This window comes from Bacillus sp. EU63 (assembly GCF_038592915.1).
Classification (GTDB): domain Bacteria; phylum Bacillota; class Bacilli; order Bacillales; family Bacillaceae; genus Bacillus; species Bacillus velezensis.
The window spans coordinates 230172-345514 of record NZ_CP151944.1; the positions used below are offsets into that span (position 1 = coordinate 230172).

At 48.0% G+C, this 115343-nt stretch carries 96 protein-coding genes, 2 pseudogenes and 1 other annotated feature (2 of these 99 cut by a window edge); of the genes and pseudogenes, 67 read left to right on the forward strand and 31 right to left on the reverse strand.

Features of this window, described 5'->3' with window-relative positions; genetic code table 11:
* From hpaB to NYE38_RS01300, 3 genes are all read right to left on the reverse strand, one after another.
* A protein-coding gene (hpaB, locus tag NYE38_RS01290; protein WP_025650168.1) for a 4-hydroxyphenylacetate 3-monooxygenase, oxygenase component crosses the window boundary here: on the reverse strand, positions 1 to 647 show its start. 799 nt of this gene lie to the left of the window's left edge; only the first 647 of its 1446 coding nucleotides appear in the window; its start codon is at positions 645 to 647; the stop codon falls past the left edge of the window.
* Between the two features lie 149 nt (positions 648 to 796).
* A complete protein-coding gene (locus NYE38_RS01295) occupies positions 797 to 1684 on the reverse strand; it encodes a hypothetical protein (protein ID WP_063636925.1) in 888 nt (295 codons plus the stop codon).
* 71 nt (positions 1685 to 1755) lie between these two features.
* Positions 1756 to 3963 (reverse strand): glycoside hydrolase domain-containing protein, encoded by a 2208-nt coding sequence (locus tag NYE38_RS01300; RefSeq protein WP_065180911.1) that lies wholly within the window; start codon positions 3961 to 3963, stop codon positions 1756 to 1758.
* A gap of 364 nt (positions 3964 to 4327) precedes the next feature.
* On the opposite strand from NYE38_RS01300, the gene NYE38_RS01305 reads away from it, so the two are divergent.
* The 9 genes from NYE38_RS01305 (at position 4328) to NYE38_RS01345 (ending at position 11574) form a co-directional block, all read left to right on the forward strand.
* Complete coding sequence (locus NYE38_RS01305) at positions 4328 to 4771, forward strand: hypothetical protein (RefSeq protein ID WP_014304257.1); 444 nt, start codon at positions 4328 to 4330, stop codon at positions 4769 to 4771.
* A gap of 262 nt (positions 4772 to 5033) precedes the next feature.
* Positions 5034 to 5504: a helix-turn-helix domain-containing protein gene (locus NYE38_RS01310; RefSeq protein ID WP_003156718.1), complete on the forward strand. Its 471-nt coding sequence runs from the start codon at positions 5034 to 5036 to the stop codon at positions 5502 to 5504.
* 72 nt (positions 5505 to 5576) lie between these two features.
* Positions 5577 to 6647, forward strand: a complete 1071-nt coding sequence (locus NYE38_RS01315) for an iron-containing alcohol dehydrogenase family protein (RefSeq protein WP_065180912.1) — start codon at positions 5577 to 5579, stop codon at positions 6645 to 6647.
* An 81-nt stretch (positions 6648 to 6728) separates the two neighbouring features.
* Positions 6729 to 7883 (forward strand): phosphoribosylglycinamide formyltransferase 2, encoded by a 1155-nt coding sequence (gene purT / locus NYE38_RS01320; protein ID WP_017419324.1) that lies wholly within the window; start codon positions 6729 to 6731, stop codon positions 7881 to 7883.
* Positions 7884 to 8360: 477 nt separating this feature from the next.
* Positions 8361 to 8894 (forward strand): CDP-diacylglycerol--serine O-phosphatidyltransferase, encoded by a 534-nt coding sequence (pssA, locus tag NYE38_RS01325; protein WP_003156712.1) that lies wholly within the window; start codon positions 8361 to 8363, stop codon positions 8892 to 8894.
* Positions 8885 to 9373: a DedA family protein gene (locus NYE38_RS01330; protein ID WP_025650172.1), complete on the forward strand. Its 489-nt coding sequence runs from the start codon at positions 8885 to 8887 to the stop codon at positions 9371 to 9373. Before pssA ends, NYE38_RS01330 begins: the two co-directional genes overlap by 10 nt.
* Positions 9366 to 10181 (forward strand): phosphatidylserine decarboxylase, encoded by an 816-nt coding sequence (locus tag NYE38_RS01335; protein WP_015239079.1) that lies wholly within the window; start codon positions 9366 to 9368, stop codon positions 10179 to 10181. Before NYE38_RS01330 ends, NYE38_RS01335 begins: the two co-directional genes overlap by 8 nt.
* Positions 10182 to 10223: 42 nt before the next feature.
* Positions 10224 to 10499 (forward strand): hypothetical protein, encoded by a 276-nt coding sequence (locus NYE38_RS01340; RefSeq protein ID WP_025650173.1) that lies wholly within the window; start codon positions 10224 to 10226, stop codon positions 10497 to 10499.
* 106 nt (positions 10500 to 10605) lie between these two features.
* Complete coding sequence (locus NYE38_RS01345; protein ID WP_003156708.1) at positions 10606 to 11574, forward strand: rhodanese-related sulfurtransferase; 969 nt, start codon at positions 10606 to 10608, stop codon at positions 11572 to 11574.
* Between the two features lie 36 nt (positions 11575 to 11610).
* Here the strand turns inward: NYE38_RS01345 and gltP are convergent, their stop codons facing one another.
* Positions 11611 to 12861 (reverse strand): glutamate-aspartate/proton symporter GltP, encoded by a 1251-nt coding sequence (gene gltP / locus NYE38_RS01350; protein WP_007409006.1) that lies wholly within the window; start codon positions 12859 to 12861, stop codon positions 11611 to 11613.
* Positions 12862 to 13231: 370 nt separating this feature from the next.
* On the opposite strand from gltP, the gene NYE38_RS01355 reads away from it, so the two are divergent.
* A complete protein-coding gene (locus tag NYE38_RS01355) occupies positions 13232 to 14299 on the forward strand; it encodes a branched-chain amino acid aminotransferase (protein WP_340801444.1) in 1068 nt (355 codons plus the stop codon).
* Positions 14300 to 14339: 40 nt separating this feature from the next.
* Here NYE38_RS01355 and NYE38_RS01360 read toward each other — a convergent pair whose 3' ends face one another.
* From NYE38_RS01360 to NYE38_RS01375, 4 genes are all read right to left on the reverse strand, one after another.
* On the reverse strand, positions 14340 to 15743 hold the full coding sequence (locus NYE38_RS01360) for an amino acid permease (protein WP_162886252.1): 1404 nt from the start codon (positions 15741 to 15743) through the stop codon (positions 14340 to 14342).
* A gap of 113 nt (positions 15744 to 15856) precedes the next feature.
* Positions 15857 to 16804 (reverse strand): homocysteine S-methyltransferase, encoded by a 948-nt coding sequence (mmuM, locus tag NYE38_RS01365; RefSeq protein ID WP_017419331.1) that lies wholly within the window; start codon positions 16802 to 16804, stop codon positions 15857 to 15859.
* Positions 16805 to 16919: 115 nt separating this feature from the next.
* Positions 16920 to 18356, reverse strand: a complete 1437-nt coding sequence (locus NYE38_RS01370; protein ID WP_017419332.1) for an alanine/glycine:cation symporter family protein — start codon at positions 18354 to 18356, stop codon at positions 16920 to 16922.
* Positions 18357 to 18380: 24 nt separating this feature from the next.
* Entirely contained in the window at positions 18381 to 19364 is a 984-nt protein-coding gene (locus tag NYE38_RS01375; protein ID WP_017419333.1) for a glutaminase, read from the reverse strand.
* A 243-nt stretch (positions 19365 to 19607) separates the two neighbouring features.
* Between NYE38_RS01375 and NYE38_RS01380 the strand changes: the two genes are divergently transcribed.
* The 4 genes from NYE38_RS01380 (at position 19608) to NYE38_RS01395 (ending at position 23613) form a co-directional block, all read left to right on the forward strand.
* Positions 19608 to 20900: a sensor histidine kinase gene (locus NYE38_RS01380; protein ID WP_340801439.1), complete on the forward strand. Its 1293-nt coding sequence runs from the start codon at positions 19608 to 19610 to the stop codon at positions 20898 to 20900.
* Position 20901: 1 nt separating this feature from the next.
* Positions 20902 to 21849: a DNA-binding domain-containing protein gene (locus tag NYE38_RS01385; RefSeq protein WP_017419335.1), complete on the forward strand. Its 948-nt coding sequence runs from the start codon at positions 20902 to 20904 to the stop codon at positions 21847 to 21849.
* 295 nt (positions 21850 to 22144) lie between these two features.
* A complete protein-coding gene (locus NYE38_RS01390) occupies positions 22145 to 23065 on the forward strand; it encodes a macrolide 2'-phosphotransferase (protein ID WP_025650175.1) in 921 nt (306 codons plus the stop codon).
* A 48-nt stretch (positions 23066 to 23113) separates the two neighbouring features.
* Positions 23114 to 23364 (forward strand) — a binding site (T-box leader).
* 87 nt (positions 23365 to 23451) lie between these two features.
* Positions 23452 to 23613: a tryptophan RNA-binding attenuator protein inhibitory protein gene (locus NYE38_RS01395; protein WP_014416821.1), complete on the forward strand. Its 162-nt coding sequence runs from the start codon at positions 23452 to 23454 to the stop codon at positions 23611 to 23613.
* A gap of 41 nt (positions 23614 to 23654) precedes the next feature.
* Here NYE38_RS01395 and NYE38_RS01400 read toward each other — a convergent pair whose 3' ends face one another.
* Positions 23655 to 24038 (reverse strand): DUF2512 family protein, encoded by a 384-nt coding sequence (locus NYE38_RS01400; protein WP_003156684.1) that lies wholly within the window; start codon positions 24036 to 24038, stop codon positions 23655 to 23657.
* 153 nt (positions 24039 to 24191) lie between these two features.
* Here NYE38_RS01400 and NYE38_RS01405 point away from each other — a divergent pair, with 153 nt between their 5' ends.
* The 4 genes from NYE38_RS01405 to tatC all read left to right on the forward strand — a co-directional run bounded on the left by NYE38_RS01405 (position 24192) and on the right by tatC (position 27632).
* Positions 24192 to 24620 carry a cell wall hydrolase gene (locus NYE38_RS01405; protein WP_003156683.1) on the forward strand — a complete coding sequence of 143 codons (429 nt, stop codon included), beginning with the start codon at positions 24192 to 24194 and terminating at the stop codon, positions 24618 to 24620.
* Positions 24621 to 24883: 263 nt separating this feature from the next.
* On the forward strand, positions 24884 to 26635 hold the full coding sequence (locus tag NYE38_RS01410; RefSeq protein ID WP_017419337.1) for an alkaline phosphatase: 1752 nt from the start codon (positions 24884 to 24886) through the stop codon (positions 26633 to 26635).
* 12 nt (positions 26636 to 26647) lie between these two features.
* Complete coding sequence (locus tag NYE38_RS01415; protein WP_003156681.1) at positions 26648 to 26845, forward strand: twin-arginine translocase TatA/TatE family subunit; 198 nt, start codon at positions 26648 to 26650, stop codon at positions 26843 to 26845.
* A 61-nt stretch (positions 26846 to 26906) separates the two neighbouring features.
* Positions 26907 to 27632, forward strand: a complete 726-nt coding sequence (tatC, locus tag NYE38_RS01420; protein WP_252052921.1) for a twin-arginine translocase subunit TatC — start codon at positions 26907 to 26909, stop codon at positions 27630 to 27632.
* Here the strand turns inward: tatC and pcp are convergent.
* Positions 27629 to 28276, reverse strand: coding sequence for a pyroglutamyl-peptidase I (gene pcp / locus NYE38_RS01425; protein ID WP_017419339.1), 648 nt, complete (start codon positions 28274 to 28276; stop codon positions 27629 to 27631). The genes tatC and pcp overlap by 4 nt on opposite strands.
* Before the next feature lie 71 nt (positions 28277 to 28347).
* On the opposite strand from pcp, the gene NYE38_RS01430 reads away from it, so the two are divergent.
* A complete protein-coding gene (locus NYE38_RS01430; RefSeq protein WP_025650178.1) occupies positions 28348 to 29475 on the forward strand; it encodes an aminotransferase class V-fold PLP-dependent enzyme in 1128 nt (375 codons plus the stop codon).
* Positions 29476 to 29511: 36 nt separating this feature from the next.
* Here NYE38_RS01430 and lmr(B) read toward each other — a convergent pair whose 3' ends face one another.
* The gene (lmr(B), locus tag NYE38_RS01435; protein ID WP_007609218.1) at positions 29512 to 30951 is read right to left on the reverse strand and encodes a lincomycin efflux MFS transporter Lmr(B); all 1440 of its coding nucleotides are present in this window, start codon (positions 30949 to 30951) and stop codon (positions 29512 to 29514) included.
* 36 nt (positions 30952 to 30987) lie between these two features.
* Positions 30988 to 31554 carry a TetR/AcrR family transcriptional regulator gene (locus tag NYE38_RS01440; RefSeq protein ID WP_017419341.1) on the reverse strand — a complete coding sequence of 189 codons (567 nt, stop codon included), beginning with the start codon at positions 31552 to 31554 and terminating at the stop codon, positions 30988 to 30990.
* Between the two features lie 177 nt (positions 31555 to 31731).
* On the opposite strand from NYE38_RS01440, the gene NYE38_RS01445 reads away from it, so the two are divergent.
* The 4 genes from NYE38_RS01445 to NYE38_RS01460 all read left to right on the forward strand — a co-directional run bounded on the left by NYE38_RS01445 (position 31732) and on the right by NYE38_RS01460 (position 35958).
* Positions 31732 to 32847 carry a type II asparaginase gene (locus NYE38_RS01445; protein WP_017419342.1) on the forward strand — a complete coding sequence of 372 codons (1116 nt, stop codon included), beginning with the start codon at positions 31732 to 31734 and terminating at the stop codon, positions 32845 to 32847.
* Positions 32848 to 33043: 196 nt separating this feature from the next.
* Entirely contained in the window at positions 33044 to 33688 is a 645-nt protein-coding gene (locus NYE38_RS01450; protein ID WP_017419343.1) for a triacylglycerol lipase, read from the forward strand.
* Positions 33689 to 33825: 137 nt separating this feature from the next.
* Positions 33826 to 34896 carry a helix-turn-helix domain-containing protein gene (locus NYE38_RS01455; protein WP_017419344.1) on the forward strand — a complete coding sequence of 357 codons (1071 nt, stop codon included), beginning with the start codon at positions 33826 to 33828 and terminating at the stop codon, positions 34894 to 34896.
* A gap of 129 nt (positions 34897 to 35025) precedes the next feature.
* Positions 35026 to 35958: an aldo/keto reductase gene (locus tag NYE38_RS01460; protein ID WP_014416832.1), complete on the forward strand. Its 933-nt coding sequence runs from the start codon at positions 35026 to 35028 to the stop codon at positions 35956 to 35958.
* A 43-nt stretch (positions 35959 to 36001) separates the two neighbouring features.
* On the opposite strand, the gene NYE38_RS01465 is transcribed toward NYE38_RS01460, so the two are convergent.
* Positions 36002 to 36997 (reverse strand): DUF5105 domain-containing protein, encoded by a 996-nt coding sequence (locus NYE38_RS01465; RefSeq protein ID WP_017419346.1) that lies wholly within the window; start codon positions 36995 to 36997, stop codon positions 36002 to 36004.
* A gap of 122 nt (positions 36998 to 37119) precedes the next feature.
* Between NYE38_RS01465 and NYE38_RS01470 the strand changes: the two genes are divergently transcribed.
* Complete coding sequence (locus NYE38_RS01470) at positions 37120 to 38526, forward strand: YcdB/YcdC domain-containing protein (protein WP_110085287.1); 1407 nt, start codon at positions 37120 to 37122, stop codon at positions 38524 to 38526.
* A gap of 200 nt (positions 38527 to 38726) precedes the next feature.
* Positions 38727 to 40085: a YcdB/YcdC domain-containing protein gene (locus tag NYE38_RS01475; RefSeq protein WP_063636917.1), complete on the forward strand. Its 1359-nt coding sequence runs from the start codon at positions 38727 to 38729 to the stop codon at positions 40083 to 40085.
* Here the strand turns inward: NYE38_RS01475 and NYE38_RS01480 are convergent.
* Entirely contained in the window at positions 40082 to 40585 is a 504-nt protein-coding gene (locus NYE38_RS01480) for a M15 family metallopeptidase (RefSeq protein WP_017419349.1), read from the reverse strand. The genes NYE38_RS01475 and NYE38_RS01480 overlap by 4 nt on opposite strands.
* Positions 40586 to 40694: 109 nt before the next feature.
* On the opposite strand from NYE38_RS01480, the gene NYE38_RS01485 reads away from it, so the two are divergent.
* The gene (locus NYE38_RS01485; RefSeq protein ID WP_014416837.1) at positions 40695 to 41816 is read left to right on the forward strand and encodes a tetratricopeptide repeat protein; all 1122 of its coding nucleotides are present in this window, start codon (positions 40695 to 40697) and stop codon (positions 41814 to 41816) included.
* A gap of 116 nt (positions 41817 to 41932) precedes the next feature.
* On the forward strand, positions 41933 to 42709 hold the full coding sequence (locus NYE38_RS01490; RefSeq protein WP_017419351.1) for a glucose 1-dehydrogenase: 777 nt from the start codon (positions 41933 to 41935) through the stop codon (positions 42707 to 42709).
* A gap of 3 nt (positions 42710 to 42712) precedes the next feature.
* Here NYE38_RS01490 and NYE38_RS01495 read toward each other — a convergent pair whose 3' ends face one another.
* Positions 42713 to 43951 carry an MFS transporter gene (locus NYE38_RS01495; RefSeq protein ID WP_017419352.1) on the reverse strand — a complete coding sequence of 413 codons (1239 nt, stop codon included), beginning with the start codon at positions 43949 to 43951 and terminating at the stop codon, positions 42713 to 42715.
* Positions 43952 to 44301: 350 nt separating this feature from the next.
* Here NYE38_RS01495 and NYE38_RS01500 point away from each other — a divergent pair, with 350 nt between their 5' ends.
* The 4 genes from NYE38_RS01500 (at position 44302) to NYE38_RS01515 (ending at position 48679) form a co-directional block, all read left to right on the forward strand.
* Positions 44302 to 45981 (forward strand): alpha-glucosidase, encoded by a 1680-nt coding sequence (locus NYE38_RS01500; RefSeq protein ID WP_128974173.1) that lies wholly within the window; start codon positions 44302 to 44304, stop codon positions 45979 to 45981.
* A gap of 185 nt (positions 45982 to 46166) precedes the next feature.
* The gene (locus NYE38_RS01505) at positions 46167 to 47132 is read left to right on the forward strand and encodes a metal ABC transporter substrate-binding protein (protein ID WP_025650183.1); all 966 of its coding nucleotides are present in this window, start codon (positions 46167 to 46169) and stop codon (positions 47130 to 47132) included.
* A gap of 54 nt (positions 47133 to 47186) precedes the next feature.
* A complete protein-coding gene (locus NYE38_RS01510) occupies positions 47187 to 47882 on the forward strand; it encodes a metal ABC transporter ATP-binding protein (RefSeq protein WP_063636915.1) in 696 nt (231 codons plus the stop codon).
* Positions 47840 to 48679 carry a metal ABC transporter permease gene (locus NYE38_RS01515; RefSeq protein WP_007409044.1) on the forward strand — a complete coding sequence of 280 codons (840 nt, stop codon included), beginning with the start codon at positions 47840 to 47842 and terminating at the stop codon, positions 48677 to 48679. The genes NYE38_RS01510 and NYE38_RS01515 overlap by 43 nt, the downstream gene beginning before the upstream one ends.
* Positions 48680 to 48723: 44 nt before the next feature.
* Here the strand turns inward: NYE38_RS01515 and NYE38_RS01520 are convergent, their stop codons facing one another.
* A complete protein-coding gene (locus tag NYE38_RS01520; protein WP_017419355.1) occupies positions 48724 to 49719 on the reverse strand; it encodes an LLM class flavin-dependent oxidoreductase in 996 nt (331 codons plus the stop codon).
* Positions 49720 to 49994: 275 nt separating this feature from the next.
* On the opposite strand from NYE38_RS01520, the gene NYE38_RS01525 reads away from it, so the two are divergent.
* From NYE38_RS01525 to NYE38_RS01570, 10 genes are all read left to right on the forward strand, one after another.
* Entirely contained in the window at positions 49995 to 50591 is a 597-nt protein-coding gene (locus NYE38_RS01525; protein WP_015239102.1) for a TerD family protein, read from the forward strand.
* A 23-nt stretch (positions 50592 to 50614) separates the two neighbouring features.
* Complete coding sequence (locus NYE38_RS01530) at positions 50615 to 51196, forward strand: TerD family protein (protein WP_003156648.1); 582 nt, start codon at positions 50615 to 50617, stop codon at positions 51194 to 51196.
* Between the two features lie 32 nt (positions 51197 to 51228).
* Positions 51229 to 51807, forward strand: a complete 579-nt coding sequence (locus NYE38_RS01535; RefSeq protein ID WP_003156645.1) for a TerD family protein — start codon at positions 51229 to 51231, stop codon at positions 51805 to 51807.
* Positions 51808 to 51845: 38 nt separating this feature from the next.
* The gene (locus tag NYE38_RS01540; RefSeq protein WP_003156644.1) at positions 51846 to 52619 is read left to right on the forward strand and encodes a TerC family protein; all 774 of its coding nucleotides are present in this window, start codon (positions 51846 to 51848) and stop codon (positions 52617 to 52619) included.
* 73 nt (positions 52620 to 52692) lie between these two features.
* Positions 52693 to 54315 (forward strand): YceG family protein, encoded by a 1623-nt coding sequence (locus NYE38_RS01545; RefSeq protein WP_063636914.1) that lies wholly within the window; start codon positions 52693 to 52695, stop codon positions 54313 to 54315.
* A 6-nt stretch (positions 54316 to 54321) separates the two neighbouring features.
* Positions 54322 to 55410 (forward strand): toxic anion resistance protein, encoded by a 1089-nt coding sequence (locus NYE38_RS01550; RefSeq protein ID WP_007609246.1) that lies wholly within the window; start codon positions 54322 to 54324, stop codon positions 55408 to 55410.
* Positions 55411 to 55525: 115 nt separating this feature from the next.
* A complete protein-coding gene (locus tag NYE38_RS01555; RefSeq protein WP_340801419.1) occupies positions 55526 to 56728 on the forward strand; it encodes an MFS transporter in 1203 nt (400 codons plus the stop codon).
* Positions 56729 to 57110: 382 nt separating this feature from the next.
* The gene (opuAA, locus tag NYE38_RS01560) at positions 57111 to 58367 is read left to right on the forward strand and encodes a glycine/proline betaine ABC transporter ATP-binding protein OpuAA (protein WP_003156640.1); all 1257 of its coding nucleotides are present in this window, start codon (positions 57111 to 57113) and stop codon (positions 58365 to 58367) included.
* The gene (gene opuAB / locus NYE38_RS01565; RefSeq protein WP_003156639.1) at positions 58368 to 59216 is read left to right on the forward strand and encodes a glycine/proline betaine ABC transporter permease subunit OpuAB; all 849 of its coding nucleotides are present in this window, start codon (positions 58368 to 58370) and stop codon (positions 59214 to 59216) included.
* Positions 59216 to 60097 carry a glycine betaine ABC transporter substrate-binding protein gene (locus NYE38_RS01570; protein WP_007409051.1) on the forward strand — a complete coding sequence of 294 codons (882 nt, stop codon included), beginning with the start codon at positions 59216 to 59218 and terminating at the stop codon, positions 60095 to 60097. Before opuAB ends, NYE38_RS01570 begins: the two co-directional genes overlap by 1 nt.
* 34 nt (positions 60098 to 60131) lie before the next feature.
* Here NYE38_RS01570 and NYE38_RS01575 read toward each other — a convergent pair whose 3' ends face one another.
* Positions 60132 to 61253 (reverse strand): M20 peptidase aminoacylase family protein, encoded by a 1122-nt coding sequence (locus NYE38_RS01575; protein WP_129093585.1) that lies wholly within the window; start codon positions 61251 to 61253, stop codon positions 60132 to 60134.
* A 134-nt stretch (positions 61254 to 61387) separates the two neighbouring features.
* On the opposite strand from NYE38_RS01575, the gene NYE38_RS01580 reads away from it, so the two are divergent.
* From NYE38_RS01580 to NYE38_RS01595, 4 genes and pseudogenes are all read left to right on the forward strand, one after another.
* On the forward strand, positions 61388 to 62821 hold the full coding sequence (locus NYE38_RS01580; protein ID WP_017419359.1) for a YfcC family protein: 1434 nt from the start codon (positions 61388 to 61390) through the stop codon (positions 62819 to 62821).
* Between the two features lie 91 nt (positions 62822 to 62912).
* A pseudogene (locus tag NYE38_RS01585) lies at positions 62913 to 63402 on the forward strand (DUF6773 family protein).
* Between the two features lie 232 nt (positions 63403 to 63634).
* Positions 63635 to 65614: pseudogene (locus NYE38_RS01590) on the forward strand (starch-binding protein).
* 270 nt (positions 65615 to 65884) lie between these two features.
* On the forward strand, positions 65885 to 66838 hold the full coding sequence (locus NYE38_RS01595) for an L-lactate dehydrogenase (RefSeq protein WP_017419362.1): 954 nt from the start codon (positions 65885 to 65887) through the stop codon (positions 66836 to 66838).
* 41 nt (positions 66839 to 66879) lie between these two features.
* Here NYE38_RS01595 and NYE38_RS01600 read toward each other — a convergent pair whose 3' ends face one another.
* Positions 66880 to 68412 carry an MDR family MFS transporter gene (locus NYE38_RS01600; protein ID WP_071181514.1) on the reverse strand — a complete coding sequence of 511 codons (1533 nt, stop codon included), beginning with the start codon at positions 68410 to 68412 and terminating at the stop codon, positions 66880 to 66882.
* 114 nt (positions 68413 to 68526) lie between these two features.
* Between NYE38_RS01600 and NYE38_RS01605 the strand changes: the two genes are divergently transcribed.
* The 3 genes from NYE38_RS01605 to NYE38_RS01615 all read left to right on the forward strand — a co-directional run bounded on the left by NYE38_RS01605 (position 68527) and on the right by NYE38_RS01615 (position 70507).
* Positions 68527 to 68988 (forward strand): MarR family transcriptional regulator, encoded by a 462-nt coding sequence (locus tag NYE38_RS01605; protein WP_017419364.1) that lies wholly within the window; start codon positions 68527 to 68529, stop codon positions 68986 to 68988.
* Positions 68989 to 69051: 63 nt separating this feature from the next.
* The gene (locus tag NYE38_RS01610; protein WP_007409057.1) at positions 69052 to 69681 is read left to right on the forward strand and encodes a LysE family translocator; all 630 of its coding nucleotides are present in this window, start codon (positions 69052 to 69054) and stop codon (positions 69679 to 69681) included.
* Positions 69682 to 69745: 64 nt separating this feature from the next.
* Entirely contained in the window at positions 69746 to 70507 is a 762-nt protein-coding gene (locus NYE38_RS01615; protein ID WP_017419365.1) for a YqcI/YcgG family protein, read from the forward strand.
* 1 nt (position 70508) lies between these two features.
* Here NYE38_RS01615 and NYE38_RS01620 read toward each other — a convergent pair whose 3' ends face one another.
* A complete protein-coding gene (locus NYE38_RS01620) occupies positions 70509 to 71837 on the reverse strand; it encodes an amino acid permease (RefSeq protein WP_025650190.1) in 1329 nt (442 codons plus the stop codon).
* Positions 71838 to 71961: 124 nt separating this feature from the next.
* On the opposite strand from NYE38_RS01620, the gene NYE38_RS01625 reads away from it, so the two are divergent.
* Together NYE38_RS01625 and nadE are read left to right on the forward strand one after the other, a co-directional pair.
* Positions 71962 to 72558 carry a DUF1989 domain-containing protein gene (locus NYE38_RS01625; protein ID WP_011996295.1) on the forward strand — a complete coding sequence of 199 codons (597 nt, stop codon included), beginning with the start codon at positions 71962 to 71964 and terminating at the stop codon, positions 72556 to 72558.
* A 134-nt stretch (positions 72559 to 72692) separates the two neighbouring features.
* Positions 72693 to 73511 carry an ammonia-dependent NAD(+) synthetase gene (nadE, locus tag NYE38_RS01630; protein WP_007409061.1) on the forward strand — a complete coding sequence of 273 codons (819 nt, stop codon included), beginning with the start codon at positions 72693 to 72695 and terminating at the stop codon, positions 73509 to 73511.
* Positions 73512 to 73556: 45 nt separating this feature from the next.
* On the opposite strand, the gene NYE38_RS01635 is transcribed toward nadE, so the two are convergent.
* From NYE38_RS01635 to NYE38_RS01645, 3 genes are all read right to left on the reverse strand, one after another.
* Positions 73557 to 73841, reverse strand: a complete 285-nt coding sequence (locus tag NYE38_RS01635) for an antimicrobial peptide LCI (protein WP_017419366.1) — start codon at positions 73839 to 73841, stop codon at positions 73557 to 73559.
* A gap of 180 nt (positions 73842 to 74021) precedes the next feature.
* On the reverse strand, positions 74022 to 74615 hold the full coding sequence (gene tmrB, locus NYE38_RS01640; protein WP_340803131.1) for a tunicamycin resistance ATP-binding TmrB: 594 nt from the start codon (positions 74613 to 74615) through the stop codon (positions 74022 to 74024).
* A 53-nt stretch (positions 74616 to 74668) separates the two neighbouring features.
* Entirely contained in the window at positions 74669 to 75457 is a 789-nt protein-coding gene (locus NYE38_RS01645; RefSeq protein ID WP_340801403.1) for a sugar phosphate isomerase/epimerase family protein, read from the reverse strand.
* A 217-nt stretch (positions 75458 to 75674) separates the two neighbouring features.
* Here NYE38_RS01645 and NYE38_RS01650 point away from each other — a divergent pair, with 217 nt between their 5' ends.
* From NYE38_RS01650 to NYE38_RS01690, 9 genes are all read left to right on the forward strand, one after another.
* On the forward strand, positions 75675 to 76985 hold the full coding sequence (locus tag NYE38_RS01650) for an MFS transporter (protein ID WP_017419369.1): 1311 nt from the start codon (positions 75675 to 75677) through the stop codon (positions 76983 to 76985).
* A 125-nt stretch (positions 76986 to 77110) separates the two neighbouring features.
* Positions 77111 to 77671 (forward strand): shikimate kinase, encoded by a 561-nt coding sequence (locus NYE38_RS01655; RefSeq protein ID WP_340801398.1) that lies wholly within the window; start codon positions 77111 to 77113, stop codon positions 77669 to 77671.
* Positions 77672 to 77811: 140 nt separating this feature from the next.
* Entirely contained in the window at positions 77812 to 78768 is a 957-nt protein-coding gene (gene cah, locus NYE38_RS01660; RefSeq protein WP_017419370.1) for a cephalosporin C deacetylase, read from the forward strand.
* A gap of 65 nt (positions 78769 to 78833) precedes the next feature.
* Positions 78834 to 79619, forward strand: coding sequence for a nucleotidyltransferase domain-containing protein (locus NYE38_RS01665; protein WP_017419371.1), 786 nt, complete (start codon positions 78834 to 78836; stop codon positions 79617 to 79619).
* Between the two features lie 187 nt (positions 79620 to 79806).
* Entirely contained in the window at positions 79807 to 80718 is a 912-nt protein-coding gene (locus tag NYE38_RS01670) for a proline dehydrogenase (RefSeq protein WP_087920787.1), read from the forward strand.
* A gap of 17 nt (positions 80719 to 80735) precedes the next feature.
* Positions 80736 to 82283: an L-glutamate gamma-semialdehyde dehydrogenase gene (gene pruA, locus NYE38_RS01675; protein WP_003156602.1), complete on the forward strand. Its 1548-nt coding sequence runs from the start codon at positions 80736 to 80738 to the stop codon at positions 82281 to 82283.
* A gap of 91 nt (positions 82284 to 82374) precedes the next feature.
* Complete coding sequence (gene putP, locus NYE38_RS01680) at positions 82375 to 83829, forward strand: sodium/proline symporter PutP (protein WP_017419372.1); 1455 nt, start codon at positions 82375 to 82377, stop codon at positions 83827 to 83829.
* Between the two features lie 156 nt (positions 83830 to 83985).
* Positions 83986 to 85221, forward strand: coding sequence for a PucR family transcriptional regulator (locus NYE38_RS01685; protein WP_003156600.1), 1236 nt, complete (start codon positions 83986 to 83988; stop codon positions 85219 to 85221).
* Between the two features lie 198 nt (positions 85222 to 85419).
* The gene (locus NYE38_RS01690) at positions 85420 to 86430 is read left to right on the forward strand and encodes an NAD(P)/FAD-dependent oxidoreductase (protein WP_017419373.1); all 1011 of its coding nucleotides are present in this window, start codon (positions 85420 to 85422) and stop codon (positions 86428 to 86430) included.
* Between the two features lie 53 nt (positions 86431 to 86483).
* Here the strand turns inward: NYE38_RS01690 and cobA are convergent, their stop codons facing one another.
* The 5 genes from cobA to nirB all read right to left on the reverse strand — a co-directional run bounded on the left by cobA (position 86484) and on the right by nirB (position 95321).
* The gene (cobA, locus tag NYE38_RS01695) at positions 86484 to 87923 is read right to left on the reverse strand and encodes a uroporphyrinogen-III C-methyltransferase (protein ID WP_017419374.1); all 1440 of its coding nucleotides are present in this window, start codon (positions 87921 to 87923) and stop codon (positions 86484 to 86486) included.
* Between the two features lie 66 nt (positions 87924 to 87989).
* On the reverse strand, positions 87990 to 88310 hold the full coding sequence (gene nirD, locus NYE38_RS01700; RefSeq protein ID WP_017419375.1) for a nitrite reductase small subunit NirD: 321 nt from the start codon (positions 88308 to 88310) through the stop codon (positions 87990 to 87992).
* Between the two features lie 20 nt (positions 88311 to 88330).
* Positions 88331 to 90748 (reverse strand): NADPH-nitrite reductase, encoded by a 2418-nt coding sequence (gene nasD, locus NYE38_RS01705; RefSeq protein WP_340801391.1) that lies wholly within the window; start codon positions 90746 to 90748, stop codon positions 88331 to 88333.
* 120 nt (positions 90749 to 90868) lie between these two features.
* Entirely contained in the window at positions 90869 to 93001 is a 2133-nt protein-coding gene (locus tag NYE38_RS01710; RefSeq protein WP_071181521.1) for a nitrate reductase, read from the reverse strand.
* Positions 92994 to 95321: a nitrite reductase large subunit NirB gene (gene nirB, locus NYE38_RS01715; RefSeq protein ID WP_017419378.1), complete on the reverse strand. Its 2328-nt coding sequence runs from the start codon at positions 95319 to 95321 to the stop codon at positions 92994 to 92996. The genes NYE38_RS01710 and nirB overlap by 8 nt, the downstream gene beginning before the upstream one ends.
* Positions 95322 to 95502: 181 nt before the next feature.
* On the opposite strand from nirB, the gene NYE38_RS01720 reads away from it, so the two are divergent.
* The 6 genes from NYE38_RS01720 to NYE38_RS01745 all read left to right on the forward strand — a co-directional run bounded on the left by NYE38_RS01720 (position 95503) and on the right by NYE38_RS01745 (position 101685).
* Entirely contained in the window at positions 95503 to 96708 is a 1206-nt protein-coding gene (locus NYE38_RS01720; RefSeq protein WP_025650328.1) for a nitrate/nitrite transporter, read from the forward strand.
* A gap of 189 nt (positions 96709 to 96897) precedes the next feature.
* A complete protein-coding gene (locus tag NYE38_RS01725; protein ID WP_285001986.1) occupies positions 96898 to 98100 on the forward strand; it encodes a GTP-binding protein in 1203 nt (400 codons plus the stop codon).
* A gap of 64 nt (positions 98101 to 98164) precedes the next feature.
* Positions 98165 to 99301: a zinc-dependent alcohol dehydrogenase gene (locus NYE38_RS01730; protein WP_094296367.1), complete on the forward strand. Its 1137-nt coding sequence runs from the start codon at positions 98165 to 98167 to the stop codon at positions 99299 to 99301.
* Positions 99302 to 99315: 14 nt separating this feature from the next.
* Positions 99316 to 99750: an RDD family protein gene (locus NYE38_RS01735; RefSeq protein ID WP_285001985.1), complete on the forward strand. Its 435-nt coding sequence runs from the start codon at positions 99316 to 99318 to the stop codon at positions 99748 to 99750.
* A gap of 71 nt (positions 99751 to 99821) precedes the next feature.
* The gene (locus tag NYE38_RS01740) at positions 99822 to 100145 is read left to right on the forward strand and encodes a YckD family protein (protein ID WP_007409357.1); all 324 of its coding nucleotides are present in this window, start codon (positions 99822 to 99824) and stop codon (positions 100143 to 100145) included.
* A gap of 103 nt (positions 100146 to 100248) precedes the next feature.
* Positions 100249 to 101685 carry a family 1 glycosylhydrolase gene (locus tag NYE38_RS01745; protein ID WP_061861835.1) on the forward strand — a complete coding sequence of 479 codons (1437 nt, stop codon included), beginning with the start codon at positions 100249 to 100251 and terminating at the stop codon, positions 101683 to 101685.
* A gap of 40 nt (positions 101686 to 101725) precedes the next feature.
* On the opposite strand, the gene NYE38_RS01750 is transcribed toward NYE38_RS01745, so the two are convergent.
* The 4 genes from NYE38_RS01750 to hxlA all read right to left on the reverse strand — a co-directional run bounded on the left by NYE38_RS01750 (position 101726) and on the right by hxlA (position 104102).
* Entirely contained in the window at positions 101726 to 102124 is a 399-nt protein-coding gene (locus NYE38_RS01750) for a competence protein ComJ (protein WP_017419379.1), read from the reverse strand.
* Between the two features lie 20 nt (positions 102125 to 102144).
* The gene (locus NYE38_RS01755; protein ID WP_003156588.1) at positions 102145 to 102582 is read right to left on the reverse strand and encodes a NucA/NucB deoxyribonuclease domain-containing protein; all 438 of its coding nucleotides are present in this window, start codon (positions 102580 to 102582) and stop codon (positions 102145 to 102147) included.
* 330 nt (positions 102583 to 102912) lie between these two features.
* Complete coding sequence (hxlB, locus tag NYE38_RS01760) at positions 102913 to 103470, reverse strand: 6-phospho-3-hexuloisomerase (protein WP_014416874.1); 558 nt, start codon at positions 103468 to 103470, stop codon at positions 102913 to 102915.
* The gene (gene hxlA / locus NYE38_RS01765; RefSeq protein WP_123117601.1) at positions 103467 to 104102 is read right to left on the reverse strand and encodes a 3-hexulose-6-phosphate synthase; all 636 of its coding nucleotides are present in this window, start codon (positions 104100 to 104102) and stop codon (positions 103467 to 103469) included. Before hxlA ends, hxlB begins: the two co-directional genes overlap by 4 nt.
* 231 nt (positions 104103 to 104333) lie before the next feature.
* On the opposite strand from hxlA, the gene NYE38_RS01770 reads away from it, so the two are divergent.
* Together NYE38_RS01770 and srfAA are read left to right on the forward strand one after the other, a co-directional pair.
* Positions 104334 to 104696, forward strand: a complete 363-nt coding sequence (locus tag NYE38_RS01770) for a helix-turn-helix domain-containing protein (protein ID WP_007409352.1) — start codon at positions 104334 to 104336, stop codon at positions 104694 to 104696.
* 590 nt (positions 104697 to 105286) lie between these two features.
* On the forward strand, positions 105287 to 115343 hold the 5' portion of the coding sequence (gene srfAA / locus NYE38_RS01775) for a surfactin non-ribosomal peptide synthetase SrfAA (RefSeq protein WP_340801379.1). 698 nt of this gene lie beyond the right edge of the window; only the first 10057 of its 10755 coding nucleotides appear in the window; its start codon is at positions 105287 to 105289; its stop codon lies beyond the right edge, outside the window.

Consider the following 115343-nt stretch of genomic DNA (forward strand, 5'->3'; position numbering starts at 1 on the left):
GCTTCATCCGATTCAAAATACATTTTAGGCAGAGAAACCACGAGCACTTCATCCGTCAGGCCGCCTTGTGTGGCTAAAATCCGGGCGCCGTGTATGATGAGGCCTTTTTCATTTTTATCGACGACTTTTGCCGAGATAGGTGTCGGCGATACGTTTACACCCATTTGTGAACGATTCACCTGAGGGGTGATAAACGTGTGCGTAAAAGAAAGATCCTGAGCAGCAGCGCGTTCGTACAGCGCTTGAACATGTTCCGGAAAACAATGCTCGCGGTCTTTCAAAAGCGCGGCGGAGGAGGCGAAGCTCATCAGCACGGTATTCATATAATCCGGGCTTCGTCCCATCATTCCGTGCGTGTGTCTGGCCCAATGTTCGAACATGTTTCTTCTTCTTTTTACGTCTTCTTTCGTTTTCGGCTGCAGGTATGAAAGCCCGGCCCGTTCTTTTTTACCGGGAAGACTGTAAGTCATTTGATCTTTCATGTCCGGTTTCGTTTGCAAATCATAAAGAGAGCGCTTCGTTTCCAGAAGGCCCTTAAATGCGGGATGTTCAGAAATCTGTCCCTCGATCTTTTCACCATCGAGCCAAATCTCATTTCCAAGCTGATTTAATCGGTCAATGAACATTTTGCCATTAATGATACCCATCATGTCGCCCTTCTTTCTTTGCAGATCCACTACCTCATTATATTGAAAACGAAATTGGGTGTTCCGGTTATTTCCAAAGAGGAAGAGCCTTTTTTGATAAGGGGGGTGAAAGGATTGCATAATAAAAAACCCCTTAAGCAGAGGGGTTTTTAACTGATCATGTCTTTGTATCGTTGTTCGAGGACAAAGTCTATCATTCCGGTGATACGGGTGTTTTCAGCGTTCTTTGTAAAGTGAGGAATGGAGTGCAAAGGCCCTTTTTGGTACAGTTTCAGCAGTTTTATTAGATATATTAAGCCCCTGGCGAATAAAAAAAGCAGGAGATACGGAAGTAGGCGGGGAACATGAACATAGCTGACTTGACCTGAGAAAAGTGCAGTCAGAAACATAGCAATAACGCTTCCGATAAAAATCCATTTCATAAAATCAAATAATGAGGAGTCAGGTTTGGAAAACTGATTTTTCAGCTTGAATAACTTCTCAGTATCTTGTTCTTCAAGACATTTCATCAGTTCTTCATCATTTTTACAAGAGCTAATCTGCTTCATGCTTTCGTCGAGTGTATCATCACTTTGTTTACCGCCCGCTAAAGAAGCCAGTGTACGATATTTCTTTTCCAGATTTGTATTTATCATATTTATAACCCGGAAGGAGTAAGTGTTTCTTCTTAAGCGGCTGTCAGGTAACCGGTCTTTCTTTTCGCGCGAAAAAAACATATAAAACGCGACAATACATCCGATTGTAAACAGTGAAAACACTGCCGGCAACAGATCAGATAAAATGGGAACAGGTATGAGTGTTTTGACTTGAATAAACAAGAATGAAGTGAAGATCAACGCTATCACTATACAGCAAAAAGCAATCTTCATGAGCATTTGAAAAGGAAGAGCCGGAGCAGAGTAATAGTACTTTAAAAGACTGAGCGTATGTACATCCTGTTCAGCTAAAAAGTCCATCATTTCTTGTTCATTCTTACATTTTAACAATCTTTGTGCGGTTTGCTTTGCTGTGTTAAATGCGGATTGATTTTCATTCAATGAGTGAAACCTCCAAAAAAATAATAGGAATAAAACTGCATGAATAAGATATTCATGCAGTTTTTCTTTGATTAGTAGAGATCAGTCATATAAGCGTAAAGGGCTAGTAAAACTGCGGCGAATTCAGTTACCGCTTCTACTGTTTTATTCTCGGTCGGTTTTTCAACAGTAAGGATCTTAGAGGAGAAATAGAAAGCAGACACCCCTGCAACAATAACGAGGCCTGAAGGGAGAAGATCCCAGTCCTTCGCTAATTCACTTTCTGCAGCTGAAACCGGTACACCTTTATACGTTTTAATTCTAAACGTAAACATGGTCGTAAGTCCAGTTGTGGACCCATCGGCAACTGGAATGTCAGGTGTATAGATTTTAATTGAAACATCTAATGATTGAGCAGATGGGGTCACTGCCATTTCCAGATAACCGTTTCTTACAGATAGGCTCAGATTGTCTAATAAATTTTGATAAGAACGGATGTCTGAAGCCGTAAGTATTGTTTGTGTATCTCCCAGTAAACCAGTAACATAAGCCCCGGGCTTTCCATTCGTTATTGTCATTGTATTAGCAGACCCCTCACTTGGGATCGTATACAGAATTGAAGTAGACAATAAGATATCTAAAGTTGGAGAGGCTAAAATGGTTTCGGTTGTACCGAATTCGAACATCATATTGGCCAGACCAGATGAATTTTCCAATGCTGGAATTGTTGACAGAATATTGGTTAATGTGTTTAGTCTTGCATCATACACAGGATCAGAAGGCGGATGGACGCTGCTTGCACCCGAGTCTTTTCCGGAGTATCCGTCTTTGTCAATGGCGACTTTTCCCGCTCCGCTTCCGATCGTTCCTTCATAAAATTGATCAAAAGCCCAGTTTTTCGGCATCGGGTATCCGAGGTTGCCGCTGAATCCGGTCGACATGTTAGCCGTAAAGCTATATTTGGTCAGACCTGCTTCTGACGTCCGGATACAAATGTTTCTCGGTCCGTATACCCCGATTTCATATTTCGGCGCAGTTGAGAACGCCTGCATTTTCATAAAGGCTGACTTGATTTCTTGAAAGTAAGGGATGATTTTATCCGTGACTTCATAATCATACGCATCAAAATCGACGGCAAAGTAAATGGTCGTTCCTGACGGAAAACCTAATCTTCGGGCGGCTGATGCAGCGCTGTACGCATCTCTCGTTCCTTGGTCTTTTACAAAATAAGAAGATTCATAGCCGCCGTCCTGATAAATCGGAAACACGCTTAAGCCGGCATTGAAAATCGCGGAAAGTTCTTTTGACGTTAACGCTTTCGATGTCAGTCCGCTGCTAGTCCGCACATTCCCGGTCAGATATCTTCCCACGATCTTATAGCCATTCTCACGCAAAGTTTTAGCCGTATCTGCCGTCAAAATGGCAGCGGTGTCACAAGCTGAAGCAGCCCGCGTTGTGTCGCCTGAGCTTGATAATAAAGCTTTAATCGTCGGCATGTCCGCATAACCTGTCTGCGGCAGGCACATAAATTCTTGGAAAGCTTTCACTGCCGATACAACTCCGACGCCGTATTTTCCGTCGAATTCACCGGGGTCAAATGATTTCCCATTACAGTAAAGCGCGTATTGAACAATCAAAACAAAGCCTGTCCGTGAATCGCCGGGAGTCAAGGTAGGACATAAGCTGGTCGTTCCGTTCCCGAAAAATCCATTGGCGACGCTTGTGCTCATGCCTTCTTCTTTTTGCAGAGCATAGATGAGAGCCTTGTTTGTATCGCGAGCATATAAGCCGTCACAAGGCATCAAGCCGATGTAGTCATTGTAATCCCGGTTCAGGTTCTGCTGGATTTGGCGGATTCTTTTGTCGCCTCCCGCTACTAACCGAAAAGCGCTCATATCCAGCAAAGCCTTCATAATGAGTGCCGTGACGATGCCGTCTTGCTTAGTAAGTCCGGCCGCTTTTTGAAACTCTTTTACAGCGCTTTCGGTATTTTCATAGAAAACGCCAGAAAATCCGCCCGGGTTAAATCCTTTACACCACAGCGCCCCCTGCAGAATGTAATTCATGTTTGTCGGCTTAGAATCGGGAGCCTGCTTTTTCAGCGGTTTAAACAATCTTTGTGTCGTCGGTCCGAAGTTATCGGCGGGTTCTGAAATACCGAGCTCAATTTGAAGCGCCCGTGTCAGACCGTAAATGGTATCCCAGCCTGTTTTTCCGTTTTCCGGCACCTTGTTGTACCCGTGTCTGCCTTTGTACGTCTCATTCAGCCATTGTTGTGTTTCCAGGACCATTTCGTCCATTGCAATCCCTCCATTACGTGTAGTGTGCGTTCATTCATAGGTGGCAAACGTATGACAGTTTGTCATGGGCGCAGGAGTTTGTCCGAGGACAGCCCCATCATACAAACGCCGATAGAGAGGCATTGATAGGTAAAGATCTCTCTATGACAATTGATACAAAAACAGCAAAATGGATAGCGCTTTAAAGTAACTTTATCACTTAATCAAAAATAACAAGAATCATAAGTAGTAGTCATATAGTCATTTTCAGGGCTGTTTTCATCTCTTCCTGCAGTCAAAATGGTTAGTTGGACGGATTTATGATTAGCTATATTGTCATTAACATAAATAGGGTAAATAGTTACAGGAAGGAAGGGTTTTCTCGATGAAAAGCAAAAAGATTTTTAAGTCGCTCATCATTATTTTTACTCTTTTAATCAGCGGAATTGGTTTTATGGGTTTTTCTTCTCCGCAAAAAGCAGAGGCTAAAGATTGGCTTCATACTTATAAAAGCGGGTATTTCACTAACTATGTGATCAATACCTATCACCCTAAATTCACTAAGACGACAAAAAAGTACAGCTTGAGAGCCGTGACTTTTAAATCCAACAGTAAAGGGAAGGGCACGTATAAAATATACGTCCAAAAGCAAGTCAACGGCAAAGGTGCCTGGAAAACAATCAAAACCGCCAATGCAAAGAAAAATGGAACGACTTATTTTGAAACACCTTTGTTAAAAAAAGGAGATTCATACAGATTTAAAATGGTCAATCAAGGTTCGAAAAAACGTGTCAATTATAGTGCGAGTTGGATTGTATTCGCTTCATAATTTTGATTTTCAGCTTATAATGTTTTAGCTGCCGCAGCTGCGGCAGCTTTTTATTTTTTCCGGAGCTCAACCGCCAGGGAGCCCGCACCTGTCTCTTCGGGCGTACGTTTGTATTCACCGCATCATTCTGGATTATGCGGAAAGGTACATCGCTTCAATGATAAGCCAATCCCGGGTCCTTTTGATTTGTTTGAAAATGTTCTGATATAAAAAAGGCGTGCCGCGGTGTAAAATGGCTATATTGATAAATATGGAGGTTGAGATGGATCAAGATTATATGACTGAGCTTGTCTCAGTCCAGCTGAAGAAAATCCGGTCGGAGAGAGGCTACACACAGGAGAAAATGGCGGATGTGATCGGCCTTTCTAAAAAGTCGCTGGTGCAGATTGAGAAAGGGCGGGCGCTTGCGGAATGGCCGCACGTTGTGGCGGTTTGCGCGCTTTTCAGATCAAGTGAAACACTGCAATCCGTATTAGGAGATGATCCGCTGGAGGTCATTGAAACGGTTGCTCACCGCACAATTGACAGGCCGAAGGGGAAGACGATGGGCGGCAAGGTGTGGTGGAAAGCCATCGAGAAAAAAGGCGAGTTCCGCTTGCAGCAGCATTTGATTTCCCACCATTACCGCATCCTTGATTCCTATGATGATCTGTGGTTCAGCAGTTTTGAAAAGGCAGAGGCTTTGGAGCGGCTTGATGAGCTGTTCTTGGAGGCGGAAGAAGCGAAGCGCTGACGCACCTCCGGTTGATGTATTTTCTGACAAGTGGGAAAATATATATAAATTCCAGCCAAAGGAGAGATTCGAATGAAGCCTGAAGATATCGTCCGAAGCGGCCCGAATCAGTACATATGCAAGGAAGGAATCGCAAAAGAGCTTCCGGGGCTGCTGGAGACATTCAGAAAACCCGTTATTGTGACCGGAATCAAATCCTATCAGGCGTTCTCCGATTACGGCGGCGGTTCTTCCTGGGATGTGATTCAGCATAAAGGATACTGTTCACCTGAGGCGGTGCGTAAGGTCTGTGAGCAGGCGGAAGATGCGGATGTGATCATCGGTATCGGAGGCGGCACGATTTTGGATTTGGCAAAAGCGGCGGCAGACCGGCTTGATATAGAGGCTGTGATGGTTCCTTCCATTGCGGGGACGTGTGCGGCAAGTACGCCGTTAAGTGTCATGTATGATGAGAGCGGCAATTTTATCAGAGTGGATTATCATAAGCGTTCAAGCTATTTGACGCTTGTTGATCCGCTGTTTTTGCTTTCCTCTCCCATTGAATATATGAAAAGCGGGATCGGTGATACGCTGGCGAAATGGTATGAGGCCGAGGCGGTCATCAGAAATACGGAGGAGGCGCCGCCGCTGATGGCGCAGGCGGGGCTGAGACAGGCGGAATATATCCGTCATCTGTTATTGCGTTACAGTGAAGCCGCCGTCGTAAGCATGGAGAAAGGCGAGCTGTCCGTGCCGTTCATCCATACGGCGGAAACGATCATTATGCTTGCGGGAACGGTCGGCGGGTATGGCGGCCGTTTGTGCAGGATGGCAGGGGCGCATGCGGTCCACAACGGCCTCAGTTTTCTTCAGGAGACACATCAGGTGCTGCACGGCCAGAAGGTTGCTTACGGCATATTGGTGCAGCTCGCGCTTGAGAATCGGAGACATGAGATTGAAGAGCTGCTTCCGTTTTACCGCCGGCTCGGTTTCCCCGTCAGCCTCTGTGATCTCGGCATTCTTGACAACCATGAGGAAGCAAAGCGCCGCATCGCTTCTCACGCCTGCCGGGCGGAAGAATCGCTATGCTTAATGGGGCAATATTGCGAGAAGGACGTGTCAGCGGCGATTGAATCGCTCGAATCAGCACAAAAGACAGGATAGAGCTTGTAATCTGTCTTGTCTTTATTTTTTGAATATTTCCGTTATAATGAGTGGGGTATAGAAAGGGAGGGGCCAAAGGACATGTATCAGGCGAAGAAGATGTTGTTATTAGGATCAGGCGAGCTGGGGAAAGAAGTCGTCATTGAAGCGCAGCGGCTCGGGGTTGTCACTATAGCCGTTGACAGCTATGAGCATGCTCCCGCCATGCAGGCCGCGCACAAAAGCTATGTGATTGATATGCTTGATAAAGCGCAGGTCAGAGAAGTCATTGAGAAAGAAAAACCGGACTTGATCGTGCCGGAAGTGGAAGCCATTGCGACGGATGAGCTGCTGAAGCTTGAGGAAGAAGGGTTTCACGTCATTCCGAATGCGCGTGCGGCAAAGCTGACGATGGACCGTGAAGGCATCAGACGGCTTGCGGCAGAGACGCTTCATCTTCCGACTGCCGGCTATGAATTCGCGAATACATATGAAGAATTTAAAGAAGCGGCAGAAACAATCGGCTTTCCGTGCGTGGTAAAGCCGCTGATGAGCTCTTCCGGAAAAGGGCAAAGCGTGTGCCGCTCGGCTTCCGGGCTGAAAAGCTGCTGGGACATGGCAATGGAAGGCGGCCGGGTGAAAAACGGCCGGGTCATCGTTGAGGAATTCATTCCATTTGAGTCAGAAATCACTCTTCTGACAGTGCGCGCGGCGAACGGTACGTCCTTTTGCGCGCCGATCGGACATGAACAAAAAGACGGTGACTATATTGAATCATGGCAGCCTCATCATATGACGGAACAGCAGATTGAAGAGGCGAAACACATTGCGAAAAGCATAACGGATGAGCTCGGCGGATACGGTTTGTTCGGGGTGGAGCTTTTCCTTACTGAAGATAAAGTATATTTCAGCGAGGTGTCTCCCCGTCCGCATGATACGGGGCTCGTTACGCTTGTGACGCAAAATTTGTCAGAGTTTGCGCTGCATGTCCGCGCGATATTGGGATTCCCGATTCCGGAAATCACTCAGCTGTCGCCGGGGGCAAGCCGTCCGCTGAAGGCGCCAAAAGAGCTTGCTGATTATGCGGTTGAAGGTTTGGAGAAAGCTTTGGCGGTAAAAAGCACTCAGGTCCGCGTATTCGGTAAACCCGTCACGAAAGTCGGACGCCGTATGGCGGTTGCGCTTTCTGCAGCCGAGACCGTTGAAGAGGCCAGAGAAAGAGCGGCCGAAGCACTCAGTCATTTATCAATTACATAAAATGATCTTAAAAGGCGTTTTTACCGTAATGGTAAGGCGCCTTTTTTGTTTGGACAGACTATATACTGGAAAACGGGGTTGTGAGATAATGTATGAGGCCGTTTTGTGCCGGTTTTTTAATTCTTGAAACTTTTTATGTCCGCAATCGTTATATGTAATGTTCTCATTTAACAGATAAGAAAATAACAATACATCATACGGCTTTTCATTCATCATAAACGGACAATCCGGATCGCGGCATGGAATATTTAAGCAGGGTAATCCGGAATAGAGGAAACCATGATTGCTTACCTTAATATGAACGGCGAAAAAACAAAAATCACCAGATTAGATTGTTCAAATAACACCAAATGCTGTATAATAAAAGAATTTGAATGATAGCATTGAAAGAATTTCATTTTATGTTTCCTTAAAATGTATTCTTTATGCATACGCAGTCCGATTTGATATGGTTTTAATTGGAGGTTTGTGTAAACTGTGAATTATATACCTAGTATGATTACAATTGGAAATTTCATTTGCGGGCTCTTATCGATTCATTCCCTTTTGTATCATAATATACACTCTGCGGTGATCTTTATTTTCACCGGGATGTTCCTTGATTTTTTTGACGGTTTGGCCGCCCGTAAGCTGAACGCGGTATCGGAGATGGGAAGAGAGCTTGACTCTTTTGCTGATCTCGTGACGTTCGGCGTAGCGCCGTCCATGCTCGCTTACAGTGTTTCATTATATACGCTTCCGTTCATCGGAATTTTAATCGCGCTTTCCTACAGCATCTGCGGGATGATCCGTCTTTCCAGATTTAATATTGAACAAAGCAAGCTGCCGACGTTTATCGGGATGCCGATTCCGTTTGCGGGTATGTGTCTTGTCATTTTGAGCTTTATCAATAACGCTTTTCTTCTGGGGGCGGGAACGATCGCGCTCGGTTATTTAATGGTCAGCAACATTAAATTTCCGCACTTTAAAAAACAGGCGCCTGAAAACCTGGAGAGCAGAAGATGGAATTAGTTCAGCAATTAATATCCGATTACGGATATATCGCGATTTTTCTCATGCTGACACTCGGTATTATCGGATTGCCTATTCCGGATGAAGTCATGATGACGCTTGTGGGCTACTTCGCTCATATAAACGTGCTGAATTACGGGCTCTCCATTCTGATCAGCTTTATCGGAGCGCTCCTTGGGATGATTATCAGCTACTTCATCGGCAGAAAAGCCGGCCGCCCGTTTATTAATAAGTTCGGGAAATGGGTCGGCCTGAAGGAAAAGAGGATGGCGAAAGTAGACAGGTGGATGAAGAAGTACGGGCCGTACACCATTATTTTAGGTTATTTTATCCCCGGCATCAGACACGTGACCTGCTACTTTTCCGGAATCGGCAGAATGGAATTCAAAACCTACTTATGCTTCGCCGCTATCGGAGCGTTTTTATGGTGTTTTATTTTTATTACTATAGGAAAATTCATAGGAGTAATCAATGTTTAATACTGCCGCTAAAGTTCTTTACCGTTCATTGATTGAACTGACTAATAATCGATTGACGTCTTATCTCATTAAAAACTTCTGTGAATCGAAACTGAGCAAGCCGATGATTCCGCTGTTTTCCAAACACTATCGCATTAACTGGAATGAAACGGAACGCACGGCTTCTGACTTTGATTCACTGGCGTCATTTTTCATTCGTGATATTAATTTGAATCTCCGCCCCGTGGCAAAAGAGAAGAACGCCATCGTCAGCCCGGTGGACGGCGTCGTTCAGACGGTGGGCATGATTAATCCTAATCAAACTTTCATGGTAAAAGGGAAGGATTATTCGTTCGCCGAACTGACGGGGTTTAAAAGCGCCGATCACAAGTATAACGGCGGGTGTTTTGCCGTGCTTTACCTGAGCCCGAGACATTACCACCGCTTCCATTCTCCCGTCAGCTGCACGTATCAGAAGCTGGCCGAGCTGGGGAAACGCTCCTATCCCGTTAATACGATGGGGTTAAAGTACGGGAAAGACGTGCTCTCAAAAAATTACCGTTATGTGTACGAGCTGACCCGTGCTGACCAGCAGATGCTCATGATTCCGGTAGGTGCGATGAATATTAACTCGATCGTTCAGACAAACACCGGAAACAGGCTTGAGACGGGGGAAGAGCTGGGCTATTTTTCATTTGGATCGACCGTTATTTTAGTATTCGAGAAAGATATGTTTACCCCTTCGGATAACCTGACTGAAGGCCGTGAATTACAGGTCGGTCAGATCATCGGTTATGCGGAGTCACAGGAGGAGGCGTCCGCTTTATAAAAGCTGCTCCTCTTTTTTATATGGTGTAAGGAAGTGAACATTATGGAAGAAAAGGATTTGGCAAAGCTGATAGAACAGTACCAGCATACAGGGGATCAGCAAATTCTTGAAGCCGTGCGGGACGCATGCCAGCCTGTCATTGAGGCGCTCATCTCAGAACTGGCTGAAGACAGCGCGGATCTTCTGCGGACAAAAGGCCGTGACCGTTTTCCGTTTATTATCGTCAAGTATCAGACCGCGGCCGGCCTTTCGCTTGAGACCTTTTTGCGCAATACGTATCGGTTTTATTTTCAGCAGGTTTTAAAAGGCGAAGCGTGACTGGAAGAAAGAGTACGGACGGAAATGTTCATCTTTCGCCCGTTTTCCTGTATGATATAGTATAGTGTGCGTGATCATTAATATAATTGAACAGGGTGTATAAATCATGGAAAAACAATATAGAGTTTTACTTTATTATAAATATGTAAAGATTGATGAGCCTGAAGAGTTCACGGCTCAGCATTTGAAGTTTTGTAAGGAGCTCGGTCTGTTAGGCCGTATTTTGATTTCTGAGGAAGGCATTAACGGCACGGTGTCCGGAACGGTTGAACAGACGGAACAATACATGAATGCGCTGAAAGCTGATCCGCGTTTTGCCGACATGCCGATCAAAATTGACGAGGCTGACGGCCATGCATTCCGCAAAATGTTTGTGCGCCATAAAAAAGAGCTGGTGACGCTTCGTCTCGAAGATGATGTTGATCCGAATGTCACGACGGGCAAGCATTTGAAACCGAAAGACTTTTATGAGCAAATGCAGGATCCTGACACGATCGTGATCGACGCCAGAAACGACTATGAGTATGACCTCGGTCATTTCCGCGGAGCGGTCAGACCTGATATTGAGGCGTTCCGTGAGCTGCCGGACTGGATTGAAGAGCACAAAGACATGCTTGAAGGCAAAAAAATCCTCACGTACTGCACAGGCGGCGTACGCTGTGAGAAATTTTCCGGCTGGCTGCTGAAGCAGGGCTTTGAAGACGTGTCCCAGCTTGACGGCGGTATCGTCACTTACGGTAAAGATCCTGAAGTGCAAGGGCAGCTGTGGGACGGACAGTGCTACGTGTTTGACGAAAGAATCAGCGTACCGGTCAACCGCGTAGAGCACGTCATCATCGGAAAAGATTATTTCACGGGCGAGCCGTGCGAGCGTTATGTGAACTGCGCAAATCCGGCATGTAATAAAAAAATGATCTGCACACCTGAGAATGAATACAAATACATGCGCAGCTGCAGTCACGAATGCCGTACGAACGAACGCAACATGTATGTGAAAGAGCACGAAATGACTCAGGAAGAAATCAATGAACGCCTTGCTTTGATTGAAAAAGAGGATCATGCGGCGATTGATTAATAGAAAAGACCACCAATGAGGTGGTCTTTTTTGTGTTTACATACTTTCTGTCCGTGCGGTCTGGTCTGCCGTGACGGGTCCTTTATATTTGAATGCTTTTTCCCACTTAGACACGACGATGCAGGCGACCGCATGGCCGGGCACGTTGACGCCGGTCCGCGCCATGTCCATGACGCGGTCGACACCGGCAATGATGGCGACGCCTTCCGCGGGGAGACCGACCGCATTCGCTGTCGCCAGAAGCACGACGAGTGAGCCTGACGGGACGGCGGCAATGCCTTTGCTTGTCATGACGAGCACAAGCATCATCAGAAGCTGCTGAGAAAGCGGCATCTCCACATGAAACGCCTGCGCCAGGAAAATACAGGACACCGATAAATAGAGGCTGGAGCCGTCACAGTTCAGCGATAAACCTGACGGAACCACAAAGGAGACGACCCGCTTCGGACAGCCATATTTCTCCATCCGATCCATCAGCTGAGGCAGAATGGTTTCTGTGCTTGTCGTGGAGAAAGCGATCAAAAACAGATCCCAAATCATTTTCAGCACTTCAAAGTACTTGATTTTAAAGATAAGCCCCACGATCGGAAACAGAACGAAGAGTATCAGGAACAGCCCGAGAAACACAGTGCCGATCAGCTTCAGCATCGGGAGCAAAAGCGCGATTCCGAATTGTCCGACTGAGGCGGCCATCAGGGCGAGAACGCCGATCGGAGCGGTGACCATCACCATCTGCGTCAGTTTGAACATAATATTTGCCGTGGATTCGAAGAAACTCATGACAGGTGCGGAGGCTTTGCCGATGCCGGCTGCGGCAACACCGAATAGGATCGCGAAAAAAATGACGGCGAGAAGATCATTTTTCGCCATAACGTCAATGATGTTAACGGGGATAATATCAAGAAGCATTTGTTTCAGGTCGACTACTTTTTCCGTATAGCCGGAAAGCTCGTGAATATCTTTTTTAGCAAGATGAGAGAGGTTAAGTCCGACTCCCGGCTTCAGTACGTTCGCCAATAACAGACCGAGCGCCAGAACAAGCGTCGTAATCACTTCGAACCAAATAATCGTTTTGATGCCGAGACTGCCCATTTTTTTCATACTGCCGCTGCCGGCGGCTCCGATGACAATGGTTGAAAACACGATCGGCACGACAATCATTTTAATCAGGCGGATAAATCCGTCTCCGACGGGCCGCAGCGCCATCCCGAAATCCGGGAAGAAATGGCCGATCAATGCTCCGATGGCTAAAGCGATCAAAATCTGGAATGCGATAAATTTTTTCAAGCGAATCCCCCTTTTACTTGCGCATTTCATACGTAATTCGTGAAGCAGGCGGCAACCACCTTCCTCTCCGCCATAAATTTGTCACATGATTGACTGTGCGAAAGGAAGGATTGCTTTACATTATGTAAGCGCAATCATTGAATATGACAGAAAGTCCTCATTGAAAAAAATGAAGGAGCATAAGAATAAAGAAAGATTTCTGCTGAAAATATTAAAAATTTTGATAATTATCCTCTTATAAGTGGTATATTTGATATGATATGGTCAACTGCATTCTCATATATCTGTGCATACAAGATTCGGGACAGAGAAAACAGGCAGCTTATAAAAGACTGAAAATTTAAACAATTACAAGAAAGGTGTGCTTTTGTTGAATCAACTGATTGAAAGACGTAAGGTCACAGCAAGAAAAGAAAAACCGGATTCCGCTTCATTGGGATTTGGCAAGTACTTCACAGATTACATGTTTGTCATGGATTACGAAGAGGAGAGAGGGTGGCATGATCCGAGAATCACACCTTATGAACCGGTCCGCCTTGACCCTTCCGCATCGGTTTTCCATTACGGGCAGGCCGTATTTGAAGGGCTGAAGGCTTACAGGTCAGAAGACGGCCGGGTGTTGATGTTCCGTCCTGACCAAAATATAAAACGGCTGAATAAATCGTTACGGCGGATGAGCATGCCGCCTCTTAACGAGAAGCTGGCGCTGGAAGCATTGATACAATTGGTGGAGCTGGAGCAGGAATGGATACCGATAGAAAAAGGAACCTCTTTATATATCCGTCCGTTTGTGATTGCGACTGAGCCTTCTTTAGGCGTCCGGCCTTCAAAGCGTTACAAGTTCATGGTTGTTCTGACGCCTGTCGGTTCGTACTACGGCGATCAGCTGAAACCGATCCGTATTTATGTGGAGGATGAGTATGTGCGTGCCGTCACCGGCGGAGTGGGCGACGTCAAAACGTCCGGAAATTATGCGGCCAGCTTACAGGCTCAGCGGAAAGCCGAAGAACTGGGGTATGATCAGGTGCTTTGGCTCGACGGGGTGGAAAAGAAATATGCCGAAGAGGTAGGAAGTATGAATATCTTTTTCATCATAAACGGAGAGGCCGTAACGCCGTCATTAAACGGAAGCATTCTCGGGGGCATCACACGCGCATCTGTGATAGAGCTGTTAAAAAGCTGGGGCATCCGTGTCAGGGAAGAACAGGTCGCCATTGATGACATCTATGAGGCTGCGATGAGAGGCGAGGTGTCAGAGGTATTCGGTACGGGAACCGCGGCCGTCATCTCGCCGGTCGGCGCGCTGCACATTCACGGAGAAACGATTGAGCTGAATAACGGTTTGATCGGTGAAGTGTCAGAAAGGCTCTATGAAACGATTGCCGGCATCCAAGTCGGGAAGGTGCGGGATTCGTTCAGATGGGTGGTTGAAGTATAAATGAAAAAAGAACCCTTGCGCCGCAGGGTTCTTTTTTCGGTTATTGGGATTTTACGGCTTGCACGCGGGCTCTGCTTTTCCGGTTTTTCAAGTAATAAGCGGTGTAGCAAACGGCCATAAATGCAATTCCGCAATAAAGGGCGATGGCCTGGTTCGGATCAAAAGCGATGCCGATACAGGAGGCGAGGCACAGGAGAAAGGCCGCTATCGGTACGGCCGGATATCCCGGCGTCCTGTATTTCAAGTCTGAAAGCTGGTGCCCTTCTGTAAGAAACCGTCTTCTGAACAAAAATTGCGATGCGGCGATGCTCATCCACACAGCCACTACCGCAAATCCTGAGACGGAGACGAGAACAAGATAGACTGTATCCGCTGCAAATACGCTTGACAACAACGACAGAATGCCGCCGATCATACTGAAGATCAGAGCGTTAAAAGGAATGCCTTTAGAGGTCAGCCTGGCAAAGGCGGGATGAAGCTCCCCTTCTTTAGACAGGGACCACAGCATACGTGATGACGCGTACAGCCCTGAATTGGCCGCGGACAGAAGCGCCGTTAAAATGACGAAATTCATCAGATCGGCCGCATAAGGCACGCCGACTCTGTCAAATACCGTGACAAACGGGCTTTCAATCACACCGGCTTCCTTGATGGAGATCATCCCTGACAGCACAAAAATCGTTCCGATAAAGAAAAGCGCCAGCCGCCAGACTGTGGTCTTAATGGCGCGCGGAACGGTTTTTTCCGGATCGGCGCTTTCCCCGGCGGCGATTCCGATCAATTCCGTCCCTGAAAAGGCGAAATTTACTGAAAGCATCGTCATCAGTATCGGGAAAAAGCCATTTGGAAAAAGGCTGCCGCCATCCGTAAAGTTCGACAGCATAGGTGCGGCCTCACCGCTTTTCATCGGGACGAGGCCGAACATCGCCGCTCCGCCCAATAAAATAAACAGTAAGATGGCTAAGACTTTAATGCTTGAGAACCAAAACTCCGATTCAGCAAAAAATTTCACGGAGAAGGCGTTTAATAAAAAGATGAAAAGAGCGAATACCGCACTCCACATCCAAACTGAAGTATGCGGGAACCAGCGCTGCATGAAGAGCCCGGCCGCCGTGAATTCAGAGCCCAGCGCCACCGCCCACGTCAGCCAGTACAGCCATGCGACCGTAAAGCCCGTCGCGGGCCCGATATAGGTCTTCGCATAGGTGTGGAATGCGCCCGTCACCGGCATGGCCACTGACAGTTCACCGAGGCAAAGCATGACAAGATAGACGATGCCCGCGCCCAAAAGGTAAGCGAAAATGGTGCCCGCCGGACCCGCCTGATGAATGGTATACCCAGAGCTTAAAAACAGCCCCGTTCCGATCACACCTCCGAGTGATAGCATAAAGAGGTGTCTGCTTTTCATACTTCTCTGAAAATTCGTCTCGTTCTTGTTGTTCATTTTTTTCCAACTTTCTGCGAGGGCCGTTCTAATAAAAAATCTCATGCCGGCGAACGGCACGAGATTCCGGCGAACCGGCTTTTTGAATAGAATATACAAACTATTCCGATTAGTCAAGTTGTTTTTAAGGTTTTGGCCCAATCGGCAATGGCTTGGATGTCCGCGGGTTTCGTCCGGCAGCAGCCTCCGATCAGGCTCACGCCGTTTTCGTACCAGCTTTGCGCGCTTTTTCCGAAATGGTTTTCGCACGCTGCGCCTTTCCAGGTTTTTGTCACCGGGTCATATTGTTCACCGGAGTTCGGATAGGCGATAATCGGTTTGGATGCTGCCCGTTTGATTTCTTCTATCAGCGGCGGAATATGTTCGATCGGTGTGCAGTTGATGCCGATCGCTGCGATTTGGCTGCAGGAGTCAAGCAGGGACGCGCATTCGGAAATAGGCGTGCCTTCGCTGATATGCCGTCCGTCTTTAGCGCTGAAGCTGATCCATGCATAAGTGCCGGGGAATTCCTCCAGCAGCCTTGTGATCGCTTTTGCTTCTGACAGGCACGGAATGGTCTCACAGGCCAAAAGATCGGCACCGGATTCTATGAGGGCTTTCATCCGGGGGCGGTGAAAGCTGATCAGCTCATCTTCCGTCAGTCCGTAATGCCCGCGATATTCAGAGCCGTCAGCGAGGCTCGCGCCGTAAGGTCCGATAGAAGCGGCGACCAAAGGTTTGGGCCGGTGTAAACGGTTTTCTTCATGCGCCCAAAATTCATCGCGTGCTTGTGCGGCAAGTTCAACAGATGTCTGAATGAGACGTATCGCATCGGTTTCCGGGATGCCGCGCGCTGCAAATCCTTCAATTGTCGATTGATAACTGGCGGTGATCGCGCAATCAGCGCCGGCGGCAAAATATTCTGCATGCACCTGTTTGATCAGTTCGGGTCTCTCCAAAAGAATTTTGGCCGACCACAGATCGTCATGTAAATCACAGCCCATCCGCTCAAGCTCGGTTGCCATCGCGCCGTCTATGATCATAACCGGGTATTCATTTAATATTTGTGTAATGGGATTCATAGGCCTTCCTTTCTGACTTTACTGAAAATATATAAAAAGGGTAATGGACGCTATTCTCTTTGTCAATGAACCGGCGGAAAAAAGGTGTTCAGGACGCTGCCCGAACACCTTTTGTTTAGGAAATGTTTTTGCCTTTCGCGCTTTTCGCGATATCTGAATACTCCCAGCATTCGATCCCGTCATCATCAGGGAGCACATCTCTGTAAAAGACGGGGTCCTTTCCGGCTTTCTTTTGCCGGGCATAATCGCTCAAAGCGGCAAACGCTTTTTTCGACAGAAGGAAAATCGCGATTAAGTTCACGACCACCATTAAACCCATGAACAAGTCAGCCATATCCCACACAAGCTGGACTTTGGAAATACAGCCGAACAGTACCATTCCGAGCACGCAGATGCGGTAAATGAACAGCCATTTTTTATTCTGGCTTAAAAATCCGATATTGGTTTCTCCGTAATAATAGTTGCCCATCAGAGCGCTGAAGCCGAACAAAAGCATTAAGACGGCAAGGAAACCTGACGCCCACGCGCCGATATGGTCGCTCAAGGCGGCCTGAGAAAGCGCGATGCCGCTCAGTCCCGGCTGGTGATAAGCGTCTGAAAATAAAATGATAAGCGCCGTGCTTGTACAAATGACGAGCGTATCCGTCAGGACGCCGAATGCCTGAATGAGCCCCTGTTTCACCGGGTGGCTCGTCGTAGCTGTCGCCGCCGCGTTCGGAGCGCTTCCCATACCCGCTTCATTTGAGAAAATCCCGCGTCTTACACCTTGCATCAAGGCCGCACCTAAAGCGCCGCCCGCTGCCTGATCAATGCCGAACGCATTTTTTATGATTAGCGACAGAACGCCGGGCAATTGGGTGATGTTCGTCAGAATGACAAAGAAAGCGACACCGATATATAAAACGGCCAAGACGACTACGATGTATTCCGCCATTTTCGCAATTCGTTTGACGCCGCCGAAGATTACGCCGCCGAAAACCAAGATTAAAATAATGCCCAATGTAAGCCGGCTGGTGCCGAATGCGTTTTGAAAGGCGACGCTGATCGTATTGGATTGAACGGAATTAAAAACAACCCCGAATGACAGTGTGATTAATACGGCGAACAGCGCGCCCATCCAGCGTTTCTTCAGGCCTTTTTCCATGTAATAGGCAGGTCCGCCGCGGAATCCGTTTTGATCTTTTACTTTATAAATTTGGGCCAGCGTGCTTTCAACAAAGCTTGAAGCCGAACCGATGACTGCGATAATCCACATCCAGAAAATAGCGCCCGGACCGCCGAGTGCGATCGCAATGGCGATTCCGGTAATATTCCCGGTTCCGACACGCGCCGCCATACTGATGCAAAATGCCTGAAACGGGGAAATGCTGTTTTTTGTCCGGGCGGCCGCGCCTTCCTTCAAAACCCGGATCATTTCCTTCAGCATGCGGACTTGCAGACCCTTTGATCTGAACGTAAAAAACAGTCCCAGAGAAAGAAGCAGTACGATTAACAGTTTTGACCATAAAAAATCATTTGCCGAGCCGATTACATTTTCAAGGAATTCCTGCATCCAATCACCTCTTGGTTCATTTGATTAAAAAATACTGAGCTCCCACTCCTGTGCAATATGTTTCAGCAGCATGCCGCCGGTCAGGCTGTTGCCATATTCATCAATGGCCGGACCGTAAATGCCGATGCCGCAGCCGTTATGAAAAGGCTGCTCTCTTCTGGCGCTTGGGGGAACCAATGCCATGATGCCGCCGGATACCCCGCTTTTGGCCGGGACGCCGACGAAAGCCGCATATTTGCCTGACGCATTGTACATCCCGCACGTCAGCATCAGGGCTTTGGCGAGTTTCGCGACATCTTTCGGAATGACCTGTTCCCGTCGGATCGGATGGTAGCCGTCATGGGCAAGTATCAATCCGATTAAAGCGATGTCCTCGGTTGTACTCTCCATGGCGCACTGCTTTAAATACACTTCAAGCGTTTCTTCCACATCCGCCTCGAGAAAGTTCGTTTCTTTTAAATAGTAGGCGAGCGCTCTGTTCCGATGTGCGGTCTGCCATTCAGAACGGAAGACCTCCTCGTGAATGTGAGGCCGTTTTCCTATTAATTTTTCAAAAACGGAAAAGAGATATTCTAATTTATTATGCGCCGTTTCACCCGGAAGCAGCGAGGCGACGGTAATGGCGCCGGCATTGATCATCGGATTGAAGGGCTTCCCGGGTTTATGGATTTCAAGCCGGATGATAGAATTAAACGCATCACCCGTCGGTTCCACGTCCACACGATCCAGCACATAAGGAATGCCTCTGGACATGCAGGCGGCAATAAAGCTGATGACTTTTGAGATGCTCTGCAATGTGAACGGCACATTCCATTCACCGGCATGAATCATTGAGCCATCCGGCTCTAATATACAAATGCCCAGCTGAGAGTCGTTGATTTCTCCGAGGGCGGGTATATAATTTGCGCTTTTTCCATTGACGGAAAACGGTCGGTAATGCTCGACCCAATCTTGTAAAAGTGAAGCCAGTTCCTCTTTTTCAAGGCGCTCTCTGACCATATCTTTCATAACATTCCTCCTCTATTGCAAGCCTGTCCGAAGCGGAAACCGGTCTTGGAAAACGTTTTCAAAAATAGCGTGTTCCATGTTAATGTATAATGACATCTACAGAATCATACAAAATACGACAAAATCATTCTTAAAATAAGCCGATAGATTTATAAATCAGCCGGAGCGTCCCGCCATTCGGGTCTAAAGAAATTTGCGGACTGTATCGGTCTTGTTCAAAATAGACAGAAGAAGGAAGTGATTGTGATCAGGCTCGACTATTTACTGAAAAAAGACGGCTATCTTTTCGCCCTTATGCTGATCACCGTGCCGCTGGCGGGGGAACTGAAATTTTACCCCCTGAATGAGGTATATCGGATCAGCTTCGGCGCCCCGGCTTTTTTCTTTTTTCTTCTGCTGCTTCGGCATGTGCCGGCGGTATTGTCAGGGCTGTTGACAGGTGCAGCCGTTGTGGCATTCCGGATCGGCCTGGCGTGCTGGGGGGGAGAGCATGCCGGATTTACGGCGGCTTTTTTCAGCCAATATCCCAGTTTCTTTTTTTACTTTACATATGCCTGTTTGTTTTATGTGCTGAAGGTCAGGCTTTTTTGGGATCGGCCGCTCATGATCGGGTTTCTCAGTTTTCTCATTGAAATGGCGTCCGATGCCGTTGAAATGACGGTTCAGTTTTCCGGCGGCAAGCAGATTATGATGCCGGACAAGCTGGCGGATATTGCGGTTATCGCTGTTTCTCACACATTTATTGTGCTGAGTTTTTTCAACGTGATGAAGCTGCACGAATCTCAGGTCAGGGAAAAACAAACGAGAAAGCAGCATGAGCACATGCTGATGATTGTGTCTAACTTATATGAAGAAACGATTCATCTGAAAAAAACGTTAAAAACGACGGAGCATGTGACGAAAGAATCCTATCAGCTGTATCGGGAAATGAGCGGGAACGACCGGGAGCTCGGGAGCCGAATGCTGCGCCTTGCGGGAGAAATTCATGAAGTGAAAAAAGACAATCAGCGAATATTCGCCGGTCTGTCGAAGCTGATTTCAAATGAGAGATTCCGGGATTACATGAATGCCGCCGATCTGGTCGGCCTCGTTATCCGCATCAATGAAAAATACGCCGAATCTTTAGGCAAAGACATTCAATTCAAAAGCGTGATTGAAGGAGAACACCCCGATTATCACGTCTTTACCGTCCTGTCGATCTTAAATAACCTGACCGCCAATGCCGTCGAAGCCATGGGTGACAGGGGTGAGATCCGCCTCGCGCTGCGCAGGGCTGAGGGGGAGATGGCCGAATTTGAGGCGGAAGATGACGGTCCCGGCATCCCGGAAAAAATCGGAGAGGTAATCTATGATCCCGGATTTACGTCCAAATACGATGAATTCGGCACACCTTCAACGGGCATTGGGCTTTCATACGTGAAGGAAATCGTAACCGAACTTGACGGAGACATTTCCTTTCATAACAAGCCAAAAGGCGTCATATTTACGATTAAACTGCCGGTGAAGCATTTGATTGCAGAAAGGATGAACTCATAATATGCGTTTTTTTATAGCTGATGATGACCGGGCGATCCGTTCCATTTTAAAACAGATGATTGAGGACGAGGACTTAGGCGAAGTCGTCGGTGAGGCAGAGGACGGAAGCCAGATTGAAGGGCATTATCTCCATTTCAAACAAGTCGATATTTTATTAATTGATCTGCTGATGCCGGGTCGGGACGGGATTGAGACGATCCGGCATCTTCAGGGGTCGTACAACGGAAAAGCAGTGATGATATCGCAGGTGGAGGCAAAGGAAATGGTGGGAGAAGCTTATTCTCTCGGCATCGAATACTTTATCCATAAACCGATCAACAAAATCGAGATCGTCACCGTTTTGCGAAAAGTAAAAGAGCGGATTGAACTGGAAACGTCGATCGGCGACATCCAACACTCGTTAAGCCGTCTTATTCAGCGGAATGAGCCGAAAAAAAGCGGGCCAGGGAGTGTGCGCGAGAAATCAATCAAAGAAACAGGAAAATTTCTTTTATCGGAATTAGGCATCGTGGGAGAAAGCGGGGCGCATGACCTCATGGCCGTCCTTCACTATTTATTTGAGGATGAACAGGCGGAAAGAAACATCCCGTCTTTAAAGCAGATGTTTACAAACGCCGCCATCCGGAAGCTGGGGCCTGCGGCGGCACAAGCTGAGGTTAACAGAGAAATCAAAGCCTCGGAACAGCGGATCAGAAGGGCCGTCATTCATTCGTTAAACCATTTCGCCTCATTGGGCACAACTGATTTTTCAAACCCCAAATTTGAATATTACGCCTCGAAATTCTTTGATTTCCCCGCTGTCAGCAAGAGAATGAAAGAAATGCAGGCTAAGGAAACCGTGCCGCTTTCTCCGGTTAAAGTGAATATGAAAAAATTCATTCACGTCTTTTTTTTGGAGGCGAAAGATTTACGTGAAGGATCAAAATTTGTCAGCGGAGGCAGCCGGTAAGCTGATAAATAAGGTTTACATATATAAGGTTTTTGTGTAAAATAATGTTAACTAAGAAAGAACGGAGGGGTCCTGATGGCAAGTCAAAATCCGGTTTTCGCACTAATAAAATAGTGTCAATGTCTCTGCCTTGAGCGCGGAGGAAACCGGGATTGTCTGCCTGAATAAAGGAACCTGAAGTAATAGTGAGGGGGCGGCGATTATGCCGCCCTCTTTTTGGCGTCTTCACATATCTCTTTCTCCTCCGCCTCAGGCGAAGCTCTGTGTCAGTCAATAAGGGAAATGGGGAAACGAAATGACAAAACAAAGGGAAATAGAAACCGTTCTGAACATCGCAAAGGAAAATGGCTTACGGTTAAAGTATGAAGGGGCGGACATAAATGAAACGGGTATGGACTTCCAAGTCGTATTTGCTGAAGATGACAGCGGCATGACATGGGTGCTCCGAAAGCCGCGCCGTCCCGATGTTATCGATAGAGCGGCTGCAGAAAGCGGCGTTCTCGCGTTTCTCCGCAGCCATGCCGCGGTAGCAGTGCCCGATTGGCGGATTCATACACCGGAACTGATCGCTTATCCGAAACTGGACGGAATACCCGCTGCCGCAATTGATCTGGATAAGAAACAGTATGTCTGGAATATGGAACACGAGCCGCCTTCAGACGGTTTTGTCGGCTCGCTTGCCGCGTCATTAGCTGAGCTGCACGGGGCAGACCCGGATGCGGCCTCCAGATCCGGAATTGAAATCATAAAACCGGATGACGTCAGGCAAAGGGCGGCGGAATCAATGGATCACATAAAAAAAGAAATCGGGGTCTCAGAGCCGCTTTGGAAAAGATGGCAAACGTGGATAAATGACAGTTCGTACTGGCCTGATTTTTCCGCGCTGATCCATGGCGACTTGCATCCTCCGCATATTTTGATCGGCGAAAATCAGCGTGTGACGGGTCTCCTCGATTGGACGGAGGCAAAGGTTGCCGATCCGGCCAAGGATTTTGTCCTTTATCAAGTGATATTAGGAGAAAAAGAAACAAAACGGCTGATGAAGAGCTACGAAGCTGAAGGCGGGCGCGTCTGGCCGAAAATGCAGGAGCATGTGACAGAATGGCAGGCCGCTTATCCCGTGGAAACGGCGAAATTCGCGCTTCAGACGGGGCAAGAGGAGCATATGCAAATGGCGCGGGACATGCTCGGCCTGTCCAATCCGAAAGGTTATTGACTTCCGCCGGATGACAGCGTATGATACATTTTAAAATAAAAGAACGGATGAACAATGCTGAGGAAGAGTAAGTACGCATCAGCGCGCGGGGTTCAGAGAGTCGGTGGCCGCTGTGAACCGATCCCCGTCCGGTGCCAAATGGGCTTCTGAATTGCTGCGCTGAAATGACAGTAGGCGGTGCCGGGATTCTTTCCCCGTTATCAAGAAAGGAGTATTGAAACCGTGTGTTTCTGTACTTTTTGAGAGAATGGCTCTTCAGCCGTTAATAAAGGTGGCACCGCGAAAACCTCGTCCTTTGATGGACGGGGTTTTTTGTGTTGTTAAGGAGGTGATGGCCATGGAAAGTGAATGGAGACGGACAGACAATCAAAAAAGGAGGGATATTCATGGTGATCGCAACCGACGATCTTGAGCTCACGTGTCCGCATTGTGAAGGAACCGGCCAGGAGAAGGAAGGGACGCCCTGTCCGAAGTGCGGCGCGAAGGGCGTCATATTGACGGCTCAAGGAAACACGCTGCTGCATTTTATCAGAAAGCATATTGATTAGTGAAATCAAACGAAAAAGGCCGTTATCCGGCCTTTTTTACGTTATTCGGACCGGGGTTCTAAAAAACGGGACCCGCCCAAGTCTTTTCTCATCAGATAGATATGGAAAAAATATTCTCCGACGGCGATGATGACGGCGGAAATAAGGGCGGCAAACGCCAGTCTTCCCCCGGAAATGCCCATGGACAGCGGCATTCCCATCAGCCAGACAACAAGAAACGCGATTCCGAAATCAGCGGACGCCGCCGTGATATTATTCCATCTCGGAAGCACGTACAAGTCGCCCGTAAAGTAGGAAACGGCTCCCAGCACAATGGTCATCAGCAGCACGTCGCCGAATGTAAAGCGAAAACCTAAGCCGAGTATCAGATACAGAATAATGATGGTCATAATGCCTTTAATGGCAAGCGCTTTAATGTGTTCCATGCGAATTCCTCCTTATGGAAATCATGTTAGTATGTTTCCTCATAACGTGAAATATAAACCCTTTTTTCGTGAACATTTGTTTTCTGGCTTTTGGCTGTCATCACTGGGCCGCTGCTGAATATGATGAAAGGAGAAAATACGGGAGGTGTCATGATGGCAGTCGTAAAAGCGTCGAGCGCCGATGTCGATCTAATGGCAAGGCTGCTCAGGGCGGAAGCGGAAGGCGAAGGGAAGCAGGGAATGCTTTTGGTCGGCAATGTGGGAATCAATAGGGTGCGGGCGAATTGTTCTGATTTTAAAGGCCTGCGCACCATCAGGCAGATGGTGTTTCAGCCGCACGCGTTTGAAGCGGTGACTCACGGATACTTTTACCAGAGACCGCGTGAATCCGAGCGGAGGCTTGCCCGCAGGAACATTAACGGAGAACGGTTTTGGCCGGCTAAATTCAGCCTGTGGTATTTTAAGCCGCCGGGCAACTGCCCGCAGACTTGGTATGGCCAGCCGTTTGTCGCCAGATTCAGATCCCACTGCTTCTATCAGCCGACAGGTGAGACGTGCGAAAACGTGTACAATACATTTTAATCCCGGGCGCACCGTTCTTAGAATGAACGGTGTTTTTTTAATGTTTTGTGAAGAAAAATAGGAAAAAAGTGCGCTTGACGGATGACAAGCCAAAAAGAAACAGAGGGGGTTTTCTCCCGGCGGGGCAAGGTTTGTCGAAACAATGTGAAAAATGTCTCCCGCCGTCCATTTTTCAGCCTTACAAACCCTTCACACTTCTTCATAGCGGTTTAACATTTCTTTTTTATAATAAGGGCGATCAATGAGACGAAAGGGGAACTGACATGACACATGACGGCCGTTTAGATGAATGGATCAAGGAATTGGAGAACAAAAGCTTTCAGAACAATACGTTTGACCGCCGCGCATTTATACAGGGCGCCGGGAAAATCGCCGGTCTTTCCCTCGGGTTAGCGATCGCGCAATCCATCGGCGCGTTTGAAGTGAATGCCGCTCCGAAATTTTCAAACTATCCGTTCACCCTCGGCGTAGCCTCCGGCGACCCGCTGTCTGACAGCGTCATTCTCTGGACGCGTCTTGCCCCGGACCCGCTGAATGGGGGCGGCATGCCGAAGCAGGCCGTGCCGGTAAAATGGGAAATCGCTACTGATGAACATTTCCGTCACATCGTCAAACGCGGAACGGAAATGGCCAAGCCGAATCTCGGACACTCCGTCCATGTCGAGGCGGACGGGCTCAAGCCCAATAAAGTGTACTATTACCGGTTTAAAAGCGGGCATGAGCTCAGTCCCGTCGGCCGGACGAAAACGCTGCCCGCTCCCGGCGCTGACGTATCCGCCATGACGTTTGCATTTGCCTCATGCCAGCAGTATGAACACGGCTATTATACGGCGTATAAACATATGGCGAAGGAAAAGCTTGATCTCGTGTTCCATCTCGGAGATTACATTTATGAATACGGACCGAACGAATATGTGTCAAAAACAGGAAATGTCAGGACGCACAGCAGCGCTGAAGTGTATACACTGTCAGATTACCGCAACCGTCATGCCCAATACCGCTCTGATGCCAATCTGAAAGCCGCCCACGCCGCATTTCCGTGGGTCGTGACGTGGGACGATCATGAGGTGGAAAACAATTATGCCAATATTATCCCTGAAAAAGGCCAATCCGTGGAAGCGTTTGTGCTCAGGAGGGCCGCCGCTTATCAGGCTTATTATGAACACATGCCGCTCAGGCGCATGTCATTGCCGAACGGTCCTGATATGCGGCTGTACAGGCAATTTTCTTATGGCAATTTGGCATTGTTCAATGTGCTTGATACAAGACAGTACAGAGATGATCAGGCCAACGGCGACGGGAATAAGCCGCCTTCTGATGAGTGGAGAGACCCGAAGCGTACATTGATGGGGACAGAACAGGAGCAATGGCTCTTCGGCAATTTAGCCGCCTCAAAAGCGAAGTGGAATGTGCTGGCGCAGCAAATCTTTTTCGCGCAATGGAATTTCGGAACAACCGCCAATCCGATATACAGCATGGATTCATGGGACGGCTACCCGGCGCAGCGGGAGCGGGTCATCAATTTTATAAAAAGCAAAAACCTGAACAATGTCATCGTGCTGACGGGTGATGTTCACGCAAGCTGGGCGTCAAACCTGCATACCGATTTTAACCAAACGAATTCAAAGATTTTCGGAGCCGAATTCGTCGGGACTTCCATTACATCTGGAGGAAACGGGGCGGATAAACGGGCCGATACGGATCAGATCTTAAAACAAAACCCGCATATTAAGTTTTTCAACGATTACCGCGGCTATGTCCGCTGTACGGTGACCCCTGCCCAATGGAGAGCGGATTACAGAGTGGTGCCGTACGTGACGGAGCCGGGGGCTGAGGTATCCACGCGGGCTTCATTCATTTATCAGAAAGACCAGACGGGGATTCGGAAGGTCTCTCAAGCGGCGGTTGCAGGCGGTTTAAAGCAGTCAAACGAGGTGGAAGAGGATCGTTTCTTCGCCCATAACAATGCGCATGAAAAGCAAATGAGAAAGAAACGGGCCAAAATCTCACAATAAGGAGGCACACTCATGTTTTCAAATATCGGCATTCCCGGGTTGATCCTGATCTTCGTCATCGCTCTCATCATTTTCGGACCTTCAAAGCTTCCGGAAATCGGCCGTGCCGCCGGCCGCACGCTGCTTGAATTTAAAAGCGCCGCAAAAACACTGGTCTCAAATGAAGAGCCGGACAAGCAGACGGCTGAGAAAGACAAAACGGCAGGCTGAATCCTGACATGGGGGCAGACGAATCCGCTTCTGCCTCTTTCTCTATAAGGAGGATGTACGATTGGATAAAAAAGAAACCCACTTGGTCGGGCATATAGAGGAAGTCCGGCAGCGTCTCATTAAAACCGTTATCGCCTTTCTCGTGTGTTTTATCGGCGCCTGCTGGTTTGTGCAGGATATTTATGACTGGCTGATCAAGGATTTGGATGGCAGGCTGGCCGTTTTAGGGCCGAGCGAGATTTTATGGGTGTATATGATGATTGCGGGAATATGCGCCCTTACGGCAACGATTCCGGTTGCGGCCTTTCAGCTCTGGCGTTTTACGGCGCCGGCTTTGACCCCGTTTGAACGCCGCGCCGCTTTGCTTTACATTCCGGGGCTTTCGGTTTTGTTTATCATCGGAATTTCCTTCGGGTATTTTGTGCTGTTTCCGATTGTGCTCGGATTTTTAACACAATTATCCGCCGGCCATTTTGACATGGTATTTACGGCGGACAAGTATTTTACCTTTATGCTGAATCTTACATTGCCGTTCGGATTTTTGTTTGAAATGCCTCTGGCCGTCATGTTTCTGACACGGCTCGGAATCGTGAATCCAACCCGGCTGGCAAAGGCGCGGAAGCTTTCGTATTTTGTGCTGATCGTCGTCTCTGTGCTGATTACGCCTCCGGATTTTATGTCTGACTTTCTCGTCATGATTCCGCTGCTCGTCCTCTATGAAATCAGTGTGACGCTGTCCCGCATCGTTTACCGGAAGAAATGGGCCGAGGCGCTGTCTGCAGCTTAGTGAAGTTCGCCTCCGCCGGTCTCAATATCGTCCTCATGCGCCGCGGCGGTCACCGCGGCGATTTTGAGCGCTTTTGTCACGAGATCCAGGCTGAGGCTCGGCGCAGACTTCTGCAAAGTTTGCTCCGGAATGTACGGGATGTGTATAAACCCGCCGCGGATGTGGGGATGATGGCAGGCGATTTCATCCATCAGGCCGTAAAAGAGGTGATTGCATACAAACGTCCCCGCCGTGTAGGATACAGCCGCGGGAATGCCTTCCTTTTTGATTTCCTCAACGATCCGTTTGATCGGAAGGCCGGTCCAATAGGCCGCGGGACCGTCTTGAGAAATGTTTTCCCCGACAGGCTGGTTTCCTTCGTTATCCGGTATGCGCGCCTCATTGAGATTGATCGCGACCCGTTCCGGCGTGATCTGCATTCTGCCGCCTGCCTGTCCGACACAGATGATAATGTCAGGCTGATGCTTTTTGATCGCCTCGCGCAGCACGGCAAGGGACTTATAAAAAACGGTCGGCACTTGTTCAGATACGATAGAGGCGGGGCCCTCAGCGGCACCGTCCAGCCGTTTGACCGCTTCCCATGAAGGATTGACCGTTTCCCCGCCGAAGGGGTCAAAGCCTGTCAGCAATACTTTTTTCTCCATATAAAACCCTCCTTTTCTTTTTACCATACTCTATAATGGACATATATTCCTGCCGAAGGGGGAAACATGTCTTGAATTCGCCTCTGATGCAATACCGATCTTTATTTCCGGCGCTCCGCACACATACGATGCTCGCCAGCTGCTCTCAAAGCGCTCTTGCCCTGCCGGTTTCAAAAGCGATCAATGACTACCAGGAAAGCCTGCTTCAGCATGGCGGAAACTGGGAAGAAGCCATTGGACGTACGGAGCAGGCAAGGTGTGAATTTGCGAAATTGATCGGCGCCCATCCTGAAGAAATCGCCGTTTTACCTTCAGTAACGGCTGCTGTCTCTGCCGTCGTTTCCGCTTTACCGGATTGCCGAAAGAAACAGGCGGTGTATACGGAATTGGATTTTCCGGCGATCGCCCACATTTTGAAGGCACAGACTGAGATGGAGCTTTCAGTCGTGCCGTCTGAAGATGGAATGATCCCGCTAGAGCGGTATGAGACGTACATATCGGAACAGACGCTTTTCACCTGTGTGCCCCATGTGTCATATACGTCGGGGTTTGTCCAGGATATGAAGCGCATTGCCGAGATATCCGCAAAGAAGGGATCGCTTCTTTTTGTCGATGCTTATCAATCGGCGGGGCACATCCCGATTGATGTAAAAGAATGGGGAGTTGATATGCTGGCCGCGGGTGCGAGAAAGTATATGCTCGGCATACCGGGAACGGCGTTTCTTTATGTCAGAAAGGAACTTGCCGAACGGCTGAAGCCGAAAGTCACCGGGTGGTTCGGGCAGCAGCGGGCGTCGATGCTGGATTTAACCCGTTTTTCTTATGCGGACGGAGCCAAACGCTTTGAGACCGGGACCCCGGCATTTATCAGCATATATGCGGCACAGGCGGCTTTATCTCTATTAAACGATGCCGGCACAGACCGCATTCACCGGGAAGTAAAAAAACTCAGCGCATTTGCGTATGAATACGCTTCTGAAAAAGGACTGAATCTCACAGGGCCGCCGTCTGCCGATGACAGACCCGGCATGATTTCCATACGGGATGAAAAAGCGGCGGAAACGGCTGCGCTGTTGAGGCGGAAAAACATCGTATGCGCACCCAGCGGACAAATCATCCGGCTGGCGCCTCATTTCTATAACACGGCTGACGATCTGATCTATGCGATTGATGAACTGGCTGAAGCGCGCGGTATATAAAAAAAACAGCAGACTCACGGGGAGCCTGCTGTTTTCTTATGAATGATTCACTTTGACCCGTTTCATAAAGAAAGCGCTGATCAAGCCGATAACGGCGACAATCATCGCGAAGATAAAGGCGTGCTGGACGCCCGCAATCAGCGCGTGAGAGTATGCGGAAGGATCATTCGGGTTTTTCGCGGTGCTCATATAATTTTTCTGGCCGGCCGCCATGATGCTGACCGCCACCGCAGTGCCGATTGCGCCGGCCATCTGCTGGAGCGTATTCATAATGGCTGTTCCGTCCGGATAAAATTCCGGCGGCAGCTGATTTAAGCCGTTCGTTTGCGCCGGCATCATGATCATGGAAATGCCGATCATCAGGCATGTATGAAGCGCGACAATCAGAAGCGCCGTAGAAGCGCCGTTAATGTTTGAGAAAAACGAAAGCACAGTTGCCGTGATGACAAATCCGGGAATGACAAGCCACTTCGGCCCGTATTTATCAAACAGACGTCCCGTCACCGGAGACATAAAGCCGTTTAAAATACCGCCCGGCAGCAGGATGAGCCCGGACGTAAACGCCGTCAGCATCAGTCCGCTTTGTAAATACATAGGCAATAGGAGCATTGTCGATAAGATAACCATCATACAGATAAACACAATCACGACACCGAGAACAAACATCGGATAGCGGAAAGCGCGCAGATTCATCATCGGCTGCTTCATTGTCAGCTGCCTGATGGAAAATAAGATGAGCGCGATCGCACCGACAGTGAGTGAACCGATAACCGTCGGGCTTGACCAGCCGTCTGATCCTTCGCCCGCATTGCTGAATCCGAATACGATGCCGCCAAACCCGATCGTAGACAGAATAATGGAAAGCACGTCAATTTTCGGTTTTGTAATGTCAGACACGTTCTGCATGTAGGCGATGCCGAATAAAAGAGCCAACACAAGAAACGGCAGGGAAATCCAGAAAATCCAATGCCAGTTCAAATGCTCTAACACAAGCCCTGAAAACGTCGGACCGATCGCAGGAGCGAACATGATGACAAGCCCGATCGTCCCCATCGCCGCTCCGCGCTTATGCGGCGGGAAGATGACGAGGATTGTATTAAACATCAGCGGCAGCAGCAGCCCGGTTCCTAAAGCCTGCACGATTCTTGCCGCCAAAAGAAACGGAAAGCTCGGCGCAAGCGCTGCAATCAGCGTGCCGATAATGGAAAAAGCGAGTGAAACGATAAACAGCTGTCTCGTCGTAAACCATTGCAAAAGCAGACCTGATACCGGCACAAGAATACCGAGAACGAGCAGATAGCCCGTCGTCAGCCACTGGACGGTCGCAGGAGTGATATGTAGCTCCTTCATCAGATCAGTCAGGGCGATATTCAGCGCCGTTTCACTGAACATGCCGATAAACCCTGCCGTCAGCAAAGAAATCATGATCGGCATGACTTTATATTGTTTGGAAGGCTGAGCGTTTTCCAAAATCATTCTCCTCTCTTTCTATACGTACATGTCTCTCGTATTTTATGTCTTCAGCAGGTTGGGGATTTGTTTAGAAATATGGAGGATCGGCATTTTGTCTTTTTTGGCTAAGGACACAATGATGCCGCCTTCTATCATGGCATTTAAAACAGTGCTGATTTCCGCCGCTTTCTCATCAGAAAAACCGGCTGATCTTAATTTGCCCGCGAACAGATTCTCCCATTCCTGATAAGCGCTTTGACAGGCCTGCCGGAGCTTTTCGCTCTTTAAAGCAGTCTCGGCAGCCAGTAAACCGACAGGAAACCCTTCAAAATTCTCCGGACATGTGAATTGCCGTGATAAGTCCTGTAAAAACGCTTGAATGCTTTCCGCAGGATCAGGATAGGCATCAAGGCTTTCTTTTATTTTCATACGGATATAATGGCTCATTTCATTGACAGCCTCAATGGCGAGCTGCTCTTTGCCGTCCGGAAAATGATAGTAAAGAGAACCTTTCGGCGCACCGCTTTCTTTAATAATCTGATTCAGTCCCGTGCCGTAATACCCCTGAAGCTGAAACAGCCTGGTTGCCGCGGCGAGGATTTTTTCACGAGAATCTCCATAGCTCATAATGTTCCCACCTTACTGATTTGTGACAAATTTAAAATATAGTGACTGGTCTATTATCTGGATTTCGCATGACGGTGTCAAGAATTTTTAACGGTTATTTTCTTCGGAAGGTTGCCTGACAAGCGCGTTGACCGGTGAGAGGAAAATCTTCATAAATAAAGAAAAGGAGAGAAAAGAATGAAAAAACAATTCATGCCCTTCATTACATTTATCACGGCTCTGCTCTTCATCGCGGCCGGCTGCTCCCAATCTCCTCAAACGAAAGAAACACCGCCCCAGATGGCAGCCGCAGCCTCTGCGAAAAAAGACGGACTTCCGAATATTAAAATTCTTGCCACCGGCGGCACAATTGCAGGCGCTGCTCCTTCGAAGACGTCCGCTACGGAGTACAGGGCGGGGGCAATCGGAGTTGATGCCCTGATTCAGGCCGTTCCGGAGATAAAAGAGGTCGCGCATGTGAGCGGAGAACAGGTTGTGAATATCGGCAGCCAGAATATGAATAACGAGACACTGCTGAAACTTGCAAAACGGGTAAACAAGCTGCTCAAGTCTGATGATACAGACGGCATTGTCATTACACATGGAACAGACACACTTGAGGAAACCGCCTACTTTCTCAATCTGACGGTCAAAAGTGACAAGCCCGTTGTTGTCGCCGGGTCAATGCGGCCGTCCACGGCGATCGGAGCGGACGGGCCGTCCAACTTATATAACGCTGTAAAAACAGCGGCTGCGCCTGATGCGAAAGGCAAGGGGACGCTTGTCGTATTAAATGACAGAATCGCTTCGGCGCGCTATGTGACAAAAACCAATACAACCGCGGCCGACACATTCAAATCGGAAGAAATGGGTTATATCGGAACAATTGCTGATGACGTCTATTTTAATAACATCATGACCCGAAAGCATACGAAGGATACAGATTTCAAGATAGATAAACTTGATAAACTGCCGCAGGTCGATATTATATACGGCTATCAAAATGACGGAAGCTATCTCTTTGAAGCCGCCGTAAAATCAGGAGCGCAAGGCATTATTTTTGCAGGCCCGGGAAACGGCTCAATGTCTGATGAGGCCCAAAAAGGCGCCGTAAAGTCGGTCAAAAGCGGGCTGGCGGTCGTCCGCTCCACAAGGACGGGAAACGGAACGGTAACACCTAATCGAGAGTATGAAAAAGACCATTTGACAGCTTCAAACTCTCTCAACCCTCAAAAAGCGCGGATTCTTCTGATGCTTGCGCTGACAAAAACGCATGATCCTAAGCGGATTCAAACCTATTTCAATGAGTACTAGGAGTAGAGAACCGGGTGTTCTCTCCTTTGTTGGTATGCCGTATTAAAGCATAAGCGTGCTTTCGGGAAAGGGGCGTCTTTCTCATTTTTCCGCTCTTTTTTTAATTGTTGAAAACAGTAAAAAATAAACTATTTTTTCCTTTTCTCCTCTAATAGAATGAAAACTGCAAAAATATTACATAGCAGGAGGAAAGTTCATGAAACATATAAAAAGCAAAATCCTAGTCATCCTTACAGTTTGTATGCTGTCCGTCATTTCCGTATTTGCCTTCCAGCCGACCGTATCGAAAGCCTCCTCAGGGCATAACCCTGTTGTCATGGTCCACGGAATCGGCGGGGCGTCCTTTAACTTCGCGGGAATCAAAACATACTTGGCATCCCAAGGCTGGTCAAGAAAAGAGATGTACGCCATTGATTTCTTAGACAAAACCGGAAACAACAGACACAATGCGCCGAGACTGTCCAATTACGTGAAAAAAGTGCTCAGCGAAACAGGTGCGAGTAAAGTCGATATCGTCGCGCACAGCATGGGCGGAGCCAACACACTCTATTACATTAAAAATCTTGACGGCGGAGACAAAATCGCAAACGTCGTAACACTGGGCGGAGCGAACGGCCTTGTGACCAACCGGGCGCTTCCGGGGACTGATCCGAACCAAAAGATTTTATATACATCGATTTACAGCTCAGCGGACTTAATCGTCATGAACCCGCTGTCACGGCTGATCGGCGGGAAAAACGTGCAGATTCACGGTGTCGGACACATCGGACTTTTGATGAACAGCCAAGTAAACGGGCTGATTAAAGAAGGTCTGAACGGCGGCGGACAAAATACAAATTAACAGTTTCAAAGCCCCGGAGAATGAGAATATCCCGGGGTCTTTTTTTTCTTCCATATTCTTTTTTCGCCGTAAACCAAGCCCTCTGAAGTTATTTTTGTTAAAATAATAAAGTTATATCAGAATTCGGAGGGTTTATTGTGGGAAAAGTGAAAAGAAATGCCCCTTGCCCATGCGGCAGCGGGAAGAAATATAAAAAATGCTGCGGAAGCAAAGAAGCTGCCATTCCGGCAGACATCGCGGCAAAAGAAGCGAAACAGATTCAGGAAAGCCTAATGGAGTACGCCTTTACAGCACATAGAGACGGCATATCATCATTTATTAACCAGCACGCATTCATTACGGAGCTGGACAGACAGACAAAAGACATCGGAGTCTTCAACCTCGGCATCTGGGGAATTTTCTTCCGTCCGCTGGCAGGCGGCAAGACGATTTTTGAAGAATATCTTCAGAAAAAAGCCGGCGGGATCAACCGCCCGAAAACACGGGAAATCGTTGAATCATGGAAAAGCATGACACCTGCCGTTATGGTGCTTGAAGATGTGAAAGAAGGAATGATTCACTTTGAAGATGTGATGACGAAAAAACAATTCAAAGTGGAAATGGACGTCAGCCAGCAGGATCTTCCGCCGGCGGGAAGCCTGATTCTCGGCTATCCGATCCACGAAGCGGAAAAAGCGGAGTTCTTCATGCAATTTACGATCTTCCCTGTGAAGCGGACCGAAGCTCTAATCAGCAAAGTGAAAAAGGCGGCGGCCCCGGCCCTTGCGGAAGGCAAATCGCCTGAGCGCTTTATGCAGGAAAACTTCGACACTGTGCTGGCCGCTCTTTTAACAACTGCGGAAGAGTCTGAGCAGGCTGCTGAAGAAAAACAGACAGAGTGGGCGAACGACATGGAGAAGGAAACGGCGGACGCCATTGAAAAAGGCCTGAGCGGGGATGAATACCCGGCTGAGCTGGTTCCGGCCGTGATTGATCTGTGGAAAACGTTCTGTGTCAAAAAAACACCGACGATCAGAAAGCCTGAAGCTTTCGCGGCGGCGGTCGAATATTACGTGAACAGCATTTCTCTGAACGGCGCGTCCGTTTCTCAAGCCAAGCTGGCGAAGAAGTACGGCGTCAGCGCCTCAACGATTTCCAGCCGCTATAAGGAAATCGAGGGTGCTCTCACGGATGAAGCCGAACGCTTCGCCGCAGCTCTGACATCTTAATACACAGCAAAAAAACCTTGAAGGGCAAACGCTTTTCAAGGTTTTTTCTATAGATAGGCTCTCAGGCAGGATAATTCTTACCGGTTATCTAATACTAAACAGAGCGATAAAAGGAAGGGAGCCTGAGCCATGGATGAGACACGTACGCTGGGCAGGACGGATTTACGGGTAAAGCGTATCGGCTTTGGCGCTAATGCGGTCGGAGGACATAATCTGTTTCCGAATCTTAATGATGAAACGGGAAAAGAACTCATCCGCACAGCGCTGGACGGCGGCGTCAATTTTATTGATACGGCGTTTATATACGGTTTGGGGCGTTCCGAAGAGTTAATCGGTGAAGTTGTCGCAGAGCGCGGCGTGCGGGACAGCCTCGTGATTGCGTCAAAAGGCGCGCACAAAGAGGTCAACGGACAGATCGAGCTGGACAACAGCCGTGAATTTCTCCGGAGTGAGGCGGAAAACAGCCTGAAGCGGCTGAAAACAGACGTGATTGATTTGTATTACGTCCACTTCCCTGACGGCAAAACACCGCTCTCCGAAGTGGCGGGCACGTTAAAAGAACTGAAGGACGAAGGGAAAATCAGAGCAATCGGCGCGTCCAATCTCAGCTTCCGGCAATTGCAGGAGTTTAACGCCGACGGCTATTTAGAGGTTTTTCAATCGGAATATTCACTGATTCAGCGTGAGGCGGAGCACGATCTGCTGCCTTATTGTGAAAAGAACGGCATTTCCTTTATTCCTTATTTTCCGCTTGCTTCCGGCTTGCTGACGGGAAAGTTTACAAAAGACACAGTCTTTGAGGACAGCCGAAAGAACAGGCCGCCGTTTCAGGGAGAAGCTTTTCACCAAAACCTGGAGCGAGTGGATAAGCTTCGGGCCGTTGCGGAAGAAAAAGGGGCGCAGACAGCGCATATCGCACTCGCGTGGCTTCTGTCGCAGCCGGCGGTGGATGCGATCATTCCCGGAGCCAAACGCCCCGACCAGCTGAAACACAATCTGGACGCGCTTCATGTGCAGTTAACCGAGGATGAGGTTCAATTTATCAGTGACATCTTTAAGTGAAAATAAAAAAAGGAAATAGCCTGCGCTATTTCCTTTCTTGTTGTCAGGACGTTTTCAAAAACGCTTCTGTCAATCCTTCCAGATCGGCGTCTGTATCCAGATACCACTGGCCGCGGGCGTTTTTCTTCATCTCAATTTCTCTTGTAACGGAAGAAGAAGCCGGTTTCAGGCGCATAAACTCTTCCGGATAGACAGAAAGAAGGTGGCTGACAATTTCGTTTTCATCAGCATCAGGGTGCTTTCCGGCATAGTCTTGCACGCGGTCTTGCAGCTGGCCCGCAAGCGGAGACATATCAAGCGGCGTCACTTTTGCTTCAAGGACGGCTTTTTTGCCTGACATGGATTTGGTATGCACCTTGAGCTCCGTGTTATCCCGAAGCGCTGATGACATGGCGTCAATAATAGCGGTAATGGCTTTTGAATCCGCCTGTTCTTGTGAAATGCCTGCTGAGGTGATAAAGCTGGCTTTCGCCGATTCCTGATATGCGGCGGCCGTCATTTTTTCATTTACACCGGTCAGGCGGGTGAAATCTTTATTGTGCTTGCCGTACAGCATCACATCAATGTAGGCGGATAATGCGTCCGCCGGGTCAGGTTTTGCGTTTGAGGCTGTGCCTTTGACTTTCAGTTTATAAGATAAAGGCTTCGCGTCTTTTGCCTGCGGCTGATATACCAATTCATAGGATTTGCCTTCGTCAGCCGTGAAGTACAGATTGCCCGTCACTGTCTTACCCGCATGAAGCGTGCCGCTCTGCAACAAGTCTTCCTTATCGGCCTTGGCTGTTTTTGCGTCATCCTGATAAAGCGAGAAGTCGCTGCTTTTGACGGTAAGCGGGTCTTTGCCCGTATTTTTGACGGTGACCGTTACTTTCAGCGCGGCCGAATGTTCAGTATCGTCTGAAGCGGCCCATGCCGTCTCTTTTATTTTCACTTTCGCCGTGCTGCTTTCCTGGCCGCCGCTCGTTTCGCTGCTGCATGCGGCGGTAAATGCCGTGAGAAGCAGAATGAAAAACACGGCGCTCATTTTTTTGATGGACATCTGGTTTACCCCCTGTTGTTATTAATTCGATAGTCATGAAGACAGACAGGTTAATTATACTAGTTTTGTATAAAAGAGTCTTGGTAATCATCAATCTTTTTGGAAGAAAAGGAAGTGTTATGATGAAAAAAGAAGAGTTGAAACAGCTGGCTCTCCGAATCGGAAACGTACCTGCCCGCTATGAGAGTAATGTGGAAGAATACCAGGAAGATGAGGTTCTGTTTTGGTGGGAAGATAAGAATGATCCGGAAGCCGGCATCATGGTCGAATTAGACCGGGACGGAAAACTGAAATACTTATCCCGTCCGGCTTTCCGGACTGATCTGCCGCCTCTTTCGGAATCGGACATAGAAGAACGGATGCGGGCGTTTTTAGAAACCCATCGTCCTGGGGCATTGGTTGAGTTCGAATTGGAAAACAGCGGCTCCGCCAATGATGGTGATGTGAGATATTCCTATGTTCAGATGGCTGACGGTCTGCCGCTCCCGCTGACCGGGTTTTACGTCGATCTGTCTTTGACAGGGGAAGTAACCGGCTTTTCTTACCATGGGAAGGCCGATAATCTTGTAAGACCCGGAACAATTGCGGACAAGCGGGAAGCATTGGCTCACTTTGTCAAACATATTGAAGCAGAGCTGTTGTTCACCGTGCTGCATCAGTCCGTCTATGTGCAGGGGGATGACAAGCCCCATCTCGTCTATGAAATCGTGTCTCCGACGCGGCCGATATCGGCCGATCTGAAGGAAGAGGAAGAGAATGAAGAAATAGACGAATATGAAGAGCTGGAAGACGACACGCTGCCGTATGTCCCGATTTCACGCCCTGCACCTGAAGCGGAAAAGATGAGCATCAATGACATGATCGGGCTGCACGACGGTTTTTATAAAGAGAGGGAAAGCGATCTTGGAGAGGGCTGTATCGGCATTGCCTGGCGTCCTGAAAAAACAAAATCCGTACGGGAAGATAAAAGCTTTGAAAGTCTGTTAAAAGAACGGAATGAACACGTATTGAAAACAAGGTATGATAAAGAATCGGGCCGGCTCACCGGGGTGATGTCATTTATAAAAGTTGAAGGCGAACCGGTGTTTTCCGAGGAAGAATGCCATCACAGGGCCATCCGCTTTTTGTTCGCCATGTTTCCGGAAGCGGATCAGTATTTCCGGGTTCAATATGATGAACCGGATGATGAAGGAGAAAACGCAGGGCTTACATTTAAGGCTTGTCCGGGCGGTGTTGATTTGCGATTCGGAGAGGGGAGAATCTGTGTCAGCAAAAAGACGGGTCTTGTCACTGTATATATGCCGCCGGAAATTGATCCGAAAGAGCTCGAGGAAATCGATCCCGTTCCTTCATTGACATTGGGAGAGGCGAAGGACGCGATCCGCCGGGCCATCAAAGCAGAGCTCGCTTGGGATCGTTGTTACGATGACGACAGCTCCGGGAAAGTGTACAGGCTCGTATACAAACCGGTTTTCCCGCGGTTTATTGAGGCTCATACGGGAGAAGTGATTACGAGTTTAATAGGCTGAAGGTCATGGGCGTTCGTCCCGGGGCTTTCAGAGGGAATGTGACATTTGTATGAAAAAGTGCCGCTCTGAATACGGCTCTTTTCCCTCTTTGCTAAAAATAGACACATAAAAGGCACTTTCTTCCCTTTAAAAGGATAAGGGCGTTTTTATATAATAAAAAACAGTTCTTTTTTATACACTCTTCTGAAAGGATGACCCCATTGCTGAAAGAACATCTGAGAAAAAAAGCGCTGGAAATCGGGAACATACCGCCGCACTATGAGCTTGAAATAGAAGATTATGATGAAAAACAAAAAACGAAAGCCTATTATATATGGAAAGATCGTAACCAGCCGGATAAAACGGTCACGATTGAGCTGGGCGACGACGGATCTTTGCTTACTTATTCACGCAACGACTGTCCGGGTTCAGACATGCAGCTGTCAGACGCCGAATTAAAGCTGACGGCTCTTCGGTTTGCGGCGAGACACCGCCCGCTTACTTTTATGAATTTCATCTTTCAGGCGAGGGAAGAACGCAATGGGTGCATCCGATTTATCTATACAAAAAAAGTGCTCGGCCGGCCGCTTCCCGATTCAGGTTTTTTCGTTGATGTAACCAGGAGCGGCTTCGTCGTGCAGTTTATCTATTACGGGGATAAGGGTGAAGCGCCCGTTCCGGAAACATTCGTCGATCGGGAAAAAGTCGTCTCGCATTATATGAGTGTGCTGACATTCAGTCTCGTCTATGATGTGGTCAATTTTGAGAAAATACCGCGTCTCGTCTATGAACCGATTCTGCCGGCTTACAGCTATCCGGCCGGTGAAGATGATATCGTGCCGGATCAGCAGCTTTGCGAAGACAGGAATGAGCCGGCAAAACCGCTTCCCGCGTTTGAACATAAACGGGAAATCAGCCTGGATGAATTAATGGGGTTTACCGCGGATATGGTTCAGACGCGCCGGCGCGATCTCGGGGATGAGATCGGAACGACATGGCGGAAAGGGTCGGTTCCGGAACGGAAAGATTTGAGTATCGAAAGCTATTTTGAAAGCAGCAACAAAAATACAATGAAGATGAAAACGGACAAAAAGACAGGGAAAATGACAGCCTTTAAATCTTTTATTGAGCATCAGGGCCCGGCCTTTTATTCTGCGGAAGAGTGTGAGGCCGTCGCGCTTCAATTTTTATACAAACTTTATCCGAGAGCGGACGAGTTTTTTAAAATGAACCCGCTGAAAACGGACGGAAGGGGCAGGTTCCGCTTCCATTTTTCCATATGGCATCAGGATATTCCGCTGCGGTTCGGCGCTGCGAGAATACTTGTCAGTCCCGTAACGGGGCTTGTGGAAGCTTACATGGCGCCTGACATTGACCCGGAGCAGCTGGAGAAGATCAATCCGGTGCCGGCCGTTACTCCCGAAGAAGCAAAGGCCGCTTTTTTATCCGATTTCCATCTGCGGCTGGAGTGGCAGCGCGATTTTACGCCGTCCGGCAATGAAGGATATAAGCTTGTGTACAGGCCTGTCTATCCTCCGTACATTGATGCGCAAAAGCGAAAAAAGAAAAGGTTTTATTAGCCAGGGATCATTTGTAAATGAGGATAATCTTTAAAGCCTCTCCAATCGCCTCCCCAATCAAAACCGAGCGTTTTGGCAATCGATACGACCTCAAGCCAATCGGGCGTGCCGTTTCGGTTTCCGTCGTACGTCATATCCCAAATCAGGCTTCCATCCTTTTTTTGCAGGGCGAAGTCGATCGCAAGGCCGTAATTGTGGTAAGATTCCCCGCCTTTTGCGTAGGTGACGATATTTCCTTTTTTTGAACGTCCTTGACGGTACAATTCGTTTTGTTCCTCAATTGATCTGAAACCCTCTGTGATAACGACGGTGATGCCTTTTTTCAGAGCGGCCGTCCGCAATAGCTCCGCATTCTGTTTCACGAGCGGATGAAGAGCGTTTGGAATGGCTCTGTCTTGTAATGCCGTCTGCGGCCTCAATTCTTTCTGCACATAGGAAAAACATAGGTCTGCGGAAAAGAAGAGGATCAAAAGCAGCGCAATTCTGACTGATAGTTTCATGGTGAATTCTCTCTTTCTTTAATTGGTTAAAATCTTTGTTTGCTCACTGCCATAAATTTGCTATGATAAAATATAACATAATTAGTAGCCGGAGGAAGGAGGCAAATCTATGAAATCCAAGATTCCATCTGAAGAAGTGGCCGTAAAGATGAATGAATGGTATAAGCTGATCCGCGCGTTTGAAGCCGATAAAGCTGAAGCGCTGAAGCGGGAGATTCAATTTGAACTCGAAGATATGGAAGAGAACCAGGATTTATTGTTGTATTTTTCATTGATGGAATTTCGGCACCGCATCATGCTGGATAAATTAAAACCCATGAAAGACGGCGACTGCCAGCCTCCGTTCTCTGAAATGCTCACTGAGATTGAGATGAACCAGCAAAAGCTGACCGGCTTACTGGAATATTATTTTTACTATTTCAGGGGAATGTATGAATTTAAGCAGAAAAACTTCATCTCAGCGATTTCTCATTATAAGCGGGCTGAGGAAAAACTTGAATATGTGGAAGATGACATAGAGAAAGCCGAGTTTTTGTATAAAATTTCTGAGGTGTACTATCATATCAAGCAGACTTTCTTTTCGATGAATTACGCAGGACAGGCGCTTGATATTTACAAGAAATATGAATTATACGGAATGAGAAGGGTGCAGTGCAAATTTATCATTGCCGGAAATCTGATGGACGCCCAGCAGCATAAAAAAGCGCTGGAATACCTCGAATGCGCCTTGGAGCACGCGGAGCGGCTTGATGATCAATATATGATTGCTGCGGCCTATTATAATATCGGGCACTGTATGTACAGTCTGGGTGACTTTTGCAAGGCGGCGGAGGATTTTGAACGGGCGGCCGCCGGATTTGAAGCACACAGCTTCCGGCAGGTCATCCAGGCTGTTTTTTCACTCACGCATATCTACTTTAAAACGGAAAAATACAGTGAAGCCGCCGCCAGCTGCGCGCGGGGCATGAGAAGCGCGGCGGAATGGGAAGATGAGATCTATCTGACGAAATTCCGTCTGATTAAAGAGCTTTATCAGGGGGAAGGCGGACAGGATTCGCTCAAAGAGTATTTTGACATTCTGGAATCAAAAGAGCTGTTGGCTGACACAGAGGAACTGCTTCAGGACGCGGCTCATTTCTTTCATCAACGGGAGAACTACAAAGCGGCATCTTATTTTTTCAGCAGGCTTGTCGGCGTGCAAAAAAGGCTGCAAATGAACAACTACGCATAATGAAAAAAAAGAACGAGGGAGCTTCGGTTTCATCGTTCTTTTTATGATCCCTTTTGTTTTCAGCCGATCAAAACCGGGTACATGCTCTGTATTAACATCAGGGAGGAAAAGAGACAATGTATCAGGATTTACAGGGAAAAACAGCAATCGTAACAGGTTCTTCGAAAGGAATCGGAAAGGCCATTGCCGAACGCTTCGGCAAGGAGCGGATGAATGTGGTTGTGAACTACCTCGGTGATTCCGCCGGAGCGGAAGAAGCGGCGGACATCATTGAGAAAGCGGGAGGCCGAGCCGTCACCGTAAAAGCCGATGTATCCTCAGAAGAAGGGATTCAGGCGCTGTTTCATGCCGCGCAGGAGCATTTCGGGGGCGTGGACGTGATGGTCAACAATTCCGGCTTTAACGGAGCCGAAGCGATGCCCCATGAAATGAGCCTGGAGGATTGGCAAAGGGTCATCGACGTCAACGTGACCGGCACCTTTTTGGGGGCGAAAGCGGCACTGAAACATATGCTCGAGCGCGGCAAAAAAGGAACGGTCTTAAACATATCGAGCGTTCATCAGCAAATACCCCGCCCTGAAAACGTGCAGTACTCGGCATCCAAAGGCGGAATCAAAATGATGACGGAAACGATGGCGCTCAATTACGCAGACAAAGGCATCCGGGTGAATGCCATCGCTCCCGGCACGATCGCCACGGAGTCCAATAAGGATCTGGAAGATGAAACACATAAACAGGCCCAGCTGAAAAAAATTCCGATGAACGCCTTCGGAAAACCGGAAGAAGTCGCCGCGGCCGCCGCATGGATGGTGTCGGAAGAAGCGAGTTACGTGACCGGAACGACACTTTTCGTCGACGGAGGCATGACGCTTTATCCGTCTCAGCTGGAGTGAAAATTATACTAATTTCTCATTTTTAACGTCACTTTCTTCTTTTAGGAGACGCCAGTCTTCGTGTCGAAGTGAAGTGAACAGAAAAACAATATTTGTCAATATTATAATAAATGAGCCTGCCTGGAACACATGCAAAGTACCAAGTTTATGAGAAAAATAGCCTGCGGCTAAAACACTAAGGGGAGCCAGTAATGTTGAGATGAGCCTTGAACCGCTAAAAACTCGTCCTAAATAATCAGCAGGGACATGAGTCTGAAAAAGCAAACTTACAAGTCTGGAATTCAAACCTATGCTCCCCATTAAAATGGAATTAAGAATTCCGATTGTCAGCCAATGATCGCTGTGTGCAAGAATCAGTAAAGACAATGCAGTCATGAAAGATGAAATAAACAATGCATGTGCTGACTTGAAAAAACGGTGCACGTAGGGAAGAATAAGACCGCTAATGATTCCGCCTGCAGCACTTAGCGTATAAATGAAACCGATTTGTGTTTCCGTGATATGAAGCTCTTCTTTGAGTTTGAACATAATCATGAGAACCGCACCTGTTAACCCTAAATTTATAAATAGGTTCCATAACGTCAGCAGCTTGTAGACTTTAATCGAGAGGGTATATTTAAGACCCTCAAAACTTTTCCTGAGAATTTCCTTAGGAGTTGCAGCAGCTGTTATCTCTTTATCTGAGTAGTTTATTAATCTAAGCGAGAAGATAAGGATCAAAAAACCTGAAAACGTAAACCATAGGCTGTTAAATAAACCAAATATGGTTAATGATAAACCGGCTATTGAAGGGCCGATTGAAGTAGCTATTGATAAAGCGATCTGAGAAAAAGAATTAGCTGAGGGCAGATCACTCTTTTTCACGATTTCAGGAATGATAGATATGTCAGTTAAACCATACATCGCGATCAGCAGATCAATAAAAAAAGCAATAAATAAGACAAGGGGTGCCGTTAGGATCTGAAATTCATGGAAGATCGGAATGAAAGAAATGAGGAATGCCTGGGATATTGAAATGAAGATAAGTACCTTTTTTCTATTATATGAATCTATAACGGCACCGCCAAAATATGCTGCAAGAAAATCCGCCAAAAAACCTAAAGCGTAGCAAACCCCCATTAAAATTGGAGAGTTTGTGAAATAAAGTATTAATAAGGGGAGAACGAGGTCATATATATTTTCAGTTAATTTGTGTATAAAATTACTGCTGACAACAAAAAGAAGCGCTCTGTTTTTAATCATGATTTAATCCTTTCCGATAATGTTAAATACAATAAAGAGAAGAACTTAGGACAGCTAAGTTCTTCTCGATTACTCTACTCAATCGTAACTTCGTAATTGTCCCCTATTTCTTCCAGTAAGTCTTTGGCGCTTTTTGCTTCAATTGAGGCAGTGCCTTCTCATAAATCAGAATAATCAAATAATAACCAATTATTGCAATTTTGTAAATATATCTTGTAATAATTGGATTTTTTATTTTTCGGTCTGTGGCTCAAGTGGTCATATTGCGTTTGGGGAATATAGGGAAGACCTTGTTTACATTTAATAAAAATAAGGAAATCATCTATTAAAAATAAAGGAGATTAAACTTTATGGCGAGTGACTGGTGGAAAGACGCCGTTGTCTATCAAATCTATCCGCGAAGCTTTCAAGATACGAACGGCGACGGCATAGGCGACCTGCGGGGGATTATCGCGCGTCTCGATTATATAAAAGAACTTGGCGCTGATGTGATATGGATCTGCCCGATTTACCCGTCGCCAAACGTTGATAACGGCTACGATGTGACGGATCATCAAGCGATTATGGAATCCTACGGAACGATGGAGGACTTTCACAATCTGCTTACAGAATGCCGCAGCCGCGGATTAAAGCTTGTGATGGACTTCGTCTTAAATCATACATCCACGGAGCATCCTTGGTTCAAAGAGGCGGAAATGAATCAGGACAGCAAATACCGCGATTATTATATTTGGCGGCCGGGCACCACGGACGGCCCGCCGACCGATTGGGTGTCGGATTACGGACAATCCGTCTGGCAGTACGAAGAACATACGGGCGAATATTATCTGCATATGAACGCCGTCAAACAAGCCGATCTGAATTGGGAAAATCCCGAGGTTCGGCAATCAGTATACGAGATGATGAGATTTTGGCTCGATAAAGGCGTGGACGGATTGCGAATAGACCAGCTTCATCTTCTGTCAAAAAAAGAATATTTGCCGCCATATGAAGATTACATCGCCCGCCGGGCCGATCCGAAGCCTTTCCGGCCAAACGGGGCACGGATACATGATTACTTAAAAGAAATGACGAAAGAGGTATTTTCCAAATATGACGTGATGTCAGTCGGCGAGGCCGGATCAGTGACGCCTGAGGAAGGGCTCGTCTACACGGGAACCGATGAGCATGAACTGAATATGATTTTTCATTTTCAGCATATGGAGCTTGATCAAAAGCCGGGCCAAGAGCATTGGGATGTAAAACCGCTTGAGCTGTCCGATTTAAAGAAAGTGCTCACAGACTGGCAGGAAAAACTGGAACATCAAGGCTGGAATACGCTGTATTGGTGCAATCATGACCAGCCCCGGATCGTATCCCGTTTCGGAGACGAAGGCACATACCGCAAAGCATCCGCCAAAATGCTTGCCGCCCTGCTTTATTTCATGAAAGGCACGCCGTACATTTACCAGGGGGAAGAAATCGGCATGACAAACGCTCCGTTTGACAGAATAGAGGATTATCAAGATATTCAGACCGTCAATATGTATCATAAAAGGGTATTTGAAATGGGTCGTGACAGAGAAGAAGTCATGGCGTCCATTATGGCGAAAAGCCGCGATCATGCCCGTACACCGATGCAGTGGGACGGCAGCAAGAATGCCGGATTTACGGAGGGCGAACCGTGGCTGAAGGTCAATCCCAATTACAAAACCGTCAATGCTGCCGAGGCTCAGGATGATCCCGATTCTATATTGAACTTTTACAAAAAACTGATCCGCCTGCGAAAACAGTATGCTGATATCATAAAAGGCAGCTACACGCTGCTGTTTCCCGATGACCCGCAGCTGTTTGTGTATGAAAGACAGGCAAACGGACAAAAACTCATGTCCATCAGCAACGTATCGAAAGAAGAAGCCGCCTTTTATTGGCCGGACGGCTCCGAACCTGAAAGCGCCGAGCTGCTTCTCAGCAACTATGAAAATAACGGCGGCGCGGAATCCCGCATCACATTCCGCCCTTATGAAACAAGAGTCTATCTGCTTGCCTGATATGTGATACGACGCCCCCGTCCATACATGGCGGGGGCTTTTTAGGTAAATCGGATATCAATTTAGAAAAAAATATCTTGCAAAACGTAATTACTTCGTTTTATTATGGTATAGGTAACAAATGAAAGAGAAAGTACGCTTTGGAAATCGTCATCATTCTGATTTACAGAACAGGGGGAAACGGCTTGTTTAAAAAATGGAGCGGAATCATTGTCATTGCGGCATGCTTTTTAATCGCGGCGGGATGCGGCAATTCATCTTCAAAAGGTTCGTCAGGTTCTTCGAAAAGCGGCAAACTGCACGTCGTGACGACCTTTTATCCTATGTACGAATTCACGAAACAAATTGTCAAAGACAAAGGCGATGTAGACATTCTCATCCCGTCTTCGGTCGAACCCCATGATTGGGAGCCGACGCCGAAGGATATCGCCGGCATTCAAAACGCCGATCTTTTCGTATACAACAGCGAATATATGGAGACATGGGTTCCTTCAGCGGAAAAAAGCATGAGCTCTGATCATGCGAAGTTTGTAAAGGCGTCAAAAGGAATTGACTTACTCGAAGGTTCGGATGAAGATGAAGAGGAAGAGGAACATGGACACGGCGGTCATGACCACAGCCACAGCATGGACCCTCACGTGTGGCTCAGCCCGGTTCTTGCGCAAAAAGAGGTCAAAACCATTACGGCGCAGATCGTAAAACAGGACCCGAAGAATAAAGCATACTATGAGAAAAATAGTAAAGAATATATTGCAAAACTGCAGGATCTTGATAAACTATACCGTACAACATTAAATAAAGCGGCGAAAAAAGAATTGATCACACAGCACGCGGCATTCAGCTATCTCGCCAAAGAATACGGCTTAAAACAAGTCGCGATTGCAGGCCTTTCTCCTGAAGAAGAGCCGAGTGCGGCCAAACTGGCGGATCTCAAAACGTTTGCCAAAAAGCATGATGTGAAGATCATCTACTTTGAAGAAGTTGCATCGCCTAAAGTTGCAGATACACTTGCCGGTGAAATCGGCGCGAAAACGGAAGTGCTCAATACACTGGAAGGTTTAAGCCAAAAAGAACGGGATAAAGGCATCGGTTATATCGACATTATGGAGAAAAACCTTGATGCACTGAAAGATTCGCTATTGGTTAAATAACATAGTGTGCGCCGCGGGGTGCACACTATTTCTATGCGGGAAAGGAAGGTCAGCATGAATCTCGTTACATTACAAGATATCGTTTTTGGTTATTCGCATACACCGGTGCTTGACGGCGTGTCGCTGGAAATCAAAAGCGGCGAATTCGTCGGCATTACAGGGCCGAACGGCGCGTCAAAATCGACGCTGATGAAAGTCATGCTCGGCATGCTCAGACCTTGGGAAGGAACGGCCGAGATCAGTAAAAAAAACGCAGCCGGAAAACGCCTGACAATCGGCTATGTTCCGCAGCAGATTTCTTCATTTAACGCAGGATTCCCAAGTACTGTTCTGGAGCTTGTGCAATCAGGCCGTTATACGAAAGGAAAATGGTTTAAACGATTGAACGAAACGGATCACCACGAGGTGGAAAACGCGCTGAAGATGGTGGAAATGTGGGATTTCCGCCACCGGAAAATCGGCGATTTATCCGGCGGACAGAAGCAGAAAATCTGCATTGCGAGAATGCTTGCGAGCAATCCGGATCTGCTGATGCTTGATGAGCCGACAACAGCGGTTGATTATGAAAGCAGACAGGGTTTCTACGAATTTATGCACCATCAGGTGAAAAATCACAACCGCACCGTCGTCATGGTGACACACGAACAAAACGAAGTACAGCAGTATCTGGATAAAGTTATACGGCTTGAGAAGGGGGAAAAAGGCGGATGGAAATGTTTGACTTGGAATTCATGCGACGAGCTTTTCTAGCGGGAAGCATGATCGGAATTATGGCGCCGATATTAGGCGTATATCTCGTGCTGAGAAGACAGGCGCTGATGGCGGATACGCTGTCTCATATTTCATTGTCGGGCGTGGCCATCGGTTTTTTTCTCAGTACCAATATTACGGCGGCGAGCATTGTTGTCGTCACGATCGGAGCGATCGGCATTGAATACATGCGGCGGGCGTACCGTACATATTCAGAGGTATCTATCGCAATCTTAATGGCGGCCGGGCTGTCGTTTGCGATGTTTCTGATCAGCCTGTCAAAAGGCGGCGCATCGATGAGCATCGATCAATATTTATTTGGATCGCTTGTCACGGTCAGCCAGCAGCAGGTCTATATTATCGGAGGCATTACCCTGCTGATTCTGCTTTATTTCATTATATTAAACAGACCGCTCTATCTGCTTACCTTTGACGAGGCGACGGCGAAGACATCAGGCATTAACACAAACCTCCTGTCAATGTCATTCAGCATCGTGACGGGGCTGGCGATTTCGGTCATTATTCCGATTATCGGCGTGCTGCTCGTTTCCGCGCTCCTCGTACTGCCCGCGGCTTTTGCAATCCGTATTGCCAAAGGGTTTAAATGGGTGTTTGCGGCGGCTATTATTATTTCTCTTTTCAGTGTGTTCATGGGGCTGACGTCTTCGTACCAGCTCGGAACGCCTCCTGGGCCGTCAATCACTTTACTGTTAATCATTCTGCTTCTGCTCGGGTTTACGTTGCAGGGGATTTGGAATGCGTTTAAAAAAGGAAAAGAACGAAAAAATCGCCGTTAAGCGGTGCAGCAGTCTCATCTGCTGCTCCGTTTGACGGCTTTTTTTTACAGAAATATATCAGCAAGACGCTCATATGACTCTTTTTTTGCTTCGAAATCAAAGACGTTGCACAGCACCATTATCTCTTTTGTCTGATACCGCTCGGAAAGTTCAAGCAGACGGCGTTTCACTGCGGCAGGAGAGCCGATCACCATCCGCTTCCTGTTTTCTTCTATCTGTTTACGATCCTCCGGCGAATACGGATAAGCCTTCGCTTCTTCCACACTCGGCACGCGGCTGTCGGCGCCTTTTCCGACACGAAGAAGCCATAAATCCTGGCTTAACGCGAGTTCTTCCGCTTTCTCATCCGTAGCCGCGCATATGACGAAAATGGCACAGAGCGAGGCGGGAGCGGAAAAATGGGCGGAGGCCCGGAAATGGTCCCGATAGATCTGAAAAGCTTTTTCCCCGCGTTCCGGATTAATGAAATGGCCGAAGACATAGCCCGCACCTTGAAGAGCGGCGCGTCTGGCGCTGTTTTCCCCGAGTCCGAGCACCCAAAGCTGCGGGGCTGTTTCAATCAAAGGCGCTGTTTTTATTCCTGCATAAGCATGGTTCGAGGGAATCGAATCTGTCAGAAAGGATGATAAATCCTCAAGCTGCCTGTTGAATTCGGTCATGCTTTTCTTTACCCCGTCTGTGAGGGCGAGCCGGATTTTCGTTGTGCCGCCCGGTGAGCGTCCGACCCCGAGGTCAATCCGGTTCGGATGCAGCGCCTCAAGCTGACGGAAAGTTTCCGCGACTTTATAGGGGCTGTACTGCGGCAGCAGCACGCCGCCTGATCCGACACGGATGGATGTTGTGGCTGCGGCGGTATGAGCGATCATAATTTCCGGCGAAACGCTTGCGAGCCCTCTTGTGCCGTGATGCTCGGCAAACCAGTACCGCTTATAGCCCCATCCTTCGCTGAGGCGGGCGAGCTCTGCTGAACGGCGGAGCGTCTCGTGCGGCCCGTTTCCTTTGGATACGGGCGCCTGATCAAGTATGCTTAAATCAATCACTCGTCTGCCCCTTTCCTGACATGTATTGATACAAGGATAGGAAAAATGTTCAGTCCCCGTCAATTTCTTTGTTTTCTCTATTCTCTCCGGAACGAAGGAGAATATAGGAAGTAATTTTTCGCCGTTTTTCGCCAAAAATTCTTATGTTTTATGAAACTTTGATATAATAAAAGACGTATATCTTAATAAACACCGGGATTCTTGTCCCGGAATTTAGTGAAAATGCGCACTTGCGGCGTGCTTAGCGGCACCCTTACAGAATAGGAGTGAATCATATGGCGATCTCTTTACAAAAAGGACAGCGGATTGATTTAACAAAAGGAAAAGCCGGCCTGTCAAAACTGCTGGTCGGACTCGGCTGGGACCCTGTATCATCCGGCGGCTTTTTCGGAAAGCTGTTCGGCGGAGGCGGTGCCAATATCGACTGTGACGCTTCCGTATTGATGCTTGAAAATGATAAAATGACAGACAGCAAAAACGTCATCTATTTCGGCAATCTGAAAAGCCGGTGCGGCGGTGTCGTACATACGGGTGACAACCTGACGGGTGAAGGCGACGGCGATGATGAACAAATTCTCATCGATTTAGCGAAAGTGCCCGCTCAGATTAATAAACTTGTGTTTGTCGTCAATATTTACGACTGCGTCAGACGAAAACAGGACTTCGGCATGATTCAAAACGCGTTCATCCGCGTTGTTGATCAGGCTAATCGCGAAGAACTGGTGACTTACAATTTAAGAGATAACTATTCAGGCAGAACGAGCCTGATCGCGGCGGAAATCTACCGCCAGGACGGCGAGTGGAAATTCGCCGCAGTAGGAGAAGGCACAAACGATACAAAAATCGGCGATATCGTTAACCGATACGCCTAAACGATAAAAAGGAGAGTGCACTCATGGCAATTTCATTGGCAAAAGGACAAAAAGTAGATTTGACTAAAACAAATCCGGGTCTTTCTAAAGTCGTTGTCGGCCTTGGCTGGGATACAAACAAATACGACGGCGGACATGATTTTGATTTAGATTCCAGCGTCTTTCTATTAAATGAAGCAGGAAGATGCGCGTCGCCCGATGATTTCATTTTCTATAATCAGCTTGAAGGCGGAAACGGCTCTGTCGCACATTCAGGCGACAACCTGACAGGCCAGGGCGAAGGCGATGACGAAAGCGTAAGGGTCAACCTGAGCGCGGTGCCTGCCGCTATTGACAAAATTTCATTCGTCATCACGATTCATGAAGCGGAAGCGCGCGGCCAAAACTTCGGACAAGTTTCCAACGCGTTCGTGCGCATTGTCAATGAAGAAACAAATGAAGAGCTGATCCGTTATGATCTGGCTGAAGATTTCTCAATTGAAACAGCCATTATCGCAGGGGAGCTTTACAGACATAACGGCGAATGGAAATTTTCCGCGATCGGCTCAGGCTACCAAGGCGGACTGGCCCGTATTGCGACAGATTACGGCCTGCAAATCGGCTGAACCATATCAAACACAGAAGGGAGAGACAGCACATGGCTATTCAATTGGCGAAAGGACAGCGTGTTGATCTGACAAAAACGAACCCCGGTCTTACAAAAGCGGTGATCGGCTTAGGCTGGGATACGAACAAGTACTCCGGAGGGCATGACTTTGACCTTGACGCGTCGGCTTTTCTTGTCGATGCCCATGACAACTGTGTAAATGATCTTGATTTTGTTTTCTACAATAACCTGGAACACCCGAGCGGGGGCGTCATCCATACGGGAGACAACCGGACGGGCGAGGGCGAGGGAGACGATGAACAAATTATCGTCGACTTCTCAAAAATACCCGCAAATATTGAAAAGATCGGCATCACCGTCACGATTCATGATGCGGAAGCGCGCGGCCAAAATTTCGGACAAGTGTCTAACGCGTTCGTGCGCGTCGTCGATGAAAACAGCCAGAATGAACTGCTTCGTTTCGATTTAGGGGAAGACTTCTCGATTGAAACGGCGGTTGTCGTTTGTGAGCTTTACCGCCATGGGGCTGAGTGGAAGTTTAACGCCATCGGCAGCGGGTTTTCCGGCGGTCTGGCATCACTTTGCCGGAATTACGGCTTGCAGGTGTAAGCAGGAAATTACCGTTTTACTAAATAGGAGGAAAAAACTTGGATTTTCTACATCATATTATGTCGACCTACGCTTCCTTTTTTGATTGGAAAATGTGGGGTGAGGTGCTGACTGACCCTGTATCATGGGGGCTGATCGGTTCCTTGGTTCTGCTGGAAGGGCTGCTGTCGGCCGACAATGCGTTAGTGCTTGCGGTGATGGTAAGGCATCTGCCTGAAAAACAGCGGAAGAAAGCATTAACATACGGATTGTTCGGGGCATATATTTTCCGTTTTATCTTTATCGGGATCGGAATGCTGCTCATTAAGTTCTGGTGGATCAAAGTGCTTGGCGCGCTGTACCTGGCTTGGCTCGTCATTAAGCATTTCTGGATCGGAGAAGGTGATGACGATACGGAAGGCATGAAGAAAAATTCATGGATGGTCCGTACGTTCGGAATTTTCTGGGCCACTGTCGTTTCAGTTGAGTTAATGGATCTGGCCTTCTCTGTTGACAGCATTCTGGCCGCGTTTGCGGTATCGGAAAAAGTGTGGGTGCTCTTGATCGGCGGTATGCTTGGCATTCTCATGATGCGTACAGTCGCAAAAGTATTCCTTGTTTTAATTGATAAAATCCCTGAGCTTGAAAATACGGCTTTTGTGCTGATCGGGATTATCGCCGTGAAAATGGCGGCGAGCGCCTTTGATTATGAAATGCCGCACGTGGTGTTCTTCGGAATCATCATCGCTGCGTTTGTGGTAACGTTTATTATCCACTATTTCAACAAACAAAAGCAGGTTCAAGAGCAAACGGCTGCATCTAAAGAAGAATAAAACAAAAAAGGAGGGAGAGTTTCATTTCCTTCCTTTTTTGTACCGATAATCATGAAGAGAAAGGAGGAAAATGATGAAGCAGGAAGAATTGGTGATCCGAAAGGCCGAGCCGGAAAACGGTGACTGGGAAACGTTTCTGATGCGGCCGCTGCCGGAACGTCCCGGTTATGAGCGGGAAAACGGGCTGGCGTTTACCCGGCTTGCCGTCCGGATTTTGGGCACTCCTTATGATGAGACGGAGTATTACAATAAGCTTTTCGAGCTGTCTTCTCATGAAAACATCCATGTGTTAAGCGAGACGCTGGATAAGACCATCGCGCCTGAAACGTTTCAGGCGCTCCAGCACATCCATTCGGTCAATCAAAAAGAGAAAGGGCTTTCGGTTTCCAGGTTTGTCGCGTTTCTCGATGGAGGCAGGCTGCTTGCCAAACACGCTGATCCGCTTATGCACCGCCGGCTGAGAACCGCGTTTATGACGCTTTTGGAAACCTTTGCGGACCGGCATGAAAACGGGCTGAATCATCCCGATTTCCGGCGTGTGCTCTTGGATGTGTCAAAGTTTTCGCTGAACCACCTGAATCCATGGCTCGAACAAGCCGATATAGAGCGTGAGATGCCGAAGGTGGTGTGGTATGGAGACGCTACCAAAAGCCAGCTCTATTTTCTCTATTATATAATGCTGATCGGCTGTGACGTCCTATTGTTTCATCCGGCTGCGGAAGATCCGTTCAGCTTGATTGATCCGGATGAGGAACTCAGCTTTGTGATAAAGCTCCCCGCAACAGGCGGCCTTGAGCCATTCCCGAAAGAAAAGCCGGACAGAACGTCCACGACGGCCTACCGGTCAACGAAAGAAATTGAGCATGTGCTGAACCATGAGGAATCTATGATGTATAAGCCTTGGCAGTTCAGGGATCATACCCCGCAGTCCGTGACATTAAAAACGACGTATGATGAGTTATTTCTCATTGCGAAGGAGCGGGCGTTTATCCGGCCGCAATTTAAAGCGGACAGGGAGCGGGTGGCCGTTCCGAACCTTTTTGCGAAAGTGATGGGGGTTTCCAAAGATACGAAAGAATATTGGAACAGACTCCATACCGCCGCGGACTATCAGGAGACACACATGATCAGCAGTTTTCCGTTTACGGAAGAGCTGAAAGCCAACTACCAGTATCACTACAGTCAGGTTTTGAACGAAGAAGGAGCGATTGACGCGGACAGGCTGAAAAGAAGCAACATCTGGCAGTACAAGCATCTGCCTTCAGGTGTGCAGAGCGCCATCGCCAATGTGATTTCTGACATGTGCAGAAACCCCGGGCTGAAGGCTTTGCCCGGCGAGCAGGCAAGGGATGCCGCAATCTATTTGTTCCGCCAGGCGACGAACCTGCCCGCTTCGCTGCTGCAATTGATTCAGACGTTTGATTACGCCCAAACCGTTCCGAAACTCGTTTTATATCATACGGAACAAAATGGCGAACTCACACGTTCTGACGCCGCCGCTCTGTTGTTTTTAAATAAATTCGGCGTCGATATCATCCTGTATAATCCGCCGGGCCATCAGGACATTGAGCATTATATTGAAGAAAGCCAATTTGATGTCCATTGGCTGGAGGACATGGTGTTTCGGCAGGAATATAAGGAGCCGTCACTCGTAAGAAAGCTGTTTAGAACCATTACGCAAAAGCAGGGAGAGTAAATAAACATGACAGAAAATCAAAATCCGCTTGTTCTTGATAAAAATGAAGAGATTTCTGAACAAAAAGCAGATGACATCAGGGTGCAGCTGCGCCAAGACCCTGAGGTGCAGCGTATTTCGCAGCAGATTGACGTGAAAAACCAAATGGAGCTGCTTGAGTACGGAAAAGAACCGGCAGTTGAAATCTCGAAGTTCTCAGACCGCATCTTAAATATGATGAAAACAACAAGTGTCACGGATTCAGGCACAATGCTGACGCAGCTCGGAAAAATCATGGACCGTTTCGACAAAAATGATTTCGATGAACCAAAAGGATTTCTCGCTAAAATGTTCAAACGCGGCAACAGCATGATTGAAAAGATTTTTCAAAAGTACCGCACGTTGGGCGGAGAAATTGAAAAAATCCACGTCGAAATTTCAAAATACAAAGATGAAATGGCAAAGACGAACCATACGCTGGAAGAGATGTATGAAAACAACATTAACTACTACATGGAGCTTGAAAAATATGTCGTTGCCGGGCAGATGAAGCTTGAGGAAATGCAGGCGCTCATTCCTTCTTATGAAGAAAAAGCGGCAGGCGGAAACCAGCTTGCGCAAATGCAGCTCGATACGCTTCGTGACGGGCTTCAGGCGCTTGAGGAACGTGTCTATGATTTAGATATGGCGCGGATGGTGGCGCTGCAAACGGCGCCGCAGATCCGCCTCCTTCAGCGCGGAAATACGAAGCTCATCGGGAAAATCAATTCCGCTTTCGTCATTACGATTCCGATTTTCAAAAACGGCATCATTCAGGCTGTCACAGTCAAACGGCAAAAGCTTGTGGCTGATTCAATGAGCGAGCTTGACCGCCGCACGAATGAAATGCTGAAGCGCAACGCTGAAAATATTTCAAACCAAAGCGTGGAGATTGCCCGTATGGCAGGCCGTCCGAGCATTGACATTGAGACGATTGAAACGTCTTGGAATACGATTGTCAGCGGTATGCAGGAAACGAAACAGATCGAAGAAGAGAACAGACGTATCAGAGAAGACGGCGCGAAACGGATTCAACAGCTTCAGGATAATATTAAAAACGCAGTCTTAAAGAATTAACGAACACCCCGCTTGCTTACGGCAAGCGGGATTTTTTTGCGAAAAAAGATAATGACAATGTGTAAAGACAGGTGTAAACTTATACGGTAATCATTTTCGATTTGAGGTGCTGCTTATGAACAAACAACCTGCCGTCACTCCGCGAAAACTTCTGGCGATTGCCGGAATGGGCTGGCTGTTTGATGCGATGGATGTCGGAATTTTATCGTTTATTATCGCCGCGCTTCACACTGATTGGAATTTAACACCCGATCAAATGAAATGGATCGGAAGCGTCAATTCCATCGGTATGGCAGCGGGCGCCTTTGTATTCGGAATGCTGGCCGACAGGATCGGCCGGAAAAAAGTGTTTATGATCACGCTGTTATTCTTTTCTGTCGGAAGCGGCATATCCGCTTTCGCAACGGGATTGACGGTTTTTCTCATATTGCGTTTTCTGATCGGAATGGGGCTTGGCGGGGAACTGCCTGTCGCCTCGACGCTCGTGTCAGAAGCGTCCGCTCCCGAAAAGCGGGGACGGACTATCGTGCTGCTTGAGAGCTTTTGGGCCGCGGGCTGGCTTCTTGCGGCGGTGATTTCCTACTTTGTCATACCGTCATTCGGCTGGCAGGCCGCGCTGCTCTTAACGGCGCTGGCCGCATTTTATGCGCTGTACTTGCGGAAAAGCCTTCCGGAATCACCGGCGCATCAGGCATTGCCGCAGAAAAAAAGCATACGCGGGCAGGCGGGAAGTGTCTGGATGAAACCGTATATCCGGCCGACGGTGCTGCTGTCTGTCGTTTGGTTCTGCGTCGTCTTTTCATATTACGGCATGTTTTTATGGCTGCCGAGCGTGATGCTGATGAAAGGCTACAGCATGATTGAGAGCTTCGAATACGTCCTTCTGATGACACTTGCCCAGCTTCCCGGATATTTCTCTGCGGCGTGGCTGATCGAAAAAGCGGGGCGGAAGACCATCTTAGTCATCTATTTGCTCGGAACGGCGGGCAGCGCTTATTTCTTCGGTGCCGCGGATTCACTGGCCATGCTGCTCACAGCCGGCATGCTGCTGTCCTTCTTCAATCTCGGCGCATGGGGCGTGCTTTACGCCTATACACCGGAGCAGTATCCTGCGGCGATCCGTGCGACCGGTTCCGGCACAACGGCGGCCGTCGGCAGAATCGGCGGCATTTTCGGTCCGCTTCTCGTCGGATCGCTTGCAGCCCGGAACATTTCGTTTACAGTGATTTTCGCCGTCTTTTGTGCGGCCATCCTGATTGCCGTCATCACCATTATTATTCTCGGAAAAGAAACGAAACAGACAGAGCTTGCGCAATGAGCACCCTTTTGGGGTGCTTTTTTTAGTGAGCGGTCTGTTGACAGACCTATATTTTTCCTTAATATTCCTTATTTTTAGGAGGGGAAAACTTCTTTTTTCAGGACAATGTCGCGAAAAAATTCTTGTTTTTGTAAAAAAAGGATAGGAAATCAGTTTGCAGCACATTCGATGGAAACGTTCTCAAGCCTGATAAAAGCCCGGTTTCCTTTATAATTTATCCTCAATAAGGAGGATTAGAGAGTATTTAGAAGCATACCAGAGGAAAATAAGACACAGGGATGTTTTTAAAGTAATGATACAAAATAAAAAGGGATTATGATGTTTGTTTGACTTATTACAAACGTGTTACGGTATTAAAGATTGCTTATTATGGAGGGAAAATATGAATTTGGATGAGAAACCAATTAAGATAAAAGTCGAAAATGTATCTAAGGTTTTCGGAAAACAGACAAAAAAAGCCATTCAGATGCTGTCCAGCGGAAAAAACAAAAAAGAGATCCTGAAAGCGACCGGATCAACCGTTGGTGTCAATCAAGCAAACTTTGATGTATATGATGGGGAGATATTTGTCATCATGGGTCTATCGGGGAGCGGTAAATCAACTTTAGTTCGGCTGTTAAACCGGCTTATTGAACCGACTGCCGGGAATATTTATATTGATGGTGACATGATAACAAATATGTCAAAAGACCAGCTCCGGGAAGTGCGCCGGAAAAAAATCAGCATGGTCTTTCAAAAATTTGCGCTGTTTCCGCACAGAACGATTCTTGAAAATACGGAATACGGCCTGGAGCTACAAGGCGTCGACAAAAAAGAGCGTGAGCAAAAAGCGCTTGATTCGCTTAAACTTGTCGGTCTTGAAGGCTTTGAACACCAATTCCCAGATCAGCTCAGCGGAGGAATGCAGCAGCGTGTCGGACTTGCCCGCGCATTGACGAATGATCCTGACATTCTTCTGATGGATGAAGCTTTCAGTGCGCTTGATCCGCTGATCCGCAAAGACATGCAGGATGAGCTTTTAGACCTTCATGACTCTGTCGGCAAGACGATCATCTTCATCACGCATGATCTTGATGAAGCATTGCGCATCGGCGACAGAATCGTGCTGATGAAAGACGGTAACATCGTTCAGATCGGGACGCCTGAAGAAATTCTGATGAGCCCGTCCAATGAATACGTTGAGAAATTCGTTGAGGACGTTGATTTATCCAAAGTTCTGACAGCGGGCCACATCATGAAGCGCGCTGAAACCGTGCGGATTGACAAAGGGCCTCGTGTAGCGCTGCAGCTCATGAAGAATCTCGGTATTTCTTCTATTTACGCCGTTGATAAACAGAAACAGCTTCTCGGCGTCATTCACGCGGCGGATGCGAAAAAAGCGGTGGAATCCGACTTATCGCTTCAGGATATTTTAAATACTGAATTTACGACTGTGCACGAAAGCACATACTTGACGGAAATTTTCGATGTCGTGTCTGATGCGAATATTCCGATCGCCGTCACGGACGATAAGGACCGCATGAAAGGCATTGTCGTAAAAGGCGCATTAATCGGCGCGCTTTCAGGAAATAACGATTATATAAATGTTGAAGATTCTGCTGAACAAGCTCAGGATTCTTCTGTTCAGGGGGTGAAGTAAATGGACAGATTGCCTAGAATTCCGTTAGCAGATATCGTTGACCGGTTTGTTGACTGGCTTACCATGACGTTCGGAGGTTTCTTTGACGGAATCTCAAACGGTTTGGCCGCTTTCGTAAACGCGATTGTGAGCGGTTTGGGTTTCATCCCGTCTATTTTATTGACTGTTATTTTTGCAGCTCTCGCTTGGTGGATCAGTACGAGAGGAATTGCACTCTTTACGTTAATCGGATTCCTTGTTATTGATTATTTGGGCTATTGGTCGCCGATGCTGCAAACGTTGGCGCTTGTCGTCACATCTGTTTTGATTTCCATTATTATCGGGGTTCCGATCGGCATATGGGCGTCTCAGAAAGAAACGGTCCGCCGCATTGTTACACCGATTCTGGATTTAATGCAGACCATGCCGGCTTTCGTATATCTGCTGCCTGCGATTTTCTTCTTTAATATCGGGGTTGTGCCAGGCGTCGTGGCATCTGTTATTTTCGCGATGCCTCCGACGATTCGCATGACGGTTCTCGGTATTAAACAAGTTCCGGCTGATTTGATCGAAGCGACGGAAGCATTCGGTTCAACGACGTCTCAGCGTCTGTTCAAGGTTCAGCTTCCGCTTGCCACAAAAACAATTCTTGCCGGTATTAACCAAAGCATCATGCTTGCTTTATCAATGGTCGTTATCGCGGCCATGGTTGGTGCGCCGGGTCTCGGTTCTGAAGTATACAGCGCCGTGACACAGTTGAAAACCGGTGTCGGAGTGGAAGCGGGTATCGCGATCGTTATCGTAGCGATTACACTCGACCGTATCACGCAAAACATTAAAGTGAAGAAGAAGAGCAGGGGGAATGCCTGATGCTTAAGAAAATCATCGGTGTCGGCGTTACCGCTGCGCTGGCTCTTTCTTTGGCTGCCTGCGGTTCGCAGACTGATGGTAAGGCAACGGCTGCGGACCAGGTGAACAAAACCATTATCGGTATTGATCCGGGATCGGGGATCATGGCCCTGACGGATGAGGCCGTGAAGGATTACGGATTGAAAGACTGGAATGTCGTCACGGCGTCAAGTGCTGCCATGACGGCGACATTGAAGAAATCATATGACCGGAAAAAGCCGATCATCGTAACGGGCTGGACGCCGCACTGGATGTTCTCCAGATACAAGCTGAAGTTCCTTGATGATCCGAAAAAAACGTACGGAACTGCCGAGCAGATTCATACAATTACAAGAACCGGCTTCAGTAAGGAACAGCCTAACGCGGCCAAAGTTCTCAGCCAGTTCAAATGGACGCAGGACGATATGGGAGAAGTCATGATTGCCGTTGAGGAAGGCGAAAAGCCGGCCAAAGCCGCAGCTGAATATGTGAAAAAACACAAAGACCAAGTGGCTCAATGGACAAAAGGCGCCCATAAAGTTAAAGGGGATAAAATCAACCTGGCTTATGTGGCGTGGGACAGTGAAATCGCAAGTACGAATGTAATCGGAAAAGTATTTCAAGACCTCGGCTATGACGTGAAGCTGACGCAAGTGGAGGCGGGACCGATGTGGACTGCGATTGCGACAGGCAGCGCGGATGCGTCATTGTCTGCTTGGCTTCCGAATACCCATAAGGCATATGCGTCTAAATATAAAGGCAAATATGAAGATGTAGGAACGAGTCTGACAGGCGTCAAGATGGGTCTGGTCGTTCCTCAGTATATGAAAAACGTCAATTCAATTGAAGATTTGAAGAAATAACGAAGAAAAGCAGCCCTGTAACGGGCTGCTTTTTTTATGCTTCAAACGATTTGAGGACGGCAGCCGTTAATATCTCAACGCCAGTAAAGATGGCGCTTCGGTCAAATGTCATTTGGGGATGGTGAAGTCCCGGCTCCAGACCGCATCCCAGGCCGAGCATCGTCGTTTTCAAGTTCGGCACCTTTAACCCGTAAAAGTGAAAATCCTCTCCTCCGGTTGTCACAAGAGGTTCATCCACATGTTCTTCTCCGAGAATGCCGCTGATCGCAGATGCCATGATGGCTTCCGCCTCCTTGTTTCGCTCGGCTGCCGGGAGGCTGTGTTCTTTTTGCAGTTCGATCTTTGCGCCGAATGCGGCAGCAGCCGCCTCACAGGCTCTTTCGGTTTCGGCGGTTAATTTCTCCATGGCGGCATTGGTCTGTGCGCGGAGATCAAGGCTGAACGATGCTTTTCCCGGAATGATATTGGAACTCTCTCCGCCTGCCTGAAGCTTTGTCATCTTCACGGAATGCGGGATGCCGGGATCAAGATGAATGAAGCTGAGTTTTTGGACGAGAAGAGCGGCGATTTCGATACTGTTAAGGCCGAGATGCGGTCTCGCGCCGTGGGCTTCTTCTCCGATAATCAGGCCGTCAATATGCTGGCTTGAGCCATGCAGAATGGACGGTGCGCATCGGCCGTTTGCCGTTTCCTGTACGGGGCGCACGTGCACGCCGTATAAGAAATCAACATCATCCAGTACGCCTTTTTCAATCATTTTCAGCGCTCCGCCGCCTTTTTCTTCAGCCGGCTGAAAAATAAAGCGGATGGTGCCCTTCGGAAGTTTCGACTGACTCTTTAAAAGCATCATCGTGCCGAGCGCCATCGTCATATGTGAATCATGTCCGCATGAATGGTTCGCCTGAAAGACACCGTCCACTTCCTGCCACAGCGCGTCAATATCCGCCCGGACAGCCACAACAGGCGAGCCTTCTCCGATTTCGCCGACAACACCGGTACAATCATCAAACGTGCGGGTTCGGCAGCCGGCCTCTTTCAGTTTTTCAGTCAGATATTCAGTTGTTTGATATTCTTTCCAGCTTACTTCGGGATTGGCGTGCAGGTGGTCAAAAATATCCATAATGATTTGCTTTTCATGCGCTGTGAGTCTGTTCATGCCGTAAGTCCTCCTTCAAAAGCTGTCTGTTTTTTATTTTTTGATATTGAAAACAGGCAATCGGTCTGTATATAATATAGCACATATCTGTATTTTCTGAATAGTTTATAAATTTAAAGCGGGATGGTGATGTTATGGCTGTGCCGAAGGCCGAACCTGTATTGAAAAAGAAGAAATTGTTTGTGATGCCTGATGCTTATGTGCTGCTGTTCATTGTCGCTTTACTATGCGCGATAGCATCGTACATCGTTCCCGCGGGGGAATTTGACAGGGTGACAAAGGGCAGTGTGACGTCCGCCGTCCCGGGAAGTTATCATTCTTTAGACCAGTCTCCTGTCAGCCCGATCGCTTTTTTTACCGCGATTCAGGAAGGGATGACAAGTTCCGCGCCGATTATTTTTTTAATCCTGTTTACGGGCGGAACCATTGCGATTTTGGAGAAAACGGGCGCCATCAATGGATTGATCAGTAATGTCATCAGTACGTTCCGCACCAAACAGCTGCTGTTTATTGCGATTGTCGGATCTCTATTTTCGATCCTCGGCACAACCGGCATCGTCGTTAATTCCGTGATCGGTTTTATTCCGATCGGCCTGATCGTCGCCCGTTCGCTGAAATGGGACGCCGTGGCCGGAGCGGCCGTCATTTATATCGGCTGTTATGCCGGGTTTAACGCGACGATTTTATCGCCTTCACCGCTCGGGTTATCACAAAGCATCGCGGAGCTGCCGCTGTTTTCCGGTATCGGCCTGCGGATTGCCGTCTACATTTGTTTTCTGTTATCATCTATTTTATATATTTATCGGTATACGAGAAAACTCAGAAAAGCAAAGGATGCCAGTCTGCTGGGGAACGATTGGTTTCCGGCGGCAGGTTCACTCCCGCAGGTTTCTGAACCGGAGGACAAGCATGTCCCGTTTACCGTCCGCCATAAATTGATTCTGGCTGTCACGGCATTGTCGCTTGCCGGCTTTTTATACGGTGCGCTTACTCTTGGCTGGTCTGATTCAGAGATGGCCGCCGTGTTCATTTTTATCTCAATCGTGTCCGGCCTGATTGCGGGAATGGCGGCAAATGATATCGCAAAAACATTTATTACAGGCTGTCAGGGGCTCGTTTACGGCGCGCTGATCGTCGGAATGGCGAGAAGCATTTCCGTTATCCTGGAACATGGAAAGCTGCTTGATACGGTAGTCAATGGACTTGCGTCACTGCTGCACGGCTTCAGCCCGATGGCAGGCGCCATCGGAATGTATATTTCCAGCGCCCTGCTTCATTTTCTGATTTCATCGGGCTCAGGGGAGGCGGTCGTATTTATTCCGATCTTGGCGCCGCTTGCCGATCTGATGGGCATCACGAGACAGGTCGCGGTTGAAGCGGTCATGCTCGGAGAAGGCGTCGTAAACTGTGTCAATCCGACTTCCGGCGTGCTGATGGCCGTACTGGCTGCCAGCGGCATTCCGTACGTAAAGTGGCTTCGCTTCATGATTCCGCTGGCGCTGATTTGGTTTGTCATCGGCCTCGTGTTTATTTGCATAGGCGTCCTGATCAATTGGGGTCCTTATTAATATTTTTGTCAATGATATTTCGGTTTATCATTATGAATCGGCAAGATATAATGGGAGTTGTAAGCCATTCTTAATAGTACGGGAGGAAGTCATGAATCAGCGTCGGAACGGACTTTCAAACGTGAATGGAAAGAGTGAGAGTGTGAAAGAGAAAGAACGAATGATTTGGTCAGAAGTCGGAATGCTTGTGGGCACACTGTCTTTGCTTGACATCATCGTACGCGGACTTGTTCTGAACTGTCCGTTTAGGGAATGGGCCGGAAGCTTGGCGGTTTTCTTCATTATAATTGTTTATTATTGCATCAGGGCGGGAGCGTCGGGGAATGCTCATGCCGAGAATAGACACCAAAGAAGAACTGCAAAAGCGGGTGAAGCAGCAGCGGATAGATTCAATTGCGGTCACTTTTGCGGCAGCGGCGCTTACGATGTACGACAGGGGGTTTCCCCATACATTCTTTGCTTGGCTGAAAATGATCTTTCTTTTTATCGTCTGCGGAGGCATTCTGTTTCTGCTTCGGTATGTCATTGTGAAGCTGTCTTACAGAAGAGCGATAAAAGAAATAAAAAAGAAATCATCTTGATGGTGGTTTCTTTTTTTGTTTATAAGAGAAAAGTCTTTTAATTTGATAGGAATATAGATTTGAATTCACTCTGCCGCGTTGCTTTGATAGAGAGTGTGTGGTAAGTTCAAATGTAAGCGTTAACAGAATTATCCAGTCTTCACAACAATTGAAAGGAGGAAGCTGAAGAAAGAGTAAGAGGAATTTTTGACTCCGCAGTCAGTCTTCAAAAATCAAATAAGGAGTGTCAAAAATGTTTAAAAAACGATTCAAAACCTCTTTATTGCCGTTATTCGCCGGATTTTTACTGCTGTTTCATTTGGTTTTGTCAGGCCCAGCGGGTGCAAACGCTGAAACTGCAAACAAATCGAATGAGGTGACCGATTCATCGGTCAAAAACGGGACCATCCTTCATGCATGGAATTGGTCATTCAATACGTTAACACAAAATATGAAAGAGATTCGTGATGCGGGTTATGCAGCCATTCAGACGTCTCCGATTAACCAAGTAAAGGAAGGGAACCAAGGAGATAAAAGCATGTCGAACTGGTACTGGCTCTATCAGCCGACATCGTACCAAATCGGCAACCGTTACTTAGGCACTGAACAAGAATTTAAGGACATGTGTGCAGCCGCGGAAAAGTATGGCGTAAAAGTCATTGTCGATGCGGTTGTCAATCATACCACCAGCGATTATGGCGCGATTTCTGATGAGATTAAGCGTATTCCAAACTGGACCCATGGAAACACACAAATTAAAAATTGGTCGGACCGATGGGACATCACTCAAAATGCATTGCTTGGGCTGTATGATTGGAATACTCAGAATACTGAGGTGCAAGCCTACCTGAAAGGTTTCTTGGAAAGAGCATTGAATGACGGAGCAGACGGGTTCCGCTATGATGCCGCCAAGCATATAGAGCTTCCGGATGATGGGAATTACGGCAGCCAATTTTGGCCGAATATCACAAATACATCGGCGGAGTTCCAATACGGAGAAATCCTGCAAGACAGCGCGTCCAGAGATACTGCTTATGCGAATTATATGAATGTGACGGCTTCTAACTATGGGCATTCCATCAGATCCGCTTTAAAGAATCGTAATCTGAGTGTGTCGAATATCTCCCATTATGCATCTGATGTGTCTGCGGACAAGTTAGTCACATGGGTGGAATCACATGATACGTATGCCAATGATGATGAAGAGTCCACATGGATGAGTGATGACGATATTCGTTTAGGCTGGGCAGTGATTGGTTCCCGCTCAGGAAGCACGCCTCTTTTCTTTTCCAGACCTGAGGGCGGAGGAAATGGTGTAAGATTTCCCGGAAAAAGTCAAATAGGAGATCGCGGGAGCGCCTTATTTAAAGACCAGGCGATCACTGCGGTCAATCAATTTCACAATGAAATGGCCGGGCAGCCTGAGGAACTCTCAAATCCGAATGGCAACAATCAAATATTTATGAATCAGCGCGGCTCAAAAGGCGTTGTGCTGGCAAATGCAGGATCGTCTTCTGTCACCATCAATACTTCAACGAAATTACCTGACGGCAGGTATGATAATAGGGCCGGCGCCGGTTCATTTCAAGTAGCGAACGGCAAACTGACAGGTACGATCAATGCCAGATCCGCGGCTGTTCTTTATCCTGATGATATTGGAAATGCGCCTCATGTCTTTCTTGAGAATTACCAAACAGAGGCAGTCCATTCTTTCAATGATCAGCTGACGGTCACCCTGCGTGCAAATGCGAAAACAACAAAAGCCGTTTACCAAATCAATAATGGGCAGGAGACAGCATTTAAGGATGGAGACCGATTAACGATCGGGAAAGAAGATCCAATCGGCACGACATACAACGTCAAGTTAACCGGAACGAACGGCGAGGGTGCATCGAGAACCCAAGAATACACGTTTGTCAAAAAAGACCCGTCCCAAACCAACATCATTGGCTATCAAAATCCGGATCATTGGGGCAATGTAAATGCTTATATCTATAAACATGATGGAGGCGGGGCCATAGAATTAACCGGATCGTGGCCGGGGAAAGCCATGACTAAGAATGCAGATGGAATTTACACGCTGACGCTGCCTGCGAATGCGGATACGGCCAACGCTAAAGTGATTTTTAACAATGGCAGCGCCTAAGTGCCCGGACAGAACCATCCCGGCTTTGATTATGTGCAGAATGGTTTGTATAACAACTCCGGTTTAAACGGTTATCTTCCGCATTAATGGATAGGGCTATCATTACATCAGCGTGCCGGCAAACCCTTGCTTCTGGGAAAAGGACAGCGCATCTTCAATCACGCTGAAAAGATGACAACATCCTAAAACGGTTCCGTTTTAGGATGTTGTCAACAATCTGGAAACCATCACCGATATTTTTTTGTCCAAAAATCAAACTTTTCTCTTGCGAAAGTTTGTGAAGTGTTGCACAATATATATGTGAAATACTTCACAAGTTAAAAACAGACACCACGAAACACTGGAGGATGAGCATACATGATGAACGAACGAGTGAACAAAGTAGCATTAATCGGAGCAGGTTTTGTTGGAAGCAGTTATGCATTTGCGTTAATTAACCAAGGGATCACAGATGAGCTTGTGATCATTGATGTAAATAGAGAAAAAGCCATGGGCGATGTCATGGATTTAAATCACGGAAAGGCATTTGCGCCTCATCCGGTCAAAACGTCTTACGGCACATATGAGGATTGCAAGGATGCCGATATCGTGTGCATCTGTGCCGGAGCCAATCAAAAACCGGGCGAAACGAGACTTGAGCTGGTCGAAAAAAATCTCGCCATTTTTAAAAGCATTGTCGGTGAAGTAATGGCAAGCGGATTTGACGGCATCTTCCTCGTTGCCACAAACCCGGTCGACATTCTCACTTATGCGACATGGACATTCAGCGGCCTGCCGAAAGAACGCGTCATCGGCAGCGGCACGACACTGGATTCTGCGCGATTCCGTTATATGCTGAGTGAATACTTCGGCGCCGCTCCGCAAAACGTACACGCCCACATTATCGGCGAGCACGGCGATACCGAGCTTCCTGTATGGAGTCACGCCAATATCGGCGGAGTGCCGGTACAGCAATTGCTGGAGAAAAATGCAGCTTACAAACAGGACGAGCTGGATCAGATCGTTGACGATGTGAAAAACGCGGCCTACCATATTATCGAGAAAAAAGGCGCGACATATTACGGAGTGGCGATGAGCCTCGCCCGCATCACAAAAGCGATTTTGCGTAATGAAAACAGCATTTTAACCGTCAGCACATATCTGGACGGCCAATACGGTGTAAACGACGTCTTTATCGGCGTTCCGGCCGTCGTCAATCGGAACGGCATCGCAGGTGTGACGGAACTTGAGCTGAATGAAACAGAACAGGCTCAATTCAGCCGCAGCGCACACGTGCTGAAAGATATTCTCGCTCCGCATTTCGCAGAGTAAACAAAAAAGCAGTACATGACAAACGCCATGTACTGCTTTTTTTAATTCGCTTTTTTCGCCATTTCCTGAGAGGTTTTTACTCTCGCTTTTCCCATAAACAAAATGGTAACGGCCGCAATGACGATCGGCGCCAGCGCAAGCGTAAATACATATGTGATGCTTTGCGACATGGCGTCAATAATGCGATCCAGAATGTGCGGCGGAATATGGGCGCGCGTGCCGGCCTGGAAAATGTCCTGCGGATTTCCGATGTTCTGCATCGCGCCGCCCGCTCCTTTCATGCCGCTGAATGAATCTGTGAGCTTGTTGGTAAACACATTCGTCTGGATGGTTCCGAAAATCGTCACACCGAGCGTCATACCGAATGATCTCAAAAACGAGTTTGTTGAGTTGGCGCTTCCGCGGTAACGCGGCTCCAGATCGTTCATGGACGCAGCCGGCAGCAGTGAGAAGTTGAAGCCGACGCCGAATCCTGAGATCAGCATGAATACCGTCAGCATCGTACGCGCCGTATCCGGTGTCATATTGGAAAGCAGCAGCATTCCGATAAAGAAAGCGACCACGGAAATCAGCATTAAATTGCGGAACCGCACTTTCGTCTGGAAAATTCCGCCGATCATACTTCCGATAACAGAACCGATCATCATCGGCGTCAAAATAAAGCCCGCGCTTGTCGCGGTGCTTCCGTACACAGCCTGAACGAAGATCGGGATAAACACCGCTAAAATGATGAACGTGGCTCCGTAAAGGAACGCCAGAATCTGTGCCGTAGCAAATAAACGGTTTTTAAACATCCAAAATGAGATAATCGGTTCTTCCGCTTTTCTTTCCACGATAAAAAAGGCGATAAAGAACACGGCGAACACAGCGAACAGACCGATGATCTGCACGGAGTTCCAATCATACGTTTTTCCGCCGAGCTCAAGAGCGAACATCAGACCGACAATGGAAACCACCAGTGTGATTGCGCCGGCCCAGTCGATTTTCTGCTTCTTGTGTTCAAGGGATTCTTTATAGTAACGAAGAATGAAAAACAATGATAAAATACCGATCGGCACGTTGATGTAAAACACCCAGTGCCAGCTGATGGAGTCGGTAATGAGCGCGCCTAAAAGCGGCCCGAGAACGCTGGAAAGGCCGAAAACGGCACCGAACATGCCCGACATTTTCCCGCGTTTTTCCGGCGGAAATAAATCAAAAATGATCGTGAAGGCGATCGGCATCAGCGCGCCTCCGCCGATTCCCTGAATGACGCGGTAAATAATGAGCTGATCCATTGTTTGGGCGATCCCGCATAATGCAGATCCGATTAAGAAAAGAATAAGACCGAATAAAAAGAAACGCTTACGTCCGTACATATCGGACAGTTTTCCGTAAATCGGCATACCGGCCATAACGGCTACCATGTATGATGCCGTCACCCACGCGAACTTATCGAAACTTCCGAGGTCCGCCACGATATTTCCCATCGCAGTGGCAACGATTGTATTATCCATAGCCGACATTAAAATGCCCAGCAAAAGACCGATGACGACAAACTTTGTCGTGGCGTCCTTCGCGGCTGTTTGTTCCATGCTTTTTTCCTCCCATACTTACTTTTGATCATTAAATTTGCTATGATCATATTAGATTTGCCGAAAATTATCTTGATCGTCAAGATAAATTGATTTTATAGGGAGGCCTGTCAGTTGTCAACAAGAAATACCAGAAGCGAGACGGAGGAAACCGCCATACAGTTATTCCGGAAGATGGCCACAAGGACGATCCTTTTTCATCAGGCGGCCGCTCAATCTCTCGGTCTGTTTCCGACCGATTTGAAATCAGCTGATATCTTAAATGAAGCAGGCCCGATGACCGCAGGCGAGCTTGGGAAAAAAACCGGCCTCAGCACAGGTTCGGTAACGGCGCTCATTGACCGGCTCGAAAAAGCGGGATATGTCATGAGGAAAAAAGACCCCGAAGACAAACGGCGGGTGATCATCGTGCCGCTGACGGCCGGAAAAGCGAATGTGAAGCAATTGTTCAGCTCCTTATCCCAGTCCACGATCAGCCTTTGCCGGCAATATAAAGAAGAAGAACTGCGGCTGATATTCGATTTTTTAGGAAAAGTGACGGACATAATGGAAGACGAGCTTGAGAAATTAAAATAATATATCATAGCACGGCCCATTCATGAATAACTTGTACAAGTTGCATGAATGAGGGGGAAGCCAATGAACATCTTTTTAAGCTACATCGTTCTCGGGCTGTCATTGTCAGCACCTGTCGGACCGGTCAATGCGGCGCAAATTGACAAAGGCATCAAAAACGGCTTTTGGCATGCATGGATTTTCGGTCTCGGCGCTATGGCCGCGGACGGGCTGTATATGATTCTGATCTATTTCGGGCTGTCTCAATTTTTGACCGCTCCTTTTGTAAAAACGTTTTTGTGGCTCTTCGGTTTTTTCGTGCTGACCTACACGGGAGTCGAAACGTTAAAAAATATCAGGGAAGCCATGAATGTCAGAAGCGGAAAAGGAAAACCGGCTTTTTACAAAACATTCGGCGCGGGATTTTTTATTTCTCTTTCCAATCCGCTGAGCATTTTATTCTGGCTCGGCATATACGGGAGCATTCTCGCCAAAACCGCTGAATCCTTCGATGCAAATCAGCTTTTGATTTACAGCTCGGGCATTCTTCTCGGCATTTTGATCTGGGATTTCTGCATGGCGGTCGCCGCGAGCACTTTCAGAAATCTCCTTCATGAAAAAGCGCTCCGCTGGCTGACGGGAGCGGCGGGTGTGTCTTTGATCGTTTTCGGGTTTTATTTCGGATGGCAGGGGATTCAAATGCTCATCTCATAAATAGAAGAGTCACCCATCGCCTATCCCCGTCATAACGTATCATGACGATACTGGAGGTGGGCCGATGGCAAGCGGGCTGTACACAAAAAGTTGCCTTGAGGAAAAGTTGTTGGATCTGCCGAATTGGCAGAGAATCGCTTTTGAGCTTCTATCAGAAAAAGTAGGCGATAAAGCGGATACGTTTCCGTGCATTCCCGGACGTCAGGGATTTTTGACAGATCAGCTCCGGATATCCTTTGCGGGTGATCCCCGCGAAGAGGGAACCCCGGAGGAAGTGGGGATGCTGCTGTCAGAGTACGGAAAGATCTCAAGGAATACCGGAAGATACGCGTCGCTGCTTGTGATTTTTGATACGCCTGAGGATTTAGCTGAGCATTATTCCGTTGAGGCGTATGAAGAGCTGTTCTGGTCTTTTTTAAACCGGCTGAGCGGCTGCGACCCGAAAGACTGGCCGGAAGACATGCCGGAAGACCCTGAACATTATAAATGGGAGTTCTGCTTTGACGGCGAGCCGTATTTTATTCTGTGCGCGACGCCTGCGCATGAAGCGAGACAAAGCAGAAGCTTCCCGTTTTTTATGCTGGCGTTTCAGCCGAGATGGGTTTTCGAAGGATTAAACGATTCAACCGCGTTCGGACGAAACATGAGCCGGCTGATCAGAAAACGCTTAGAGGCGTATGATGAAGCCCCTCTTCATCCCCGATTGGGGTGGTACGGAGGAAAAAACAATTTAGAATGGAAGCAATATTTCCTCCGTGATGATGAGACGCAAGTGTCAAAGTGTCCCTTTTCTTATTTGAAGAGACTGTTTAAACCGACGAAATAAGCTATGATCCGGCAGGGCTGTGTCCCTGCTTTTTTTGTACGATCCATGTCACGATCGCAATGACGGCGAGAAAACAAAGGCTGACCAGAAAACCGGGCTGGCTCGATTTCTCAAACAGCGTCCCGGAGACGGCCGCGACAATCAGCACAAGGGCGATAACAATCTGTGCGGTTCCCATCTTTGTCGTTTCAAGCAGTTTCTTGCCCGAGAACAAAATGAACAGCCACGTATACAGAAGCATGAGGCCCGCCGCGGTTGTCATGTGTTCATATATATTTTTCGGCAGCACCAATGACAGGATGATGGAGACGATGAGTCCGGCAAACGTCAATCCGAGCGCGGGCCAGCAGATTTTTTTGTTTTCCTTTAATCTGAAGCATTTCGGCGCATCCCCGTCATCGGCCATTGTACAAAGCAATGTCGTCACGGCAAACAGCGAGGCGACGAGCGTGGAAAACCCCGCAATAATAAAAATTCCGTTAAAAATATCAAGAATGATATCTAAATGAAAACCCTTCAGCGATGTAATAAACGGGCTGTCCTGTTCGGTGAATTTGCCCAGCGGCACTAACAGCAGCGCCAGGCCGAGAGAAATGACGTAAATCACCGCAAGTACGGCAAGCATCAGCCGGCCTGATTTTGAGGCTTCCTCCGGTTTTTTCAAGTGTACGGTCATCAGCCCCAAGACTTCAATTCCTCCGAAGGCGTAAAACGCATAAATCAGTCCCGTCCATAACCCCATCGCTCCGTGCAGGAACAAATCCTTCGATTCGTTCGGCACCTGCACATCCGGTTTATGAGAAAATATACCGCACAGCGCCAATATGGCGATCACGATAAACATAAAAATCGCCGCCGTCTTGACAACAGCGAGCACATTTTCCGTTTTTTGAAAAACGGACAGCCCCGTAAATATAATCAAAAGACCGAGCACCGCATAGATGGAGGCGAAAATCCACAGCGGCACATTCGGAAACCAATGCTTCGTAAACAGCGAGATCGCTGTCAGCTGGCTTCCCGTGATCAGCATCTCGGACGACCAGTACACCCATCCGTTGCTGAAACCGGCCCAAGTGCCGAAAGCCTTTCTCGCATAAGCAAAAAAAGACCCCTTTTCGGGCTGTTTAGCCGAAAGCTTCGCGAGCTGCTCAAAGACAAAATAGGTGCCGAGCCCGGCAATAAGAAATGAGATCAGCGCGGAATATCCGCTTTTGACAATAGCGATGCTGGACCCGAGAAAAAAGCCCGTCCCGATTGTGCAGCCGACACCGATTAAGGAGAGCTGCCACCAAGCGAGATTTCCTTTAGGCTGGTCCTGTGATTTACCCATGAAGTTCAACCCCTTTATCAAAGCTTAGATTGCGGCCGTCAGAAGGGGAATATACATCCAATAAATTGCTTTACATGAAACAAACGGCCGGAGTTCATAATAGAAGAAAAAAAGGAGCAGTCTGATGACACAGCAATTTATCGTACCGCCGAAAAAAGGGCTCGGCCTGAAGGTTCACAAAGGGCAGATTATAAAAGTTGTCGATGTGGAAGGACAGCAGGTGGCTGATTTTACGGCATATCATGCCAAGGATTTTTATGAACATCTTGATCAGGGCGCGACGATCGATGCCAACCAGTCCATTCATGTAAAAACGGGTGATCATATTTATTCGAATTTATACAAGCCGATGCTGACGCTGATTGAGGATACAGTCGGCAAGCATGACCTGCTGCTTCCCGCCTGCCGTCCGGATATGAACAGGCTTTTATACGGAAAGCATAAAGATGAGCTCCAGGATACGTGCTATGACAATATGAGCGGGGCGCTTGAACCGTTCGGGGTGCCGCGGCCGCATATGCATTACCCATTTGCCATCTTTATGAACACGGTGCTCGATGAGAAGGGGAACTTATCAGTCGAAACGCCTCTTTCTGACGCGGGTGATTATGTACGGCTCCGTGCGGAAATGGATCTCGTCGTTGCATTTTCATCCTGTCCGATCGAAAAAGGAAAATGCAACGGCGACAGCATCACGGCGCTGCGGGTGGAAATCAGCTGATCCCGGTGTATTTGATTCACTTAAAATCCGCACCTGTGCTATATTTAACAAAGAGTCGTACATAGTGGCATGATTCATTTTCAGCATGAACGGGAAATGAATCATAAAGAAACAATGCAGGAGGAGTGATTGGGATGAGCATCCAGAAACAAATTATGAATGATCTCCATGTAAAACCCTCAATTGATCCGAAACAAGAAATTGAGGACAGAGTGAACTTTCTGAAACAATATTTGAAAAAAACAGGTGCCAAAGGCTTTGTGCTCGGCATCAGCGGCGGGCAGGATTCCACGCTTGCGGGACGCCTCGCCCAATTGGCGGCTGAAAGCATCAGAGAAGAAGGCGGAAACGCGGAATTTATCGCCGTCCGTCTTCCGCACGGCACACAGCAGGATGAGGATGACGCCCAATTGGCGCTCAAATTCATTAAACCTGATAAATCATGGACATTTGATATTAAGTCCGCTGTCAGCGCGTTCGCCGATCAGTACAAAAAAGACACGGGCGATCAGCTGTCTGACTTTAACAAAGGAAATGTAAAAGCCAGAATGAGGATGATCGCGCAATATGCCATCGGCGGACAAGAAGGGCTGCTTGTCATCGGAACCGACCATGCGGCTGAAGCGGTGACCGGTTTCTTCACGAAATACGGTGACGGCGGAGCTGATCTGCTGCCGCTGACCGGATTAACGAAACGCCAGGGCAGACGTTTATTAGAAGAGCTCGGCGCGCCGGAACGCCTGTATTTGAAATTACCGACGGCCGATCTGCTTGATGAAAAACCGCAGCAGACGGATGAGACCGAACTCGGCATCACATACAATGACATTGATGATTATTTAGAAGGCAAGGACGTTTCTTCCGAAGTGATTGAGGCGCTGGAAAAACGCTACCTCAGTACGGAGCACAAGCGCCAGGTGCCGGCATCAATGTTTGATGATTGGTGGAAATAGAATGAAAAAACCTCCCTTTTGAAAGGGAGGTTTTTGTTATCGTTTTTATTTATCTACACTTTCATAAACCCCTATCCAAATCCCTCTGCCGCTGTCATAAGTTTTACTTTTGAAAATCCACGTTGTTCCGTTTAAAACGAAAGAAGCAGCGAAATTGCCGTCAGGGCTTTGAACGAGCTTGATGGCATTAATGCCAACATCTGCTTTCGTTGAGATTGGGCTATTTTCCACGGATGAAGATGCTGTTGGTGATGCGGCAAAGGCAGGAGCGGCAGACATCAGTAAGGCAAGAGACAGCGCAGAACCGGTTAACACTTTTTTGAATTTCATTTCGAACACTCCCTTTTCAAATGAAATGTATTACAGTGTTAATAATTAGACGATTATCCATATAATTCCTACTTTATTTCTAAAATTTTTTTCTTAAATTGAAAAAAACATCTCTTCGGAGGGACTTTTTATTTATTGATCCATTTGCATGGATCAGGGACATGTTTTCAAAACATTTTTTTATTTGATACGGATATGATTCAGCTTCACCATTAATTTGTCGGTGAATCTTCGAAGGCTGCCTCTCGAATCAGGCTCAAGAGGCAGATTTGCTTGGGCAGCGATCGTTTCTGCGACCTGCTGAATAGACATTTGGTCTGTATGGAGATGTTCTGTGAAGAGGCTATGAGACAGGCTGTTGATGCAGCGGTCGATTTGTTTTGCGGCCCAGGAGTTTTTTCCTTCCGCTCTGGTGCGCAGGCGTTTCAGCAATGTTTCCTTTGAAGCCAGCAGGGTAAAGTGGTGAATGGTCCGGCCATCCTGTCTCAGCCTGCTGATCATGTCATGGAAGTATTGATCGTTCGTAATGGTCATGGGCACAATGATGATGCCCTGATATGTATATGACAAATAGGAAAGCATGCTGTAATTGAATTCCCGCCACAGAGGGTAGCTTTGAAAGTCATCTTCAGCGATATCCGGCGGTATCATCGAACGCATCGCAAACCCCATCTTTTCAGGATCATATACGTAAGACGGTTTCAGTCTTCTGTGCAGCTCAAACGCTGTTTGTGTTTTTCCGGAACCGAAAGCCCCATTTATCCAAATGATCATCATGATATCCCCCTTTTTCTATATGATACAAAAAAGACCCTTCGATCGAAGAGTCAGCGGGAAAAAACAGACGTATATTCGCGGAGCGATTCCTTTATATGCGTAAAGGCATGTTCTCCAAAATACTCAAGAGAAACAAAACCGTCATATTGTCTGTTCATCAGCTCTTTTAAAAATGCTTTTTGATCGAGATCTCCTTGAAAAATCGGAGTTGGCTTGCTGAGATACCAGTTGTCAAAATTCCAGTGATAGTTTTTCAGATGAATGTGGCTGACGGTATGATACAGTTTTTCTAAAGCGGGCATTTGGTCAACGTGATTGACGTGTAGGTTGGAGCCGTCAAAAATGGTGCGGACCCGCGGATGTCCGACATCCTCCAAAAATGCCAGCGCCGCCTCCGGTGTATCCGCGTACGTATCGTAATGAATCTCAAGCCCGATATCGACTTCATAGTCATCTGCGAGCCGTGCCGCCTGCTGAAATTGATCAACCGCACGCTGCCACTTTTCCGGTGACGTCCGATGCGAAGGAAGATTGCCGGCAAAGACTCTGATCAAGGGACTGTGCAGCTGTCGTGCCGCGCTTAATGCCCTTTGAACATCCTTTAACGCCTGCTTTTCATCCTGAGTGGCGAAGTCAGTGTACAAACTGACGGCAGGCACCCTGATGCCTTCCTCCTGAAGCTGCTGATCAAGCCTGTCGAGCGGGCCGATTTCCTCTATATATTGTTTAGCGTGTCCGTACCACAGTTCGATTCCGTCAAAGGAGTGCTCCTTCGAGAAAGAAATGATGTCGAAAATATGCTTTTTTTTAAATCCTGTCGTGCAAAAACTCAGTTTCATCGGTAATCCTCCCGTAACTGTCTATCATATGTGTACTTTTTCCCCGGGTGCGATACGGATAAACAGGTGAAAAGGGCAGACACTTTTATAAGCGGGGTGTGTCTGCATCAGTTCAGTGCGGCACACAAATTGTTTAGCGCTTTTTTGCGTCAAAGTATTAAATAATTAACCGAAGTGTTGTACAATTAATTTCATTCGAGTAAGGGGGGAGAAGCCATTGAAAAAAGAAACGGAGCTGAGGGCCTTCAGTCCCGTCCGTAATAAACCGACTCGCGCTCGTTATGTGATATTGGTTCTTTTGTTTTTTATCACTGCGATTAATTATATAGACCGAGCCAGTGTATCTATTGTCGGCCCATCCATTCAACATTCGCTGAACCTAAGCCCCGCGCTTTTGGGCATCGTTTTTTCTGCGTTCAGCTGGACCTATACGGGGATGCAGATTCCAGGCGGGCTCATTTTGGATAAATTCGGGTCAAAACGGACATACGGAATTTCTTTATTTGTGTGGTCGGTTTTTACCGGAGTACAAGCTTTTGCGACAAGTTTCGGGTTTCTATTCGGCTGCCGCCTGCTCATCGGCATAGCTGAATCGCCGGCGTTTCCGGCAAACAACCGGATTGTCACGACATGGTTTCCAAGGCGGGAACGCGCCTTTGCGACGGGTGTTTATACGGCGGGGGAATATGTCGGGCTGGCGTTTGCCACACCGGTTTTATTCTGGGTGTTAACGGCATTTGACTGGCGCGCCGTATTTATTTCCTCAGGGGTGCTCGGAATTGTTTTCTCCATTTTCTGGTTTAAAATGTATCACGAGCCGAACGGGTATCGGAAAGTGAATCGTGAGGAGCTTGATTATATTAAAGAAGGCGGCGGACTGACTGAGGTGTCTGATTCAGCCGGCAGGATATCGTGGGCGGATTTCGTCCAGCTTCTAAAATACCGCAAGCTTGTCGGATTGTATATCGGCCAATTCGCCGTAGCCTCCACGCTGTTCTTCTTTTTGACATGGTTTCCGACTTATCTGGCGGAGGCAAAGCACATGGCTTTCTTAAAAGTCGGCTTTGCCGCATCAATCCCGTATATCGCCGCTTTTTTCGGCGTATTGTTCGGCGGATTTTGGTCTGACGGCATGATGAAACGGGGGGTGTCGGTGAACGTTGCCCGGAAAACGCCCGTCATCCTCGGTCTTCTGCTGACAGGCTCCATCGTGCTTGCGAATGTTACGGATTCTGCTCCCGCGGTTTTGACGATCTTATCCATTGCTTCTTTTGCGCAGGGCATGTCCAATATATCCTGGACGATGCTGAGTGAGGTCGCGCCAAGCGAAACAATCGGATTGGCAGGAGGCGTGTTTAACTTTTTCGCCAATATGGCCGGTATTATCACCCCGCTTATCATCGGGTTTATCGTTTCTGCGACCGGTTCATATAACGGAGCGATTCTGTTTGTCGGCGCTGTCGCATTTATCGGGGCATTTTCTTATATTTTCATTGTCGGAAAGGTGGAACGCATTAGGCTCCGATAGAAAGAAAAACTCATCTCTTCTTATAAAGGATGGGTTTTCTTTCATTGCATTATCTCTATATTTCAATATTGAGTTATCATATAATAAACATAACTTTTTCATTTCTTAGGAGGATTTCGCCGAAGATGAACGCAAAACGTGCCATTCCCGTAAGAGAAAGAAATATCGTACTGATCGGATTCATGGGTGTCGGAAAGACAACAATCGGCCAGCTGGTCGCTAAGAAATTATACAGAGACTTCATTGATATTGATCTGCAGATTGAGAAAGATTTCAATATGTCCATCCCTGAAATGTTTGAGAAAAAAGGTGAAGCCTTTTTCCGTCAGACCGAAAAGGATTATATATTAGATATTTGCCGCAATACGAAATTCAAGATCGTGTCGCTTGGGGGCGGTTCGTTTAAACAAGAGGAAATCAGACAGTGCTGCCTTGAAAACTGTCTCGTGCTCCATCTTGATTTATCATGGGAGAATTGGAAGCAGCGGGCTGATATGCTGATTGAAAGCCGTCCCGTTCTGCATAACCGTTCCATGGATGAAATGCAGCAGCTCTTTAACGAGCGCCAAAGCATCTATGATAAACATAATTCAAAAGTGGCGACGGATAATCTGGAACCAGAAGAAATAGCCGATTATATCGTAGAAACGTTAAAAATCGGCTGGGACCTGTATCAGCCGATGTAAAAAGAGCCGTGACGCTGTGAGCGCACGGCTTTTTTGTTTTTAAACAAACGTTTATTAAAATGTTTAGAAAATGAGTGTAAAATCGTGTTAAGATAGAGTCAGAAAATTAAATCTTATAAAACAAAGGAGAATAATCGGATATGCAATTATACGACTTGCCGCTCGACCAACTGCAAACCTATAAACCAAATAAAACCGCTCCTCATGACTTTTCGGATTTTTGGGCATCATCATTACATGAGCTTGCAAAGGAAGAGGCAAAGCCTGAATTGAAGGCTGAAAGCTACCCGGCTGACGGCGTGAAAGTATTCCGGCTGACATACCGAAGCTTCGGCAAGGCGGAAATTGAGGGATGGTACGCCGTTCCCGACCGGCAAGGACCGCATCCGGCCATCGTGAAATATCACGGCTATAACGCAAGCTATGACGGGGATATACATGACATCGTAAATTGGGCGCTTCACGGATATGCCGCGTTCGGCATGCTTGTCCGCGGTCAGCACAGCAGCACAGATACAAGCGTCTCACCGCACGGACACGTTCCCGGCTGGATGACGAAAGGGATTTTAGATAAAGATACATATTATTACCGCGGCGTGTACTTAGACGCCGTCCGGGCTTTGGAAGTCATCAGCGGCTTTGATGAAGTGGATGAAACGAGGATCGCCGTCATCGGCGGGAGCCAGGGAGGCGGACTTTCAATCGCCGCGGCGGCACTATCTGATATTCCGAGAGCGGTTGCGGCCGATTATCCTTATTTAAGCAATTTTGAGCGGGCCATTAATGTCGCTCTTGATGAGCCGTATCTTGAGATTAACTCCTTTTTCAGAAAGAACGGCAGCCCTGAAACGGAGAAGACCGCGATGAATACACTGGCCTATTTTGATATCATGAATCTGGCGGACCGCGTAAAAGTTCCGGTGCTCATGTCCATCGGGCTGATTGACCGCGTGACCCCGCCGTCGACGGTGTTTGCCGCTTACAATCATCTGGAAACGGAAAAAGAATTGAAGGTTTACCGGTATTTCGGACATGAATACATACCTTCTTTCCATACGGAAAAGCTGGCCTTTCTGAAAGCGCATCTGAAAGGCTGACGACAGCGAAAAGCCCAAGTACTTGGGCTTTTTTCAGGAATGATCACGGAAAAGGACGGATACAGATGGAACAAAGGATCATCGAAGAATTAAAACGAATTGAAGAACAGCACGGCGTCAAGGTGCTTTACGCCGTAGAATCAGGGAGCCGCGCATGGGGATTTCCGTCAAGCGACAGCGACTACGATGTGCGGTTTCTCTATGTGCCGAAAAAAGAATGGTACTTTTCGATCGAACCGCATAGGGATGTCATAGAAGAGCCGATTCATGACATGCTTGACATCAGCGGCTGGGAACTGAGAAAAGCGCTTAGGCTTTTTAAAAAATCAAATCCGCCTCTTTTGGAATGGCTCTCTTCTGAGATGATCTATTATGAAGCTTTCTCAGCGGCTGAAAAGCTTCGAAAACTGAAAATCCGCGCCTTTTCGCCTGAAGCCGGCATTTATCATTATCTCAATATGGCAAAACGGAATGAAAAAACGGAATTGCAGGGCAGTGAAGTGAAGATTAAAAAGTATTTTTATGTTCTGCGTCCTCTCCTTGCCTGCAGATGGATTGAAACGTTCGGCTCCGTACCGCCGATGTCATTTCCCGTACTGGCCGATGCCTTATTGACGGATGAAGCGCTCATTTCTGAAATCAATATACTGCTTACAAGGAAAAAAAGCGGTCAGGAGCTGGCTCCGGAACCGAGAAATACGATGATTCATGCGTTTATAGAAGAAGAAATAGAACGCATCGGGCACTATGTCAAAACCATCAAAACGCCGAAACCTGACATAACGGAGGAACTGAATCGGCTATTGATTCAGACCGTCGAAGAGGCGTGGGGGGAAAAAGGCGGAAATTGACGATTGCCGTCATTTCCGTCCGCCTTTTTTCGGCATAATCCGCCTGCTATCTAAGAAGCTGATTGTGGTAAAACCACAAAAATTTATCAGAATCTTTGTATTTTTAGAATATTGTGAGAGGATGTTTTGTCCATTTACAATAGACTCATACAAATACTTCTTAGATTGCGGGGTGTTAAGGTTGGAAGTGATTACAAGAGATTTTTTCTTATTTTTATCCAAGAGCAGCTTTCTCAATAAGATGGCGCGAAGCTGGGGAAGCCGGGTGGCAGCCGGCAAAATCATCGGAGGAATGGATTTCCGCAGTTCTATCCCGACAATCCGACATTTGAACAGCCAAGGGCTGTCAGTTACTGTCGATCATTTGGGGGAATTTGTCAACAGCGGTGATGTCGCGAAAGAACGCACCGAGGAGTGCATGCAGACCATCGCCTTAATCGCTGATGAACAGCTGAATTCCCAAGTGTCATTAAAAATGACGTCTTTAGGTCTTGATATAGATCTCGATCTCGTCTATGAAAATATGACGAAAATCCTCCAGACGGCTGAAAAACATAAAGTCATGGTGACGATTGACATGGAAGATGAAACGAGATGCCAGAAAACGCTGGATATCTTTAAAGACTTCCGGAGCCGGTATGAATATGTAAGCACCGTGGTGCAGGCTTATCTGTACAGAACGGAGAAGGATCTTGATGACCTCAGCCCGCTGAATCCGTTTCTGCGGCTTGTCAAAGGGGCCTATAAAGAATCGGAAAAGGTGGCCTATCCTGAAAAAAGCGACGTCGATGAAAATTATAAAAGACTCATCCGCAAACAGCTTTTAAAAGGACATTATACGGCAGTTGCCACGCATGATGACAAAATGATCGAGTTTACAAAACAGCTTGCCAAAGAGCACGGCATTCCAAACGACCGTTTTGAGTTTCAGATGCTGTACGGCATGCGCTCGCAAACCCAGCTCAGCTTGGTGGAAGAAGGATACCGCATGAGAGTCTACCTGCCTTACGGGGATGACTGGTACGGCTATTTCATGAGACGGCTCGCCGAACGCCCCTCAAACATCGCATTCGCCTTTAAAGGGATGACTAAGAAGTAAAAAAGGGAGAGATGACAATGACTACACCTTATAAACACGAACCATTCACAAATTTCCAAGATCAATCGAACGTTGAAGAATTTAAGAAAGCGCTTGCGACGGTAAATGAGTATCTGGGAAAAGATTATCCGCTCGTCATCAACGGTGAAAAGGTAGAGACGGAAGCGAAAATCGTTTCAATCAATCCGGCTGATAAAGAAGAAGTCGTCGGAAAAGTGTCAAAGGCGTCCCAGGAGCACGCTGAGCAAGCGATTGAAGCAGCTGCGAAAGCGTTCGAAGAGTGGAGATACACCTCCCCTGAAGAAAGAGCGGCCGTTTTGTTCCGCGCAGCTGCCAAAGTCCGCCGCAGAAAGCACGAATTCTCCGCCCTGCTCGTCAAGGAAGCGGGAAAACCTTGGAACGAAGCTGATGCGGATACGGCGGAAGCCATCGACTTTATGGAATACTACGCGCGCCAGATGGTTGAATTGGCAAAAGGCAAGCCGGTCAACAGCCGCGAAGGCGAGAAGAACCAATATGTCTACACACCGACCGGCGTAACGGTCGTCATTCCGCCATGGAACTTCCTCTTTGCGATTATGGCGGGAACGACGGTGGCACCGATCGTAACGGGCAACACGGTCGTTCTTAAACCGGCAAGCGCGACACCGGTCATCGCGGCGAAATTCGTAGAAGTGCTTGAGGAATCAGGTCTTCCGAAGGGCGTTGTCAACTTTGTGCCGGGAAGCGGAGCGGAAGTGGGAGACTACCTCGTCGATCACCCGAAAACAAGCATCATTACGTTTACGGGATCACGTGAAGTCGGTACGAGAATTTTCGAACGCGCGGCGAAAGTGCAGCCGGGACAGCAGCATCTGAAACGCGTCATTGCAGAAATGGGCGGTAAAGATACGGTTGTCGTTGATGAAGATGCGGACATTGAATTGGCGGCTCAATCCATCTTTACATCAGCATTCGGCTTCGCGGGACAAAAATGTTCTGCAGGTTCACGTGCAGTTGTCCATGAAAAAGTGTATGATCAAGTATTAGAGCGCGTCATCGAAATCACTGAATCAAAAGTGACGGCAAGCCCTGACAGCGCTGACGTGTATATGGGACCTGTCATCGACCAAGGTTCTTACGACAAGATCATGAGCTACATTGAAATCGGAAAAGAAGAAGGCCGTTTAGTAAGCGGCGGCACCGGAGATGATTCAAAAGGCTACTTTATTAAGCCGACGATCTTCGCTGACCTTGATCCGAAAGCCAGACTCATGCAGGAAGAAATTTTCGGGCCTGTCGTTGCATTTTCTAAAGTGTCAAACTTTGATGAAGCTTTAGAAGTGGCAAATAATACTGAATATGGTCTGACAGGCGCGGTCATTACAAACAACCGCAAACATATTGAACGGGCGAAACAGGAATTCCATGTCGGCAACCTGTACTTCAACCGCAATTGTACGGGAGCGATTGTCGGCTACCATCCGTTCGGAGGCTTCAAAATGTCCGGCACTGATTCAAAAGCGGGCGGCCCGGATTATTTGGCCCTTCACATGCAGGCGAAAACAATCAGTGAAATGTTTTAAGAGGGACTGAATGGGCATCCTCCTCGCGGGGGGTGTCCATTTCACCATAAACATATAAAGCGGAGGAGGAAATGCCATAGCAAACATTCAGTTGATTATTTCCATTTGTATTTATATGGCGGGCATGCTGTTTATCGGTTATTTCGCCTACAGACGGACGTCAAATCTGACGGATTACATGCTCGGGGGGCGTTCTTTAGGCCCTGCCGTCACAGCGCTCAGCGCGGGAGCGGCGGATATGAGCGGATGGCTCTTGATGGGGCTTCCGGGCGCCATGTTCTCGACAGGATTAAGCGGCGCTTGGATTGTGATCGGGCTTGTGCTCGGGGCATGGGCGAACTGGCTTTTCGTGGCGCCGAGGCTGAGAACGTATACTGAAAAAGCGGGGAATTCCATCACCATTCCGGGTTTCCTTGAAAATCGTTTCGGTGATCATACGAAGCTTCTCAGACTGTTTTCGGGTCTTGTCATTCTCGTCTTTTTCACATTTTACGTATCATCCGGCATGGTATCCGGAGGCGTCTTATTCAACAGCATTTTAGGGTTGAATTACCACACGGGACTGTGGGTCGTGACAGGCGTCGTTGTCGCCTACACCTTGTTCGGGGGCTTTTTGGCGGTAAGCTGGACGGACTTTGTCCAAGGGATCATTATGTTTGCGGCGCTTATTCTCGTGCCGATTGTGACGATTTTCCATACGGGCGGCCCGGGAGAAACCGTTGCCGATATCCGTTCCGTCAACCCGGAACTGTTTAATATGTTCAAAGGGACCACCGTCCTTGGCATTATTTCTTTATTTGCGTGGGGGCTCGGCTATTTCGGGCAGCCGCATATTATTGTGCGCTTTATGGCGATCACATCTGTGAAAGAGATCAAACGCGCCAGACGGATCGGAATGGGATGGATGATTTTGTCTGCACTCGGCGCGCTGTTTACGGGTCTTGCGGGAATCGCGTATTACCACCAGCGCGGGTTGAAGCTGGATGATCCGGAAACCATTTTTATTCAGCTCGGCAACATTCTGTTCCACCCGATTATTACGGGATTTCTCATTTCTGCGATTTTAGCGGCCATTATGAGTACGATTTCGTCTCAGCTGCTCGTTACGTCCAGTTCTTTAGTGGAGGACTTGTATAAGTCCATGTTCAGGCGTTCAGCTTCTGATAAGGAACTCGTATTTCTGGGGAGAATGGCAGTGCTTGCGGTGTCAATCGTCGCTCTGGTGCTCGCCTGGGAGAAAAACAACACGATACTTGGTCTTGTCAGCTATGCATGGGCGGGATTCGGCGCTTCATTCGGGCCGGTCGTACTGCTCAGTTTATTTTGGAAACGGATGACGAAATGGGGGGCACTCGCCGGCATGATTGCGGGAGCGATTACCGTAATCATTTGGGCGAATGCCGGTCTTTCAGACTTTTTGTACGAAATCATTCCGGGCTTTGCTGTAAGCCTTGCCGCTGTATTTGTCGTCAGCTTATTGACACAGGCTCCGTCAAAAGATGTCACAGATCAGTTTCATGACTACCGTGATACACTTTCTCAATAAAAGCAAGGAACGAGAGGAAGAAGGGACCGCCCTTTTTCCTCTTTTCACGATACAGGCTTTCGGATCATTCCGTTTTGGAGTATATGAATTTTTTTCTATACAAAAAGTCACCCCGCAGAGTATGATAAAGATAAAAAGAGCATAGGAGAAATAGGTATGGAAGAGCTTTTAGAGAGAGTTTTTTCATTTACGGACATTGATAAATTAATTGATTTTATCAGTTATGAATTGCAGAAGCCCGTTATTCTGGAAAGCGCGGATTTCTTTTTGCTTGCCTATAATTCTTATTACATTAATCACTTCGACTCCGCCAACCAGCAGACGATATTCTCAAAAAAATGCCCCGTGCAGATTTTTGAAAGGTTTCTGAAGGACGGGGTGATCGAAAAGCTGAAAACCGTTCCTGAACCGTTCCGTGTCGAAAAAATAGACAGTATCGGACTGAATCAGAGAGTGGTTGTAAGCGCAAAACATAAAGGGGAAGTGATGGGCTACATCTGGATTCAGGAGCTCGACCGAAACTTGACGGACGAGGAGCTCGATTTTTTATATGAAACTTCATTCCATGTCGGAAAAATCATCTATAAAACGAACCGGCTGAAACAGGAAAAGGAAGAGAGAGCGGAAGACCTGGTGAAACGGGCGATCTTTCAGCAATTCTCCTCTGAAAAGGAGTTCAGGCGGGAAGCGGAAAAGATGAACGCCGTGCTGCCGTCGGTTTTTTCAGTAGTCGTCCTGCATGCCGCAAATGGGGATGGGGAGGCAGTCGAAGATGTAAAGGAAAATATCAAATCGTACTTGAATTTGCGGGATAAAGTCAGTCACGTCTTAACCATTGATTCCAATATTGTCATCGTCGTCGCAAGCTTCTCGCAAAAAAGCTCCGGCACTTCGGCAGCATCTGAATTCATCCACAAACTGCTGACTCATTTTCACTTTCAGAAGATCCCCACTCCCATCTATATCGGAATCGGCAATGAATACAGCAGCATCCTGAAGCTCGGCAAAAGTTATATAGAAGCCCTTGAAGTCATAAAGGCCGCCGAAATTACCGGAAACCAGGAAAATATCCCGTACGAATACAGTAAGCTCGGGATTTACCGCTATCTTGAAAGCATCGAAGAAAAAAACGCCTCACTGGAATATGTAAACGATGATTTAGCGTTATTAAAAGCCAAAGACAGAGAAAGCAGCACCGAACTGCTGAAAACGTTAGAAATCTATCTCCTCAATAACTGCAAAACAAAACCAGCCGCAGAACAGCTTTTTATTCATCAAAACACATTGAACTACCGCATCAAACAGATTCTTGACATGACATCAATTAATTTAAACGACTTCAGGACAAGGTGCCAGCTGTATCTCGATATCATGCTGATGAAAAAGAGATAAAAAAGAAACCAGTCGCCGTACTGGTTTCAGTTTTAATACCTTCCCGCTTATCAATCTCAGAACCTCACTTCTGAATCACTCCTTTCCCGCAAGATGAGAAATGAATAAACACTGCTCCTCAATATGTGTTATACTTTCATTGATATTGATTCTCAATTAAAAATTTATGAAGTATAGATATAAACGGGAGGCAGAACGATGGCGGAAAATCATGAGGTGTACGACGTCACGATTATAGGCGGAGGCCCGATCGGCCTGTTTGCGGCTTTTTATTGCGGGATGCGTGAGCTGAAAACGAAAGTGATCGAGTTTTTGCCGCGGCTCGGAGGGAAAGTGTCTATGTTTTTCCCTGAAAAAATCATCCGTGATATCGGCGGAATACCCGGGATTGCCGGAGAACAGCTGATTAAGCAGCTGAAGGAGCAGGCGGCGACATTTGAGCCGGATATCGTGTTGAATCAGCGGGTGACCGGATTTGAACGGCTGGAGGACGGAACCATTGTGCTGGAAAGTTCCGAAGGGGAAAAGCACTATACACGCACGGTGATTTTGGCCGTCGGCATGGGGACGCTTGAGGTCAATGAACTTGACAGCGCGGATGCGAGCCGTTATTCGGGAAAGAACCTTCATTATAAGGTGGAGAAGCTTGATGCGTTTCGAGATAAGCATGTCGTGATTTCTGGAGGAGGAGATACCGCGGTTGACTGGGCGAATGAGCTGGAACCGATTGCGGCGTCTGTTACCGTCTTGCACCGCAGGGAGGAGTTCGGCGGTTTGGAAAGCAGCGTGGCGAAAATGAAGCGGTCTTCCGTGCGGGTGCTTGCGCCGTATCGTCTGAAGCTTCTCAACGGCACAGGGGAACGGATCGAGAGCGTCACCGTTTGCCAAACTGAGTCCGGACTTTCTGAAGTCATCAAGCTTGATGAGCTCATTATCAACCACGGGTTTAAAATTGATCTCGGCCCGATGAAGGACTGGGGGCTTGAGATAGAAGAAGGCAGGATTAAAGCTGACAGACATATGCGCACGAATCTTCCGGGCGTGTTTGTCGCCGGTGACGCCGCCCATTATGAAAGCAAGCTCAGACTGATTGCCGGCGGTTTCACGGAGGGCCCGACCGCAGTGAACAGCGCCAAAGCCTATTTGGACCCGCAGGCGGATCAGATGGCGATGTATTCGACTCATCATAAAAAATTGGTGACACAATAAAAAAGGGCTGACCCCGATGCTGGGCCCGGGGGTCAGAAAAGCATTCCGGCGTATCAGCTGTGAACGAGCATGTCTTTCATTTCATTTCGTATAAACGCAAATAACTGTTCCTGATTTTTCACGGCGGTAAACCCGCAGCCGGCGGGGACGTCTTCGCCCATGCAGATGACGGGAGGGCGGTTTCCTGACGGATTCGGTGATATGCCGATTTGTTTTCCGGCGCTGATCAAATGCTGAGCGGATTCTTTGCCCGTACAGATAATCATTTGCAGAGGAGACTCACTGATCGTGCGTTCGATCATGGAAGTGAACCGCTCATCCGCGATATGTTCATGGGTGATATAAAACGGGCATGATTTTGAGTCTGACAAGTTTTCTGCTGCTTGACGGCTTCCTACAATGAGCGAGTGCGGAGAATCATTTTGCCATTCGGATAGGAGAAAGCCCCGTTTTGTCAGTTCCGTCTTTGCAGCTTCGGTCGCTGCATTCAGGCTTGCGGTCACCCGGCGGATGTCGATCTGCTTGAATGCCAGTGTGTCAAAGAATTCGCATACCGCAAGGCGTGATGTGAAAAATAGTTGTTCAAAGGTGCTGATCTGTTTCAGGATGTTTTCGTTTGCGGGCATTTTTTTAACGATCCGCTTCGGCCATTCAATAACATCGGCGCCATACTCGCGCAGCTTGTCTGTCAGTGTATGTTCATCATCGCCATGAGTGACCACCATGATATGCCGCCCGATGAACGGTTTGCTTTCAAACCAGCTGTGTGTTTGAAAATTGACAATATCACCAATGATGATAATGGCAGGGTTGGTGATGTTTTGGCTTTGAACTTTTTCATGGATATCCTGAAGCGTTCCTTTAACGCTCCGCTGCCGTCCCCACGTCCCCCATTGAATGACGAGTACGGGAACGGAGGGGGATTTTCCGTACTCCATAAGCTTCCGGCATATAAATGACAGATTTTTAACGCCCATGTAAAACACAAGCGTTTGAACGCTTCGGGCAAGCCCTTCCCAGTCGAGATTCGGCCTGCCTTGCAATGATGTATCATGAGCGGTGATCATCGCGAAGGACGAAGCGAAATCACGATGGGTAACGGGGACTCCCGCATATAGCGGCGCTGCAATTCCCGAGGTGATGCCGGGCACCATTTCGTAGCGGATGCCATGCTGATGAAGCGCCTCTGCTTCTTCGCCGACCCTGCCGAACACACTTGGGTCTCCGCCTTTCAAGCGGACGACGGTGCAGCCCTCCGCCGCTTTTTCTATCAGCAGGGCATTTATCTCAGACTGTTTCATAAAATGGCGGTCGGGCAGCTTTCCGCAATAAATGAACCGGCAGTCCGGTGAGGCGTATTCTAGAAACTTTGGGTTTGCGAGCCGGTCATACAAAATGATATCCGCTTTCTCCAGAGCCTGTTTTCCTTTTACGGTGATCAGCCCCGGGTCTCCTGGTCCGGCACCGACAAAATATACGATTCCGTTTTTCATGATGGCGTCATCCCTTCAGCAATTTAAAAAATGAAGGACCACTTGAAAAAGTGATCCGGTCTTTGATCAATACAGGAGGTATACATTCTCTCCTTCGATCAGTGTTTCGTATGTTTTGACACAGCCATGGTCCGGCTCTTGGACTTTTCCGTCTCCTAAGGAGATTTTCCAGTCATGCATCGGGCAGAAGACGTATTCTCCGCTGACGATGCCTTCAGCCAGGACGCCTCCTTTATGGGGACAGCGGTTTTCGACGGCGCGGACGTTCCCGTCAGAAAGCTTAAATACGGCAAGCTCTTTATCTTCTATATATACGGTTTTTCCTAACTCCTCGGGTAATTCGTTTACATTGCCTATGCAAACCTTTGTCATATCTTTATTAACCATGTCCGTTCCCCCTTACTGTTTTATGAAGTCGTGACGACATTTTCGAATAGATCTTTAGATGCTTTTTTATCTTTAAGGAAGTATTGCCACGGATCTTTGTGGACAGAGAGTGTCTCATTCATTCGATCGTTGAGCTCCTGCCGTTTTTCCGGATCGTTTAATACGGATTGGACATGAGATAAACCGACGCGCTCAAGCCATGCGGATGTCCGCTCCAGATAGTTTGCCGTTTCTCTGTAGTACTGAAGGTAAGCACCCGCGTATTCTAAGACTTCTTCATTCGTTTTTACTTTCATCAGCAAATCACCGGCGCGCAAATGGGTTCCGCCGTTTCCGCCGACATAAAGCTCCCAGCCCCCGTCGATGCCGACAACGCCAAGGTCCTTAATGCCTGATTCCGCACAGTTCCGAGGGCAGGCGGACACGGCCATTTTAACCTTATGAGGCGTATTGAGCCCTTCGAATTTTTTCTCAAGCGCAATACCCAGTGCCATGGAGTCTTGTGTGCCGAAGCGGCAGAATTGTTCGCCTACGCACGTTTTTACCGTGCGGAGTGTTTTTCCGTACGCGTAGCCTGACGGCATATCAAGCTCGGCCCATACTTTCGGCAGATCTTCTTTTTTCACGCCGATGAGATCAATTCGCTGGCCGCCGGTCATTTTAACGAGCGGGATCTCATATTTGTCGACGACATCGGCGATCTTGCGGAGATCTTGAGAGTTGGTTACGCCCCCGTACATCCGGGGAACGACTGAGTATGTTCCGTCCTTTTGAATATTGGCGTGCATCCGTTCGTTCACAAAACGGGATGTTCTGTCATCCTCGTATGTAGCCGGATTAATCATGCCTAAGTAGTAGTTGAGGGCAGGGCGGCATTTGGAGCAGCCCTCCGGCGTTTTCCAGCCGAGCACGTTCATGATTTCTCTTGTATGGGACAGCCCTTTGGCTCTGATTTCTTCTACGACTTCATCTCTCGACAGTGAGGTGCAGCCGCAAATCGCTTCTTTTTGCGCGGACGCGTCAAATTCTGAGCCCAGTGTATATTGAAGAATGTCTTCCACGAGCGGTTTACAGCCTCCGCAGGAACGGGATGCCCCGGTGCATGCTTTGATTTCGTCCGTAGATGTGCAGCCTTTTTCCTGAATGGCTTGAATAATCGCGCCTTTTGAAACGCCGTTGCATCCGCAGATGATTTCATCGTCGCTCATCGCCGCGGTCATGCTTGCGCCTGCTTCCTGATCAAGAGGCTGTAAGATTGATATTTTGGAGGTTTCAGAGATATCTGCTTCTTTTTGAATCATAGAAAACAGGCGGTTGCCTTCGCTGCTGTCTCCGAACAAAACAGCGCCGACAATTTGATTGCCCCTCAGGACGATTTTTTTATAAATGCCGTCCTGTTCATCGAACACTTTAATCGCCTTTTTGTCCTCTGATTCATCAAAGTCGCCGGCAGAGAAGACCTCGACGCCTGATACCTTTAATTGAGTGGAGAGAACGGAGCCTTCGTACGGTTTTGTTTCAATGCCGCAAATATGCTTGGCCAGCACTTTTGCCTGTTCATAGAGCGGCGCCACAAGACCGTATGCGATTCCGCGGTGCTCGGCACATTCACCGACCGCGTAAATGTGCGGAATTTCAGTCTGCATATAATCGTTGACAATGATTCCGCGGTTAACCGGGATGCCGCTTTCTGTGCCAAGCTGTGTATTCGGGCGGATGCCGACAGCCATGACGACCAGATCAGCTTTGATGCTTGTGCCGTCTTTGAAGCGTACGCCTTCGACACGGTCAGTACCGAGAATTTCTTCGGTTTGTTTTTCAAGGAAAAAGGTCATGCCTTGTTTTTCTAACTCGTTTTGCAGCAGGCGTCCCGCCGCTGCGTCAAGCTGGCGCTCCATCAGGAATGGGGCGAGGTGGATGACAGACACGTCCATGCCGAGATTCAGCAGTCCGCGCGCGGCTTCCAAACCCAGCAGTCCTCCGCCGATGACGGCTGCTTTTTTATATTGTTTTGACGCGGCGAGCATCGTGTCTGTATCTTTTATGTCCCGGAATGCCGTGACGCCTTGTTTGTCTGCGCCCGGAATCGGAAGGATAAAAGGGACAGAGCCTGTCGCCAGGATGAGTTCATCGTAAGGCTGGATTCTGTCTGCATCGGTGATGAGGGTTTTGTTTTCCGTGTCGACTTTGATGACTGTTTCACCGGTATACAGCTGAATGTTGTTTTCTTTGTACCAGTTCCAATCGTTTAACGTAATGTCTTGAATGTCGGTATCGCCTTGCAGCACTTTTGACAGAAGGATTCGGTTATAGTTGGGATGAGGTTCGGCCCCGAATATTGTAATCTCAAATTCGTCTTTTGAAACACGCAGTATTTCTTCAATCGCTCTTACCCCGGCCATTCCATTTCCAACAAGGACTAGCTGTTTTTTTCCCATCAGATGATCCGCTCCTTATCTTTGTTTTTTTTTAGCGTAGCACAGCAAAAACAAATATTTAAGATGCATGTTATGAAATGTAACGAAAAATACTAAAAAATCTAAAAATTTTATGAAAAATTATATAGGGCTGATTCGTACCGCGCACATCTTAAAACCGGGCATTTTACAGTCCGGGTCCAAGGCTTCACCAATTAAATCGTTGACGTTTTGCGTGTCAGACCAATGGATGGGGACAAACAACGTGTCTTTTCGTACGTTCTCCGACCATCTGCTCCGCACCGTGATGCTGCCCCGGGGGGATTCTATCTTCACGAGAACACGGTCTTCGATATGATAGTCGGCCGCCGTTTTTGGGTGGATTTCCACAAAGGATTCGAAATGTCTTGCAGCCAAGGCAGAGCTTTTTCTTGTTTGGACGCCTGTTAAGTAGTGAGACATGACTCTGCCTGTCGTTAAATAAAGCGGATAATCGGCTGTCGGCTTCTCTTTCGGGATGGCCGGTTCGTTTGGAATCACACTTAATGCCGCTTTTTGATCCGGATGAGCAAATGATTCTGTAAACAAGCGCCCGGTTCCGGGATGATCAGATTCCGGACACGGCCAATGAATGCCGCCTTCACGTCTGAGCCTGTCGTATGAGATGCCTGAATAATCGGCAATCCCGCCTCGGCTCGCTTCTCTCAATTCATTAAAAATATCCTCCGCTGACGTATAAGAAAAGTAGCGGCCCTTGCCGAGAGCGGATGCGAGATCACAAATGATCTGCCAATCATGCTTTGCTTCGCCGGGACATGGCCGGCTCGCTTCTCTTAATGTCACGCGGCCTTCTGCATTTGTCATCGTGCCTTCATCTTCTAAGTAAGAGGAGGCGGGTAAAATCACATCCGCGAATGCCGCGGTCTCAGAAATAAATAAGTCAACTGCGACAAAAAATCTCAGTTTCTTGATTGCCTGCTTGACGAAATTCGCATTTGGGCCGGAAACAGCCGGATTGGAACACATGAGAAACAGTCCTTTGATGTCGCCGCTATCTATTTTTTCTATCATTTCATAGGCTGAGACGCCTTTTCGCGGCAGCTCATCCTGATGAATCCCCCACACCTTCGCAATATGCGCCCGGTGTTCTTCAATTTCGATAGAACGGTAGCCCGGAAGCTGATCGGCTTTTTGGCCGTGTTCTCTCGCGCCTTGTCCGTTGCCTTGGCCGGTAATCGCCCCGTAACCTGAGAAGGGCTTGCCGATTTTTCCGGTGATCAGCACCATATTTAAGAAAGCTTTCACCGCCGCGGTACCGTCAGTCTGCTGTTCGATCCCCCGCGCTGTAAATAGCATGCCGGATGTTTCCTTGGCAAACTTCACGGCGGCCTTTCGCATAAGCTCCAAAGGAACACTTGTCTGCTCGGAGATCTCTTCCAGATACAAAGCGTCGGTATGCCGTTTGAGCTTATCGAATCCGTTTGTGCGTGTGCGGATAAAGTCTTTGTCTGTAAGCTGTTCGTCAATGCAGATTTTGACGAGTCCGTTTGCCAGAGCGGCGTCTGTGCCGGGCTTGATTTTCAGGTGAAGATCGGCTATTTTAGTCGTCGCCGTTTCCCGGGGATCAATGGCGATAATGTAAGCCCCGTTTTCTTTCGCTTTATCAAAATACGGCATGATCGTCGGCTGGCATTCCGCGATATTGGTGCCTGCCAGGATGATGACACGTGTATGCGGAATGTCCGATAATGGATTCGTCAGGCCCCTGTCCGCGCCGAATGTCTGGCCGGCCGCCGTTGCTGCGGCAGACATACAGAGCCGCCCGTTGTAATCGATGTATTTCGTCTGTAAGCCGACCCGTGCGAACTTTCCAAGCAGATAGGCTTCTTCATTTGTAATTGAGGCGCTCCCATAGACGGCCATCGCATCATTGCCGTGTTCGGTTTGGATCAGATTGATTTGTTCCTTTATGCGATTCAGTGCTTCAGCCCAAGAGACAGGCACAAATTCACCGTTTTTTTTAAGCAGGGGGCGTGTAATGCGGGAAGAGTGCACGGCATGCTGATGGGCATTCATGCCTTTTGTACATAAACGGCCATGTGTCGTCGGATTATCAATGCCGATTGCAGTGTATTTCTTCCGTGCCGCGAAGGTTTGTTCCGTAAGCTGCATTTTGCATTGCATGCTGCAGAACGGGCATTGCGTCTCATATGTTTTTTCCGATTGGACATCTTGCAGTTTGTCACGGAAATAACGGAGCATCGGTTCAGTCAAAAAGCTTCATCCTTTCGTATGGCGTTTTCCCGGCAGACAGGTTTTGCAGCAGGGATATGTCTGAACGGAGATTTTTCAGAAGCTGTGTCCGCATATCTTCTTCAAACAGCATTTCTCTGATATGGACGAGGCCGAGTCTGTCAACCCATTGATAAATCGCTTCGTTGTAGTGAGCCGTTTCGCGATAATATTGAATAAGGCCTTTCATCATAGCGGCGGTACTGTCTTCGTTATTCGTCACACAAAAAAGGATGCCGGCGCGGGCTTGTTTTCCGCGGACGCCCCCGATATAAATTTCCCAGCAAGTTTGTGTCTGAAGCACGCCGATATCCTGAATGTAAGCATCGCTGCAATTGTTTTCACATGACAAGCTGACGGATACATAAGCGGGGACGGCAAGTGTGTCGGTATCTCGTTCAATCCTGCTTGCCAGCTCTTGAAAGGAGCGATGCTGTCCGCACGTACATGCTTTGATTTGAATCGTCCAGCGGTGCCGGGGGGAGAAAACCGGCATGTTCAGTGCTTTTCTGATGCTTGCAAGGTCATTTGGCCTGATTCCGGAAAGCTTCAGCCGGTGACTGTCAGTAATTGAAACGCCGGGGATGCCGTATGTTTCAATGACGTTTGCGATGTTTTTGAGCTCTCCCGCACTTGTCAGTCCGCCGTACATTTGCGGAATCAGGGTGCATGTCTCTTCTGCCGATATTTCATTGAACTGCATAAAATCAGGCCGCATCCTTTCCAGGTAGTAGTGAAGCGCCGGAATACAAATGCGGCAGCCGTTTTCTGTTTTCCAGCCGATCACTTCCATCACCTCGGCGGTATCAGTGAATGGACGGCGCCGAAGTTCGGCGATGACTTCTTCTTCCGTCAAATCGGTGCAGCCGCAAAACGAAGGCTGGCGGGAAGGTTTTGTGTAATCATCGCTTACCATATACTTCAGCAAGTCTTCGACGAGCGGCCTGCATCCCCCGCAAGACCCGGACGCTTTTGTCATGTGCTTCACTTCCTCCGCGGTTTTTAAGCCATATTTGTTCACCGCTTCTTCAATGGAGCCCTTGGTCACTGAGCTGCATTGGCAAATGGTTTCATGGGGTGGCATGGATTCAAAGGATATACCGCCTTGATCGGGTTCCATGAGCTGTTTTTTCACGATGGAAATGTCCCTTTGCTTCACAAGACTGTCGAGAAGCCGCTGTTTACCGCGCGTGTCCCCGAATAAAATAAAGCCGGCCGGTTTATCGTCCTCAAAGAGCGCTTTTTTGTAGATGCCTCCATGCTCATCATGGAACAATATGCCGGCTGTGTGCTCATCCTCGTGCACCTTTCCTGCCGACCATACATCAATACCGGCTATTTTTAAGGCCGCAGATTGTGCAAAGCCTTGAAACCCTTCACACGGAACGCCGCATAGATGCTGTGCGAGCACTTTTCCCTGTTCATAAAGCGGTGCAGCCAATCCGTGTACAATCCCGTCATGCTCCGCGCATTCACCGACGGCATACACATTCGGTTTGTTCGTCTGCATGAATTGATTGACGATGATTCCTCGGTTCACTGAAAGTCCGGCAGATGCAGCCAATCGGATATTGGGCCTCACACCGGCGGCCATGACAATCAGGTCTGCTTCTATGGAAGAACCGTCTTTGAAACGGATGCCTTCCGCCCGTGAGTTTCCTGTAATGGATGCCGTGTCTTTCTCTAAAAGAAAGACTAAGCCTTTTCGCTCCAGTTCTTTCTGCAGCAGATGGGATGCCGTTTGATCAAGCTGTTTTTGCATAATGGCGGAAGAGTGGTGAATGACGCTGACGTCCATGCCGAGCTGCCGTAAGCCGACGGCCGCTTCAAGACCTAATAAACCGGCGCCGATGACCGCCGCCTTTTGATGCCGGCCGGCCGCATTGATAAGGGATTGGCAGTCTTCTATTGTCCGAAAGCCGCAGACGCCTTCTTTCTCTGCTCCGGGTATGGGGAGAATATAAGGAGAGGAGCCAGTTGCCGCGATGAAATGATCGTAAGTCATGCTGCGCTTCCGATCCGTTGTGACAACCTGCCGTTCTGTATCTATGTGTACAACCGTTTCTCCCGTGTAAAGCGTAATTCCGTTTTTTTCGTACCATTCGCGGCTATTCAGCGTAATGTCATCAAGCGAAACCTCACCTTGTAAAACGGAGGATAAGAGAATGCGATTGTAATTGGGATGAGGTTCGGTTCCGAAAATAACAATCTCAAACATGTCACGGTTCATCTTTAAAATGTGTTCAATACAGCGGATTCCGGCCATTCCGTTCCCTGCAACAATTAATCGTTGTTTCTTCATTCGCCAAACCTCCTTTGCAGCTGCCTGTAAGTTTTGCTTCTCTATGAGAAATTATGGCACATTGCCTGATTAACGCATTAAATGTGTCGCATTATCTTACAGATGTCTTTTCCGGTGAATGCCGGTCATATATTCTTGATTCAGCAATTTGAAATGATAGAAGACCGGAAAGGAGAATGTTATGAAGCTGTCGGAATTAAAAACAAGCGGCCATCCGCTCACTCTGCTCTGTTCCTTCTTATATTTTGATGTGAGTTTTATGATTTGGGTCATGCTGGGGGCGCTCGGCGTTTATATTTCTCAGGATTTCGGGTTATCTTCTTTTGAAAAAGGATTTGTCGTGGCTCTTCCGATCTTATCAGGATCTGTGTTTCGGATCATTTTAGGCGTGTTAACGGACAGGATCGGTCCGAAGAAAACAGCCGTGATCGGGATGCTGATTACAATGATCCCGCTGCTTTGGGGGGCATTCGGCGGCCGTTCTTTGACTGAGCTGTATGCGATCGGCATTCTGCTGGGCGTGGCGGGCGCAAGTTTTGCTGTCGCGCTTCCGATGGCGAGCCGGTGGTATCCGCCTCACTTGCAGGGGCTTGCGATGGGGATAGCAGGTGCCGGCAACAGCGGCACTTTGTTTGCGACATTGTTCGGTCCCCGCCTCGCAGAACAGTTTGGGTGGCACAGTGTAATGGGAATTGCGCTTCTTCCGTTGATGATCGTTTTTATACTGTTTATCGTCATGGCGAAGGACTCTCCTGCACAGCCCGCACCGCAGCCGCTTAAAAACTATCTTCACGTTTTCAGGCAGAAGGAGACATGGTGTTTCTGTCTTTTGTACGGCGTCACTTTCGGAGGTTTTGTGGGATTATCAAGTTTTTTGGCGATTTTTTTCGTTGATCAATATCAATTGTCAAAAATCCATGCCGGTGATTTCGTCACAATATGTGTTGCAGCGGGCAGTTTTTTTCGCCCTGCAGGAGGCTGGATTTCAGACCGTGCGGGAGGTGCGAAAGTTCTCGCTGTACTGTTTATCATCGCGGCTCTGTGTATGGCGGGAGTCAGCAGCCTGCCTCCGCTTTCAACGGTGATCGTTCTGTTGTTTATCGGAATGATGGCGCTCGGTATGGGCAACGGAGCAGTATTTCAGCTTGTCCCTCAGCACTTTGCAAAAGAAATCGGAATGGTGACGGGAATCGTCGGAGCGGCCGGCGGCATAGGAGGTTTTTTCCTTCCCAATATTTTAGGATCATTGAAGCAGATGACGGGAACTTATGCGATCGGTTTTATCTCTTTTTCATGTATCGCATTGCTCGCATTTGTGCTTGTTCTGGCCGCAGGCTATTTTTGGAGAAAAAGCTATGGCACTGAAAACAGTCCTGCGGATGTTTAAGTTTGGGCGGAAGACACGTATGACAGCGTGTCTTTTTTATGATTGATTATTTTTCACTTGATTTTAAACGGAGAATATATCAGAATAAATAGTAACGGTTACGATTTATAACAATGTACATCATGATGAAAAAGGGGCAGGTGCGGGATATAAATCGTAATCATTCTATTTTGTCAGGAGGCTATTTATATGAAAAAAATTCCGGTTACAGTATTGAGCGGCTATCTTGGTGCCGGAAAGACGACCGTTTTGAATCATATTTTACAAAACCGCAACGGTTTAAAAATTGCCGTCATCGTCAATGACATGAGCGAAGTAAATATAGACGCGGGCTTGGTGAAGCAGGGAGGCGGCTTGTCAAGGACGGATGAGAAACTCGTAGAATTATCCAACGGCTGTATCTGCTGCACGCTGCGTGAAGATTTATTAGTCGAAGTTGAGAAACTCGCGAAAGACGGCAGATTTGATTATATAGTGATTGAATCAACCGGGATCAGCGAACCGATTCCCGTTGCCCAGACATTTTCTTATATAGATGAAGAAATGGGCATTGATCTGACAACATTCTGCAGGCTGGACACAATGGTGACCGTGGTGGATGCAAACCGCTTCTGGCATGATTTCCAGTCCGGTGACAGCCTTCTTGACCGGAAGGAAGCGGCGGGAGAAGAGGATGAACGGGTGATTGCCGATTTATTAATTGACCAAATCGAGTTTTGTGATGTGCTCATTTTAAATAAATGCGACATGGTCGGCGAAAAAGAGCTTGAAAAGCTGGAAACGGTTCTTCGCGCATTACAGCCCCGTGCCAGACTGATCCGGTCCGTCCGCGGAGAAGTGCCCGCCGAATACATATTGAATACCGGTTTATTTGAGTTTGAGGAAGCGAGTTCATCAGCAGGATGGATAAAGGAGCTGACGGCAGGTCATGAAGCGCACACTCCGGAAACGGAAGAGTACGGTATCACTTCGTTTGTGTACTCGCGGCGTTTGCCGTTTCATACCGTTCGTTTTGACAGCTGGCTGCATCAATCAATGCCTGACAACATTGTGCGCGCAAAAGGAATTGCTTGGTGCGCAACCCGCAACAGCCTTGCGCTGCTGATGTCTCAGGCGGGTCCGGCGGTTTCGATTGAGCCTGTTTCTTATTGGGTGGCGGCAATGCCGAAACTTGAGCAGGAGCAGATCAAACAGCAGGAACCGGAGATTCTGGAAGATTGGGACGACCAATTCGGAGATCGTCATACGAACCTGGTGTTTATCGGAACAGATTTAGATGAAGCAGCCATTACAAAGGAATTGGATCAGTGCCTGCTCACGCCGTCTGAGTTCGATTCCGACTGGTCGCAGCTTGAAGATCCTTTTCAATGGGATATTCAGCGGGCCGAATAACATACCGGCCAAGTTTAGAAGCAGGTGAAAAGGGAAGGAGTGATGAAAAAGGAGCTGACCAAGTGTGAAAGCACTGACATACCAAGGAAAAGAACATATGGAAGTGAAAGAAGTCCCGGCACCCGCCATTCAAGATGAGAGAGATGTCATCGTTCGAATCACCGCAACCGGGATATGCGGTTCAGACCTTCATTTATATAAAAACGGAATACCCGCCGATCCGGGTTATATCGTCGGGCATGAGCCGATGGGAATCGTTGAAGAAACGGGCAGTCAAGTCAAAAAGCTGAAAAAAGGCGACCGGGTCGTGATTCCTTTTAATATCGGCTGCGGAGAATGTCATTATTGCAAGCACCAGATGGAAAGCCAGTGTGATGAATCTAATCCAAATCCTCATACAGATGCCGGCGGCTTATTCGGTTTTTCGGAGTTTAACGGTAATTATCCCGGCGGGCAGGCTGAATATTTACGTGTTCCTTATGCTGATTTCTCTTCTTTTCTGGTTCCGGCAGACAGTGAGCTTGAAGATGAGCAGGTGCTGCTTCTGTCAGATGTCATGCCGACCGCCTTTTGGAGCGTCCAGCACAGCGGAGTGAAAAAAGGAGATACAGTCGTGATTCTGGGATCAGGTCCGATCGGCTTAATGGCGCAAAAATTCGCGTGGAAAAAAGGAGCTAAACGGGTTATCGCAGTTGATCAAGTCCCGCACCGCCTTGAACATGCGAGACGCATAAACGGAGCAGAGACCTTCAATTTTTCAGAACATGATGAGATCGGGAAACTGCTGCATGAACAAACGTCAGGGGGCGCGGATGTAGTGATTGATTGTGTCGGAATGGACGGCACGCCGCTTTCAAAAGAAAAAACAGAGCAAAAACCGAATCAGTTCGGAACGATCAGTCCGATTCTTACAGCAGCAGAAGCCGTTAAGAAGTTCGGAACCGTGCAGCTCACGGGCGCATACATTTCTGAAGCGGACGGCTTTCCGCTCGGCGATTTTTTCACACGCAACGTTTCTTTAAAAATGGGCCAGGCACCCGTTATTCATCTGATGCCGATGCTGTATCAAATGATCGAACAAAATGAAATTGATCCGACGGATATCATTACACACAAAATGAGTCTTGCGGAAGCTCCTGCTGCATATGATATATTTGACAAAAAAGAAGATGGCAACATTAAAGTGATTTTGAAGCCATAGCGAGGAGAAACACGATGAATATTTACAGACCGGCGGGATTTTGGATCAGATTGGGAGCCGTGGTACTCGACTATTTAATTACTTCAGTGTCTTTGGCGATTATTTTTATGCTGGCAACAGGAAAAGATCCGAATGAGAGCGCAATGATCAGCATTATTTTGACTCTTTATGGTATTTTGCTCCCTGTATACTGGAACGGTTATGTTATCGGCAAAAAGATCTGCGGTATCCGCATCGTTAAAAAAGACGGAACTCAGGTAGGCTTTCTCACTATGATTTTGAGAGTGCTTGTGGGCGGCCTGATATATGGCGTGACGTTTGGAATCGGTGTGATCGTGAGCGCATTCATGGTCGGAATGAGAGAAGACAGACGGTCAATCCACGATTTTGTAGCGGGAACGTATGTCACATACGCGCTGCCGGACGAATCGATTGAAAAGAGCGAATAATTTCGCTCTTTTTTTGCATAAAAAATGGATGGGGGAGCAACATATAACAAACGTTAAAGGAGGAAAGAGTCATGAAAAAAGCTGCATTGTCTTTAGCTGCGTTTTTCATTACAGCAATGGTTTTCACAATGCCGGCACACGCCGCCGGAACAAAAATGCCTTCAACAATGTCACTCACGGAACAGCAGAAAAAAGAAATTGAATCACTTGAAAAAGAAGTGCTCGAAAAACGAAAACATGTCATATCCAAATATGTTGAGTACGGGGTCCTGCCGAAAGAAAAAGCAGAACATATTAAACAGCATATGGACAGGCGCTTTAACATGATGAAACAAAATGGGTTTGTCCCGAAGCCTCCGCCTCATAAATTGGAAAAGCGGCATCATCATTCTTAAGCATCCGGCAAGCCGGATGCTTTTTTGTTTTTATCGGGATTGCTCTGAAACGCGTTTCATAACGTATGATATCAATATCATATGCATCAGGAGGATGAAACACATGATACATAAAAAACAGGGCCTGTTCCCTGATACATTTCTATGGGGGTCAGCCTCGGCTGCCTATCAGGTTGAAGGAGCCTGGAATAAAGACGGTAAAGGACCTTCAGTATGGGACTTATTCACGAAAATACCGGGTAAAACGTTTAAAGGCTCAAATGGCGATACAGCAGTCGGCCATTATGAGCGCTATAAAGAAGATATCGCCTTGATGGCAGAAATGGGTTTGAAAGCTTACCGATTTTCTGTCAGCTGGCCGAGAATTTTTCCGAATGGCAGAGGGGAAATTAACGAATCAGGGGTCGCATTTTACGAAGACCTGATCGATGAATTGATTTCTAACGATATTGAGCCGGTGCTGACTCTTTATCATTGGGACTTGCCTCAGGCGCTGATGGATGAATACGGCGGCTTTGAATCAAGAAAAATTATTGATGATTTCAATGATTACTGCATTGCGTTATACAAAAGATTTGCCGGCAAGGTGAAATACTGGGTCACGTTAAACGAGCAGAATTATAATTTTCATAACGGGTTTATTACAGCTGCACATCCGCCCGGCGTAAAGGACAGAAAACGATTTTATGCAGCGAATCATATCGCATTTTTAGCTAATGCCAAAGCGATTGAATCCTTCAGACAATATGTTCCTGACGGTTTGATCGGCCCGAGCTTCGCTTATTCACCGGCTTATCCGCTTACAAGTCACCCTGAAGACATAACTGCGTTTGAAAACGCAGAGGAATTTATGAACCATTGGTGGCTTGATATGTATTGCCGGGGGACTTATCCGCAAATTCCTTTCAATTATTTAAAGGAAAAGGGCTGGGCGCCCGCCATTGAAGCCGGGGATATGGAATTGCTTGCGAAAGGCAAGCCGGATTTTATCGGTGTTAATTATTATCAGACGATTACGTACGAAAGAAATCCTCTTGACGGTGTATCGGAGGGGAAAATGAACACGACTGGTCAGAAAGGGACAAACCAGGATACCGGTATACCGGGGCTGTTTAAAACGAAAAAGAATCCTAATCTCGTGACGAGTAATTGGGATTGGACGATTGACCCGATAGGTCTGCGCATCGGCCTCCGGCGTATAACGAGCCGCTATGAGCTGCCGGTTTTTATAACAGAAAACGGGCTGGGGGAATTCGATAAAATAGAAGAAGACGGCTCAATTCAGGATGACTACAGAATTGACTATTTACGCTCCCATCTTGAACAGTGCAGAGAGGCCATTAGTGATGGAGTTCATCTCATCGGCTACTGCAGCTGGTCATTCACGGATCTGTTAAGCTGGCTGAACGGCTATCAAAAACGCTACGGTTTTGTCTATATCAATCGAGATGAAGAAGATGAAAAAGATTTGAAACGGATCAGGAAAAAGAGTTTTTATTGGTATCAGAATGTAATTGAAACAAACGGTAAAAGTTTATAAAAGTTCCCTGAGAGAAATATGATTCTCTCAGGGATTTCTTTTACATTGCGGCTGCATCAATAATATACGTATCCGCATGAAGATCGGATATTTCGGCAGGCACTGAATAACAGGTAAGGCTGTATCGGCCTTTCGGAATATTAAAAGAAAGCCGCTTTGACATCACGCTTTCAATCTCAATTCCATCTTTTACAGCCTCAAAGGGAACAGTCGCTTTTTTCTCATAGGATGGTACCGGTTCACTTGTGTTAAGCCTGAGGACGATAAATGCCCTCGTATTTCTCCTTGCTTCAAATGAAACAGCTCCGTCAGCTTCCGCATATCCTTTTTCAATGGCTTCATCGGTCCAATCGATAACAGGCGGTTCTGAATCTTTTTGAAAGAGTGTAAATTGATGATAAGAAATGGCCAGTTCTTGCGGTTTCCATGATTTAATCAATGCGCTGTTCCTCCTGTTTTTTACTTAATTTTAAATAATACTCTCGTTCCGTCGGGATCATTGGTAAGCTGGTGTCCGACCCAAGAGCCGGCTCCGCGGTTGTCTGCCGGAGAAATATATTCTACGGAGGCGTTATTTCCGCCCTGTTTACAAACCGCCATCGGCCATTCATCCCTATCGTAACCCGTTTTGACAGGCACATGTTTAAGAGATTGCTCACGCCGCTTATGTACTCCGTCTCTGTCAATGGTGCATATGCTGGAATGCCCTTCTTTTATCGCGTCCTTAATATGCTTTGCTGTTTCCGGATATCGATCGGACGGAAATAGGATTACTTTGTCGTAATCACTCTTCTGAACGGTCTGCTCGTTATCGGAGAAAAGATCACCCTTGATCAGGGCCGCGACTGCTCCGGCAATGATGATAAGAACAAGCAGCAGTGCTTTTAATGTTTTCAAGAGTATCAATCACCTCCAGTTATAAATTGCTGTTAAGCTGGTCCAAGAATAAAGCAGAATCGGCCGGCTGTAAAGCTGTTAAAATATATTTCTCAGCCGCAATTCAGCTGAATATCTGTAAAACCATCCGCACAAATCAACTTTATTCATTAAAAATTCGATCAGAAAGTGTTTTTTGCCGTTTCCCTATTCAGAAATGAATGGTTGCGGGTGTATCGTCAATTGACTTATTATAGCGATAAGCTCACCGGCGAGGTATCTTCGTCTGCGAGTGTCGTGCGAAACAGGACGATAAAAAGACGGCCATCTGATAAGAAGGCCGTCAGCAAATCATTCCAGATTCGCATGCTTTGTAAACATGTCTGCTGAATTCAATTCTTTTTTCTCCATGATTTTTAGAATAACCGCATCGTAGAACAGCAGAAGAGTTTGTTCGAATAAAGAACCCATCGGCTGAATCGTCTTTCTGTCTCCGCCGGTCTCTTCCTTAGGAGAGCCGGGAATCGTTATTGTAAGATCCGCAAGTTTGCCGAGACTTGAAGCGGGGTTAATCGTTAATGCAGTGATGATGCCGTTAAGGTTTTTGGCTTTTTCAGCCGTATGAAGCAGACTTTTTGTTTCGCCTGAGCCTGAGCCGATGATGACGAGACCGCCTTCTTGGAGGGGAGGGGTAAGCGTCTCACCGACGATGTAAGCGTTCAGGCCGATGTGCATCATCCTCATGGCGAACGCTTTAGCCATAAAGCCGGAACGGCCCGCTCCGGACGTGAAGATTTGATCTGCCGATAAAATCAGATCCGCAAGCTTGTCAGCTTCACTGTCGGCTATTAATGCTGCGGTGCGGGATATTTCATTTAGTATTTCATGTAAGTATTCAGTCGTTTTCATGATCTTTGTGTGATCAGCTGTTTCATTTTAGCAGCAGCATCCGCTTTATTGTCAGCTCCCGTAATGCCTCCGCCGACAATGATTAAATCTGGGTTTTGTTTGATGGCTTCAGGAAGCGTATCAAGTTTAATGCCTCCGGCAATTGCGGTTTTAGCGCTCTTGACCGCTTTTTTAATCGCCGTCAGTTCCTCGAATGAATTTTTTCCTTCTGCTTGAAGATCATAACCTGTGTGAACACAAATATAATCAACACCGAGTTGGTCAATTTCTTTTGCCCGTGTTTCAAGGTTTTTTACGTTAATCATGTCGACGAGGATTTTTTTCTGCTGTTTTTTTGCTTCGGCAACCGCCCCTTTGATCGTTGAGTCGTCTGTCGCCCCTAAAACGGTGATGATGTCGGCTCCCGCTTCTGCCGCTTTCATAATCTCGTAACCGCCTGCATCCATGATTTTAAGATCGGCAAGCACTTTCAAGTGAGGAAAGGCTGTTTTCATTTCCTGCACGGCTTTCAGTCCTTCATTAATGACAACGGGAGTGCCGATTTCTACAACATCTATATATGGTTCGACCTCTTTCACAAGTTCAATTGCTTCCGGGATATTTACTAAGTCTAATGCCAGCTGTAATTCCACTTTATATCCACTCCTCTTTTTCATGTATTTCCATTCTATAGAGTGCCCCGCATGTTGAGAAGTACGCACTTTGAAGTCTAATAGTTACTTTGAGGATACTGTCCCCGCAGGCAATGCGCTTTGTTTCAGCAAAACTGCGTGGTAGTATAAACTGACGAAAGTTGTGTGAAAAAGTAAGCGTGTATGAATAGATAATGACCGTACAAAAAGTAAGAGGAAGGAGAATTGTCCGTGAGCCGAATGGATGAGAAAACGTTTAATTGCGAAAAGGAATTGACGCTTGCCGTGATAGGCGGGAAGTGGAAAATGCTGATTATGTGGCACTTGGGAAAAGAAGGGACGAAGCGGTTTAATGAGCTGAAAGCTTTAATTCCGGATATTACGCACAAAATTCTTGTGAATCAGCTCAGGGAGCTGGAGCAGGATCTGATCGTTCACAGGGAAGTTTACCCTGTCGTCCCTCCGAAAGTGGAGTATTCTTTAACGGCGCAAGGAGAAAGCCTTATGCCGATTCTGGACGCTATGTATAAGTGGGGAAAAGATTATATGGAATTAATCAACATTGATAAAACTGCAATAAAGGAATCTTTTTGAAGCGCTCTATGTAAAATAGAGTGCTTTTTTTGCGGTTTAATGAAATCATATTGCGAACATTCGGGCCGTCTGTTTCGGTTCTTGCGCTGTTTTTTCCGGGTCAGCTTACGTACGTAAATTTTTTTCATTCTGCCATAACTGGATATTCGACAGATTTTCATTATAGTTTAAAGATTTTTAATTTTACGTAAATAATATTTTTGAAAATAAATTGCGGGATGCCGCAAAATACCCTCTGGATTCGTCGGATTTTTTTCGGTGTGCCGCATGAAACTTTTCACCCATTTTTCGGTGATAAAAACAATATTTTCATATAAAGTGAACGTAAGTAGATATATAGAAATACATGCAGAAATAGGTAAACCTTTCGTGCTTACAATCAATGGCTTTTTGTCTTGATTTCTCATAAATTTGATGCCGCATTTCGGACTGCGCGGGTGAACGGATGACGGATTTCGGCGGTGATTGAATCGGGATCGTTTTTGGAGGTAAGTGGTTCTTTTGGCTTGAGAATGAGTTAGGGACATAGAGGGAGGCTGTTTCTAAGGGAGAATTGACAACTTTATCTTAAAAAGGGGAGGCGCACACATATGGAAATAACTTTTTATCCTTTAACAAATGCTCAAAAACGTATCTGGTATACAGAAAAATTCTATCCGAACACAAGCATTTCAAATCTAGCCGGTTTCGGGAAACTCATTTCTGAAGACGGCGTACAGGCTCATTACGTTGAGAAAGCGATACAGGAATTCGTCCGGCGGTATGAGTCGATGAGAATCCGTCTGCGGCTTGATGATGAGGGGGAGCCCGTTCAATATGTGAGCGAATACCGTCCGCTCTCTATCGGGCACACGGATATCAGGCAAGCCGGCTGCTCTGCGGACGAGCTGTCCAAATGGGGGCGTGAAGAAGCCGGCAAGCCTCTGGCGTTATATGATCAGGATTTATTCCGTTTTTCCGTGCACACGATCAGTGAAAATGAGGTCTGGTTTTACGCTAATGTGCATCACATTATTTCAGACGGGATTTCCATGACGATTCTGGGCAATGCGATTACTGATATTTATTTGGAGCTTTCAGGCGGGACAAGTGAGGAACAGACGGAGATTCCTTCTTTTATTGAGCATGTGCTGACAGAGCAGGAATATGTGCAGTCGAAGCGGTTTAAAAAGGATCGGGATTTTTGGAACGGGCAGTTTGAGACCGTGCCGGAGCTTGTGTCCCTGAAACGGAGCCAGGCAGATGCGGGTCTTAATGCGAAACGGTTTTCTCAAGAAATTCCTCACGACTTATATGGCCGCATTCATTCATTCTGCGAGGAGCATAAAGTCAGCGTACTGTCTCTGTTCCAGTCAGCTCTGATCACTTATCTCTACAAAGTGACCGGTCGTGATGACGTTGTCACGGGTACGTTTATGGGAAACCGGACGAATGCGAAAGAAAAGCAGATGCTCGGGATGTTCGTATCTACGGTGCCTGTGCGGACAAGCGTTGACGGAGGACAGTCGTTCTTGGAATTCGTTAAAGGCCGGATGAAGGATTTGATGAAAATTCTCCGCCACCAAAAGTATCCGTATAACCTGCTTGTCAATGATTTGCGCGCTTCGAAAAGTTCGCTGAGCAGATTGTTTACGGTGGCTCTGGAGTACCAGGTGATGCAGTGGCAGAAAAAAGAGAATCTGTCCTTCCTGACAGACCCTATTTTCAGCGGAAGCGGTACAAATGATATTTCAATTCATGTGAAGGAACGATGGGACACCGGGAAATTGACGATTGATTTTGACTATCGCAGCGACATTTTCAAGGGGGAAGAGATTGAATCTGTTTCTGAACGTTTGATCACGCTGATTGAAGATGCGATTTCATCTCCTGATCGCATAATTGATGAACTTACTCTTCTTTCTGAATCCGAGAAAGAGCGGCTGCTGAAACGGGCCTCCGGCAATCCGGTGAATTACCGCAAGGAGATGACGATTCCGGGGCTGTTTGAAGAGAAAGTGAAGTCACTGTCTGACAAACCCGCGGTTGTGTATGAAGGCCGAACATTGTCCTATCGCACATTGCATGAACAGTCAGGACGTATTGCCGGACGTCTTCTTCAAGCCGGGATATCAGCCGATTCTCCTGTCGCGGTGCTGCTTGGCCGTTCTGAGTGTGTCATTGCGGCAATATTGGGAATTTTGAAAGCGGGCGGCGCCTATGTGCCGATAGATCCTGACTTTCCGGCGGATCGGATTCAGTACATTTTGGAGGACAGCGGAGCGAAGGCTGTTCTGACGGAGGCCGGAATACAGGCGCCTGCAGCGGATGCCGAACGGATTGATTTTGACGAGGCTGTTCAGTATGAGACGGCTGCGGACGGTGTCGGCATTCAATCAGACCGGCTGGCTTACATCATCTACACGTCAGGTACAACGGGGCGGCCGAAAGGCGTGATGATTGAGCACCGGCAAGTTCATCATCTGGTGCAATCACTGCAGCAGGAGATTTATCAATGCGGTGAGCAGACATTAAGAATGGCGCTTTTGGCTCCGTTTCATTTTGATGCGTCCGTCAAACAGATATTCGCTTCGCTTCTTTTGGGACAGACGCTTTATATCGTGCCGAAAACGACTGTGACGAATGGCTCGGCACTGCTGGACTATTATCGTCAAAACCGGATTGAAGCCACTGACGGAACGCCTGCGCATCTGCAGATGATGGTTGCGGCGGGAGATGTCAGCGGAATTGAATTGCGCCACATGCTCATTGGGGGAGAGGGCCTGTCCGCGGCTGTTGCTGAACAGCTGATGACGCTCTTTCATCAATCGGGCAGGACGCCGCGTCTGACGAATGTCTACGGGCCGACAGAAACGTGTGTAGATGCGTCCGTGCATCAGGTGTCAGCGGATAACGGAATGAATCAACAGGCGGCGTACGTTCCGATCGGAAAACCGCTCGGCAACGCCCGTCTGTATATATTGGATAAGCACCAGCGGCTTCAGCCCGACGGCACGGCCGGTGAGCTGTATATCGCGGGTGACGGTGTAGGCCGCGGCTATTTAAATCTTCCGGATTTGACCGCAGAGAAGTTTTTGCAGGACCCGTTTAACGGAAGCGGCCGCATGTACCGCACGGGTGATATGGCGCGCTGGCTGCCGGATGGGACGATCGAATATATCGGCCGTGAAGATGATCAGGTGAAAGTCCGCGGCTACCGCATTGAGCTGGGAGAAATTGAAACGGTGCTCAGAAAAGCTCCGGGCGCGGCGCAGGCCGTCGTGCTGGCACGGCCGGATCAGCAGGGCAGCTTAGATGTCTGCGCATATATCGTTCAGGAAAAAGGAACCGAGTTTCACCCTGCCGAGTACAGGGAGTATGTGTCCAAGCACCTTCCTGATTACATGGTGCCCGCTTACTTTACAAAAACGGACGAAATTCCGCTCACGCCGAGCGGGAAGGCGGACCGCAAAAAGCTGTTTGCGCTTGATGTGCAGGCTGTCAGCTCATCTGAATATGCCGCGCCGAGAAATGAAACGGAGGAAATGCTCACCGTCATCTGGCAGGAAGTCCTCGGAATGGACAAGGCGGGCATTTATGATCATTTCTTCGAGTCAGGCGGTCATTCATTAAAGGCAATGACGCTTCTGACGAAAATTCATAAGCAAATGGGCGTTGAAATTCCGCTGCAATACTTGTTTGAGCATCCGACGATTGCGGCGCTTGCCGATTATGCGGAAAACCGAAACGAAGGACCGGCATTCAGTGCAATTGAGCCGGCTGAGAAGCAGGCGAGCTATCCGCTTTCGCTCGCTCAGCAGCGGACTTATATCGCAAGCCAATTTGAAGACGCGGGAGTCGGATATAACATGCCGGCTGCGGCCATGATTGAGGGCGCTTTAGACCGTGAAAAGCTTGAGCGTGCATTTTCTGCCTTAATCAGCAGGCATGAAGCGCTCAGAACATCGTTTCAATCAGAGGACGGCACGCCGAGACAAGTGATTGGCGAGCATGTTCCGTTTCATATTGAAATGATCGAAGCGCGCGGAAGAACGAATGAACAGGTCATGAAGGACTTTGTGCGCCGTTTTGATTTATCTGAGGCGCCGCTGTTCAGAATCGGCCTGCAAACGCTCGGTCACAATCGCCATCTGCTGCTGTTTGATATGCATCACCTGATTTCTGACGGGGTGTCTATTTCCATCATGCTGAAGGAACTGGCTGACATCTACGGGGGAAATCAGCTGCCTGAATTGCGCATTCAATATAAAGATTATGCCGTATGGCAGGCGGAACGGGCGAAAGAAGGCTACAAGAAGGAGCGGGCGTACTGGAAAGAAGTCTTCAGCGGGGAACTGCCGGTGCTTCAGCTGCTCCCTGATTATCCGCGGCCGCAGGTGCAAAGCTTTGAAGGTGACCGCGTGTCCGTCAAGCTGCCGAAAATGCTGCGGGAACGGCTGCAGAAGCTTGCCGAGAAAAACGGAGCCACCCTTTACATGGTGCTGTTATCGGCATACTATACGCTGCTTTCTAAGTATTCAGGACAGGAAGACATCATCGTGGGAACACCATCAGCGGGAAGAAACCACTCTGATACCGAGGGGCTTATCGGGATGTTTGTCAACACGCTTGCGCTGCGAAGCTCCGTGAAGCAGGGTCAGACATTTGCCGGCTTGTTAGGTCATGTGCGCAAGCAGGTGCTGGATGCGTTTTCCCACCAGGATTATCCGTTTGAGTGGCTGACCGAGGAGCTGAACGTGCCCCGGGACATGAGCAGGCATCCGATATTTGACACGATGTTCAGTCTGCAAAATGCTTCGGACGGAATTCCGGAGATCGGTAATCTGACGCTGTCTCTTCATGAAACAAACTTCAACATCGCCAAATTCGACCTGACCATGCAGGCCCGGGAAACAGCGGAAGGCATTGCGCTTGATTTGGATTATTGCACGAAGCTGTTTAAGCGCTCAACTGCGGATCGCATGCTTGCGCACTATGTCCGTCTGCTGGAGAGCGCGGCAGCTCAGCCGGATGCGAAAATCAGCGAATATGATCTGCTTTCTGAACGGGAGGCTTTGACTCAATTACAGCAATTCAACCCGGAACGCACGGTATACCCGAAAGAGCAAACGATCGTGCAGATCTTTGAAGAACAAGCCCGAAAGAACCCTGACCGGACGGCTCTTCAGTTCGAAGGGGAAACCCTGTCGTATCAGCATCTGAATGAACGCGCCAACAGGCTTGCGCGGCATATTCTTTCGGTCGGAGGCGGCGGAAAAACCGCGGCTGTTCTGTGTGAACGGTCAATGGATATGATTGTTTCCATTATGGCTGTGTTAAAAGCGGGGTCCGCCTATGTGCCGATTGATCCTGAGCATCCGGTTCAGCGGATTCAGCATTTCTTCCGCGACAGCGGGGCGAATGTGCTCATGACTCAGCAAAGCCTCAAGCCGCTTGCGGAAAAGGCCGGTTTTCAAGGCGTCATTGTGCTTGCTGATGATGAGGCGAGCTATGAAAAGGACTCTCGCAATCCCGCATTGCCGTTTGATTCCAAAACGATTGCCAATCTCACTTATACATCAGGCACGACGGGAACGCCGAAAGGAAACATCGTCACACATGCCAACATTTTGCGGACGGTAAAAAACACGAACTATTTGACTGTTTCTGAAGAGGACACAGTGCTCGGTCTGTCAAACTACGTCTTTGACGCTTTTATGTTTGATATGTTCGGTTCGCTGTTAAACGGTGCAAAGCTTGTGATCGTCCCGAAAGATACGGTGCTGGATATGTCACGCCTGTCCCGTGTGATCAAACGGGAGAACGTCAGCATTCTGATGATTACGACGGCCCTGTTCCACCTGCTTGTTGATATGGAGCCGTCCTGTCTGACGACGCTTCGGAAAATCATGTTCGGGGGCGAAAGAGCGTCTGTAGAACATGTCAAAAAAGCGCTGGCGGCAGTCGGAAAAGGAAGACTGCTTCATATGTACGGCCCGTCGGAAAGCACGGTGTTTGCGACATACCATCCGGTGGATGTCATTGAAGAGGATACGCTCTCCGTTCCGATCGGGAAACCGGTCAGCAATACGGAAGTCTTTATCATGAACTCAGCCGGACGCATTCAGCCGGCGGGTATCGCGGGAGAGCTGTGCGTCAGCGGGGAAGGTCTCGTCGAAGGGTACTACAACCGTCCTGAACTGACGGAAGAAAAATTTGTAAAGCATCCGTTTAAGGAAGGTGAACGGATGTATAAAACGGGCGACTTGGCCAGATGGCTGCCGAATGGCGATATCGAGTTTATCGGACGTATCGACCATCAGGTGAAAATCCGCGGTCAGCGGATTGAGCTTGGCGAAATTGAGCATCAGCTCCAAAGCCATGACCAGATTCAGGAATGCATTGTGCTCGCTGTGGATCAGGGCGCGGGTGACAAACTTCTTTGCGCGTATGTTGTCGGCCTCCGAGAAATCTCTTCCCGGGAGCTGAGGGAGCATACGGCGAAGGATCTGCCGGCTTATATGATTCCGTCCGTCTTTATTCAATTGGATGAACTGCCTCTTACAGGGAACGGAAAAATCGACAGACGGGCGCTGCCGATGCCGGATGTGACCGCAGCGAATGCCGTGTCTTATACGGCGCCGCGCAACGAAACAGAACAAAAACTGGCGGATATTTGGGCTGAGGTGCTGCAAATGGAACGTGTCGGCGTCCATGATCAGTTCTTTGAGATCGGGGGCCACTCGTTAGCGGGGATGAAACAGCTGGCCCTTATCCAGAAGACATTCGGCGTGCAGCTTACCTTAAAGGATCTGTTCACTTCTCCGACGGCTGCGGGGCTGGCGCAGCTGATTGAAGGGGCTGAGCGGAAGGCGGCTGAGAGCATCACACCGGCGGCCGAGCGGGAAACGTATCCGGTTTCTTCACCGCAGAAGCGGATGTTCGTGCTTCAGCAGCTGGAAGGCGCTGAAACAAGCTATAACATGCCGTCTGTGCTCCGCTTAAAAGGAAAGCTTGATGCAGAAAAGCTGAAATCCGTCATGAAACAGCTGACAGAACGCCATGAAGCCTTCAGAACGACATTTGACATAAAGGATGGAGAAACGGTTCAGCGCATATGGGCGGAAGCTGATATCGACATGGAATATTATGAAGCCTCTGAAGAAGATGCTGAACGGATTATTCAGAGCTTTATCCGGCCGTTCCGCCTGGATCAGCTTCCTCTCGTCAGAACGGGACTGGTCAAGCTGGCTGAACATGACCACCTGCTGCTGTTTGATATGCACCATATCATTTCGGACGGCGCTTCAGTCGGCGTGCTGATAGATGAACTGTCCCGCTTATATGGCGGCGAAACGCTTGAGCCGCTGCGGATTCATTATAAAGACTATGCGGTATGGCAGCAGAAATTTATTCAATCAGAGCAGTACCGCAAGCAGGAGGAGCATTGGCTTCGGGAGCTTGACGGCGAGCTTCCGGTATTGACGCTGCCGGCTGATTACAGCCGTCCGGCCGTGCAAACCTTTGAAGGAGACAAGCTGGTCTTTTCTCTGACTAAGGAACAGACGTCGGCTCTTCGCAGTCTTGCGAAACAAACGGATTCTACCATGTACATGGTGCTGCTGGCGTCATACAGCGCCTTTCTCTCAAAACTGAGCGGACAGCATGACATCATTGTCGGCTCGCCGGTTGCGGGACGGTCACATGCGGATCTCGCAAACGTCATCGGTGTTTTTGTGAATACACTCGCGCTTCGTACGTATCCGGAAGCGGACAAAACGTTCACGGACTATCTTAAAGAAGTGAAACAAACCGCTTTACATGCATTTGACGCGCAGGATTATCCGCTTGAAGACCTTCTGCAAAAGGTTGAGGTGCAGCGTGATACGAGCAGAAATCCGCTGTTTGATGCGGTATTTTCAATGCAAAATGCAAATGCGGAAGATCTGGTCATGGAAGGAATTGAGCTGAAGCACCATCCGTTTGACAGAAAAACAGCCAAGTTTGACCTGACAATGACGGCTGAGGACACAGACGAAGGCTTAACGTTTGTGCTTGAATATAACACCGCGCTGTTTAAACCGGAAACGGCAGAGAGATGGAAGCATTACTGGCTTCAACTGTTAGAAGCCGCAGCGGAAAATCCGGCCGCGAAACTTTCTGAGCTTTCATTGGTGAATGAAACAGAAAAACAAGCCCTCCTCAACACATGGAAAGGAAAAACACTCTCTGTGCCGCGGGACAAAACGGTTCACCGTCTCTTTGAAGAAACGGCCGCCCGCTACGCGAACCGGCCGGCCGTGGCATATAACGGCGCGAAATGGACGTACGGCGAGCTGAACGCAAGGGCGAATCGCATCGCGCGCATTCTCATGGACTGCGGCGTCACGGCTGACGAGCGTGTCGGCATCCTGACGAAACCCTCCTTGGAAATGGCCGCGGGCGTACTCGGCGTCCTGAAAGCGGGCGCGGCATTTGTGCCGATTGATCCGGACTATCCGGAAGAGCGGATCAGCTACATTCTGCAGGACAGCGGCGCGAAGCTTCTTCTCACACAGGAAGCGCTGGACGTGCCGGACAGCTACAACGGAGAAACGATTCTGCTTGACGGCAGCCGCTCCATTCTGAGCCTGCCGCTTGATGAAAACGATGAAGCGAACCCGCAGACGGAAACAACGGCGGATCATCTCGCTTATATGATTTACACGTCAGGAACGACCGGACAGCCGAAAGGTGTCATGGTCGAACACCATGCGCTGGTGAACCTGTGCTTCTGGCATCACGACGCATTCGCCATGACGGCGGATGATAAAAGCGCCAAATACGCGGGCTTCGGTTTTGACGCCTCCATCTGGGAGATGTTCCCGACATGGACCATCGGCGCGGAACTTCACGTCATTGACGAAGCGATCCGGCTGGATATCACCCGCTTAAATCACTATTTCGAAGAGCACGGCGTGACCATCACCTTCCTGCCTACGCAGCTCGCCGAACAATTTATGGAGCTGGAAAATACTTCTCTCCGCATGCTTCTCGTCGGCGGCGATAAGCTGAAGCGGGCGGTGAAACAGCCGTACACGATCGTCAACAACTACGGCCCGACGGAAAACACCGTCGTCGCGACAAGCGGCGTCATCAATCCGGAGGAAGGATCGCTTTCGATCGGACGGGCGATTGCCAATACGAGAGCTTATATTCTCGGCGACGGCGATCAGGTGCAGCCGGAAGGCATTGCCGGTGAATTATGCGTGGCAGGCCGCGGACTTGCGCGCGGATACCTGAACCGTGAAGAAGAAACGGCGAAGCGGTTTACCGCCGATCCGTTCGTGCCCGGCGAGCGCATGTACCGGACCGGCGACCTCGTCAAATGGAACGCGCAGTGTGGCATCGAATACATCGGGCGTATCGACCAGCAGGTCAAAGTGCGGGGCTACCGGATCGAGCTTTCAGAAATCGAAGTCCGCCTCGCCCAGCTTGCGGACGTTCATGACGCAGCGGTGACGGCGGTGGAAGACAAAGCGGGCAATACCGCGCTTTGCGCCTATGTCGCGCCTCAGCAGGACGATATCGAAACGCTCAAAGCCGCGCTGAAAGACACGCTGCCTGACTACATGGTGCCGGCGTTCTGGGTGGAGATGGACGAGCTTCCGGTCACCGCAAACGGAAAGATTGATAAAAAAGCCCTGCCGGAACCGGACATTGAAGCGGGAAGCGCCGCGTACAAAGCGCCGGAAACGGAGATGGAGACGCTGCTTTCTGACATTTGGCAGGAAGTGCTCGGTCTTGACCAGATCGGCGTAAGCGATAATTTCTTCACGCTCGGCGGCGACTCGATCAAAGGCATCCAAATGGCGAGCCGCCTGAACCAGCACGGGTATAAATTGGAGATGAAAGACCTCTTCCAGCACCCGACCATCGAAGAACTCGTCTCTTATGTGGAGCGGACGGAAGGCAAGCAGGCCGACCAGGGCCCTGTCGAAGGTGAAGCGGACTTAACGCCGATCCAGCGCTGGTTCTTTGAGAAAAACTTCACGGACAAACACCACTGGAATCAATCCGTCATGCTTCACGCGAAAGACGGCTTTGATCCGGAGATAACAGAAAAAACATTACATGTCCTGACGGTGCACCATGATGCGCTCCGGATGATTTATCGTGAACAAAAACCGTATTACAGAGGACTTGAGGATGTGTCTGTTGAACTGAACGTCTTTGAGCTGAACGGACCTGCTTCAGACCATGAGGACCGTATCGAAAGGGAAGCAGACCGTCTTCAAAGCAGTATTTCACTGGAAACAGGACATCTGCTGAAGGCCGGGCTCTTCCGGGCTGAAGATGGAGACCACCTTCTTCTCGCAATCCATCACTTAGTCGTGGATGGTGTATCTTGGCGGATTTTACTGGAGGACTTCACGTCCGTTTATACGCAGCTGAAGCAAGGCAATGAACCGGCGCTGCCGCCGAAAACACATTCATTCGCCGAATTTGCCGAGAGAATCAAAGAATACGCAAATACGAAGGCGTTTCTGAAAGAAGCGGATTACTGGAGAGAGCTTGAGGAAAAAGAGGTGTGCACTCAGCTTCCGAAAGACAGGCAGTCTGGTGATCAGCGCATGAAACATACGAGAACGGTCAGCTTCTCTCTGACGCCTGAACAAACTGAACAGC

Coding starts and splice junctions, on each gene's coding strand:
- NYE38_RS01390 (WP_025650175.1), top strand. CDS start 22,145: ATGACAAAACAAAGGGAAATAGAAACCGTTCTGAACATCGCAAAGGAA.
- NYE38_RS01410 (WP_017419337.1), top strand. CDS start 24,884: ATGACACATGACGGCCGTTTAGATGAATGGATCAAGGAATTGGAGAAC.
- NYE38_RS01525 (WP_015239102.1), top strand. CDS start 49,995: ATGGCGATCTCTTTACAAAAAGGACAGCGGATTGATTTAACAAAAGGA.
- NYE38_RS01395 (WP_014416821.1), top strand. CDS start 23,452: ATGGTGATCGCAACCGACGATCTTGAGCTCACGTGTCCGCATTGTGAA.
- NYE38_RS01725 (WP_285001986.1), top strand. CDS start 96,898: ATGAAAAAAATTCCGGTTACAGTATTGAGCGGCTATCTTGGTGCCGGA.
- NYE38_RS01545 (WP_063636914.1), top strand. CDS start 52,693: ATGAAGCAGGAAGAATTGGTGATCCGAAAGGCCGAGCCGGAAAACGGT.
- hxlB (WP_014416874.1), bottom strand. CDS start 103,470: ATGAAAACGACTGAATACTTACATGAAATACTAAATGAAATATCCCGC.
- opuAA (WP_003156640.1), top strand. CDS start 57,111: ATGAATTTGGATGAGAAACCAATTAAGATAAAAGTCGAAAATGTATCT.
- NYE38_RS01470 (WP_110085287.1), top strand. CDS start 37,120: ATGAAAAAAGAAGAGTTGAAACAGCTGGCTCTCCGAATCGGAAACGTA.
- NYE38_RS01375 (WP_017419333.1), bottom strand. CDS start 19,364: ATGAAAGATATGGTCAGAGAGCGCCTTGAAAAAGAGGAACTGGCTTCA.
- NYE38_RS01495 (WP_017419352.1), bottom strand. CDS start 43,951: ATGATTAAAAACAGAGCGCTTCTTTTTGTTGTCAGCAGTAATTTTATA.
- NYE38_RS01615 (WP_017419365.1), top strand. CDS start 69,746: ATGGCAAGCGGGCTGTACACAAAAAGTTGCCTTGAGGAAAAGTTGTTG.
- NYE38_RS01600 (WP_071181514.1), bottom strand. CDS start 68,412: ATGGAACAAACAGCCGCGAAGGACGCCACGACAAAGTTTGTCGTCATC.
- NYE38_RS01330 (WP_025650172.1), top strand. CDS start 8,885: ATGGAATTAGTTCAGCAATTAATATCCGATTACGGATATATCGCGATT.
- NYE38_RS01400 (WP_003156684.1), bottom strand. CDS start 24,038: ATGGAACACATTAAAGCGCTTGCCATTAAAGGCATTATGACCATCATT.
- NYE38_RS01510 (WP_063636915.1), top strand. CDS start 47,187: ATGAATCTCGTTACATTACAAGATATCGTTTTTGGTTATTCGCATACA.
- NYE38_RS01740 (WP_007409357.1), top strand. CDS start 99,822: ATGAAAAAAGCTGCATTGTCTTTAGCTGCGTTTTTCATTACAGCAATG.
- NYE38_RS01735 (WP_285001985.1), top strand. CDS start 99,316: ATGAATATTTACAGACCGGCGGGATTTTGGATCAGATTGGGAGCCGTG.
- NYE38_RS01450 (WP_017419343.1), top strand. CDS start 33,044: ATGAAACATATAAAAAGCAAAATCCTAGTCATCCTTACAGTTTGTATG.
- NYE38_RS01310 (WP_003156718.1), top strand. CDS start 5,034: ATGGATCAAGATTATATGACTGAGCTTGTCTCAGTCCAGCTGAAGAAA.
- nadE (WP_007409061.1), top strand. CDS start 72,693: ATGAGCATCCAGAAACAAATTATGAATGATCTCCATGTAAAACCCTCA.
- NYE38_RS01575 (WP_129093585.1), bottom strand. CDS start 61,253: ATGAACAGACTCACAGCGCATGAAAAGCAAATCATTATGGATATTTTT.
- NYE38_RS01555 (WP_340801419.1), top strand. CDS start 55,526: ATGAACAAACAACCTGCCGTCACTCCGCGAAAACTTCTGGCGATTGCC.
- NYE38_RS01580 (WP_017419359.1), top strand. CDS start 61,388: ATGGCTGTGCCGAAGGCCGAACCTGTATTGAAAAAGAAGAAATTGTTT.
- NYE38_RS01370 (WP_017419332.1), bottom strand. CDS start 18,356: ATGCAGGAATTCCTTGAAAATGTAATCGGCTCGGCAAATGATTTTTTA.
- NYE38_RS01385 (WP_017419335.1), top strand. CDS start 20,902: ATGCGTTTTTTTATAGCTGATGATGACCGGGCGATCCGTTCCATTTTA.
- NYE38_RS01625 (WP_011996295.1), top strand. CDS start 71,962: ATGACACAGCAATTTATCGTACCGCCGAAAAAAGGGCTCGGCCTGAAG.
- NYE38_RS01345 (WP_003156708.1), top strand. CDS start 10,606: ATGGAAAAACAATATAGAGTTTTACTTTATTATAAATATGTAAAGATT.
- NYE38_RS01305 (WP_014304257.1), top strand. CDS start 4,328: ATGAAAAGCAAAAAGATTTTTAAGTCGCTCATCATTATTTTTACTCTT.
- pruA (WP_003156602.1), top strand. CDS start 80,736: ATGACTACACCTTATAAACACGAACCATTCACAAATTTCCAAGATCAA.
- NYE38_RS01300 (WP_065180911.1), bottom strand. CDS start 3,963: ATGGACGAAATGGTCCTGGAAACACAACAATGGCTGAATGAGACGTAC.
- NYE38_RS01405 (WP_003156683.1), top strand. CDS start 24,192: ATGGCAGTCGTAAAAGCGTCGAGCGCCGATGTCGATCTAATGGCAAGG.
- opuAB (WP_003156639.1), top strand. CDS start 58,368: ATGGACAGATTGCCTAGAATTCCGTTAGCAGATATCGTTGACCGGTTT.
- NYE38_RS01465 (WP_017419346.1), bottom strand. CDS start 36,997: ATGTCCATCAAAAAAATGAGCGCCGTGTTTTTCATTCTGCTTCTCACG.
- NYE38_RS01655 (WP_340801398.1), top strand. CDS start 77,111: ATGAACGCAAAACGTGCCATTCCCGTAAGAGAAAGAAATATCGTACTG.
- NYE38_RS01440 (WP_017419341.1), bottom strand. CDS start 31,554: ATGAGCTATGGAGATTCTCGTGAAAAAATCCTCGCCGCGGCAACCAGG.
- NYE38_RS01610 (WP_007409057.1), top strand. CDS start 69,052: ATGAACATCTTTTTAAGCTACATCGTTCTCGGGCTGTCATTGTCAGCA.
- mmuM (WP_017419331.1), bottom strand. CDS start 16,804: ATGAATCCCATTACACAAATATTAAATGAATACCCGGTTATGATCATA.
- NYE38_RS01360 (WP_162886252.1), bottom strand. CDS start 15,743: ATGAACAACAAGAACGAGACGAATTTTCAGAGAAGTATGAAAAGCAGA.
- NYE38_RS01620 (WP_025650190.1), bottom strand. CDS start 71,837: ATGGGTAAATCACAGGACCAGCCTAAAGGAAATCTCGCTTGGTGGCAG.
- NYE38_RS01645 (WP_340801403.1), bottom strand. CDS start 75,457: ATGAAACTGAGTTTTTGCACGACAGGATTTAAAAAAAAGCATATTTTC.
- NYE38_RS01690 (WP_017419373.1), top strand. CDS start 85,420: ATGGCGGAAAATCATGAGGTGTACGACGTCACGATTATAGGCGGAGGC.
- NYE38_RS01315 (WP_065180912.1), top strand. CDS start 5,577: ATGAAGCCTGAAGATATCGTCCGAAGCGGCCCGAATCAGTACATATGC.
- NYE38_RS01500 (WP_128974173.1), top strand. CDS start 44,302: ATGGCGAGTGACTGGTGGAAAGACGCCGTTGTCTATCAAATCTATCCG.
- NYE38_RS01335 (WP_015239079.1), top strand. CDS start 9,366: ATGTTTAATACTGCCGCTAAAGTTCTTTACCGTTCATTGATTGAACTG.
- cobA (WP_017419374.1), bottom strand. CDS start 87,923: ATGAAAAACGGAATCGTATATTTTGTCGGTGCCGGACCAGGAGACCCG.
- NYE38_RS01685 (WP_003156600.1), top strand. CDS start 83,986: ATGGAAGAGCTTTTAGAGAGAGTTTTTTCATTTACGGACATTGATAAA.
- tmrB (WP_340803131.1), bottom strand. CDS start 74,615: ATGATCATTTGGATAAATGGGGCTTTCGGTTCCGGAAAAACACAAACA.
- nirB (WP_017419378.1), bottom strand. CDS start 95,321: ATGAAGAAACAACGATTAATTGTTGCAGGGAACGGAATGGCCGGAATC.
- purT (WP_017419324.1), top strand. CDS start 6,729: ATGTATCAGGCGAAGAAGATGTTGTTATTAGGATCAGGCGAGCTGGGG.
- NYE38_RS01745 (WP_061861835.1), top strand. CDS start 100,249: ATGATACATAAAAAACAGGGCCTGTTCCCTGATACATTTCTATGGGGG.
- NYE38_RS01415 (WP_003156681.1), top strand. CDS start 26,648: ATGTTTTCAAATATCGGCATTCCCGGGTTGATCCTGATCTTCGTCATC.
- NYE38_RS01720 (WP_025650328.1), top strand. CDS start 95,503: ATGAAGCTGTCGGAATTAAAAACAAGCGGCCATCCGCTCACTCTGCTC.
- nirD (WP_017419375.1), bottom strand. CDS start 88,310: ATGGTTAATAAAGATATGACAAAGGTTTGCATAGGCAATGTAAACGAA.
- NYE38_RS01550 (WP_007609246.1), top strand. CDS start 54,322: ATGACAGAAAATCAAAATCCGCTTGTTCTTGATAAAAATGAAGAGATT.
- NYE38_RS01530 (WP_003156648.1), top strand. CDS start 50,615: ATGGCAATTTCATTGGCAAAAGGACAAAAAGTAGATTTGACTAAAACA.
- NYE38_RS01480 (WP_017419349.1), bottom strand. CDS start 40,585: ATGAAACTATCAGTCAGAATTGCGCTGCTTTTGATCCTCTTCTTTTCC.
- pcp (WP_017419339.1), bottom strand. CDS start 28,276: ATGGAGAAAAAAGTATTGCTGACAGGCTTTGACCCCTTCGGCGGGGAA.
- NYE38_RS01635 (WP_017419366.1), bottom strand. CDS start 73,841: ATGAAATTCAAAAAAGTGTTAACCGGTTCTGCGCTGTCTCTTGCCTTA.
- nasD (WP_340801391.1), bottom strand. CDS start 90,748: ATGGGAAAAAAACAGCTAGTCCTTGTTGGAAATGGAATGGCCGGGGTA.
- NYE38_RS01535 (WP_003156645.1), top strand. CDS start 51,229: ATGGCTATTCAATTGGCGAAAGGACAGCGTGTTGATCTGACAAAAACG.
- NYE38_RS01460 (WP_014416832.1), top strand. CDS start 35,026: ATGGATGAGACACGTACGCTGGGCAGGACGGATTTACGGGTAAAGCGT.
- NYE38_RS01490 (WP_017419351.1), top strand. CDS start 41,933: ATGTATCAGGATTTACAGGGAAAAACAGCAATCGTAACAGGTTCTTCG.
- NYE38_RS01570 (WP_007409051.1), top strand. CDS start 59,216: ATGCTTAAGAAAATCATCGGTGTCGGCGTTACCGCTGCGCTGGCTCTT.
- NYE38_RS01485 (WP_014416837.1), top strand. CDS start 40,695: ATGAAATCCAAGATTCCATCTGAAGAAGTGGCCGTAAAGATGAATGAA.
- cah (WP_017419370.1), top strand. CDS start 77,812: ATGCAATTATACGACTTGCCGCTCGACCAACTGCAAACCTATAAACCA.
- NYE38_RS01340 (WP_025650173.1), top strand. CDS start 10,224: ATGGAAGAAAAGGATTTGGCAAAGCTGATAGAACAGTACCAGCATACA.
- NYE38_RS01665 (WP_017419371.1), top strand. CDS start 78,834: ATGGAACAAAGGATCATCGAAGAATTAAAACGAATTGAAGAACAGCAC.
- NYE38_RS01595 (WP_017419362.1), top strand. CDS start 65,885: ATGATGAACGAACGAGTGAACAAAGTAGCATTAATCGGAGCAGGTTTT.
- NYE38_RS01445 (WP_017419342.1), top strand. CDS start 31,732: ATGAAAAAACAATTCATGCCCTTCATTACATTTATCACGGCTCTGCTC.
- NYE38_RS01515 (WP_007409044.1), top strand. CDS start 47,840: ATGGAAATGTTTGACTTGGAATTCATGCGACGAGCTTTTCTAGCGGGA.